General features: G+C 74.4%; 100 protein-coding genes, 5 tRNA genes, 1 pseudogene, 1 CRISPR repeat array and 1 riboswitch (2 of these 108 only partly in view). Of the genes and pseudogenes, 65 read left to right on the top strand and 41 right to left on the bottom strand.

Annotated features, from left to right (window positions below):
• From EDC57_RS09575 to EDC57_RS09545, 8 genes are all read left to right on the top strand, one after another.
• A protein-coding gene (locus EDC57_RS09575) for a diguanylate cyclase domain-containing protein (protein WP_123401624.1) crosses the window boundary here: on the top strand, positions 1-1,521 show its 3' portion. The gene continues 1,113 nt to the left of window position 1, outside the view; only the last 1,521 of its 2,634 coding nucleotides appear in the window; its start codon lies beyond the left edge, outside the window; it ends in the stop codon at positions 1,519-1,521.
• A 107-nt stretch (positions 1,522-1,628) separates the two neighbouring features.
• Complete coding sequence (locus EDC57_RS09570) at positions 1,629-5,318, top strand: EAL domain-containing protein (RefSeq protein ID WP_123401623.1); 3,690 nt, start codon at positions 1,629-1,631, stop codon at positions 5,316-5,318.
• 69 nt (positions 5,319-5,387) lie between these two features.
• Positions 5,388-5,467: riboswitch (SAM riboswitch) on the top strand.
• An 84-nt stretch (positions 5,468-5,551) separates the two neighbouring features.
• Positions 5,552-6,748 (top strand): O-succinylhomoserine sulfhydrylase, encoded by a 1,197-nt coding sequence (locus EDC57_RS09565; RefSeq protein ID WP_123401622.1) that lies wholly within the window; start codon positions 5,552-5,554, stop codon positions 6,746-6,748.
• A 61-nt stretch (positions 6,749-6,809) separates the two neighbouring features.
• On the top strand, positions 6,810-7,643 hold the full coding sequence (locus tag EDC57_RS09560; RefSeq protein ID WP_123401621.1) for a response regulator: 834 nt from the start codon (positions 6,810-6,812) through the stop codon (positions 7,641-7,643).
• Positions 7,644-7,647: 4 nt separating this feature from the next.
• The gene (locus EDC57_RS12830) at positions 7,648-7,968 is read left to right on the top strand and encodes a hypothetical protein (protein ID WP_170165099.1); all 321 of its coding nucleotides are present in this window, start codon (positions 7,648-7,650) and stop codon (positions 7,966-7,968) included.
• On the top strand, positions 7,965-8,795 hold the full coding sequence (locus tag EDC57_RS09555; protein WP_170165098.1) for an HDOD domain-containing protein: 831 nt from the start codon (positions 7,965-7,967) through the stop codon (positions 8,793-8,795). Before EDC57_RS12830 ends, EDC57_RS09555 begins: the two co-directional genes overlap by 4 nt.
• A gap of 9 nt (positions 8,796-8,804) precedes the next feature.
• Complete coding sequence (locus EDC57_RS09550) at positions 8,805-11,081, top strand: ATP-binding protein (protein WP_123401619.1); 2,277 nt, start codon at positions 8,805-8,807, stop codon at positions 11,079-11,081.
• Between the two features lie 69 nt (positions 11,082-11,150).
• Complete coding sequence (locus EDC57_RS09545) at positions 11,151-12,395, top strand: glycerate kinase type-2 family protein (RefSeq protein ID WP_123401618.1); 1,245 nt, start codon at positions 11,151-11,153, stop codon at positions 12,393-12,395.
• Between the two features lie 13 nt (positions 12,396-12,408).
• Here the strand turns inward: EDC57_RS09545 and EDC57_RS09540 are convergent, their stop codons facing one another.
• Together EDC57_RS09540 and EDC57_RS09535 are read right to left on the bottom strand one after the other, a co-directional pair.
• The gene (locus EDC57_RS09540) at positions 12,409-13,155 is read right to left on the bottom strand and encodes a UDP-2,3-diacylglucosamine diphosphatase (protein WP_211331950.1); all 747 of its coding nucleotides are present in this window, start codon (positions 13,153-13,155) and stop codon (positions 12,409-12,411) included.
• Entirely contained in the window at positions 13,152-13,727 is a 576-nt protein-coding gene (locus EDC57_RS09535) for a peptidylprolyl isomerase (RefSeq protein ID WP_123401617.1), read from the bottom strand. Before EDC57_RS09535 ends, EDC57_RS09540 begins: the two co-directional genes overlap by 4 nt.
• Before the next feature lie 80 nt (positions 13,728-13,807).
• Between EDC57_RS09535 and gltX the strand changes: the two genes are divergently transcribed.
• Positions 13,808-15,247, top strand: coding sequence for a glutamate--tRNA ligase (gene gltX, locus EDC57_RS09530; RefSeq protein ID WP_123401616.1), 1,440 nt, complete (start codon positions 13,808-13,810; stop codon positions 15,245-15,247).
• A 3-nt stretch (positions 15,248-15,250) separates the two neighbouring features.
• Entirely contained in the window at positions 15,251-16,633 is a 1,383-nt protein-coding gene (gene cysS / locus EDC57_RS09525; protein WP_123401615.1) for a cysteine--tRNA ligase, read from the top strand.
• Positions 16,634-16,645: 12 nt separating this feature from the next.
• Here the strand turns inward: cysS and folD are convergent, their stop codons facing one another.
• Entirely contained in the window at positions 16,646-17,515 is an 870-nt protein-coding gene (gene folD, locus EDC57_RS09520; protein WP_123401614.1) for a bifunctional methylenetetrahydrofolate dehydrogenase/methenyltetrahydrofolate cyclohydrolase FolD, read from the bottom strand.
• A 139-nt stretch (positions 17,516-17,654) separates the two neighbouring features.
• Between folD and EDC57_RS09515 the strand changes: the two genes are divergently transcribed.
• From EDC57_RS09515 to EDC57_RS09500, 4 genes are all read left to right on the top strand, one after another.
• Positions 17,655-17,731, top strand: a tRNA-Pro gene (locus EDC57_RS09515).
• A 30-nt stretch (positions 17,732-17,761) separates the two neighbouring features.
• Positions 17,762-17,838 (top strand) — tRNA-Arg (locus tag EDC57_RS09510).
• A 31-nt stretch (positions 17,839-17,869) separates the two neighbouring features.
• Positions 17,870-17,945 (top strand) — tRNA-His (locus tag EDC57_RS09505).
• A 49-nt stretch (positions 17,946-17,994) separates the two neighbouring features.
• Positions 17,995-18,070, top strand: a tRNA-Lys gene (locus tag EDC57_RS09500).
• A gap of 69 nt (positions 18,071-18,139) precedes the next feature.
• On the opposite strand, the gene EDC57_RS12655 is transcribed toward EDC57_RS09500, so the two are convergent.
• The 9 genes from EDC57_RS12655 to cas3 form a co-directional block, all read right to left on the bottom strand.
• Entirely contained in the window at positions 18,140-18,379 is a 240-nt protein-coding gene (locus EDC57_RS12655; RefSeq protein WP_148051449.1) for a hypothetical protein, read from the bottom strand.
• A gap of 48 nt (positions 18,380-18,427) precedes the next feature.
• Positions 18,428-22,603: direct repeats of the CRISPR family, unit length 28 nt; unit sequence GGTCGATCCCCGCGTGTGCGGGGGAGAC.
• A gap of 61 nt (positions 22,604-22,664) precedes the next feature.
• Positions 22,665-23,015 carry a type I-E CRISPR-associated endoribonuclease Cas2e gene (cas2e, locus tag EDC57_RS09495; RefSeq protein WP_245995215.1) on the bottom strand — a complete coding sequence of 117 codons (351 nt, stop codon included), beginning with the start codon at positions 23,013-23,015 and terminating at the stop codon, positions 22,665-22,667.
• Complete coding sequence (gene cas1e, locus EDC57_RS09490) at positions 22,984-23,883, bottom strand: type I-E CRISPR-associated endonuclease Cas1e (protein WP_123401613.1); 900 nt, start codon at positions 23,881-23,883, stop codon at positions 22,984-22,986. The genes cas2e and cas1e overlap by 32 nt, the downstream gene beginning before the upstream one ends.
• A gap of 3 nt (positions 23,884-23,886) precedes the next feature.
• Positions 23,887-24,621, bottom strand: coding sequence for a type I-E CRISPR-associated protein Cas6/Cse3/CasE (gene cas6e, locus EDC57_RS09485; RefSeq protein WP_123401612.1), 735 nt, complete (start codon positions 24,619-24,621; stop codon positions 23,887-23,889).
• Positions 24,622-24,623: 2 nt separating this feature from the next.
• Positions 24,624-25,364: a type I-E CRISPR-associated protein Cas5/CasD gene (cas5e, locus tag EDC57_RS09480; RefSeq protein ID WP_123401611.1), complete on the bottom strand. Its 741-nt coding sequence runs from the start codon at positions 25,362-25,364 to the stop codon at positions 24,624-24,626.
• Complete coding sequence (gene cas7e / locus EDC57_RS09475; protein WP_123401610.1) at positions 25,361-26,533, bottom strand: type I-E CRISPR-associated protein Cas7/Cse4/CasC; 1,173 nt, start codon at positions 26,531-26,533, stop codon at positions 25,361-25,363. The genes cas5e and cas7e overlap by 4 nt, the downstream gene beginning before the upstream one ends.
• Positions 26,534-26,547: 14 nt before the next feature.
• On the bottom strand, positions 26,548-27,051 hold the full coding sequence (gene casB / locus EDC57_RS09470) for a type I-E CRISPR-associated protein Cse2/CasB (protein WP_170165097.1): 504 nt from the start codon (positions 27,049-27,051) through the stop codon (positions 26,548-26,550).
• A complete protein-coding gene (gene casA, locus EDC57_RS09465; RefSeq protein ID WP_123401608.1) occupies positions 27,035-28,588 on the bottom strand; it encodes a type I-E CRISPR-associated protein Cse1/CasA in 1,554 nt (517 codons plus the stop codon). Before casA ends, casB begins: the two co-directional genes overlap by 17 nt.
• Positions 28,585-31,257 (bottom strand): CRISPR-associated helicase Cas3', encoded by a 2,673-nt coding sequence (gene cas3, locus EDC57_RS09460; protein WP_123401607.1) that lies wholly within the window; start codon positions 31,255-31,257, stop codon positions 28,585-28,587. The genes casA and cas3 overlap by 4 nt, the downstream gene beginning before the upstream one ends.
• A gap of 426 nt (positions 31,258-31,683) precedes the next feature.
• Here cas3 and EDC57_RS09455 point away from each other — a divergent pair, with 426 nt between their 5' ends.
• Positions 31,684-32,652 carry a helix-turn-helix transcriptional regulator gene (locus EDC57_RS09455; protein WP_123401606.1) on the top strand — a complete coding sequence of 323 codons (969 nt, stop codon included), beginning with the start codon at positions 31,684-31,686 and terminating at the stop codon, positions 32,650-32,652.
• Between the two features lie 10 nt (positions 32,653-32,662).
• Here the strand turns inward: EDC57_RS09455 and EDC57_RS09450 are convergent, their stop codons facing one another.
• Positions 32,663-33,880, bottom strand: a complete 1,218-nt coding sequence (locus tag EDC57_RS09450) for a hypothetical protein (protein WP_123401605.1) — start codon at positions 33,878-33,880, stop codon at positions 32,663-32,665.
• Positions 33,881-34,110: 230 nt separating this feature from the next.
• Here EDC57_RS09450 and EDC57_RS09445 point away from each other — a divergent pair, with 230 nt between their 5' ends.
• The 7 genes from EDC57_RS09445 to EDC57_RS09415 all read left to right on the top strand — a co-directional run bounded on the left by EDC57_RS09445 (position 34,111) and on the right by EDC57_RS09415 (position 42,333).
• Positions 34,111-35,103, top strand: coding sequence for an ARPP-1 family domain-containing protein (locus EDC57_RS09445; protein WP_123401604.1), 993 nt, complete (start codon positions 34,111-34,113; stop codon positions 35,101-35,103).
• Positions 35,104-35,277: 174 nt separating this feature from the next.
• A complete protein-coding gene (locus tag EDC57_RS09440; protein ID WP_123401603.1) occupies positions 35,278-36,441 on the top strand; it encodes an exonuclease SbcCD subunit D in 1,164 nt (387 codons plus the stop codon).
• Positions 36,438-39,503 carry an AAA family ATPase gene (locus tag EDC57_RS09435; protein WP_123401602.1) on the top strand — a complete coding sequence of 1,022 codons (3,066 nt, stop codon included), beginning with the start codon at positions 36,438-36,440 and terminating at the stop codon, positions 39,501-39,503. The genes EDC57_RS09440 and EDC57_RS09435 overlap by 4 nt, the downstream gene beginning before the upstream one ends.
• A 147-nt stretch (positions 39,504-39,650) precedes the next feature.
• A complete protein-coding gene (locus tag EDC57_RS09430) occupies positions 39,651-39,899 on the top strand; it encodes a hypothetical protein (protein WP_123401601.1) in 249 nt (82 codons plus the stop codon).
• Between the two features lie 157 nt (positions 39,900-40,056).
• Complete coding sequence (locus tag EDC57_RS09425; RefSeq protein ID WP_123401600.1) at positions 40,057-40,464, top strand: VOC family protein; 408 nt, start codon at positions 40,057-40,059, stop codon at positions 40,462-40,464.
• A 95-nt stretch (positions 40,465-40,559) separates the two neighbouring features.
• Positions 40,560-42,053: an AAA family ATPase gene (locus EDC57_RS09420; RefSeq protein ID WP_123401599.1), complete on the top strand. Its 1,494-nt coding sequence runs from the start codon at positions 40,560-40,562 to the stop codon at positions 42,051-42,053.
• A gap of 70 nt (positions 42,054-42,123) precedes the next feature.
• The gene (locus EDC57_RS09415; RefSeq protein WP_123401598.1) at positions 42,124-42,333 is read left to right on the top strand and encodes a hypothetical protein; all 210 of its coding nucleotides are present in this window, start codon (positions 42,124-42,126) and stop codon (positions 42,331-42,333) included.
• A 7-nt stretch (positions 42,334-42,340) separates the two neighbouring features.
• Here EDC57_RS09415 and EDC57_RS09410 read toward each other — a convergent pair whose 3' ends face one another.
• On the bottom strand, positions 42,341-43,093 hold the full coding sequence (locus EDC57_RS09410) for a pentapeptide repeat-containing protein (RefSeq protein ID WP_123401597.1): 753 nt from the start codon (positions 43,091-43,093) through the stop codon (positions 42,341-42,343).
• Positions 43,094-43,203: 110 nt separating this feature from the next.
• On the opposite strand from EDC57_RS09410, the gene EDC57_RS09405 reads away from it, so the two are divergent.
• Together EDC57_RS09405 and EDC57_RS09400 are read left to right on the top strand one after the other, a co-directional pair.
• Entirely contained in the window at positions 43,204-44,085 is an 882-nt protein-coding gene (locus EDC57_RS09405) for a sulfurtransferase (RefSeq protein WP_170165096.1), read from the top strand.
• A 93-nt stretch (positions 44,086-44,178) separates the two neighbouring features.
• A tRNA-Ser gene (locus EDC57_RS09400) sits at positions 44,179-44,267 on the top strand.
• Between the two features lie 508 nt (positions 44,268-44,775).
• On the opposite strand, the gene EDC57_RS09395 is transcribed toward EDC57_RS09400, so the two are convergent.
• Entirely contained in the window at positions 44,776-45,711 is a 936-nt protein-coding gene (locus EDC57_RS09395; RefSeq protein ID WP_123401595.1) for a PEP-CTERM sorting domain-containing protein, read from the bottom strand.
• 885 nt (positions 45,712-46,596) lie between these two features.
• Between EDC57_RS09395 and EDC57_RS09390 the strand changes: the two are divergent.
• The 3 genes and pseudogenes from EDC57_RS09390 to EDC57_RS12825 all read left to right on the top strand — a co-directional run.
• Positions 46,597-46,692: pseudogene (locus EDC57_RS09390) on the top strand (ATP-binding protein); the annotation flags it as partial.
• 511 nt (positions 46,693-47,203) lie between these two features.
• Positions 47,204-47,938, top strand: a complete 735-nt coding sequence (locus EDC57_RS09385) for a hypothetical protein (protein WP_123401594.1) — start codon at positions 47,204-47,206, stop codon at positions 47,936-47,938.
• A gap of 77 nt (positions 47,939-48,015) precedes the next feature.
• On the top strand, positions 48,016-48,192 hold the full coding sequence (locus EDC57_RS12825) for a hypothetical protein (RefSeq protein WP_170165095.1): 177 nt from the start codon (positions 48,016-48,018) through the stop codon (positions 48,190-48,192).
• 436 nt (positions 48,193-48,628) lie between these two features.
• On the opposite strand, the gene EDC57_RS09375 is transcribed toward EDC57_RS12825, so the two are convergent.
• Positions 48,629-50,932 carry an EAL domain-containing protein gene (locus EDC57_RS09375; RefSeq protein WP_123401592.1) on the bottom strand — a complete coding sequence of 768 codons (2,304 nt, stop codon included), beginning with the start codon at positions 50,930-50,932 and terminating at the stop codon, positions 48,629-48,631.
• 30 nt (positions 50,933-50,962) lie between these two features.
• Positions 50,963-51,778, bottom strand: a complete 816-nt coding sequence (locus tag EDC57_RS09370; RefSeq protein WP_123401591.1) for a ferredoxin--NADP reductase — start codon at positions 51,776-51,778, stop codon at positions 50,963-50,965.
• Positions 51,779-51,886: 108 nt separating this feature from the next.
• Between EDC57_RS09370 and EDC57_RS09365 the strand changes: the two genes are divergently transcribed.
• Positions 51,887-53,110, top strand: coding sequence for a pyridoxal-phosphate-dependent aminotransferase family protein (locus tag EDC57_RS09365; RefSeq protein WP_245995213.1), 1,224 nt, complete (start codon positions 51,887-51,889; stop codon positions 53,108-53,110).
• Positions 53,111-53,114: 4 nt separating this feature from the next.
• On the opposite strand, the gene EDC57_RS09360 is transcribed toward EDC57_RS09365, so the two are convergent.
• Together EDC57_RS09360 and EDC57_RS09355 are read right to left on the bottom strand one after the other, a co-directional pair.
• Positions 53,115-53,825, bottom strand: coding sequence for an SIMPL domain-containing protein (locus EDC57_RS09360; RefSeq protein WP_123401590.1), 711 nt, complete (start codon positions 53,823-53,825; stop codon positions 53,115-53,117).
• Positions 53,822-55,456 carry a lytic transglycosylase gene (locus EDC57_RS09355; protein ID WP_123401589.1) on the bottom strand — a complete coding sequence of 545 codons (1,635 nt, stop codon included), beginning with the start codon at positions 55,454-55,456 and terminating at the stop codon, positions 53,822-53,824. Before EDC57_RS09355 ends, EDC57_RS09360 begins: the two co-directional genes overlap by 4 nt.
• Before the next feature lie 168 nt (positions 55,457-55,624).
• On the opposite strand from EDC57_RS09355, the gene EDC57_RS13325 reads away from it, so the two are divergent.
• The 3 genes from EDC57_RS13325 to dnaQ are packed head-to-tail and all read left to right on the top strand — an operon-like array spanning position 55,625 to position 57,560.
• Complete coding sequence (locus EDC57_RS13325; protein WP_170165094.1) at positions 55,625-56,374, top strand: class I SAM-dependent methyltransferase; 750 nt, start codon at positions 55,625-55,627, stop codon at positions 56,372-56,374.
• On the top strand, positions 56,371-56,841 hold the full coding sequence (gene rnhA / locus EDC57_RS09345) for a ribonuclease HI (RefSeq protein WP_123401587.1): 471 nt from the start codon (positions 56,371-56,373) through the stop codon (positions 56,839-56,841). The genes EDC57_RS13325 and rnhA overlap by 4 nt, the downstream gene beginning before the upstream one ends.
• Positions 56,841-57,560 carry a DNA polymerase III subunit epsilon gene (gene dnaQ, locus EDC57_RS09340; protein WP_123401586.1) on the top strand — a complete coding sequence of 240 codons (720 nt, stop codon included), beginning with the start codon at positions 56,841-56,843 and terminating at the stop codon, positions 57,558-57,560. The genes rnhA and dnaQ overlap by 1 nt, the downstream gene beginning before the upstream one ends.
• A gap of 16 nt (positions 57,561-57,576) precedes the next feature.
• On the opposite strand, the gene nhaD is transcribed toward dnaQ, so the two are convergent.
• Complete coding sequence (gene nhaD, locus EDC57_RS09335; protein WP_245995211.1) at positions 57,577-59,022, bottom strand: sodium:proton antiporter NhaD; 1,446 nt, start codon at positions 59,020-59,022, stop codon at positions 57,577-57,579.
• A 116-nt stretch (positions 59,023-59,138) separates the two neighbouring features.
• On the opposite strand from nhaD, the gene EDC57_RS09330 reads away from it, so the two are divergent.
• Complete coding sequence (locus tag EDC57_RS09330) at positions 59,139-61,805, top strand: HAD-IC family P-type ATPase (RefSeq protein ID WP_123401585.1); 2,667 nt, start codon at positions 59,139-59,141, stop codon at positions 61,803-61,805.
• 55 nt (positions 61,806-61,860) lie between these two features.
• Complete coding sequence (locus tag EDC57_RS09325; protein ID WP_170165093.1) at positions 61,861-63,123, top strand: sigma 54-interacting transcriptional regulator; 1,263 nt, start codon at positions 61,861-61,863, stop codon at positions 63,121-63,123.
• A gap of 72 nt (positions 63,124-63,195) precedes the next feature.
• On the opposite strand, the gene EDC57_RS09320 is transcribed toward EDC57_RS09325, so the two are convergent.
• The 6 genes from EDC57_RS09320 to EDC57_RS09295 form a co-directional block, all read right to left on the bottom strand.
• Entirely contained in the window at positions 63,196-63,390 is a 195-nt protein-coding gene (locus EDC57_RS09320; RefSeq protein ID WP_123401583.1) for a YgaP family membrane protein, read from the bottom strand.
• 84 nt (positions 63,391-63,474) lie between these two features.
• A complete protein-coding gene (locus EDC57_RS09315) occupies positions 63,475-64,155 on the bottom strand; it encodes a Crp/Fnr family transcriptional regulator (RefSeq protein WP_245995210.1) in 681 nt (226 codons plus the stop codon).
• Positions 64,156-64,165: 10 nt separating this feature from the next.
• Positions 64,166-65,302, bottom strand: a complete 1,137-nt coding sequence (locus EDC57_RS09310; protein ID WP_123401582.1) for a 3-deoxy-7-phosphoheptulonate synthase — start codon at positions 65,300-65,302, stop codon at positions 64,166-64,168.
• The gene (locus EDC57_RS09305; protein WP_123401581.1) at positions 65,299-66,195 is read right to left on the bottom strand and encodes a carbon-nitrogen hydrolase; all 897 of its coding nucleotides are present in this window, start codon (positions 66,193-66,195) and stop codon (positions 65,299-65,301) included. Before EDC57_RS09305 ends, EDC57_RS09310 begins: the two co-directional genes overlap by 4 nt.
• Positions 66,196-66,229: 34 nt before the next feature.
• Positions 66,230-67,261: an agmatine deiminase family protein gene (locus EDC57_RS09300; protein ID WP_123401580.1), complete on the bottom strand. Its 1,032-nt coding sequence runs from the start codon at positions 67,259-67,261 to the stop codon at positions 66,230-66,232.
• A gap of 3 nt (positions 67,262-67,264) precedes the next feature.
• Entirely contained in the window at positions 67,265-67,561 is a 297-nt protein-coding gene (locus tag EDC57_RS09295) for a hypothetical protein (RefSeq protein ID WP_211331948.1), read from the bottom strand.
• A gap of 198 nt (positions 67,562-67,759) precedes the next feature.
• Between EDC57_RS09295 and EDC57_RS09290 the strand changes: the two genes are divergently transcribed.
• The 7 genes from EDC57_RS09290 to lolD all read left to right on the top strand — a co-directional run bounded on the left by EDC57_RS09290 (position 67,760) and on the right by lolD (position 74,676).
• On the top strand, positions 67,760-69,079 hold the full coding sequence (locus tag EDC57_RS09290) for a sigma-54 interaction domain-containing protein (protein WP_123401579.1): 1,320 nt from the start codon (positions 67,760-67,762) through the stop codon (positions 69,077-69,079).
• A gap of 74 nt (positions 69,080-69,153) precedes the next feature.
• Positions 69,154-69,738 carry a NapC/NirT family cytochrome c gene (locus EDC57_RS09285; protein ID WP_123401578.1) on the top strand — a complete coding sequence of 195 codons (585 nt, stop codon included), beginning with the start codon at positions 69,154-69,156 and terminating at the stop codon, positions 69,736-69,738.
• 217 nt (positions 69,739-69,955) lie between these two features.
• Entirely contained in the window at positions 69,956-70,600 is a 645-nt protein-coding gene (locus tag EDC57_RS09280) for a c-type cytochrome (protein WP_123401577.1), read from the top strand.
• A gap of 11 nt (positions 70,601-70,611) precedes the next feature.
• Entirely contained in the window at positions 70,612-71,916 is a 1,305-nt protein-coding gene (locus EDC57_RS09275; protein ID WP_123401576.1) for an FCSD flavin-binding domain-containing protein, read from the top strand.
• 70 nt (positions 71,917-71,986) lie between these two features.
• The gene (sfsA, locus tag EDC57_RS09270) at positions 71,987-72,691 is read left to right on the top strand and encodes a DNA/RNA nuclease SfsA (RefSeq protein WP_123401575.1); all 705 of its coding nucleotides are present in this window, start codon (positions 71,987-71,989) and stop codon (positions 72,689-72,691) included.
• A 37-nt stretch (positions 72,692-72,728) separates the two neighbouring features.
• Entirely contained in the window at positions 72,729-73,976 is a 1,248-nt protein-coding gene (locus tag EDC57_RS09265; protein WP_123401574.1) for a lipoprotein-releasing ABC transporter permease subunit, read from the top strand.
• Positions 73,969-74,676, top strand: a complete 708-nt coding sequence (lolD, locus tag EDC57_RS09260; protein WP_123401573.1) for a lipoprotein-releasing ABC transporter ATP-binding protein LolD — start codon at positions 73,969-73,971, stop codon at positions 74,674-74,676. Before EDC57_RS09265 ends, lolD begins: the two co-directional genes overlap by 8 nt.
• On the opposite strand, the gene EDC57_RS09255 is transcribed toward lolD, so the two are convergent.
• From EDC57_RS09255 to EDC57_RS09235, 5 genes are all read right to left on the bottom strand, one after another.
• Positions 74,645-75,895, bottom strand: a complete 1,251-nt coding sequence (locus tag EDC57_RS09255) for a uracil-xanthine permease family protein (RefSeq protein ID WP_123401572.1) — start codon at positions 75,893-75,895, stop codon at positions 74,645-74,647. The genes lolD and EDC57_RS09255 overlap by 32 nt on opposite strands.
• 47 nt (positions 75,896-75,942) lie before the next feature.
• On the bottom strand, positions 75,943-76,569 hold the full coding sequence (upp, locus tag EDC57_RS09250) for a uracil phosphoribosyltransferase (RefSeq protein ID WP_123401571.1): 627 nt from the start codon (positions 76,567-76,569) through the stop codon (positions 75,943-75,945).
• 21 nt (positions 76,570-76,590) lie between these two features.
• Complete coding sequence (locus EDC57_RS09245; protein ID WP_123401570.1) at positions 76,591-77,145, bottom strand: adenine phosphoribosyltransferase; 555 nt, start codon at positions 77,143-77,145, stop codon at positions 76,591-76,593.
• A 2-nt stretch (positions 77,146-77,147) separates the two neighbouring features.
• A complete protein-coding gene (locus EDC57_RS09240; RefSeq protein WP_123401569.1) occupies positions 77,148-78,455 on the bottom strand; it encodes an NCS2 family permease in 1,308 nt (435 codons plus the stop codon).
• Between the two features lie 110 nt (positions 78,456-78,565).
• Positions 78,566-79,081 carry a DUF2062 domain-containing protein gene (locus EDC57_RS09235; protein WP_123401568.1) on the bottom strand — a complete coding sequence of 172 codons (516 nt, stop codon included), beginning with the start codon at positions 79,079-79,081 and terminating at the stop codon, positions 78,566-78,568.
• 67 nt (positions 79,082-79,148) lie between these two features.
• Here EDC57_RS09235 and EDC57_RS09230 point away from each other — a divergent pair, with 67 nt between their 5' ends.
• The 8 genes from EDC57_RS09230 to EDC57_RS09195 all read left to right on the top strand — a co-directional run bounded on the left by EDC57_RS09230 (position 79,149) and on the right by EDC57_RS09195 (position 86,202).
• Complete coding sequence (locus EDC57_RS09230; protein WP_170165092.1) at positions 79,149-81,449, top strand: ComEC/Rec2 family competence protein; 2,301 nt, start codon at positions 79,149-79,151, stop codon at positions 81,447-81,449.
• The gene (nhaA, locus tag EDC57_RS09225; protein ID WP_211331947.1) at positions 81,446-82,624 is read left to right on the top strand and encodes a Na+/H+ antiporter NhaA; all 1,179 of its coding nucleotides are present in this window, start codon (positions 81,446-81,448) and stop codon (positions 82,622-82,624) included. The genes EDC57_RS09230 and nhaA overlap by 4 nt, the downstream gene beginning before the upstream one ends.
• A gap of 64 nt (positions 82,625-82,688) precedes the next feature.
• The gene (locus EDC57_RS09220) at positions 82,689-83,312 is read left to right on the top strand and encodes a MotA/TolQ/ExbB proton channel family protein (protein ID WP_123401566.1); all 624 of its coding nucleotides are present in this window, start codon (positions 82,689-82,691) and stop codon (positions 83,310-83,312) included.
• On the top strand, positions 83,309-83,749 hold the full coding sequence (locus tag EDC57_RS09215; RefSeq protein ID WP_123401565.1) for an ExbD/TolR family protein: 441 nt from the start codon (positions 83,309-83,311) through the stop codon (positions 83,747-83,749). Before EDC57_RS09220 ends, EDC57_RS09215 begins: the two co-directional genes overlap by 4 nt.
• Positions 83,749-84,720 (top strand): tetraacyldisaccharide 4'-kinase, encoded by a 972-nt coding sequence (lpxK, locus tag EDC57_RS09210; RefSeq protein ID WP_123401564.1) that lies wholly within the window; start codon positions 83,749-83,751, stop codon positions 84,718-84,720. Before EDC57_RS09215 ends, lpxK begins: the two co-directional genes overlap by 1 nt.
• A gap of 1 nt (position 84,721) precedes the next feature.
• Entirely contained in the window at positions 84,722-84,901 is a 180-nt protein-coding gene (locus EDC57_RS09205; RefSeq protein ID WP_123401563.1) for a Trm112 family protein, read from the top strand.
• A gap of 9 nt (positions 84,902-84,910) precedes the next feature.
• Positions 84,911-85,708, top strand: a complete 798-nt coding sequence (kdsB, locus tag EDC57_RS09200) for a 3-deoxy-manno-octulosonate cytidylyltransferase (protein ID WP_123401562.1) — start codon at positions 84,911-84,913, stop codon at positions 85,706-85,708.
• Positions 85,705-86,202, top strand: coding sequence for a low molecular weight protein-tyrosine-phosphatase (locus EDC57_RS09195; RefSeq protein WP_123401561.1), 498 nt, complete (start codon positions 85,705-85,707; stop codon positions 86,200-86,202). Before kdsB ends, EDC57_RS09195 begins: the two co-directional genes overlap by 4 nt.
• 61 nt (positions 86,203-86,263) lie before the next feature.
• Here EDC57_RS09195 and rne read toward each other — a convergent pair whose 3' ends face one another.
• Positions 86,264-88,717, bottom strand: a complete 2,454-nt coding sequence (gene rne / locus EDC57_RS09190) for a ribonuclease E (RefSeq protein ID WP_245995208.1) — start codon at positions 88,715-88,717, stop codon at positions 86,264-86,266.
• 465 nt (positions 88,718-89,182) lie between these two features.
• Between rne and EDC57_RS09185 the strand changes: the two genes are divergently transcribed.
• From EDC57_RS09185 to EDC57_RS09175, 3 genes are read left to right on the top strand one after another with little or no spacing between them, the layout of a single operon-like run.
• Complete coding sequence (locus tag EDC57_RS09185; RefSeq protein ID WP_123401560.1) at positions 89,183-90,124, top strand: RluA family pseudouridine synthase; 942 nt, start codon at positions 89,183-89,185, stop codon at positions 90,122-90,124.
• A gap of 5 nt (positions 90,125-90,129) precedes the next feature.
• Positions 90,130-90,789 carry an HAD family hydrolase gene (locus EDC57_RS09180; protein ID WP_123401559.1) on the top strand — a complete coding sequence of 220 codons (660 nt, stop codon included), beginning with the start codon at positions 90,130-90,132 and terminating at the stop codon, positions 90,787-90,789.
• A complete protein-coding gene (locus EDC57_RS09175) occupies positions 90,786-91,787 on the top strand; it encodes a S49 family peptidase (protein ID WP_123401558.1) in 1,002 nt (333 codons plus the stop codon). The genes EDC57_RS09180 and EDC57_RS09175 overlap by 4 nt, the downstream gene beginning before the upstream one ends.
• A 5-nt stretch (positions 91,788-91,792) precedes the next feature.
• Here EDC57_RS09175 and EDC57_RS09170 read toward each other — a convergent pair whose 3' ends face one another.
• From EDC57_RS09170 to EDC57_RS09145, 6 genes are read right to left on the bottom strand one after another with little or no spacing between them, the layout of a single operon-like run.
• Positions 91,793-92,377, bottom strand: a complete 585-nt coding sequence (locus EDC57_RS09170; protein WP_123401557.1) for a Maf family protein — start codon at positions 92,375-92,377, stop codon at positions 91,793-91,795.
• Positions 92,374-94,212: a sodium-extruding oxaloacetate decarboxylase subunit alpha gene (gene oadA / locus EDC57_RS09165; protein ID WP_123401556.1), complete on the bottom strand. Its 1,839-nt coding sequence runs from the start codon at positions 94,210-94,212 to the stop codon at positions 92,374-92,376. The genes EDC57_RS09170 and oadA (EDC57_RS09165) overlap by 4 nt, the downstream gene beginning before the upstream one ends.
• A 17-nt stretch (positions 94,213-94,229) precedes the next feature.
• Entirely contained in the window at positions 94,230-95,645 is a 1,416-nt protein-coding gene (locus tag EDC57_RS09160; RefSeq protein ID WP_123401555.1) for an acetyl-CoA carboxylase biotin carboxylase subunit, read from the bottom strand.
• 28 nt (positions 95,646-95,673) lie between these two features.
• Positions 95,674-96,813 (bottom strand): sodium ion-translocating decarboxylase subunit beta, encoded by a 1,140-nt coding sequence (locus EDC57_RS09155; RefSeq protein WP_123401554.1) that lies wholly within the window; start codon positions 96,811-96,813, stop codon positions 95,674-95,676.
• 9 nt (positions 96,814-96,822) lie between these two features.
• Positions 96,823-98,595, bottom strand: coding sequence for a sodium-extruding oxaloacetate decarboxylase subunit alpha (gene oadA, locus EDC57_RS09150; protein ID WP_123401876.1), 1,773 nt, complete (start codon positions 98,593-98,595; stop codon positions 96,823-96,825).
• Between the two features lie 16 nt (positions 98,596-98,611).
• On the bottom strand, positions 98,612-98,836 hold the full coding sequence (locus EDC57_RS09145) for an OadG family protein (RefSeq protein ID WP_123401553.1): 225 nt from the start codon (positions 98,834-98,836) through the stop codon (positions 98,612-98,614).
• A gap of 152 nt (positions 98,837-98,988) precedes the next feature.
• On the opposite strand from EDC57_RS09145, the gene EDC57_RS09140 reads away from it, so the two are divergent.
• From EDC57_RS09140 to EDC57_RS09075, 14 genes are all read left to right on the top strand, one after another.
• The gene (locus EDC57_RS09140) at positions 98,989-99,501 is read left to right on the top strand and encodes a YceD family protein (RefSeq protein WP_170165091.1); all 513 of its coding nucleotides are present in this window, start codon (positions 98,989-98,991) and stop codon (positions 99,499-99,501) included.
• 12 nt (positions 99,502-99,513) lie between these two features.
• Positions 99,514-99,699, top strand: a complete 186-nt coding sequence (gene rpmF, locus EDC57_RS09135) for a 50S ribosomal protein L32 (protein WP_123401551.1) — start codon at positions 99,514-99,516, stop codon at positions 99,697-99,699.
• Between the two features lie 22 nt (positions 99,700-99,721).
• Positions 99,722-100,747, top strand: a complete 1,026-nt coding sequence (gene plsX / locus EDC57_RS09130) for a phosphate acyltransferase PlsX (RefSeq protein WP_123401550.1) — start codon at positions 99,722-99,724, stop codon at positions 100,745-100,747.
• Positions 100,744-101,718 (top strand): beta-ketoacyl-ACP synthase III, encoded by a 975-nt coding sequence (locus tag EDC57_RS09125; RefSeq protein WP_123401549.1) that lies wholly within the window; start codon positions 100,744-100,746, stop codon positions 101,716-101,718. The genes plsX and EDC57_RS09125 overlap by 4 nt, the downstream gene beginning before the upstream one ends.
• A 14-nt stretch (positions 101,719-101,732) precedes the next feature.
• Positions 101,733-102,668 (top strand): ACP S-malonyltransferase, encoded by a 936-nt coding sequence (gene fabD, locus EDC57_RS09120; RefSeq protein WP_123401548.1) that lies wholly within the window; start codon positions 101,733-101,735, stop codon positions 102,666-102,668.
• Positions 102,669-102,685: 17 nt separating this feature from the next.
• Positions 102,686-103,432 carry a 3-oxoacyl-ACP reductase FabG gene (gene fabG / locus EDC57_RS09115; protein ID WP_123401547.1) on the top strand — a complete coding sequence of 249 codons (747 nt, stop codon included), beginning with the start codon at positions 102,686-102,688 and terminating at the stop codon, positions 103,430-103,432.
• A 104-nt stretch (positions 103,433-103,536) separates the two neighbouring features.
• The gene (acpP, locus tag EDC57_RS09110; RefSeq protein WP_123401546.1) at positions 103,537-103,779 is read left to right on the top strand and encodes an acyl carrier protein; all 243 of its coding nucleotides are present in this window, start codon (positions 103,537-103,539) and stop codon (positions 103,777-103,779) included.
• A 91-nt stretch (positions 103,780-103,870) separates the two neighbouring features.
• Positions 103,871-105,106 (top strand): beta-ketoacyl-ACP synthase II, encoded by a 1,236-nt coding sequence (gene fabF, locus EDC57_RS09105; protein WP_123401545.1) that lies wholly within the window; start codon positions 103,871-103,873, stop codon positions 105,104-105,106.
• Between the two features lie 16 nt (positions 105,107-105,122).
• Entirely contained in the window at positions 105,123-106,142 is a 1,020-nt protein-coding gene (gene mltG, locus EDC57_RS09100; RefSeq protein WP_245995205.1) for an endolytic transglycosylase MltG, read from the top strand.
• The gene (gene tmk / locus EDC57_RS09095; protein ID WP_123401544.1) at positions 106,139-106,768 is read left to right on the top strand and encodes a dTMP kinase; all 630 of its coding nucleotides are present in this window, start codon (positions 106,139-106,141) and stop codon (positions 106,766-106,768) included. Before mltG ends, tmk begins: the two co-directional genes overlap by 4 nt.
• Positions 106,765-107,754: a DNA polymerase III subunit delta' C-terminal domain-containing protein gene (locus EDC57_RS09090; protein ID WP_123401543.1), complete on the top strand. Its 990-nt coding sequence runs from the start codon at positions 106,765-106,767 to the stop codon at positions 107,752-107,754. Before tmk ends, EDC57_RS09090 begins: the two co-directional genes overlap by 4 nt.
• A 13-nt stretch (positions 107,755-107,767) precedes the next feature.
• Positions 107,768-108,109 carry a PilZ domain-containing protein gene (locus EDC57_RS09085; protein WP_123401542.1) on the top strand — a complete coding sequence of 114 codons (342 nt, stop codon included), beginning with the start codon at positions 107,768-107,770 and terminating at the stop codon, positions 108,107-108,109.
• A gap of 8 nt (positions 108,110-108,117) precedes the next feature.
• Positions 108,118-108,894, top strand: a complete 777-nt coding sequence (locus EDC57_RS09080; protein ID WP_123401541.1) for a TatD family hydrolase — start codon at positions 108,118-108,120, stop codon at positions 108,892-108,894.
• A 17-nt stretch (positions 108,895-108,911) separates the two neighbouring features.
• Entirely contained in the window at positions 108,912-109,391 is a 480-nt protein-coding gene (locus EDC57_RS09075) for a DUF1249 domain-containing protein (protein WP_245995204.1), read from the top strand.
• Here EDC57_RS09075 and EDC57_RS09070 read toward each other — a convergent pair.
• The 3 genes in view from EDC57_RS09070 to mnmA are tightly spaced (at most 7 nt apart) and all read right to left on the bottom strand, a layout consistent with a single transcriptional unit that may run on beyond the window.
• Positions 109,322-110,680: a multiheme c-type cytochrome gene (locus EDC57_RS09070; RefSeq protein WP_123401539.1), complete on the bottom strand. Its 1,359-nt coding sequence runs from the start codon at positions 110,678-110,680 to the stop codon at positions 109,322-109,324. The two genes, EDC57_RS09075 and EDC57_RS09070, sit on opposite strands and share 70 nt — an antisense overlap.
• The gene (hflD, locus tag EDC57_RS09065) at positions 110,677-111,309 is read right to left on the bottom strand and encodes a high frequency lysogenization protein HflD (RefSeq protein ID WP_123401538.1); all 633 of its coding nucleotides are present in this window, start codon (positions 111,307-111,309) and stop codon (positions 110,677-110,679) included. Before hflD ends, EDC57_RS09070 begins: the two co-directional genes overlap by 4 nt.
• A 7-nt stretch (positions 111,310-111,316) precedes the next feature.
• Positions 111,317-112,275, bottom strand: the 3' portion of a protein-coding gene (gene mnmA / locus EDC57_RS09060; RefSeq protein ID WP_123401537.1) for a tRNA 2-thiouridine(34) synthase MnmA. It continues 136 nt past the right edge of the window; 959 of the gene's 1,095 nt are visible here — the last part of the coding sequence; its start codon lies off the right edge, out of view; it ends in the stop codon at positions 111,317-111,319.

Genomic DNA, 112,275 nt, shown 5'->3' with positions numbered 1-112,275 from the left:
CGCGTCGGGGCCGCCCTCGAGGCCGCCGTCGGCCAGGGGCGCCCCTTCGCTCTCGAGCACGGTCTCGCCGACGGGGACGGGCTGCGCACGGTGCGGCACGTCGCCCACGCCCGGCGCGAGGCGGCGGGCTGGCGCGTGGTCGGCGTGCTCCTCGAGGTCACCGGACCGCGCGCCCTGGAGGCGCGGGTGCGGGCGCTGGGGCGGCGATGCGACCTCCTCGCGCGGGCGGCCGCCGTCCTCGCGGGGGAGGGCGACGCGCGCGCCCTCGCCGGCGCCCTCTGCCGCGAGCTCTGCGGCTTCGGCGACTACGTCCTCGCCGTGGTGGACCGCCTCGTGGGCGAGGGGCGGCTGGAGCGGGTGGCCCCCGCGGGTGATGCGGGGGTGCGTGAGGCCCCGCGGGCGGTGGCGGCGGCGCTGCGGGAGGGGCGGCCGCTGGTGCGGTGCGACCTCGGCGCCGAGCCGGAGCTTGCGCGGTGGCTGGGGGGCGACGCCCGGGGCGGATGCGCGGTGGCGGTGGTGCCCTTCGACGAGGGCGCCGGGGGCGGCGTGCTGGCCGTGGCCGCCGCCGACCCGGCACGGGTGGACGCCGAGGAGCTGGAGGCGCTGGCCGTGCTCGCGGCGGGGCTCGGGCGGCGGCTGCGGCAGGCGCGGAACGAGGCGGCGCGGGTCGACGGCATGGCCGAGGCGCGGCGGCGGGCGCAGGCGCTGGCGCAGGCGCCGGCGGGCGTGCTGCTGGTGGAGCGCAAGGGTGCGGTGGCGCGCGTCACGTGGGCCAACGCCGCGCTCGCTGCGCTCACCGGTCGGGCGCCCGGATGGGCTCTCGGACGGACCCCGGAAGAGGTGCTGGCGGGCGGGGCCGGCGCCGGGGCGGCGGCGCCGCTGGCCGGCATGTTCACGGCCGCCGGGCCGCGCGAGGCCTTGGTCCGCGGGCGCAGGCCCGAGGGCGGCGAGTACTGGGCCTGCGTGGCCTCCGCCCCGCTCGACGAGGACCGCGGCCACGTCGCCGTCGCCGTGGACGTGACCGGGCTCATGCGCCGTCAGAAGGCCCTGGAGCACGGCCTGCTGACCGACGGCGAGACCGGCCTGCCGGGACCGGCGCTCCTCGCCGACCGCCTCGAGCGGCTGCTCGCGGTGGTGCGCCGGGGCGGCCGCGGCGTCGGCGTGCTGGTGCTGCAGCTGGACGGGCTCGCCGAGGCGGCGCCGCGTCTCGGCGAGGAAGGGACGCGACGGCTGCGGGCGGCGCTCGCCGCCGAGCTGCAGGGCCTTCTGCGCGAGGCCGACACCGTCGCGGCGGATGGCGACCGCTTCGTGGTCGTCGTCACCGATGCGGTCACGGCGGCGGACGCGCGACGGGCCGCGGAGCGTCTGCGCAAGGCGCTCGCGGCGCCACGCCGCCTCGGCGGGGGCGAGGCGCTCGCCCTGCGTCCCCGCATCGGCCTCGCCGTCGCGCCCGGGCACGGCGACCGCGCCGAGGCGCTGCTGCGGCACGCGCAGGCGGAGCTGGCGCGGACGCCGGCCTGATCTTGCGCAAAATCCGATCAGAACGCATCGAGCCGATTGCTTGGCAGCCAGCGGTGCCGTCTGCTAGCGTATAAGCGACATATCTTTGTGGAAATCGAGGCCGGCGGGTGGGCGTCGGGCGCGGATGGCGGGGCTTCGTGCGGGTTGCGGCGGTGGGGCTTGCGGTGACGCTGGCCGCCGCCTCGGCGATCCACGGCCGCGAGCGGCTGCGCGCCCGCGAGGCCGCGGTGGCGGCGCAGCAGGCCGCGGCGCGCGGCCTCGCGGGGCGGCTCGAGGAGGCCCTCGCCGGGAGCGGCGAGGGGCTGCTGCTGCTGGTGCGGGTGCTGGCGGAGCGGGAGGCGGGGGAGGAGCGCTTCCGGGCGCTCGCCCGCCTGCTGCTCTCGGGCAACCCGCGCCTCGCCGCGCTGGCCTGGCACCGCCCGGGGCAGGGGGTGCTTCTCGCCGGCGCCGACGCGGCGGCGGGGGCGGCCCTCGAAGAGGCGGCGCCCGCGCTCTCGGGCGCGGCGGAGCCGCGCCTCGTGCGCATGGGCATGGACGGGCGCGGGATCTTCGGCCTCCCGGTGGGCGGGGGGCGCGGCCACCTCGAGGCGATGCTGGACCTCACGCTGCCGGCGGTGCCGGGGCTCGCCGTGCGCTGGGCGGGCGAGGCGGGGCCGCCGGGGTGGCGGCCGGTGCTGCGCACGCGGCTCTCCCTGGCCGGCGCGGGCGTGCCGGTGCAGGTCTTCGCCGCGCCGCCGCAGGTGGCGGTGCCCTGGCTGCCCGCCGGGGTCGCGCTGGGGGGCGGCCTCGTGCTCACCACGGCGGCGGTTTCCCTCGCCGGCTGGAGTGCCCGGCGGCGGCGCAGCCTGCAGGCGGGGCTCGCCGCGGTGGGCGCCGCCGAGGGCGAGGGAGGCACGGGGAGCTGGCGGGTGCAGGGCGGGCGGATCGAGCTTTCTCCGGGGGCGCTGCGCATCCTCGGGCCTGCGGCCCCGGGCGAGGGGGCGCCGCCGCTCGCCCGCGTCCACGGCGAGGACCGCGAGCGGGTCGCCCGCGCCCGCGCCGGCGGCGGAGCGTTCGCGAGCGAATACCGCGTGATCGGGCCGGACGGGGAGGTCCGCCACGTGCGCGAGCGCGCGGTCCCGGTCCCGGACGGGATGGCCGGGGTCCTCGTGGACGTCACCGAGGAGCGGGTGCGCGAGGCGCGTCTCGCCCGGCTCAACCGGAGCCTTGGGCTGCTCACGGCGTGCAACGAGGCGCTGCTTCGCAGCCGTGACGAGCCGGCGCTTGCGCGGGACGTGTGCGCGGAGCTGGTCGGGGTGGGGGCCTACGCCCTCGCCTGGGTCGCGGTGCGGCGCGACGACGCGCCGGGGCTCGTCCTCCTCGCCGCCGCCGGCGAGGAGGAGGCGCTGGACCTCGGCCTGCTGGGTGCGGAGGGGGAGGATCTGCCCTGGCGGGCGGCGATGCGGGGCGAGGCGGTCTTTGTGGAGGACCTGGGCGCGGTCGCCGGTCCCTGGGCCGAGGGGGCGCGCCGGGCGGGTCTGCGCTTCGCCGCCTTCCTGCCGCTTGCCGAGGACGGGACCGTGACCGGCGTCCTCGGCGTGCTGGGGCTGCACGGGCGCGAGGCGGGCACGCCGGGCCAGGAGGAGCGGGACCTGCTGCGCCGGCTGGCGGCGGACGTGGCCTACGGCATCCAGGGGCACCGGCTGCGTGCGGCCCACGAGGCGGCCCGCGGGCACCTGGAGCTCATGGGCCACGCCATGGGCAGCATCGGCGACGGGGTGCTCATCGCGGCCGCGGACGATCCGGCGCTCCCGGTGGTCTACGTCAACCCCGCCTTCGAGCGGTTCGCGGGACGGGAGGCGGCGGCGGCCGTGGGGCGGCCGGCGGCCGAGCTCTACGAGACGCTGGGCGGCGACGAGCGGGCGCGGGCGGCGCTGCGGCGGGCGGTGGCGGCGGGCGAGCCCTGCGAGGTGGTGGTGCGGCTGCGTCGTGACGACGGGGCGCGGTGGGCCCGGGTGCGGGTTGCGCCGATGCGGGATGCGGCGGGGCGGGTCTCGCACCACGTCGCCGTGGTCTCGGATCTGACCGATCTCGTCCGCTACCAGGAGGCGCTGGAGCGGCGGGCCCTCACCGACGAGCTGACCGGGCTGCCCAACCGGGCGGCGCTGGAGGACCGGCTGGTGCACGCCCTGGATCGTGCCGCGCGCACGGGCACCGGGGTTGCGGTGGTCTACGTCGACCTCGAGCGTTTCCGGGAGGTCAACGAGCTGCACGGCCACGCCGCGGGCGACGCCCTGCTGCAGGCGGTGGCGCGGGGGCTGCGGGCGGCGGTGCGCAGCGGCGACACCGTGGCGCGCTTCGGCGGCGACCACTTCGTGGTGGTGCTGGAGGGGATCGCGGCCCCGGACGACGCCGTGGCCCTGGTGGGCCGGATCGAGGCGGTCTTCGCACGCACTTTCGAGGTGGGCGGCGAGCCGGTGCGCCTCGGGGTGCGCATGGGCGTGGCCCTCTTCCCCGGCCATGGCGGGGACGCGGAGGCGCTGCTGCGGGCGGCCGATGCGGCCATGCACGAGGCCGGCGGTGCCGGCGGCGAGCGGGTGGTCTTCTACCGCGGCGAGCTCACCGAGCGGCTGCAGCGGCGGCGCGCCCTGGAGCGCGCCCTGGCCGCGGTCATCGAGGCCGACGCCCTCGAGCTGCACTACCAACCGCGGGTGGAGCTGGCCACGGGGCGGGTGGTGGCGGCCGAGGCGCTGGTGCGCTGGCCGCGCGCGGGCCACGGGCTGGTGCCGCCGGCGGAGTTCGTGCCGCTCGCCGAGGCGTGCGGGCTGATCGGCGACCTCGGCCGCTGGGTGCTGCGCCGGGCCTGCAGCGACGCCGCGGCGTGGCGTGCCGAGGGGTACGACGTGCGCGTGGGCGTCAACGTCTCGGCGCACCAGCTCGACGACCCCGACCTGGTGGCGGGTGTGCGCGCGGTGCTCGCCGAGACGGGGCTCCCCCCGCAGGCGCTGGAGCTGGAGCTGACGGAGACGGCGGTGGCGGAGGACCCGGCGCGGGCGCGCGCCGTGATCGGGGCGCTGGCGGAGCTGGGCGTTGCGGTGGCCATCGACGACTTCGGCATCGGCCACTCGAACCTGGCGCTGGTGCGGGAGCTGCCCATCCGGGTCCTCAAGGCCGATCGCACCTTCGTCGCCTCGGTGGTGGAGGCGCCGCGCGATGCGGCGGTGATGCGCACCGTGATCGCCCTCGGCCGCTCCCTGGGCCTTCGCGTGGTCGCCGAGGGGGCGGAGCGCGAGGCGCAGGTGCGCTGGCTGTGGCGGGCGGGCTGCGACGAGGTGCAGGGCTTCTACTTCGCGCGGCCGATGCCGCTGGGGCGGCTGCGCGGCTACCTGGCGGCGGGGGTGCGATGGGATCCCGGGGGCGAGGGGCAGGGCGGGGTGCTGGTGGTGGACGACGAGGCGGGGGTGCGCCGCGCGCTCGCCCGGGCGCTCGCCCCGCTCGGGGTGTCCGTGCACGAGGCGGGTGATGCGGCCGAGGCGCTGGCGATCCTCGCCGCCGAGCAGGTGGCGGTGGTGGTGAGCGACCAGGATCTGCCCGGCATGAGCGGGGTCGATCTGCTGGCCCGCGTGCGCGGGCTCTATCCCGGCACCTACCGGATCCTGCTGAGCGCCCGGGCCGATCGCGAGACGCTCGCCGATGCGGTCAACCGCGCCGGCGTCCATCGCGTCTTCGACAAGCCGTGGGAGGAGGCGGCGCTGCTCGCCGCGGTGCGCGAGGGCATCGCCTGGGGTCGGACCGGGCGCCGGCGGGGCGGGGTCTAGTTCGGGGAGCCGAAGCGCCGTGCCGCGACGGCATACCCCCGTTGACAGGGCGGGTTTCGGCGCCTAACCTCCACACTTCGCGCCGATTTGATGCTCAGCTTGCGGGCGCGTTACAAATGCAGCTAAAGCGAGGCGAGGACCCCGCTTTGGCGCGTGCGCGAAGCGGGTTTTTTCGTTCCGAGGCCCGCTCGCTGGACCGGGGAGGGGACGCGCGACGTCCCACGGGAGGGCCGATGGACGACATCCTCGAGCACGCGGGCTTCGCCACCCGGGCGGTGCGCGCCGGCCACCGGCGCAGCGGCGAGGGCGAGCAGGCCGAGCCCATCTTCACCTCGTCGAGCTTCTGCTTCGCCTCGGCGGCGGAGGCGGCGGCGCGCTTCGCCGGCGAGGCCCCGGGCAACGTCTACTCCCGCTTCACCAATCCCACCGTGCGCGCCTTCGAGGAGCGCCTCGCCGCGCTGGAAGGGGGCGAGCGGGCGCTGGCCACCGCCTCGGGCATGGCCGCGATCCTCAGCGTGTGCATGGCGCTGCTGCGCGCCGGCGACCACGTGCTGGCGGCGCGGGGTCTCTTCGGCACCACCACCTCGCTGCTCGCCAACTACCTCGTCCGCTTCGGGGTCGCGGTGGACTTCGTCCCGGTCACGGACCCGTCGGCCTGGGCCGCGGCGATGCGCCCGCAGACGCGCCTGCTGCTGGTGGAGACGCCCACCAACCCGCTGCTGGAGATCGCCGACATCGCCGCCCTGGCGGCGATCGCGCACGCGCACGGGGCGCTCCTGGTGGTGGACAACGTGCTCGCCACGCCGGCCCTGCAGCGCCCGCTGGCGCTGGGGGCGGACCTGGTCGTGCACTCGGCCACCAAGTACCTGGACGGGCAGGGGCGCTGTGTCGGCGGCGCCGTGGTGGGGCCGGAGGCGCTGGTGGGCAAGGAGATCTTCGGCTTCCTGCGCACCGCGGGCCCGGCCATGAGCCCGTTCAACGCCTGGGTCTTCCTGAAGGGGCTGGAGACGCTGTCGCTGCGCATGCAGGCCCACAGCGCCGCCGCCGCCCGCATCGCCGCCTGGCTGCGGCGCCGGCCGGAGGTGCGGCGGGTCTTCTATCCCGGCCTCGAGGAGCACCCGGGGCATGCGCTCGCCGCGCGGCAGATGCGCGCCTTCGGCGGCATCGTCAGCTTCGAGGTGGAGGGCGGGCGCGAGGCCGCCTGGCGGCTCATCGACGCCACGCGGCTGCTCTCCATCACCGCCAACCTGGGCGATGCCAAGAGCACCATCACCCACCCCGCGAGCACCACCCACGGGCGCCTCAGCCCCGAGCAGCGGGCCGAGGCGGGGATCACGGAGGGTCTGATCCGGATCTCGGTGGGCCTCGAGGACCCCGCCGACATCGAGGCCGACCTGGCGCGGGGGCTCGCCGCGGCGCGGGGTCGCTGACGGCGCGGCGCCCGCGGCTGCTATCATTCCCTCGGGAATCAGGCATCCGTCGGGAGGGGGCATGGATCGGCCGGAGGGATCCCCGCAGGGCGGGACGACGCGGACGCTGCTGCTCGTCGACGACGAGGAGAACATCCTGCGCGCGCTGCGTCGCGTCTTCCGGCGCGACGGCTACCGCATCCTCGCCACCACCAGCCCGCGCGAGGCCCTCGGCTGGCTTGAGCGCGAGCCCGTGGGGGTGATCGTCTCCGATCAGCGGATGCCGGAGATGAGCGGGGTGCAGTTCCTGAGCGAGGTCCGGGAGCGCCATCCCGACACCGTGCGCATCGTGCTTTCCGGCTACACCGAGCTCGAGGCGGTCACGGAGGCCATCAACCGCGGGGCGGTGTACAAGTTCCTCACCAAGCCCTGGGACGACGAGTTGCTGCGGCGCAATATCGCCGAGGCCTTCCGCCAGTACGAGATGGCGGCGGAGAACGCCCGTCTGGCCCGGGAGCTGCGGGCCGCCAACGAGGAGCTGCGCCGCATCAACGAGGAGCTCGAGGAGCGGGTCGAGCGCAAGACGCGGGAGCTCGCCGTCAACATCCGCTCGCTGCGCATCGCCCAGGAGGTGCTCGAGCACCTGCCGGTGGGGGTCGTGGGCATCGACGACGAGGGTGCGGTGGTGGTCGCCAACCAGGCGGCGATGGAGCATCTGGCCCCGGGCGGTGTGCTCGTCGGCCTGCCGGCCGAGGCGGTGCTGCCGGCGGAGGCGGCCGAGCTCTACCGGGACTTCGTCGCCGATCGGCGGGGGACGGCGGTGCTCGCCGACGGCTCCCGTCTCGTGGCCAGCCCCATGGGGCCGCCGGAGGCCCCGCGCGGAGTGGTGCTGGTGCTGCTGGGCGGGGAGGACTGAGCGGATGCGCGACGTTCGGCAGGTGCCGCTGGAGGAGGTCCCGGAGGGGGCCGAGCTCGCCGCCGAAGTCCTCGACGACGAGGGCCGCTGCCTGCTGGGGGCCGGGGCCTTCCTCGGCCGCGACGTGATCGAGGGGCTCGCCCGCCGCGGCGTGCGCGCGGTCTCCATCTACGTGGAGGCGGAGCTCGACGAGGCCGGGCTCGCGGCCCGGCGCGAGGCGGTGGCGGAGCGGGTGGCCCATCTCTTCCGCGGCCTGCCCGAGGACGGGGCGGCCGGCGAGCTGCGCCGGGCGGTGCTCGCCTACCGGCAGGAGAGGCTGCGGTGAAGACGGGCGTCATCCTCGAGGAGCTCGAGCAGGGGGTGCAGCGGCTGCCCTCGCTGTCGCTGGTGGTGCAGGAGGTGCTGCGGCTGCTCGACCGCGACGACGCCGACTTCGCCGCCATCGAGCACAAGCTCTCGCAGGACCAGGCCCTGGCGGCGCGCGTGCTCCGGGTGGCCAACTCGCCCTTCTACGGGATGCCGCGGGAGATCACCTCCATCCACGAGGCCACGGTGCTGCTCGGCACCCACACCATCCGCAACGTCGTCACCACCGCCGGCATCATCGGACTCTTCCCGCCGGAGGCCGGTGGCGCCCTGGACCGCGTCGGGCTCTGGCAGCACGCCATCGGCGTCGGCGTGGCGAGCCAGGTGCTCGGGCGCCGCGTCGGCCTGGAGCGGGAGACCGCCTTCACCGCGGGGCTGCTGCACGACATCGGCAAGCTCGTCCTGGACACCCTCTTCGAGCCGCTCTACCGCCGCGTCGTGCGGCGCTGCGCGGAGGCCGATCTGCCCTTCATCGAGGCCGAGCGGGAGGTGCTCGGCATCGACCACGCCGAGGTGGGGCGGCGGGTGGCGGAGCACTGGCGGCTGCCGCCGGTGATCGTGGCCGCGGTGGCGGGCCACCACGCTCCCGGTGACGCCCCGGAGGCGGCGGTGGTGCACGTCGCCGATGCCATGACGCGGGCCCTCGAGATCGGCAACGGGGGCTGCGACCGGGTCCCGGCGCCGGACGAGGCGGCCTGGCGGCGGCTCGGGCTCGGCGAGCAGGAGGCGCTCGCCTGCCTGCGGGAGATCGACGCCCTCAACCGCAGCGCCAACCTCTTCCTGTGAGGAGGCGGGGTGGGGGGCGGCGAGCTTGCCTGGGTCCACGAGCTGCTGCAACTGGCGCGTGCGGCCGCCCGCGAAGAGCGGCCGCGCCTCGTCCAGCACCGGATCCTCGAGCACATGGTGCAGGCCTTCGAGGCCGAGACCGGCACCCTCGCGCTGGTGGGCGGTGACGGCGACCTCGAGATCGTGGCCGCCATCGACCTGCCGGAGCGGGTGATCGGCGAGCGGATCCCGCTCGGGTGCTGCGTCCTCGGGTGGGTGGCCGAGCACGGTGAGCCGGTGCTGCTGAGCGGAGACGCCGCCGCCGATCCCCGCTTCCGCTTCGACGCCTGCGCGAAGGCGCGGGACGCGCGGCGTGCGGCCTCGGCCGTCTGCTGGCCCCTGGCGGGCGAGGATGGCGTGCGCGGCGTCATCGCGCTGAACCGCGGCGCCGGGCGCGCCCCCTTCACGGGCGAGGATCTGGAGCGGGGCCGGCGGCTGGTGGAGATCCTCGCCGTGGTCCTCGACAACACGCTCTTCGCCCGCGAGGCGCGCGAGCGCGCCGCGGTCCTGGAGCGGACCCGGGCCGATCTCGAGCGCAACCTCGCGCTCGCCCGCGCCCTCGGCGAGATCCTGGAGCGGGCCCAGCAGGCGGAGGACGTGGAGGCGCTCTTCCCCTGGGCCGTCGAGCGCCTGGCGGCGCTGCCCTGGGTCGGCCTCGAACCGCGGGGGGCGATCCTCCTCGGCGACGAGGAGGAGGGAGGGCTGCGGCTTGCGGCGCATCACGGGCTTGCGGCCGAGACCCGCGCGCGCTGGGCACGGATCGCGCGGGGGCGGTGCCCCTGCGGGCGGGAGGTGGACGAGGAGGGGATCGCCTTCCATGACGGTGCCCCCGGGGAGGGCCCGGGCGGCGGCGCCCACCACGTCGCCCCCATCCGTTTCGGCGGGCGCTTCCTCGGCCTCCTCCACCTGGGGGCGATGCCGGAACCCGCGCCGGGGGCCGGGACGGAGGAGTTCCTGGGCTCGGTGGCGAACGTCTTCGCCAGCTTCCTCGCGCGCATGGAGGCCACCCGCGGGGCGCGGCTGCTGCAGCGCGCGGTGGAGGCGAGCCCGGCGGCGGTGGTGATCACCGACGCGCAGGGGCACGTCCGCTACGCCAATCCCCGCTTCGGGGAGCTGACCGGGCGCGCCGGCGGGGAGACGACGGGACGACGGCTGCGCGAGGTCCTTTTCCCCCCGGGGGCCGCCAGCGAGGAGTACGAGGCGGTGGCCGCGCGGGCGCTTGCCGGCGGGTCGTGGCGCGGCGAGCTTCGCTTCGAGCGCTCGGACGGGGGCGAGCTGTGGGCCCTGGTGACGCTGGCCCCGGTCCGGGGGCACGACGGGGCGCTCGAGCACGTCGTGGTGGTGGCCGAGGACATCACCGAGCGGCGGCGGGCCGAGGAGGCGCTGCGGCGGGTCAACGCCGAGCAGCAGGCGCTCATCCGCCGGCTCGAGGAGGCCCGGGAGCAGCTCGTGCGCACGGAGAAGCTGGCGGCCATCGGCCAGCTCGCCGCCGGCATCGCCCACGAGATCAACAACCCGGTGGGCTACGTGGGCTCGAACCTGGGGACCCTGAGGGAGTACGTCGCCGATCTTCTCGGGCTCCTCGACCGCTACCGGGAGGCGGAGGCGCAGCTCCCCGAGGCGGCGCGGCGGGCCCTCGCGCAGGCGTGCGAGGAGGCGGATCTGGACCACCTGCGCGAGGACCTCGCCTCGGTGCTGGACGAATGCGACGAGGGCATCGGCCGCGTGCGCCAGATCGTTCAGTCCCTCAAGGACTTCTCCCGCGTCAACGAGGGGCGATGGGAGCTCGCCGACCTGCACAGGGCCCTCGACAGCACGCTCAACGTCGTCTGGAACGAGCTCAAGTACAAGGCCGAGGTGATCAAGGCGTACGGCGAGATCCCGCAGGTCGAGTGTATCCTCTCGCAGCTCAACCAGGTGTTCATGAACCTGCTGGTCAACGCCGCCCAGGCCATCGAGGACAGGGGCACCATCTGGATCCGCACGGGCGCCGAAGGGCCGTGGGTGTGGGTCGAGGTGGAGGACACCGGAAAGGGCATCCCGCCCGAGGATCTGCCCCGCATCTTCGATCCCTTCTTCACCACCAAGCCCGTAGGCAAGGGGACCGGGCTGGGCCTTTCCATCTCCTACGGCATCGTCGAGAAGCACGGGGGCCGCATCGACGTGGAGAGCACGGTGGGGCGGGGCACGCGCTTCCGCGTCTGGATCCCCGTGCGCCGCCCCGTGCGCGGGCCGCAGGGCGGCTGAGGAGCGCTTGGTGGCGGCCCCGCGCTTCTGCTATCTTGCCCTGCGGCTCCCTCGCATCGCCCGAGGACGATGACCGAAGACGGCCCATCCGGACCGAGATCCGACCTCCTGGCCATCTACCGCGCCGCCATCGAGGCGGTGGAGGGGCGGGCGCGGGTGGCCGAGTTCCTGGACGAGTGCCCGCCGTCCGGCCCCGTCCACCTGGTCGCCATCGGCAAGGCCGCGGCCGCCATGGCCCGCGGGGCGCTGGACGCGCTCGGGCCCCGCATCCTGCGGGGGCTCGTGATCACCAAGCACGGCCACCTCGACCCCGCCCTCTGCGCCGAGCCGGGCATCGAGTGCCTCGAGGCCGATCATCCGCTGCCGGGGCCGGCGAGCCTCGCCGCAGGGGCGCGCCTGGTGCGCTTCCTGGAGGAGGCCCCGGACGAGGCCCGGTTCCTGTTCCTGATCTCGGGCGGGGCCTCGGCCCTGGTGGAGGTGCTGCCGCCGGGCGTGGCGCCCGCTGAGCTCGAGCGGGCCAACCGCTGGCTGCTGGCGAGCGGGCTCGACATCACGCAGATGAACCGCGTGCGCAAGGCCATCTCCGCGATCAAGGCCGGCCGGCTGGCGGCCCACCTGCGGGGGCGCCCGGTGCTCTGTCTGCTCATCTCGGACGTACCCGACGACGATCCGGCGGTGATCGGCTCCGGCCTCCTGGTGGCGGACCGGCGCGGCGGCGACATCTCGGACCTGGAGCTGCCGGACTGGCTCCAGGCGCTGGCGGCCCGCAACACCGCCCCGCCCGGCAACGGCAACCTGCGCCGGGTGGAGTGCCACGTGGTGGGCTCGCTGCAGGAGGCGAAGACCGCGGCGGCGGCGCGCGCGGTGGAGCTCGGCTACGAGGTCAGCCGCCACCGCACCTTCCTCGGCGGGGATGCGGCGGAGGCCGGGCGCGCCTGCGCCCGCGCCCTGCTGGAGGAGGCGCCGGGGACGGTCCACATCTGGGGCGGGGAGACCACGGTGCGCCTGCCCGAGCACCCGGGCCGTGGCGGGCGCAGCCAGACCCTGGCCCTCGCCGCGGCGGAGGAGCTCGCCGGCCACGGCGCGGCCTGGCTGCTCGCCGCCGGCACCGACGGCAGCGACGGCCCGGGCGGGGATGCCGGCGCCCTCGTGGACAGCGGCACCATCGAGCGGGGGCGGGCCGCGGGGCTCGATCCCGACGAGGCCCTGGCGCGGGCGGACGCCGGCACCTTCCTCGAGGCGGCCGGCGACCTCATCCGCACCGGACCCACCGGCACCAACGTCATGGATCTCGTGATCGGGCTGCGCCGCTGAGGCGCGACCCCCTTCAGGCGAAGGCGGCGGCGCGGGCGCGGAAGCGCTCGAGGGCGGCACCTGCGGCGTCCACGCGGACGAGGATGCCGCCGGCCTCGTCCCAGGCCCCGAGCACCAGCCGCTCGCCCTGCCCGCCGGGGAGGGCGAGCCGGTGGCGTCCGGGGCGGTGGGTGTGGCCGTGGATGAGCCGCTGCGCCCGCTGCCGCGCCATGAGCTCGCGCACCGCGGCCGGGTTCACGTCCATGATCGCCTCGGGCTTCTCGCGCGAGCGGCGGCGGCTGGCCTCGCGCAGCTCGCGGGCGGCGCGCGCCCGCACGGCGAGGGGCTGGGCGAGGAAGGCGGCCTGCCAGGCGGGCTCGCGCACCTTCGCGCGGAAGGCCTGGTATTCGACGTCGTCGGTGCACAGCGCATCGCCGTGGCTGAGCACGGTGCGCACCCCGTGCAGCTCGAGGGCGGTGGGGTCCTCGAGCAGCGTCAGGCCGGCCTCCACGGCGAAGGTCTCGCCGATGAGGAAGTCGCGGTTGCCGCGCAGCAGGTGGACGCGCACGCCGGCTGCGGCGAGCGCGTGGAGCTGGCCGGCCACGGTGCGCGCCAGCGGGCTCGGGTCGTCGTCGCCGATCCAGACCTCGAAGAGGTCGCCGAGGATGTAGACGGCCTCGGCGCGGGGCGCGCGCTGGGCGAGGAAGTCGAGGAAGGCGTCGGTGATGCCGGGGCGGGCCGGGTCGAGGTGGAGGTCGGACAGGAACAGGTGCTCGCTCAAGCGGCGGGCTCCTCGACCCGGTACGCCCGCTCGATGACCACGGGCGTGCGCGGCACGTCGCGCGGGAAGGGGCCCGCCGGCCCGGTGTCGACACGACCGATCCGGTCCACCACGTCTATGCCCTCGACGACGCGCCCGAAGACCGCGTAGCCCCAGCCGCGCGGCGTGCGGTCGCGGTGGTCGAGGAAGGGATTGTCCACGAGGTTGATGAAGAACTGGCTGTTGGCGGAGTGCGGGTCCGCGGTGCGCGCCATGGCGAGGGTGCCGCGCCGGTTGGACAGCCCGTTGTCGGCCTCGTTGGGGATGGGGGAGTGGGGGCGCTTGAGGCGCAGGTCGGGGGTGAAGCCGCCGCCCTGGATGACGAAGCCCGGGACCACGCGGTGGAACACCGTGCCGTCGTAGAAGCCCTCGTCCACGTAGCGCAGGAAGTTGGCCACCGTCCGCGGCGCCCGCTCGGGGTCGAGCTCGACCACGATCCGGCCGAGGGTGGTCTCCAGCGCCACCCGCGGCCGCTCGGCCGCCGCAGCGACGACGCCGACGAGCAGGCCCAGCAGGAGGATCAGCGTGCGCATGCGCGGAAGGATAATCGTTCGCGCATCGCCGGGAAAGGGCGCACGAGGCTTCCTCGTCGCCCGCGCCCCCTTCCGGTACCATGCGCGCCATGCCGCAGCACGAGGTGGTGACCCGCTTCGCGCCCAGCCCCACGGGGCGGCTCCACGTGGGCAACGCGCGCACGGCGCTCTTTTCCTGGCTGCTCGCGCGCCGGGCGGGGGGGCGTTTTCTGCTGCGCATCGAGGACACCGACCGCGGTCGCTCCGATGCCGGCCACGAGGCCGCGCTGATGGAGGACCTGCGCTGGCTGGGGCTGGACTGGGACGAGGGGCCGGACGTGGGCGGCCCCCACGGGCCCTACCGCCAGTCGGCGCGCGGCGCCCTCTACGAGGAGGCCTTCGCGCGCCTGCTCGCGGCCGGCGCTGCCTATCCCTGCTTCTGCGCGGAGGAGAAACTCGCCGCGGCGCGTGCGCGCGCCCGCGCCGCCGGGCGGCCGCCGCGCTATCCTGGCACCTGCGCCGCGCTCTCGGCGCGGGAGGCGGGGCGGCGGCTTGCGGCGGGCGAGCCCGCGGCGCTGCGGCTGCGCGTGCCGGCGGGGCGCGAGATCGTGTGGCAGGATCTCGTGCGCGGGCGGCAGGCGGTGCGCTCCGACGCGCTCGGCGACTTCGTCATCCGCCGCGCCGACGGCACCCCCGCCTTCCTCTTCGCCAACGCCGTGGACGACGCCCTCATGGGCGTGACCCACGTCCTGCGGGGCGAGGACCACGTCGCCAACACGCCGCGCCAGCTCCTGCTGCTGGAGCGGCTCGGCCTTGTACCGCCGCGCTACGGTCACCTGCCGCTGCTCGTGGGCGCCGACGGCCGTCCGCTCGCCAAGCGCCGCGGCGATGCCGCGGTGGCGGCCCTGCGCGAGGCCGGCTACCTGCCCGGCGCGGTGCGCAACCTGCTCGCCCGGCTGGGGCACCGCGGCCGCGAGGCGGGCTGGCTCGAGCCCGAGGCGATGGCCGCCGGCTTCGATCCGGCGCGCATCGGCCGGGCGCCGGCGCGCTATGATGCGCAGGCGCTGGCGCACTGGCAGCGCGAGGCCCTGGCGCGGCTCGGCGACGAGGCGCTGTGGGCGTGGATGGGCACGGGCGCGCCGGCGCTCGCGGCGCGGGTGCCGCCGGGGCGGGGCGCGGCCTTCGCCGCCGCCGTGCGCGACAACGTGCTGTTGCCGCGGGAGGCGCTGGTCTGGGCGGAGCGGCTCTGGGGCGAGGGCGCGCCCGAGCCGGAGGCGGTGGCGGCGTTGCAGGGGGCCGGCGCGGCCTTCCTGGAGGCCGCGCTCGCCGCCGCCGACGCCCCCGACCTGCGGCAGGCCGCAGCGCGCATCGCCGCCGCCACCGGCCGGCGCGGGCGGGCCCTCTACCTGCCGCTGCGCGCGGCGCTCACGGGGACCACGTCGGGGCCGGAGCTGGGGGCGCTGTGGGCGCTGCTCGGCCCCGAGGGGCGGCGGCGCCGGCTGCGGCAGGCGCTCGACCGGATTCGCGAGGAGACCCTTTGAACCATGCTCAGGATCTACAACACGCTGACCCGCCGCAAGGAGCCCTTCGAGCCGCTGGAGCCCGGCAGGGTGCGGATGTACGTCTGCGGCATGACCGTCTACGACCACTGCCACCTCGGCCATGCCCGCGCCATGGTGGTCTTCGACGTCGTCGTGCGCTACCTGCGGGCGCGCGGCTACGAGGTCACCTACGTGCGCAACATCACCGACATCGATGACAAGATCATCGCCCGCGCGCGGGAGCGCGGCGTGGACTTCCGCGCGCTGACCGAGGAGTTCATCCGCGCCATGCACGAGGACGCCGAGGCGCTGGGCCTGCTGCCGCCGGACGAGGAGCCGCGCGCCACCGCCCACATGGGCGAGATCATCGCCATGATCCAGCGCCTGATCGAGCGGGGCTACGCCTACGTCGCCGACAACGGTGACGTCTACTTCGACGTCAGCCGCTTCGAGGGCTACGGCAGGCTCTCCGGCAAGCGCCCGGAGGAGCTGCGCGCGGGCGCCCGCGTCGAGGTGGGCGAGGCCAAGGATGACCCCCTCGACTTCGCCCTCTGGAAGGCGGCCAAGCCCGGCGAGCCGGCATGGGACGCCCCGTGGGGCCGGGGCCGGCCGGGCTGGCACATCGAGTGCTCGGCCATGTCCACGAGCTGCCTCGGCGAGACCTTCGACATCCACGGCGGCGGGCAGGATCTGCAGTTCCCTCACCACGAGAACGAGATCGCCCAGTCCGAGGGGGCGACGGGCCGGCCCTTCGTGCGCTACTGGATGCACAACGGCTTCGTGCGCGTCAACGAGGAGAAGATGTCCAAGTCCCTGGGCAACTTCTTCACCATCCGCGAGATCCTCGAGCGCTACCGCCCGGAGGAGGTGCGCTACTTCATCCTCACCGCGCACTACCGCAGCCCCCTCAACTACAGCGAGGACCAGCTCGCGCAGGCGCGCGAGGCCCTGCGCCGCCTCTACACCGCCCTTCGCGGCCTGCCCGAGGCCGAACCTGCGGGGGCGGAGGCGTTCGAGGCGCGCTTCCACGCCGCCATGGAGGACGACTTCAACACCCCGGAGGCGCTGGCGGTGCTGCACGAGCTGGCGCGCGAGGTCAACCGCGCCCGCGCCGAGGAGGCGCAGCGGGCGGCGGGGCTCGCCGCGGCGCTTCGCCGCCTCGGCGGCATCCTCGGCCTGCTGCAGCAGGACCCCGAGGCTTACCTGCGCGGTGCCGGCAGCGGGGCGGGGCTGTCCGACGAGGAGATCGAGCGGCTGGTGGCGGAGCGGGCCGAGGCGCGCCGGGCGCGCGACTTCGCCCGCGCCGACGCGATCCGCGACGAGCTCAAGGCGAGGGGGATCGTGCTCGAGGACACGCCGCAGGGGACCACCTGGCGGCGGGCCTGAGGGGCGCGGCGGCTAGACGTCCGCCGGGATGCGGCCGCGCAGGCGCGCCGCCTCCAGCGTGTTCTCCAGCAGGGTGACGATGGTCATGGGGCCGACCCCGCCGGGCACCGGCGTGATCCACCCCGCGCGCTCGCACGCCCCCTCGAAGTCGACGTCCCCGGCGAGCCTGCCGTCGGCGAGGCGGTTGATGCCCACGTCCACCACCACCGCACCCTCGCGGACCCAGCCGCCGGGGATGAAGCGGGGGCGGCCCACCGCCACCACCAGGACCTCGGCGCGGCGCACGTGCGCCTCGAGGTCGCGGGTGAGCGAGTGGCACACGGTGACGGTGGCACGGGCGGCGAGCAGCTCCAGGGCCATGGGGCGACCGACGATGCGCGACTGCCCGATCACCACCGCCTCCCGCCCGGCGGGGTCGATGCCGTGGCTGTCGAGCAGGCGCATCACGCCGCGGGGCGTGCAGGGCCGCAGCCGCGGCATGCGCAGGGCGAGGCGGCCGATGTTGTAGGGGTGGAAGCCGTCCACGTCCTTGTCGGGGTGGATGCGCTCGATCACCCGCTCGGTGTCGATGTGCTCCGGGAGCGGGAGCTGGACGAGGATGCCGTCCACCTCGTCGTCGGCGTTGAGGCGGTCGATGAGGGCGAGCAGCTCCGCTTCCGAGGTGGTGGAGGGCAGGTCGTGGGCGACGGAGCGGATGCCCGCCTCCTCGCAGGCGCGGCGCTTGTTGCGCACGTAGATGGCCGAGGCGGGATCGTCGCCCACCAGGACCACGGCCAGTCCGGGCCGCGGATGGCCGGCGGCGGCGAGCGCCTCGATGCGCTCGCGCAGCCGCGCGCGAAGCCGTGCCGAAAGCCCCTTGCCGTCGAGGATCTGCGCGCCCATGGCCCTCCCCCCGAAAAGGCGCGGATTCTCGCACGGGCGCGCGCGGGGCGGCAAGGCGGCGTTGACGGCGCAGGGGGCGATCCGTACCATTGGCGCGCCTTGCGTGGCTGCCGGGGCGCCGGTAGGATTCCGCGTGCTGCGGGGTATAGCGCAGTCTGGTAGCGCGCCTGCTTTGGGGGCAGGATGTCGGGGGTTCGAATCCCTCTACCCCGACCACCGTTCCCGCCCGCGCAGGAGCTGCACCATGCGCCCGTAGCTCAACCGGATAGAGCATCGGCCTTCTAAGCCGACGGTTGCAGGTTCGAGTCCTGCCGGGCGTGCCACCTCTCCGGGTGGCGGCAGACACAGGCGATGGTGAGCGTAGCTCAGTCGGTAGAGCCCCGGATTGTGGTTCCGGTTGTCGTGGGTTCGAGTCCCATCGCTCACCCCAAGACCTTGATGCCCGCGCCGTGCTGCGGGTATCCTTCCGGGTCTCTTCGGGGCCGTTAGCTCAGTTGGTAGAGCAGCTGACTCTTAATCAGTAGGTCCGGGGTTCGAGTCCCTGACGGCCCACCAACCCCCACCCACGGCCGCCCCGGGCGGCCGTTTCCGTCTCCGCACGGGGCTGCCCCCGGTGCGCGGCCGTCACCTGCAACGCCGGTCGAACATGGCGAAGATCAGGAGGGCCGGCACCAGGGCGTAAGCGGCGATCACCCCCACCACGGCCAGCGCGCCCAGCTTGAGCAGGAACGCGCCGGTGGTCAGGAAGAAGAGCATCACCGGCCCGACGAGCAGGCCGCCCCAAGCGGCGCACGGCAGGGTTGCCGTGCGCTGCGCGGTGGCGCCTCGGGCCCGGTGCAGCCGGCACCGGCGCGGCCCGCCCACGGGCTTTTCACGAACGCGGGTTCCTCGGCCGGGCGGTGAAACCGCCGGGGTCGATCCCCGCGTGTGCGGGGGAGACTTGACAGCTGTCAAGTGTTTGATTTGTCGCTGGGGTCGATCCCCGCGTGTGCGGGGGAGACAACCGCAAACCACGACGGGCTTCCGGGGGTGAGGGTCGATCCCCGCGTGTGCGGGGGAGACATGGCGGCGATGGCAGCGGCGACGCGGGGGTGCGGTCGATCCCCGCGTGTGCGGGGGAGACCGTCCTGGCCTTGCAGGGGTTGAAACCGCCCCAGGTCGATCCCCGCGTGTGCGGGGGAGACGGCCGCACATGGACCCTGTGCTGCTGCGCCTGCGGTCGATCCCCGCGTGTGCGGGGGAGACCCGACCATGAACATCTTCCCGCTCATCCAGCCGGGTCGATCCCCGCGTGTGCGGGGGAGACATGGCGGCGATGGCAGCGGCGACGCGGGGGTGCGGTCGATCCCCGCGTGTGCGGGGGAGACTTCAGCATCTGTAGCAGGTTCAGACTGTATACGGGTCGATCCCCGCGTATGCGGGGGAGACGAGGCCGGCGCCCTCGGCCACCCACCCCACAGGGGTCGATCCCCGCGTGTGCGGGGGAGACCAGTACTTGTCGAGGATGTCGTCGAGCCCGGCGGGTCGATCCCCGCGTGTGCGGGGGAGACTCGATGAAGACCGGCCCGAGCGTCCGGGTGGCCGGTCGATCCCCGCGTGTGCGGGGGAGACCCTCCAGCACGATACGGACCGACTCGCGCATAGGGTCGATCCCCGCGTGTGCGGGGGAGACCCAAGCCACGGCCCAAGCTGCACAAGGTGAAGGGGTCGATCCCCGCGTGTGCGGGGGAGACCACCATTCTTTACTACAGCACCATTCGGCACCAGGTCGATCCCCGCGTGTGCGGGGGAGACACATTCCGAATCCACCGCCCAAGCATCGCTCACGGTCGATCCCCGCGTGTGCGGGGGAGACAACAGAAAGCTGCTCCCCGCCAGCTTTGTCGAGGGTCGATCCCCGCGTGTGCGGGGGAGACCGGAGACCATCATCGTCGCCGCCATGCAGCCGGGGTCGATCCCCGCGTGTGCGGGGGAGACGCGGAGGAGGTGGAGGAGACCATCATCGCCGCGGGTCGATCCCCGTGTGTGCGGGGGAGACTACTTCTCCCGTCTTTTCTGTGCAAACAGGACAGGTCGATCCCCGCGTGTGCGGGGGAGACTACGAGCAGGTCCGGTGCGAGCTGAATGACCGCGGTCGATCCCCGCGTGTGCGGGGGAGACTGCGGCTCGCACATGCATGCCCAGCCCGTGGCGGGTCGATCCCCGCGTGTGCGGGGGAGACGACGATGCGCGGACGGCGGCGCCTCCGAACTGCGGTCGATCCCCGCGTGTGCGGGGGAGACTCTTTACCACGGGCGTGTGGGGCACGGACGAGGGGTCGATCCCCGCGTGTGCGGGGGAGACCCTCACAGGCATCCCCTTACGATGGATGCGCACGGTCGATCCCCGCGTGTGCGGGGGAGACGCGGTCGTTTATCGCGGATTCCAGGTACTTTGCGGTCGATCCCCGCGTGTGCGGGGGAGACTGCGGCTCGCACATGCATGCCCAGCCCGTGGCGGGTCGATCCCCGCGTGTGCGGGGGAGACCATCAGCGCTCCTCCTTCCGCAGCTCCTTGAGGGGTCGATCCCCGCGTGTGCGGGGGAGACGAGCGGTCCTCCCAGGTCTCGCCGAGGCTCTGGGGTCGATCCCCGCGTGTGCGGGGGAGACGCGCCGGCGCGAAAGGAACTGGAAGCATGCCCGGGTCGATCCCCGCGTGTGCGGGGGAGACACGATATAGGCGAGCCCCCGATGCGCCGGCACGGGTCGATCCCCGCGTGTGCGGGGGAGACGTGCCCACAGTGTAGGTGGTCGTCCCGGTGCTGGGTCGATCCCCGCGTGTGCGGGGGAGACGACGCTGGAGATCGCCGGCGAGGCGCTCGCCGAGGTCGATCCCCGCGTGTGCGGGGGAGACGAGCGGTCCTCCCAGGTCTCGCCGAGGCTCTGGGGTCGATCCCCGCGTGTGCGGGGGAGACCTGCGCGCGAAATACGGAGCGGACCCGCGCGCGGGTCGATCCCCGCGTGTGCGGGGGAGACTTGTATACGGAAGGGGCACGGGACGTGAATATCGGTCGATCCCCGCGTGTGCGGGGGAGACCTGCGCGCGTTGACCAACACTCCTCCGACGTAGGGTCGATCCCCGCGTGTGCGGGGGAGACCAAAAGGTTGATCCGCAGCGCATCTCTGCGCGGGGTCGATCCCCGCGTGTGCGGGGGAGACCGACTGCCTGATCAAGGAGGACGGCTCGATCAAGGTCGATCCCCGCGTGTGCGGGGGAGACTTCACCGGGGTGCCCAGGATGGCCGACAAGATGGGTCGATCCCCGCGTGTGCGGGGGAGACCAGTACTTGTCGAGGATGTCGTCGAGCCCGGCGGGTCGATCCCCGCGTGTGCGGGGGAGACTACTGCTGGCGTTCCTGGATGGGCACCAATTTAGGTCGATCCCCGCGTGTGCGGGGGAGACGAGGTCTTGACCGTGAGCGCGAAGCCCGTGCTGGGCCGATCCCCGCGTGTGCGGGGGAGACTGTGACAGGTCGGAGAAGCCACCTGTCACACGAGGTCGATCCCCGCGTGTGCGGGGGAGACACGATATAGGCGAGCCCCCGATGCGCCGGCACAGGTCGATCCCCGCGTGTGCGGGGGAGACATACGTCTTCCTGGAAAACGTCGCAGCCATCGCGGTCGATCCCCGCGTGTGCGGGGGAGACATTACGGGATCCGCCTTGATCATACGCACCGGCGGTCGATCCCCGCGTGTGCGGGGGAGACAGCCGCGGATCGGGGATCTTCCCCTGGCCGAACGGTCGATCCCCGCGTGTGCGGGGGAGACGCCTCGCGCAGCGAGAGCCGGTGGCTGTCGCTGGGTCGATCCCCGCGTGTGCGGGGGAGACTGGCACCGACCCCAGCTTCCGTCCGCGCGCGCTGGTCGATCCCCGCGTGTGCGGGGGAGACTCACATGTGTCACAAGCGACAACAAGTCATTGAGGTCGATCCCCGCGTGTGCGGGGGAGACAAGATTGCTCTTCGTCAGTCCTTCTTCTACCAGGGTCGATCCCCGCGTGTGCGGGGGAGACCTGTAGTAAGGAATGGTAGTAAAGAATGGTGTCGGTCGATCCCCGCGTGTGCGGGGGAGACCGCTGCGCCTGATCGGTCGATAGCCAGCCCGCGGGTCGATCCCCGCGTGTGCGGGGGAGACTGGGTGTCGACACGTCCGCGGAACACGGTGCCGGGTCGATCCCCGCGTGTGCGGGGGAGACGTGCGGCGCTGGATGGGCTTTTCCCTGCCTCGGGGTCGATCCCCGCGTGTGCGGGGGAGACGGTGTCCTTCTCCTCCACCCATCCCCATATAAAGGTCGATCCCCGCGTGTGCGGGGGAGACGGGTGACCCTGCTGCTGCATGAGGCAGCGCACAGGTCGATCCCCGCGTGTGCGGGGGAGACTCAAGGCGGGTGTTATCCAGGCGGCGCGACTGCGGTCGATCCCCGCGTGTGCGGGGGAGACTGCCGGACGATGGCCTGGAGCAGATCTACTTGGGGTCGATCCCCGCGTGTGCGGGGGAGACACCGGGGAACAGCTCTCGGTCGCCCTCACCCTAGGTCGATCCCCGCGTGTGCGGGGGAGACAAGAACGGGCCGCTTGGTGGCCTCGGCCGCCCAGGTCGATCCCCGCGTGTGCGGGGGAGACCATTCGACACCATCTACTACTATCTACTAGCTAGGTCGATCCCCGCGTGTGCGGGGGAGACGCGTGCAGCTCGCAGCTGTGCAGTCTCGGACGCGGTCGATCCCCGCGTGTGCGGGGGAGACGGGTCCAGTAGCCCCCGCGGCGGCAGCGCGCGCGGTCGATCCCCGCGTGTGCGGGGGAGACGCGGCTGCGCCCCTGCCTGATCGGGCCCACCGGGGTCGATCCCCGCGTGTGCGGGGGAGACTAGCCCGCAGAAAGGGGAGCGATGGACGAGCTAGGTCGATCCCCGCGTGTGCGGGGGAGACACCAGCCCGGGCTGCGGGCCAGGGCGCGGCGAAGGTCGATCCCCGCGTGTGCGGGGGAGACTCGGTCCCACTCTTCATCCGCAAGCTCGTCAGCGGTCGATCCCCGCGTGTGCGGGGGAGACCCTAGCATGCAACTCCATGATTGTACGCGACCTCTTTTGAAAGAGCGACGAGTCCAGAGACTCAGCGGATTCCGCGGCAGGCTTTGAGCCACCCGGCCGCGGCGGCTTCCGGGTCCATCCTTCGACGCGCCAGCAGCAGCCCGTCCACCTCGCACAGATCGACCGGCGGAACCCCCAGCGTCCTCACGGCCTGTCCGCCCGGCATGGTTGGCTCCTCCCAGAGCAGGACCACGGAGGCGTCCCGCTCCAGTACGAACCATTCCTGCAGCACGTGCCAGATGCGGTCGCGCACGGCGGGCGATTGCCGCGGCGCGCTGTAGACGCCAGGGGCGAGCTCGACCATGGTGGAGGCGAGAAAGCCGCGCATGCGCGGCGAGACGTTACGAGTCACCACCACGGTCATCGTCGACATGAAGCAGCTCCTTGATGCGGTCGATCATCGCGGGGATCAGCTTCTTCTTGCGAAACCAGCCTGCGGCGGTGAAGCGGATCTCGCGCTCCAGCACGAGATCAGGGTCGTCGAGCACCCTGCGGGCGACGGAGAATGCAAGGGGGACGGTCAGCTCGCCACGCCACAAGTCGGCGATGTCGAGGGTGAAGGCGTTGCTGGAGTCCTCGTGGACGAAACCCAAGGGCGGCAAGGCTCCGACCGCGGCCACTGCGATGTCCGCCGCAGCCTCGACGAACGTGGCCGCGTGGTTCAGCGCCTGGTTGGGGATGTCGTTCGCGCCCGGGTTCTGGCGGTCGTAGCGCCGCCCGCGCCAGGGGATGCGATACCGTTCGGCGCAGGTCCTGTACAGGGCCTTCACCCGCCCGCCCTCGATCCCGCGCAGCACGGTGATGTCGCGGTGGGGCAGGACCTCGCCAAAGCGGAAGGCATACATGCGTCGGGCCACGTCCAGGCGGGCCTTCTCATCGGCCCATAGCCGGGCATGGGCGCGGGCGACCTCTGAGCGGCCCTGTCCCATGGGCGGGGCGGTGTAGAGCTTGACCCCGCCCTCGCCGACCGCCGCCAGCAGGGTGCCGTGGCGGGCAAGGATGCGCAGGGCGTCGTGGCTTACGGTGGTGCCGGGACCCATGAGAATCATGGAGACGGCCTGATAGGGGATGGCGTAGTCGCCGGGCTCGAAGAGGTCGCTGGCGGCGGCGAGGAAGCGCAGGGTCCCTTCCTGCACGTAGAGGTTGCCGCGCACGAGCCACAGGAGGCCGTGCCGGTCCGCGTGCGGGACGCGGCTTTCGGCTAGACCCAGCCGTCCGGGGAAGAGGCTGCCGCGGCCCATCGCTCAGGCCGGCCGCAGGAGGAGCATGCCGAAGCCGAAGGCGCGGTGGCGGCCGATGCCGCGGCGCAACAGGGCCATCAGCCCCGAGCCGTCTTCGGTCCGGAGGACGCCGCGGAACTGCGCCTGCGGTCGCACTCGGTGATGCGATGTTCGGGGGCTGTCTTGCGTCTTGCGCAGGATCTTGGCCAAGCGAAAACCTTCCAGGGCGACCTCTTCCACCCGCACGCGCCCTTCTTGCCCTTCTGTTTGTCTCCGGAACCAGCTTTGGTAGACCTCGGCCCGTTTCAGTTGGGCCTGGGGGGCGTGGTCGGCCTCGATGAGGAAGACGTCTTTTTCCTGCCCCGACCCGGCCTTGCGCCCCACGGGGCAGCACAAGGCTTCGAAGGCATAACGCCGCCCCGCGGGCCATTCTTGCGGCAACGCCTTGCCCAGAACCGCCTCGGGTGGGCAGACCGCCGCCACGGAAGGGGTGGCGAAGCGGGCCAGGTGGTCGGCGAGGGCCTCGCCCGGGTGGTCGGAATAGGCGAGGATGCGGCTGGGCTGGTGGCTGGTGGGGCGCTGGGGCATGAGCAGGCGCCAGGGGCGGGGGGCGAGTTCGCCGAAGGCGGCTTTGAGCCAGGCGTGTCCCAGGTAGCCCAGGTCCAGCTCGTCGCGGCCGGGGTCCAGGCCCTGCTCGCGGGCGAAGGTCATAAGGGCCTTGGAGTCGAGGGTGCACTGGATCATGTAAAGGGGCTCCATGGTCAGCCTCCGAGGATGCCTTCGGCCCGCTCCCGGCTTCCGGCCGGGAGCTGGTTGGGCCAGTCACGCAGGTCGTAGACGCGGCGGATCTCGCCGCGCGTGCCTTCGGGGATGCCGAGGTCCGCGGGCCAGCAGGCCTCCATCTTCTCAACGCCGGTGTCTTGCCGCGGCCGGCCGTGCCGGTCCCAGCGGGGCACGGCGCGCAGGATGGCCAGCAGATCCGGCCCTTGGCGCATGGGCTCGGGATCGAGCAGGGGGCGGGCGGGCAGGCAGGCCTTGCGGCCGAGGAACAGCGGCCGGGCGGGGCGGGTCAGGGCCTGGCGCACGGTCTCCAGGTCCGGCTCGCCCTCCCCGGTGAGGGCGAGGGCGACGGTCATGAGGCCGTCGGCCCAGTGGTGGCGGTAGCGGATGTGGGTGCCGTAGCGGGCGTCCGGCCCACCGGCGCGATGCTCCACCTCGCCGCGCGTGGTCCAACCCGGTTCGCGCATCTTGGGCTGGCCCAGGTCCACGGTGTGGTAGTCCACCAGGCGTTCGGGTGGCACGTCCCAGCGGGCGGCGTATTCGAGCCGTGCCTGCAAGGCCTGCAGACGCTCGAAATCACCGTGGCGCCAGCCCAGGGCGTTGGCGAGCAGGCCCGTGAGCAGGCTCTTGCCGGGGAAGCGCTCGGTGAAGCCGTGCTGGTCGATTATCACGCCGCCGAAGCTCATGAGCGGCGCATCCAGGCGCAGGATCAGGGCCTTCATGATGCGGCACCGAAGATGCGGTCCAGGGCCTGCCCGACGGCCTCGGGCAGGGGCAGGACGGGCTCGGCCGCGCGGGGCCAGGGGTGACGGCTGGAGACCCACCGTCCCGTGTGGTCCTTTCCGTACATCGCCTCCATGCCGGTGAGATATTCGGCCGCCGCCTCGGCGGACTGGGCCAGGGGGTGGATCCGCTCCGAGAGCTTCACCGGCTGCAGGTAGGCATTGGCCAGGCTTCGGGGCTGGGTCTCGCCCACCTCCAGCAGCATCCATTCGGCGTGGGCGTAGGGGGCGGTGGCACCCCGCTTGGCGCCGGGGGAGACCTGGGCGATGGCGCGGATGAGCTGTTCCAGGAGATTCCGGGCGTCGGCGTGGTCCTGTTTCCGCCAGTCCTTGGCGTCCGCGCCGGTCAGGTTGGACACCAACAGGGGCACGTCCACCGCCACGTAGCCATAGAAGATGCCCGCGCCCAGCTCCATGTCGCCGGCGTGGGCGGCGCCGGTCTCCTCGTCCTTGTTGAGGTCATCCACCACGGTGAAGAAGTCCACCTCAGTGTCGAGCGCATGGGTGGTGAAGGCGTGGGCCACGTGCACGGGCGCGTCGAGGCGGGTGAGGATGTCGGAGGTGACGAAACGCCCGAACAGGGCCCCCTCGAAGCCGGCGGCGAGGTTGTGGGCCCCGGCCTGGTTCATGAGGGCCTTGAGGTTTTTCTTGCCGGCCTTGAGCTGCTCGTCGAACCACGCGCTCGCCGCCTTCTCGTCTCCCTGCTTTGCGGCCTCTTGGATGAGCCAGACGAAGAAATCCGCCTCCGGCCTGCCGAACAGCACCGGCTGCTTCATGGCCAGTGTCTTCTTGTCCACCGCGTCCTTCTCGCCGGCGGCGGTGAGCAGGGCCTTGGCCAAGTGCAGGATGAGGGCGTGGGCCAGCGTCTCGTCCATGCCGCCCTCCACCAGGCGCCGTTTCACTTCCCGGCCGAAGAATTCCCGTGTGCGCAGGCCGGAAGGCAGGTAGGTCTGCGCCATGAGCCACTCGCGCCAGTGGCGCTTCTGGCACTGGCTGGAGACGCGCAGGCGCTCGGCGCCGCCGAAGGGGATGCGCTTGGCCAGGCCCGCGTCGTCGCGGTTCAAGAGGGTGGCGTGGTAGCTGGTGAGGAAGTGGATCTGCAGGAACATGGGGCTTCTCCTTGTCAGGCGGATTTTTTCTGTTGATCGACGAGGGTGTAGAAATCGCGGGCGATGCGCCGGTGCACGCCTTCGCGCTTTTTTGCATCCCGGGTGAGGAGCAGGCGGGCGCCGTCCAGCCAGTCGAAGGGCTGGGCCTTGGCGGCAAGAAAGCGCACGGCGCGCAGGAACAAGATGCGGCGGGTGTCGCCGTCGCTCTGCAGCAGGCGCTCCATTCGCCCCTCGCTGTAGCCCGCCTCGCCCAGGGCCGTGCCCAGGCTGAATCCCGGCCGGTGCGCGTTCGGCGCCATGAGAGCCATGCCGGCGGTAAGGGTGACCCAGTCCGCCTCCACGGCCTCCCAGTTCCCGGGCAGGTGGCGCAGGGCGAAGCGGTAGAAGTAGAGAGGCGGGGGCTGCCCGGGGCTCATGCGCCGGAGCGCGGCACGCTCGCCGGTGGGGAAGTGCTCGCTGGCCAGGGTGCCGGCCACGTGGGCGATGATATGGGCGAGATCTTCAGGCGATGCGTTCATGACGGGCCTCCTTGAGGTCGGGGAAGTGCTTGTAGAGGGCGCCGTTGAAAGCACGCCGGGCGGCGACGCGGGCATGCCAGAGGCGGCCGGTGTGCTGAGGCAGGATCCGTTCGGCCTCGTGCAGGACGGTCTCGGCGTGCGCCTTGAGGCGCCGAGCCCAATCGAGCCGCGCCTCGGCCCGATCGAGAGGGTCGGGCAGGGACCAGAGCCAGGGGAAATACTCGTCGGACCAACGGTTGCCGAAGCGCGCCGCGAAACGTTGCCACCAAGCGCTGGTGGTGTCGTCGTCGAAGGCGAGTTTCTCCGGTGCACCCTGCGCGAGCACGAGCACCGCAGGTTTCAAGACCCGGTTCTGCATGAGGCCGGCGAGCTCGACGGCCTCTTTGGCCAGCGCGGCCAGGGGATCGACTTGCGGCTTGGGTGCGAAGAGTCGCCGTTTCACCTGGGCGGGGATGAGGAGGTGGCGCTCGTGGAAGCCGTCGGTGGTGCCTTGCCCGCGCACCAGCACGGAGGCCAGCAACCAGACGTCTCCTTCCCAGTCCGGCGCCGGTTTCTGCAGGAGGGTATGGCGGATGCCGTCCTCGAACAGGAGGCGCCGCAAGCGATCCGCCGTCCAGCCGTCGGCGGACACGGTGAGGGCCTTGGCCCCTTTCTTGTCCGAGTGGTCTTCCGGGAGCCAGGCGTCCCCCACCAGGCCGTTCTGCTCCTTGGCGGCGATCCGATTGGCATCGGAAGGCAGGCCCGCGGCCTGGGTGATCTGCTCGCCGTCTCCTTGCAGGCGCACCCGACGGCAGATCTCCAGGAAGAAGGGATCCAGCTCGGAGAGGGACAAGCTGGTCTTCCCGTCCCAGAATCGCAGCCAGACCAGCACCAGACCATCGTCCCGGAACGGGAGGCTGCCGGCCAGGACCTGGCGGCGGTGCGCCTCCAGCCGCAGGACCACGTCCCGCCAACGCGGCGCCTGTTCCCGGGAGCGGGCCACCTCCACCACGGGTCGGTTGCCGAAGCCGCTGTTCATGCGGGCGATGCCGGGGTTCCCGCGGCCAAAATAGCCGCTCATGGTCTGCAGGCTGACCAGGGCGTAGAGCCACTCATGGGGCTGCGCTCGGGCGGCACGGGCCTGCTTGAGGTCGTGATTCTTGGCGGTGGGCAGCAGATCCAGGGCATCGGGGGTCTCGGCCTGGAGCTTGAGCTTGCCGTGGTCTGCCTTGGGCAGGGGCGGCTGCATGAAGGCGGGGCGGGAGAGGTCGTCCACCACGAGCCGCCAAGCATCATCGCCTGCATCGCCGGCGAGGAAACGCATCCCGTCCCGCCAAAAGGCCTCGTCGCGTACCGGGTTCCAGTCCCCGTCGCGCGCCAGCACCGCCCCGGCCAGGTAGCAGAGGAAGACGTGGAAGGCGTCTTCCTGATGGCGCTGGAGGCCGTCGATGCGCCGGACGGTGTCGTCACCCAGGCCGGCGAGCAGGGCGGGCAGGTTGACGAACGTTTGCCCCTGGGCGGTGGTGACGGGGACGAGGGGGTCGGTGAGCAGGTTCATGGTTCCTCCTTCTTTTCCAGGCCGTGGCGGGAGTAGGTGTAGCGGACGCCGGCGCAGCGCAGGTGGATGACGCCGTCCGCGTGATCCTCCACGGTGATTTTTTCTTCAGGCTGTTCCGGGGCCAGGTGTTCGGGGATGGTGATCTCGTGCAGGGCCTGGCCGAAGGGGCTGGTGACCGGGCGGTCCAGGGGCAGGCGCAGGGCCTCGGCGCCGAGGCGCGTGGCCACTTTCAGCCCCATCTCGTTGAAGGCCAAATCGCCGAAGCAGCGGTCGAAGTGCAGGACCACGGCCTCGGCCTGCTGGCCCTTGACGATGTCACCACCCAGGACGCGCTGGCCGTGTCGCGCCCAGCGCTCATCCTCCCCCTCGAGGGCGGCGAGGGATTCCGGGTGGGTGGCCTCCTCCACCAGCCGGCGGTTGTCCGCGGGAATCTCGATGGTGGGCGTCACGGCCAGGGCCCGGCGGGTGAGCTCCAGGGTACGCAAGTCTTCGTAGATCCCGCCGCCCTTTGCACCAAAACCCCAGCCGATGCGACGGTACTCGCCCTTGGCATAGCCCTGTTCGTCCAGGCCGCCGAGCAGGTCCCCTTCGGGCACCAGGAGGAGGCAGCAGGCTTGTTCAAATTCATGCGGGCGGGATCGATTATGGCGATGCAGGCGGCCGATGCGCTGCAGGAGCACGTCCGCCGGGCAAAGATCGGTGACCAGCAGATCGGCGTCGATGTCCAGGCTCTGCTCCAGGGTCTGGGTGCCGATGAGGAGCACCGGCCCGCGCGGTCCCTCCTTGCCCAGGCGCGCGCTCACGGCGGCGTCCAGCAGCAGGCGGTCCTCGGGGGCGAAGCGGCCGTGATGGGGACAGGGGACGCCCGCGCAGCGAAAGCCCCAGGCGGGATCCATGTCCGCCTGTCTCTCCAGGGCGCGGTGCAGGGCGTTGGCGCGGGCCACGGTGTTCATGACCACCATCACCCGGGCACCGGCCCGGAGGGCCTCGGCAATGCGCTCGGCCAGGGCCTCGGGCGCGAAGGCCAGCGGCACCTCCTCCACCGCGACCGCCTTGGCGCGCACGTCCCGGCCACAAGGCCGGGCGCTGCCGTCGGCGCGGGTGAGGCGGGGATACGGCAGGCGCTGGCAGTCGTCCAGGGGCGGGGGCCCGACGCGGTTCGGATTCTGCCCCCGGGCCACCGCCAGGTAGCGCTCGCGGGCGGCCGCACCCAGGGTGGCGGAGAGCAGCATGGCGTATCCGCCCAGGGCGAGGTGGTGCTCGAGGAGATGCTCCAGCAGGCGGCTCATGTAGCGGTCGGAGGCGTGCACTTCGTCCACCACCAGGAGGCTGCGGGCCAGGCAGGCCCCGCGCAGGTGGGCGTGTTTGGTCTGCACAGCAGAGAGCAGGGCCTGGTCGATGGTGCCCACCGCCACGGTGGCGGCGAGGAAGCGCTTGGGGTGCTCGATGGCCCAAACCCGTTCCTGTAGCCGTTCCTGTGCATCGTCCTGCCAGAGGTTGGCGGCCTCCGCCGGGGGCAGGACCTGCTCGGCGGGCAGGCCGTCCACCTGGGCGTAGCCGGGCACGGCGAGGACGGTGACCGGGCGGCGGGTCGGGGCCGGGAACCAGCGCGCCATGGTGGCCTGCACGCGCGTGTAGAGCTCGCGCGCGGCCACCCGGGTGGGCAGGGCGAAGTAGAGGCCGTCCACTCGGCCGGCGGCGAAGAGGGTGAAGAACCAGTCGAGCGCCGCCTCGGTCTTGCCCGAGCCGGTCTCCGACTCGGCGATGAGCAGGCGGGTCGCTGAATCGTCGGGGTTCTGCTCGTGCACGGCCTGCTGCAGGGGACGAGGGGCGAAGGGGAAGCGGCCCTGAAACGCCGACGGTCCGCCCGCCAGCACCGGGCGCAGGGGATCGGGATCGAGCCCCACCGCTTGGAGCTGCCGCGCGGCGGCCCGGCGGCCGTGCGCCAGGCGGGCGGCCGGATCCACGTCCTCGACGGGGAACCAGTGGGGATGGGAGCCGAGCCAGTCGGCGAGCATCACCAGCCCGGCGAAGAGGTGCTGGAAGCGGGGCGATTCCGGCAGGGGGACACCGCCGGGCTCGAAGGCGGCGGGGAAGGCCTTCCGGGCACAGGCCACCAGCTCGGCCACCGCCGCCATGGGGTCGTGGCCCTGATAAGGGCGCCAATAGCGGGCCCAGGTCCCGGCCCGCCCGGCGAGGCTTCCGGCAAACGACACCGGCCGGCCATGGTGGGACCAGGTGGCGAGGAGAAAGGCCTCGAGACCGCACCCGTCCTCGGCGAACCACCCGGACAGCACCTTCACCTGCAGGGCGCGGGCAAAGGCCTGGTTCAGTTCCGGGTGGGCGTCGTCGAACAGTGCCGCCAGCTCGGCGACATGGCCGGCGCTCTTGGCGTGCTTGAAGGGCGGGTTGGGAAAGACCTTGTATTGAAACCCGAGGTTGGCCTTGCCCACGTCGTGCAGGAGGGCGAGGACGGCCAGCCGGTCGAGGTCGCGCGCATGGAGGTGCCGCCCGGCCGCCGCCTCCAGCGCCCGCCGAATGCCCGGCAGGCCACACAGGGTGCGGAAGGTCAGGGCGACGTCCAGAGCGTGGCAGCTCAGGGGGAGAAGACCCCCCTCCGTGCATTTGCCCCAGAAGAGGCGGGCCGAGGCCGCCCGGGGCTCAGACATGGCCCAGGGCCTCCGCACGGCGCCCGGGGACCGTCTGCCGCCCTCGGCCTGCTTTGTGCTGCGCTGCGTGGTCCTTCACACCGCCACCGTGCTCCACGCCGCGGGCGTCCGTTCGCGGCGGGCGGATCCAGTATCTCCACAACCCCCGCATGGCAACAAGGCCTGCACCTCCGCCGTGCGCCCTCGCGCCGTCCCGGGCGCAGGGCCCGGGCGGTCATGCCCGATTCTCGGGTGGCGCAGGCTCAGGAGGTGAGCCACCAGGTGCGCCGCCGTGGGGGGCGGGTCCGCTTCCGCGGGGCACGACCGTCGTCGGTGGGACTGCCGCCGCGCTGCGACGTGTGCTGGAAGCGGCCGGCGGACCGTCTAGACTCAGGGCTCATGGGCCGGTGAGCCTATGTGGCCGCGGCGGGCTTGCGGGAGGGGGCGATGGACCGCACGGAGCGATTCCAGCGCATGGTCGCGCTGCTGAAGGCGCGGCGCGTGGTGTCGCGGGGGGAGTTCCTCGAGGCCCTGGAGGTCTCCCTGGCGACCTTCAAGCGCGACCTCGAGTACCTGCGCGAGCGGCTCGGGGCGCCCATCGTCTATGACCGCGAGGCGGGCGGCTACCGTCTGGACGAGGCGGAGGGGTGCTGGGAGCTGCCGGGCGCGTGGTTCACGGCCTCGGAGGCGCACGCCCTGCTCACGGTGGAGGTGCTGCTGGAGGGGCTGGAGCCCGGGCTGCTCGGGCCGCGGATCGCGGCGCTGCGGGAGCGGGTGCGGGCGATGCTGGGCGCCGACGAGCGGGAAGCGGAGGCGGTGCGGCGCCGGGTCCGCGTCCTCGGGGTCCAGGCGCGGGGCCCCGATCCCGAGCACTTCCGCGCCGTGGCCGATGCGCTGCTCGCGCGCAGGCGGTTGTGGATCCGGCACTACAGCCGGGTGCGGGACGAGGAGACGGAGCGCGAGGTCTCGCCGCAGCGGCTCGTGCACTACCGCAACACCTGGTATCTGGATGCGTGGTGCCACCTGCGGGGGGATCTTCGCAGCTTCGCGCTGGAGGCGATCCGGGCGGTGCGGGTGCTGGAGGAGGCGGCCGAGGAGGTGGCGGAGGAGCGGCTCGACGCCCACTTCGCCGAGGGCTACGGGATCTTTGCGGGGCCGGCGAAGGCGGTGGCGCATCTTCGCTTCACGCCGGAGCGGGCGCGGTGGGTGGCGGCCGAGCGGTGGCATCCGCGCCAGCGGGGCTGGTTCGACGAGGCGGGCTGCTATCACCTGGAGCTGCCCTACAGCGACGAGCGGGAGCTGGTGATGGACGTGCTGCGGCACGGGGCGGAGGTGGAGGTCCTCGCCCCCCGGGCGCTGCGGGCGCGGGTGGCGGCGGAGCTCGAGGCGGCGGCGGCCCGCTACCGCGAGCCCTGACCGCCCGCGGTCAGAACCGCACGTCCGCCTTCGGCCGGGCGCCGCGCGCCTGCGCCTCGTCGTGGATGCGGCGGGCCGAGGCCTCGTACTTCAGGAACGGCCAGCTCAGCCGGACCATGAGCCCGTTGCTCCGCGTCACGGCCAGGAAGGGGGCGCCCGCGACCCGCATGGCCTCCACGGCCTGCTCGTAGCCGGCGAAGCCCTGGGTGGCGTAGCTCACGTTGGCGAAGATGCCGGGGTGCATCATGTCCTTCCAGACCATGGTCCTCAGGTCGGACTGCGGCCGATCGGGCTCCACCGTGGCGAGGATCCGCCGGATCCGCGCCGGCTCCTCCAGGGCCGCGTCCAGATACCAGAGGGAGCCGGCGCCGGAGCTCTTGTAGGCGGCGCCTTGGCGCTGGATGTCGGGGAGGGCGTAGTTGGGCTCGCCGAAGCGCTCGCGCGCCTGGCGCAGCAGCGCCGGCCAGTCCACCTGCTCGCCGGAGATGAAGCGCTGCAGGTACACGATCTCCGACACGTACAGGGGCTGCGGCGGCAGCCGCGGGCCGGAGGCGGGCTGGGGCGGACGCCGCGTCCGCGCCGACCGGGCGTCAGTCGCTGCGCCCGCGCCCCGGGGCCGGGCCGGCTGCGCCGGGTAGGGCGCGAGCTCCGCCAGGATCGCCTTCGAGGGGGTGACCGCCTCGATGCGCATGTGCAGGGTCCGGATCACCCGGAAACCGGGCTCCTTTCGGAGGGCGGAGACCTCGCTCTGCGGCACCCACCGCCGCGCGCCCGCCGCCTCCACGTACTGCATCCGGTAGTTGTAGGTGGCGCCGACCTGGTCGACATGGCTGAAGCCGGCCTCCAGCAGGGCCCGGTGGGCCTCCGGAAGGGGCTGCCCCAGACGCACGCCGCGCAGCGCCACCGCCGCCGCCCGCCCGCCCTTGGGCGTCCGGTAGGGCCAGCGGGCCATGAGGTGGTCCACCGAGCCGATGAGGGGGGCGGCGGCCGTCGCCGCGGGCTCCGGGGCGGTGCCGCCTCCTGCCGGTTCCGGCCGGCTGCCCTGCCCGCCGGGGATCGCGCTCCCCAGGGCCTTTCCGGCCTTCTCCTTGAGACGCTCCAACAGCGCGGCGTCGGCGCCGCCGGGCGCGGCTGCGAGCCCGGCGGCGACGGCCGCGGCGACGAAGGTTCGGAGCAGGGGCGGAAGCGCCCGTGCCGGCACGGCCCCGGCCGTTGTGGGGTGGTGCATGGGGAAGGCCTCGGGGGGGAGGGGGTCCCTCCAGTATAGACGCTGCGCCGCCGGGTGCCGGCCCGACACCGCCCGCCGTCGCTGCCGGAGGCCGTGCGGCGGGCTCCCCCCAAGCCCGGGCGCGGCCGCCACGGCAACCCTGCCGGGCTCACCTCCTGAGCCACCCGCTGCGGCAGACTCCGCGCGTCATCCACTGTCGGCCCCGGCACGGCCGGGGGGAGGAGGGCGTCATGGACACCATTGCAACGCTGCTCGAGGGCGTCGAGGCCGGGCCCGCGCGGTCCCACGGCCGGCTGACCCTGTATCCGCTCTTCGGGCCCGACCGCCCGCGCGACTATCTGCTCCTGCACGAGGCCATCGAGGCCGGCCTCGCCCGCGTCACCGAGGTCTCGGAGGGGGGCTCGGTGCCGGAGCTCGCCCTGGTCAACGAGGCCGACCGCCCGGTGCTGCTGCTCGACGGGCAGGAGCTCGTGGGGGCGAAGCAGAACCGCATCCTCAACCTCACCCTCCTGGCGCCGCCGAAGGCGACCCTGGTGGTACCGGTCTCCTGTGTCGAGGCCGGGCGCTGGGCCTGGCGTGAGGCGGCCTTCCGCGACGCCGGGCGGGTCCACTTCGCCATGGGCCGGGCTCGCAAGGCGGCGGCGGTGAGCCGCAACCTCGCCGAGGCCGGTGTGGCCATGGCCGACCAGGGGGAGATCTGGTGGGAGATCGACGCGCGGCTTGCGCGCATGGCGGGCGTCGAGGCCCCGACCCGCGCCGCCGCCGCCCTCTACGAGTCGCGCGAGGACGAGATCGAGCGCTACGTGGCCGCGTTCCCTGCCGCCGAGGGGCAGCTGGGGCTGGTGGCGGCGATGGAGGGCCGGCTGCTGGGGCTCGAGCTCTTCGACAGCGCCGACGCCTTTGCCCAGTGCGCCGCGCGCATCGTGCGCAGCTGGGCCGTGGAGGCGTTGTCCCCCCTCCCGGCCGGGGAACTTGGCGGCATCGAGTCGGACGACCCCCGCGCGCTGCTGGAGGCGGTGGCGGCCGCGCCGGTGCGCCGCCACCGCGCGGTGGGGCTCGGCGAAGGCCTGCGCTTCGAGCCCTCGGGCATCGTCGGCGGCGCGTTGGTCTGGGAGGGGCGGCTCGTGCACCTCATGGCCTTTACCGAGGTCGAGGGCGGGCGCGGCAGCGGCGACTGGGCGCTTGCGCGGGCGTCGGTGCGGGCGCGGCGCTCGCGGCGCTGACCCGGGGGCGCGGCGCCGGTCGCGGCCGCCGGTGCGGGCGGCGGCACCGGGGCCTGCGATGGCGCCCCGCACCCGGGGCTCCGAGGGTCTGGCATCCTGTGCGGGACGCCGCCGCCCCGGGGCCCCGGCGTCGGGGGCGCGGAGACGGTACGGATCGGGAGGGCGAGCGAGGGCATGAGGATTCTGCACACCGCCGACTGGCATCTCGGGCGCATCCTCCACGGCGTCCACCTCACCGACGACCAGGCCCACGTGCTCGAGCAGCTGGTGGCGCTCGCACGCGAGTTCCGCCCCGACCTCGTGGTGATCGCGGGCGACGTCTACGATCGCGCGGTGCCGCCGCAGGAGGCGGTGGCGCTCCTCGACGAGGTGTTGACGCGCCTGTGCGGCGAGCTGCGCCTGCCGGTGGTCCTCACCGCCGGCAACCACGACAGCCCCGAGCGGCTGGCCTTCGGTGCCCGCCTGCTCGCAGGCCAGCGCCTGCACGTGGTGGGCGGGATCGGGCCCGAGCCGCGGCCGCTGCGGTTCGAGGACCGCCACGGCGCGGTGGAGGTGTGGGCGCTTCCCTTCCTCGACCCGCTGCGCGTGCGCCACGCCCTCGACGACGAGGCGGTGCGCGACCAGCCCCAGGCCCTCGCCGCGGTGCTCGCGCGGGTGCGCGCGGCGCGGGATCCGGCGCGGCGCAGCGTCCTCGTCGCCCATGCCGCGGTGCTCGGCTGCGAGACCAGCGAGTCCGAGCGCCCGCTCGCCATCGGCGGCGCCGAGACGGTGCCCGCCTCCCTGCTCGCGGGCTTCGACTACGTCGCCCTCGGCCACCTGCACCGCCCGCAGGGGGTGGACGGGGCCGCCATCCGCTACGCCGGCTCCCTCCTCAAGTACTCCTTCTCGGAGATCGGCCACGAGAAATCCGTCACCCTGGTGGAGATGGACGGCGCCGGCGCCTGCCGGATGGAGGCCGTCGCCCTCGCGCCGCGGCGGGATCTTCGCCGCATCGAGGGCACGCTGGCGGAGCTGGAGCGGGGCGCGGCCGGGGACCCGCGCCGCGACGACTACGTCGTCGCCCGGCTCCTCGACCCGGGGCCCGTGCTCGACGCCATGGGCCGGCTGCGCCGCGTCTATCCCAACGTCCTCCACATCGAGCGCCCGATCCTCGACGCCCCCGCCGGGGAAGGCCTCGCCGCATCCGCCCCCGCCGGCCGGCTCGGCGACGAGGCCCTCTTCGCCGCCTTCTTCGAGCAGGTCACGGGGGCGCCCCTGGACGAGGCCGGGCGGAGGCTGCTCGCGGAGGTGCTGGAGGCGCTGGAGCGGCGCCGCCGCGGGGAGGAGGACGCCGCATGAGACCGCTGCGCCTGGTGATGGAGGGCTTCGGGCCCTACCTGGAGCGGCAGGAGATCGCCTTCGATGGGGCCTCGCAGGCCGGGCTCTTCCTCGTGCACGGGCCCACGGGGGCGGGCAAGACTTCGATCCTCGACGCCCTGTGCTTCGCCCTCTACGGCGAGACCACGGGCACCGACCGCGGCCACGACGAGCGCGTCCGCAGCGACCTCGCCCCGCCCGAGCGGGACACCGAGGTGGTGCTCGACTTCGCCGTCGGCGAGACCCTCTACCGGGTCCGGCGCAGCCCCGCCTACGAGCGCGCCAAGCGGCGGGGCCGGGGCACCACGCGGGTGCCGGCGAAGGCGGAGCTGGAGCGGCTGCGCCGCGCCCCGGACGGGGCGCTGGAGCCGGCCGGTGCCGTCGCCTCGGGCCCCGCCGCGGTCACCGAGCGCATCGAGGCGCTGCTGGGCTTCAACGTGGAGCAGTTCCGGCAGGTGGTGCTGCTGCCGCAGGGCGAGTTCCGGCGCGCCCTCACCGCCGACTCGGCCACGCGCCAGGCGATCCTGCAGCGGCTCTTCGCCACCGGGCGCTACCGCGAGATCGAGCAGGCCCTGCGCGAGCGCGCCGAGCAGCTGCGGCGCGAGCGCGAGGGCCAGGCGGACCGCCTCGCGGCCCTCCTCGGCCAGGAGGGGGTGGAGAGCGCCGAGGCGCTGGCCGGTGTCCACGCCGCGGCGGCCGACGAGCTTGCCGCGGCGCAGGAAGAGGCCGAGACGCTGCGCCGGCAGGCGGCGCAGGCGGAGCGGCGGCTCGAGGCGGCGCGCGAGGCGGCGCGGCTGCTTGCCGAGCGCGAGCAGGCCCGCAGCGCCCTCGCAGACCTCGAGGCGCAGGCCGCGGCCATGACCGAGCGGCGGGCGCGCCTTGCCCGTGCGCAGGCGGCGGCGGTCCTCGAGGCGGTGGTGGCGCGGTGGGCCGAGGCCCGCGGCGCGGCGCGCGAGGCGGAGCGTCGGCGCGACCTCGCCGAGGCCGCCCATGGGGAGGCGGCGGCCGCGGCCGAGCAGGCGCGGGCCGGCCTCGCCGCCGAGCAGACCCGGGAGGGCGAGGGGGATGCGCTGCGGCGGGAGCGGGCGCGGCTCGAGGGGCTGCGGCCGCGCCTTGCCCGCCTCGCCGAGGGGCGCGCGGCGCTGCAGACGCTGGCGTCGGCCCGGGCCGAGGCGGAGGCCGCCGAGGCGGAGGCGCGGTCCGAGCGGGCACGGTCGGGCGAGGCGCTCGCCGAGGCCGAGCAGGCCCATGCCCAGGCGGCGCTTCGGGCCGCGCGCAGCGAGGGCCTGGCGGCGGAGGCGGCGCGGCTCGAGGCGCTCGTCGCCGCCGTGCGCCGCCTCGGCGAGCGCCGGCAGGCGCTTCGGCGGGCCGAACGCAAGCTCGACGCCGAGCGCCGGGCCCTCGAGGGGGCGCGGGCGGGGCGGGAGGCGGCGCGGGAGATCCTCGAGCGCCTCGAGGCGCGGAGGCTGCAGGGCGAGGCGGCACGGCTCGCCGCCACCCTGCGCCCGGGCGAGCCCTGTCCCGTCTGCGGCAGCACCGAGCATCCGGCCCCGGCCCGCGGGGCGGAGGCGCTGCCGGAGGAGGCCGAGATCGCGGCGGCGCGGGTGCGGCTCGACGAGGCGGAGGACCGGCTCTCGAGCGCGGAGCGCGCCGTGGCCGCGTGCGAGACCCGGGTCGAGGCCCTCGCCGCCCAGGTGCGCGAGGACGAGGAGACCCTCGGGGCGCAGGCGGGGGAGGCCGAGGCGCTGGAGGCGGAGCTTCGGCGCGTGCGGGCGGAGGCGGAGGCGGCGGAGGCCGATGCGCGCCGCCTCGCGGCGCTGGAGCAGGCGCGCGAGCGGTGGGCGCAGGCCGTGCGCCGGGCGGAGGCGCGTCTGGCCGAGGTGGGGGCGCGGCTGCGGCGTCTCGAGGCGGAGCATGCCGCCGCCCGCGCCCGGGTCGAGGAGGCGGAGGCCGAGGTGCCCGAGGCGCTGCGGGCGGAGGGGGCCCTGGAGCAGGCGCTGGCGACGGTGGCGCAGCGGCTGCAGGCCCTGGAGGAGGCCCGGCGCCGGGCCGAGGAGGGCGTGCGCGCGGCGGGGGAGCGGCTGGCGCGCGCCGAGGCGGCGCGGGATGCGGCGCGACGGGAGGCCGAGCGCGCGGGCGACGCCCTGCGCGAGGCCGAGGCGCGCCTTGCGGAGCGGCTGCGCGAGGCCGGCTTCGAGGATCTGCGCGACTACGAGGCCGCCCGCATGGAGGCGGCGGCGATGGAGGCGCTCGCCGGGGAGATCGACGCCTACGAGAAGGCCGTGGCGGCGGCGCGGGCGCGTCTCGACGCGGCGGCGGCGCGCGCCGAGGGCGTGGCCGAGCCGGACGTGGCGGGCGCCGCCGCCGAGCTGGACGCCGCCCGCGGGCGGCTCGAGGCGGTGCAGCAGCGCCTGGGCGAGCTGCGCGCGCGGGTGCGTCGGCTCGACGCCCTGCGCAAGGACGTGGCGCGGCTTGCGGCGCGCATCGCCGAGCTCGACGCCCGCTATGCCACCGCCGGCCGCATCGCCGAGGCGGCCTCGGGGCAGAACCCGGCGCGCATCACCTTCGAGCGCTTCGTCCTCGGCAGCCTGCTCGACGACGTCCTCGTCGCCGCCTCCGAGCGGCTGCGGCGCATGAGCCAGGGCCGCTACGCCCTGCGGCGGGCGGCGGCGGCCGCCGACCGCCGGCGTGCCGGCGGCCTCGACCTCGAGGTGGACGACGCCTACACCGGCGAGCCGCGCCCGGTGGGCACCCTTTCCGGCGGGGAGGGCTTCCTGGCCTCCCTGGCCCTGGCGCTGGGGCTCGCCGACGTGGTCCAGGCCTACACCGGGGGCACCCGGCTCGACGCCCTGTTCGTGGACGAGGGCTTCGGCAGCCTCGATCCGGAGGCCCTCGACCAGGCGCTGGCCGTGCTCCTGGCGCTGCGGCAGGGCGGGCGGCTGGTGGGCGTCATCTCCCACGTGCCGGAGCTGCGCGAGCGCATCCCGCTGCGCCTGCGGGTCACCCCGGGCCGTTGCGGAAGCCGCATCGCCTGGGACGGCTGAGGCGCAAGGGCGCGGCGCCCGGCCGGGATCCCGCACCCCTTTTTCGCACCGGGCCGGTAAGGATCCGGGCGGCGGCCGGGTCTCATGGTGCGAGGGGCGGCGATTGCACGCCCTGCAAGCGAAGCGAAGATGCGAGGAGAACGCGAGATGAAGACTCACGAGATGGTGAAGGGTGTGCTGGGTGCGGTGCTGCTGTCGGGGCTGGCGATGACGGCGACGGCGGGGACGCTGGAGTACGGGCAGGACCGCAGCGGCGAGCCGGCGGTGGTGGCGAGCGTGTCGCAGCCGGGCGGCGGGCTGGTGGCGGCGGACGACCGCAGCGGCGAGCCCTCGGTGCGGGCGACGCGGGGCGTGATCGGCACGGCGGCGCTGGGCTTCGCCGACGACCGCAGCTGAGCGGAACGGAGCCCGCCTGCGGGCGGGCGCCCCGCGAAGGCCCGGCCCTGCGCCGGGCCTTCGCGTGTGGGCGCCCGGGCCGCCTGGACGGCCCGCGCCGGTCCTGCCACCATGGCCGGCGCATCGGCCGAAGGCCCCGAAGGGGCGGGGAGGGGGGATGACGATCCGCGGCTTCGATCACGTCTGCATCGCGGTGCGCGACCTCGACGCCGCGGCGCGCGGGTGGCAGCGGCTTCTCGGGCGGGAGGCGCCGGACGAGGTCTACGAGGTGGCGGCGGAGGCGATCCGGGTCTACCGCTACGACCTCGACCGCGTCGGCCTCGAGCTCGTGGCCTCGACGCGGCCGGACGGGCCGGTGGCGCGCTTCATCGAGCGCCACGGTGAGGGGGTGCTGCTGCTCGCGCTCGCGGTGGACGATGCGGCGGCGGAGCGGGACCGGCTGGAGGGGCTGGGGCTGCCCCTCGTGGGCGGGCTGCGACCCTTCCGCGGCGGCCGCTACACCTTCGTCCACCCCTCGGCGATGAACGGCGTCCTGCTCGAGCTCGTCGACGGCGGCGCGGGCTAGCCGCCCCCCGCGGGGGATGCCGCGGGCGGGGGCGTGGACGGGCCGGGCGGCCCTGTGGGAAGCTGGTGCGCTGCGGGCGGCCGAGGGGGGAGGCGATGCGCGCCGGGGAACCACCGTCGGACCTTCGCGACCTCGAGGTGCTGATCGCCTCGCGCGTCCCCATCCTCGCGGTGGAGACCGCCGAGGAGCGGCGTGTGGAGGCGCTGTTCCTGCGCTGCGTGACGCCGCGGGGGCTCCCCCTCTTCCGCTGGAGCGTCGCCGAGGGCCTGCGCCGGCTCGACCGCCCGCTGCCGCCCCAGCGCCACGCCGCCGAGCCGGTCGAGGTGCTGCGCCACATCCGCGCCGCCCGCATCGCCGCCGTCTACCTCCTGCTCGACTTCCATCCCTGGCTCGGCGAGCCGCTGCACGTGCGCCTGCTGCGCGAGATCGCCCAGGACGCCCCCGAGGCGGGGCACACCGTGGCGCTGGTGGGGCCGCAGGTGCCGATCCCGCCGGAGCTGCGCCACCACGCCGTGCCCTTCACCCCGACCCTGCCCGGGCGCGAGGAGCTGCGCGCGCTGGTGGCGCGGGAGGCCGAGGCCTGGGCGCGCATCCATCCGGGCCGGCGCGTGCGCGCGCGCCCCGAGGTGGTCGAGCGGCTCGTGGAGCACCTCGCGGGGCTGACGCTCGCCGACGCCCGCCGCCTGCTGCGCACCGCGATCCACGACGACGGCGCCCTCACCGACGAGGACCTGCCGCGGGTGCAGGCGCTCAAGCACCGGCTCCTGGACCGCGGCGGGCTGCTCGGCTTCGAGACCGACACCGCCCGCTTCGTCGAGGTGGCGGGGCTTGCGCGGCTGAAGCGCTGGCTCGAGGTGCGGCGCGTGGCCTTCGCCTCCGGGCAGGCCCCGCCCGGGCTCGATCCGCCGCGCGGGATCCTGCTCACCGGGGTGCAGGGCTGCGGCAAGAGCCTCGCCGCCAAGGCGGTGGCCGGGGCCTGGCGGCTGCCGCTGCTCCGGCTCGACTTCGCCGTGCTCTACAACAAGTACTACGGCGAGACCGAGCGCAACCTGCGCGAGGCGCTGCGCACCGCCGAGGCCATGGCGCCGTGCGTGCTCTGGATCGACGAGATCGAGAAGGGGCTCGCGACGCGGGAGGACGAGGGGCCGGGGCGGCGCGTGCTGGGGACGCTGCTGACCTGGATGGCCGAGCGCACGGCGCGGGTCTTTGTCGTCGCCACCGCCAACGAGATCCGCGACCTGCCGCCGGAGCTGCTGCGCAAGGGGCGCTTCGACGAGATCTTCTTCGTGGACCTGCCGGGGCCGTCGGTGCGGCGGGAGATCTTCGCCATCCAGCTGCGCCGCCGCGGCCAGGATCCGGACGGGGTGGACCTTGCGCTTCTCGCGCGCGAGAGCGAGGGCTTCTCCGGGGCCGAGATCGAGCAGGCGGTGGTGTCGGCGCTCTATAGCGCGCACGCGGCGGGGGTGGCGCTCGCCACCGAGCACCTGGTCGCCGAGCTGCAGGCGACGCGGCCGCTGTCGGTGACCATGGCCGAGCGGGTGGCGTCGCTGCGCCGGTGGGCGGCCGGGCGCGCCGTGCCGGCCGGATGACGGCACGCTGAAGGCGGACAGGGGCGTTCGGCGCTACCATTCATGGAGGCGTGCACAGGGAGGTGGGGCCATGCTCCGCTACGACGGCACGGTCTACCGCGGCGAGGGTGCCGGCGAGCCCGAGGGCGCGGCGTTCTGCCCGCGCTGCTACGAGGAGACGGGGCGGCGGGTGCGGCTGCAGACCGAGCTCGCGGTGAGCCGCATGGGGGCGGTGCAGCGCTGGCACTGCCCGGTCTGCGGCGGTCGCTACCCGGTCTCGCCGCAGCTCGCGGACGACTGAGGCGCCCTCAGCGGCAGCGGCCCACGGACCCGGCGGCGCAGCGGCTGCGGTCGCTCCAGGTGGCCAGGCCCAGGCGGGCGCCGTCGAGGCGGGCGCCGCCGAGATCGGCGTCGGCGAAGTCGGCGCGTTCGGCGCTCGCCTGGGAGAGGTCGGCCTCGCTCAGCACCGCGCCGGCGAGCACCGCCCGCGTCAGCCGCGCCCCCCGCAGGGACGCCGCCTCGAGCGACGCCCCCCGCAGCACCGCCCGCTCCAGATCGGCGCCGTCGAGGACCGCGCGGTCGAGGAGCGCCTCCTCGAGCCGGGCCTCGGCGAGGCGTGCCCCCGCGAGGTCGGCGCCGGTGAAGTCGGCGCCGTAGGCGGCCGCCCGGCGGAGGTCCGCGCCGCGCAGGACGGCGCCGCGGGCGCTCGCGCGCTCGAGCCGTGCCCCGTCCAGGCGCGCCTCGGTGAGATCGGCCCCGTCGAGGCGTGCGCCCACGAGGCGGGCGCCGCTGAGGCGCGCGCCTGCAAGCTGTGCACCGGCGAGGTCGGCATCCTGCAGGTCCGCCCCGTCCAGACGTGCCCCCGCGAGGTCGGCGCCGGCGAGCCGCGTGCGGGTGAGCACCGCGCCGCGCAGGTCGGCGCCGCGCAGGTCGGCCCCGTCGCGGGCGCAGCCGATCCACTGCACCCGCGGTGCCGGCGGGTCGGTACAGGCCGCGCCGGCGGCGGGGGCGGCGAGCGCGGCGGCGAGCGCGATGGCGGACAGCAGGCGGTCGGGTCTCACGCGGCCTCCCTCGTCTTGCCCCCTGCATGGTAGCGGGTCGCGGGGGCGCGGCGGGAGCGCCGTGCTATGCTCGGCCCGGGCACCACGGCGGCTTCACGGAGGATTCCTCGATGCTGCGACGTCTCTTCCTGACCCTGGCGGCCCTGGTCCTCGCCGGTGCGGCGCGGGCGGCGCCGCCGCTGGTGGACGGGGCCTGGCTGCAGGCCCGTCTCGGCGATCCCGACGTGGTGATCGTGGACATGAGCGGCGACGAGACCCAGTACCGCCGCTTCCACATCCCCGGCGCCGTGCATCTGCCCTTCGGCGCCCTCGTCCAGCGCGGCCGGGACGGCGTCGTCCTGCGGGTGCCCGACGCGCGGATCTTCGCCCTCCTCGGCCAGCTCGGCATCCGCCGCGAAAGCCACGTGGTGGTCTACGACGACATCGGCGCCCTCAACGCCGGGCGGCTGTTCTGGGAGCTCGAGCGGATCGGGCACCCGAAGGTCTCGGTTCTGGACGGCGGGCTCGTGCGCTGGATCCTCGACGGGCGGCCGGTGACCCAGGAGGTGCCCGCGCCGCGGCCCGCCGTCTACCGCGCCGAGGGCGGCGGACGCGACAACGAGATCGCCCACGAGGCGGTGCGGCGGCTCGTGGACGAGGGCGGGGCGGTGCTGCTCGACGTGCGCAGCGAGGCCGAGTACGTGGGCGATCCGCGCCAGCCGCGCAGCGGCCACATCCCGGGGGCGAGGTTCTGGCCGTGGGACACCACGGTGCGCTGGGATGCGGGCTTCGTCCTCGAGGATCCGGCGACCCTGGAGGCGAGCCTCGCCGCACTCGGCATCCGCGACAAGGACACGCCCATCGTCACCTACTGCCGCAGCGGCCACCGCGCGAGCCAGGCCTACTTCGTCCTGCGCCGTCTCGGCTTCACCCGCGTGCGGCTCTACGACGGCTCCATGCTGCAGTGGTCGCGCGACCCCCAGGCCCCCCTGAAGCGGGGGCGGGCGCCCTGACGGGACGGGCCCGCGCGGGCGGTTTGCGCGCTCAGGCCCCGTGGTTTAACCTTTGCCGGCCTTGCGGCGCCGCCCGCGGCGGCGCCCGTCCCCGGAGAGGTGGCCGAGCGGTCGAAGGCGCACGCCTGGAGAGCGTGTAGACGGTCTCCGTCTCGAGGGTTCGAATCCCTCCCTCTCCGCCATTTCCTGCCACGGAATTGAAGGGCGTAGGAGCACCGCCTCTCCGGCACCTGTTCGAGCGCCAAACGGAAGGGCGAATCCGCGCGCAGGAAGCCGCGGCGTCCGCAGGCCATCGACTTGGGCGCCGCGGTGCCTGCCGGCCGTGAGCGCCCGTCAGGCTTCGCCCCTGCTCCTGTGCGAGACAGGCATCCTCATGAGCCTCGGGCAGGCCAGACCTTCCGGGAGGGCTCGCCGGCCCAGAGGTGGGCGCTCGGTATCACCTCCTGACTGCATCGTGGGGCTGGACCGGGGCCCGGTCGTCGACGGGGCGGCCGAGGGGGCAGGGGCTCCCGGAAAGGCGCGGTCCCACCATGGATACGCGGGGTGTTCGAGCCCGGCTTCCAAGCTGCCACGGCATCACGACGATCCGGGGACCTGTCCGGAAACGGCGTGCAGACCGGGCGGCGGCACCCGTTGCCGAGGCAAAAAAAAGCGCCCGCCGGAGGGCGGGCGCTGTCGTCCTACAGCAGGTTATACATGCATCCGGCGGCGCCCGAAACCGAGTCCGGCCAGACCCAGGCCGAACAGGGCCAGGGTGGCGGGCTCGGGGAGCGGCCCCGGCTGATCCGGCGCTGAGCCGGCAGGAAGGACCACCGAAACATGAATCGCGCTCAATGCGTCGAGAACCCCTTGATGCGTCAGTGTGAGGGTGACCGGCCCGGGTGTCATGAATGCGGTGATGTCTACGGCAAGGATATCCCACAGCCCCCCGTTGGTCACGCTAGAACCCGGCGTCTGTGGAACCGATGTGCCCTCGAATACGTTGCCACTGAGGAGCGTCGTTCCGTTGAGAAGAAAGCTTCCGTCCGTAAAAGACTGCCCGTCGGAAACGCCGAGCACCAGTGAAGCGCTGCCGGAGGTATAGTTGATGCCGCTCAGGGAGATGTTCCATCCGAGGGGGTCGAAGCTGTTGGCGAAGTTGGCGTCGTTTCCGTCGAAAGTCACGATGTCGACGTTGTTGGTGTTGTCGCCGTCATCAAAAAAAACGACCAGCGACGCCCCGTTGGAATCGTTCGGGATCAGGCCGGAAATGGAATAGTTTCCATTGCCTGCGACCAAGCCGGTGACATCTGCGCGGTACGCCTGACTGTTGCTCCTGCTCCAGAAATTGTCATCGGAGAAGCCGATATTGCTTCCGACCACCGGGGCCCCGTTCAGGAGAAGACTTGCATTGTGCGCAGGGTCGTTCGAGTCTGTCGGGCCATGCCAGTAAAGATAGGCTTGCTGCACCGTGCCGCTTACACCGGTTAGCTGGATGGTCCCGGAGCCGGTTCCGCGGAGTCCGCCGACGCCGGCATAGGCGAAATCGGTATCGAAGCGGGTTTCGAACAAGGAAATCACGTTCGCCTGGGCGTAAGGGGCGAAAAACGAACCTGTCGCAAGCAGAACGAGTACTCTTCTCATCATGCCATCCTCCGCAGCGTCACGCGCTCATCGCAAGAGAGCGATTCATTGCGCAATCCACCCGCACAGGGGCTTGGGCATACCAAACGCACAATGCATGCCAAAAAGGTAGCCAGCTGATTGCCTTCAGGTTTTTCCTGCGGACCGGGCGGCGTCGCCCCGAAGTGTAAAAAAATCGGACAGATCGAGGGCCGCCGGATCCTGCGCGCGCCCCGATGGCGGGGGTGTCCGGTCAGTGCAAGTCGGCGGCACGGGGGCCAAGGGCGCCGGGTCGGGGCGTTTCGGTTCGGGTGTGGGGCCACAGCCGGGGACGGTCTCGGCAGCGTGCCGGCGTCATTTCAGGAATCCGGTCATGCCCGGACGCGGATGGCCCCGGTACCCACCGGTGCGTAGGCATCGCGGTCGGCGGGAGGCGCCCACAGGCCGCGTCTGGGCTGCCTCGTCGGCGGTCCCGCCTTGGAGAGACGCGTCCGAGGACGACTTTTCGGTAGGGAGATGCCAAGGCGGAAGAGGCGCCGTTGGGCGTGTCAGGCGACACGTAAAACTGACCCGGTAGCGACAGCAGGAATTGCCCCCCTGCGTAGCAAGGGGGGAGCGATGAAAGAGCATGAGTCGGGTAGGTTCCGGCCCCTGGAGTCGATGCCGGGGAGGGAGCCGATGAAGCAGCCCGAGAAGGTTGCGGCAGCTTCGCGGCTGCACGAGCTGGGCTGGGGCAGCCGGCACATCGCCTGGGTCCTGGGGATGGATGGCCGCAACGCGGTGCGTCGCCGTCTGCGCCAGGGGGGGCTGGCGGCCGTGTCGGGCGCCAACCAAGGGCGGCCGTGTCGGGCGCCAACCAAGGGCGGGCGGGGTGGGGGCCATGTGGATGCCGGCGGGCTGGCGGTGGCCAAGGCGATCCTGGACCGTCTGCTGCATCACAGCCATGTGATCACGATCCGCGGCGGGCGCCACCGCCTGCGCGAGCGGCGCCGCGCGGGGCTGCTGAGCCCGGCCTCGGCCTGCGCGCCGCAGCCGGCACCGCGCACCGATTGGGCTGACACCCGAGTCCACACCATGGGGGGCATTTCTCCGCGTCTCCGCCGGGTCGATTCCGGGTGTCGCTTGACACCGGGGTGCGGCCTTGCGCGAACGGGAATCAGTGCTATCTTCAGAGAAAGAAATCTCCGTAACGGCGCGTAACCCTAAGACGCCGTTCAGCCGATCACCCCGCGTCCAGTAGGCTCCGCACCCGCTGGCCGCCGCGGTCCAGCACGTGGGTACAGACCGTCTCCAGGCGCAAAACAAAAGGCAACGCTCGACGAGTTCAAGAAGCACTTCCGGGGAGACGTGCTTCTTCCCTCAGGGCGCGGAGTAGGACGATGCGCGCGCGATCTGGAACGGCATGCGGCGGACCGCCTCCGCCGCCGCTGATGGCGAAGCCGTTATGCGCCCTTGGGATGTTGGCCGGGACGGTAAACACCCTCTCGAATGGATCGAGAGAAAGGAGATGCAAGCTATGTCAAGCAAAGCAGACGACTTCGCGATCGACGTCACGGCCGGTACGGAGCCCATTGGCGAAGTCCTGCCTGCGGCACGGGAAGCCCTGTGTTACGAAGGTGAAACGACGCACGAGTATGTGATCGTGCCCGCCGACGATCCCCAGCAGCGGCTGGCGCGGGTCATTCCTGCTGCCACCTGGGAGGATCTGCGGGACCGGGCCGCATCGCAGCTTCCGAAGCCGGTCTCCGCCCTATACAACGTGTGGGAGGTCACACGCGCGGTCGGGAAGCCCCTCTACCTGGGGAGCCGCCACCTTGGCATGACGTACCTGGTGGAGGGCGGGAAGGCGGTCCTGACGAACTCCGTTTCCCTGGCCTTCTTCGACCTGTCTGACGTCATCAATGTGATCTTCGGCGAGCGTCCCGCCCCGCCCCCATGTCCCACCACGACACGTATCGCGGGGAGCGGATCGGCCCACTCGGCCTATTACACCACCCGCGCGGCGGCGGCAGCCGCGGCTCGCGGCCTTGTGCCGGTCCGAGCGAGGACGGATGCCGGCCTCGAGCGGAACGCATTCCAGTGTCCGAACCCGGCGTGTACAACAAAAACCCTCGGCCCGGTCGCCTTTGCGATCACTGCGGTGGACACGGCCCTTTCGCTGGTCGCGTCCTTCTTCTACCTGGAATGGATGTACACGGCCCGCGCGGACTATACCTGGACGTCCAGCGTCATCTGCAGGGAGCGCGCCTAGGCTCGTCGCCGGAGGGCAGTGCCGTGGGGAGAGCCCGGCCTGGGCTGCGGCACCTTGGGCGGTGGAGAACCGGTGCCTTGGACCTCCACGATCCCTGTGGCCGCAATTCAACGGAGTCGTGGAAGATCACTGACGTGAGAGATGCGCCGCATGACAAGCCGCTGAAGCTGACGGCGCTTCGCGCCGCCGCTGATGCTGAGCGTTGGGCGCACCGCATCGCCATTCATGCGGCAATTGCAAAGGGAAAATCATGACTCAGCCATCTCTCACCCACACCGCCCCCGAGGCGTTACGTCTGCGACCACCCCGGCCAGCTCCGGCACCTCGACATCAAAAAGCTCCGGCGCTTCCGCCGCCGGGGCCGCCGCATCACGGCGGGCCGCCGCCCATGTCTAGGAAAGCCCCCGAGGGTCTGCCGCCCGTCTGCCGAGCTGGCTGGACCACTCCAGTTGGCACCGGCCACAAGGCCGCATCGGATATCGCACCCCAATAGCCCCCCGGGGCCTGCCCGGAAACATCCTGGCGGGAAACCACAGCCGGCGAGGCGAAGCGGAGGTTGGCCGCGGCGGACGGCAGGTGCCGGCCGGCCGTGCCGTCAGAGGGGTGGAGGGGCGGAATGCGACGGGCCTCTGCCGGGACAGGGGACGGATGTCCCTCTCCGCCACCGCCTCTCGCTGGACCCCGCGCGGGTCAGCCCCGTGCGACCGCGGGGCTCGCCTGCCAGGCCTCGGGCGGCTGGGGGCGCCCCGTGTACCAGCCCTGCACCGCGTCGCAGCCGGCCTCGCGCAGGAACGCGTACTGGGCCTCGGTCTCGACCCCCTCCGCCACCACCTCCGCGCCCAGGGTGTGGGCGACCTGCACGGTGGCGCGGACGATGGCGGCGTCCACCTCGCTCGCGGGCAGGTTGGCGATGAAGGCCCGGTCGATCTTGATCACCTGGGCCGGCAGGGTGCGGAGCTGGACCAGGGAGGAGTAGCCGGTGCCGAAGTCGTCGATGGCGATGCGATAGCCGCGGGCGCCGAGCGTGCGGATGCGCTCGGCGGTCTCCTCGGGGTGGTGGACGAGGGCGGTCTCGGTCACCTCGAGGGTGATGCATCGGGCCTCGCAGCCGTGGCGGGCGAGGGTCTCGGCGAGGCGGTGCTCGAGCTCGGCGTCGGCGAGCTGCACCGCGGAGAGGTTGATGCCGATGCGCTCGAAGGGGAAGCCTGCGCGTCGCCACGCCGCGCCCTGGCCCACCGCCTGCTCTATCACCCAGCGGCCGATGGGGCCGATGAGGCCGGTCTCCTCGGCGAGGGGGATGAACTCCCCCGGGCCGGCGCCGAGCTCGGCGGCGGCGGGCCAGCGCAGGAGCGCCTCGTAGGACGGAAGCCGTCCGGGGGCGAGGTGGATCACGGGCTGGTAGTGGAGCAGGAACGGGCTGCGTCCGGCCTCGAGCTCGCGCACGGCGCCGAGGAGCATCTGCTCGAGGGTCGCGGTGCGGCTCGTCTCGCCGACGATGCGCTCGTCGGACAGGGCGTAGCCGCGGTGGGCCCGCTTGGCCTCGTACATGGCGGCATCGGCGCGCTGCAGCAGCACCTCGGCGTCCTCGCCGTGGACCGGATGGAGGGCGATGCCGATGCTCCCGCGCAGGGCGAGCCGCCCGTAGCCCTCGGCCTCGAAGGGTTCGGCCAGGGCGCGGAGGATGCGCTCGGCGGCGGCGACGGCCTCGGCGGCGCCGGCGCCCGGGAGCACGGCGGTGAACTCGTCGCCCCCGAAGCGGGCCACCTGCTCGGCGGGGACCGCCGCGCGCAGGCGCTCGCCCACCTGGCGCAGAAGGGTGTCGCCGACCCCGTGGCCGAGGGTGTCGTTGATGTACTTGAAGCGGTCGAGATCCAGGTAGAGCAGGGCGAAGCCGCCCCCGCCCTCGCGCGCCCGCGCCAGGGCCTCGGTGAGGATGCGCTGCAGGTGGCGGCGGTTGCCGAGGCCGGTGAGCTCGTCGTGGGTGGAGAGGTGCTCGAGCCGGCGGGTGCGCTCGGCGACCTCGCGCTCGAGCCCCGCCCGCAGGCGTTCCAGCTCGCCCACCGCCGCGGCCAGGCGCGCCCGCTCCCGGCGCAGCGCGCGGTTCTGGTGGGCGGCGTGGGCGGTCCACAGGAGCAGCACCGCGAGCACGGCGGCGACGGTGGCGGCTAGGCGGCGCAGGCCGGACCACGTGAGGCCGAAGGGCTCGAGGGTCAGCCAGTGGCGGCGCAGTTCGATCTCCTCCTCCACGGAGATGGTGTCCATGGCGCGCTGGATGTGGTCCACGAGGCCCGGCCAGTCGGCGCGCACGGCGATGCTCTCGTTGCTGGCGTTGGGGTCCAGGTAGGCGGCGACGCGCAGGTCGCCCAGGCGGTCGCGCGCGCGGTACCAGGCGATGGCGGCGCGAAACCCCACCGTGGCCTCGGCCGCCCCGGTGGCCACCGCCCGCACGGCATCGCTGAGGCGGGGGACGTAGAGGGGGACGAGGTCGGGGCTCTGCTCCAGCAGGAGGCGGCTTGCGTTGTAGCCCCGCACGAGGGCGACGCGCCGTCCGCCGAGATCCTCGAGGTGGCGGATGGCGCGGTCGTCCCTGCGCACCACCACGACCAGGGCCTTGAAGATGTAGGGCCGCGTGAAGAGGAAGTGGGCGCGCCGCTCGGGGCGGTCGACCATGGTCGCCACCACGTCCACCTCCCGCGCCAGCGCCGCGCGGTAGAGGCCGTCCCAGTTGCGGTAGGGCACGAGGGTGAAGCGCAGGCCGCTGCGGCGGGCGAGCGGCCGGAAGTAGTCCACCGCGTAGCCGCGCGGGCGCCCGGCCTCGTCGACGAAGCTGTAGGGGGGGAAGTCGCCGTCGATGGCCACCCGCACCGGGCGCGCGTCCCAGGGGGCGGCCAGCGGCGCCGCAGGCGGCAGGAGCAGGGCGGCAAGCCCGAGGGCCCGCAGGAGGCCGCCGGGTCGGCGGGGGCGCCCCGGCGGCCTCACCGCCCCGCCCCGCACGTCCCCGCTCTCCGCCGCCGCAGCCGCGGGCTACCAGTACTTCTCCGCATGCAGGTTCCCTTCCCGCCGGTGGGTGGCCTCGCGGAAGCCGCGGGCGGCGAGCCGCTCGAGGCAGTCCTGGACCATGTCCGGGTTGCCGCAGAGGAAGACGTGGGTGCGCTCCGGGTCGAGGGGGAAGCCCAGGCGCGCCTCGAAGTCGGCCGCCTCCAGCCACTGCTGCACGCGCCCGGTGGGGCCGGCCCAGTGCGGGTCCTCCTCCGGGCGCGAGACCAGGGGCAGGTAGCGGAGGTTGGGGAAGCGCCGGGCGTAGGTCTCCAGCTCGGCGCGGTAGCCGAGGTCCCATGCGTGGCGGGCGCCGTGGATGACGCCGATGCGGCGGGCGGGGAAGCGCTCGGCGTGGCTGCGCAGCATGCTGACGTAGGGGCCGAGGCCGGTGCCGGTGGCCACCAGGAGCACGTCGGCGGTCTCCGGCACCTGCTCGAGGGTCAGCATCCCCCGCCCCTGCGGCCCCACGTACAGGCGGTCGCCCGGGCGCAGGGCCCAGAGCCGCGGCGTGAGCTGGCCGCTGGCGAGCAGCGAGACGTAGAACTCCAGCCGCTCCGGCTCATGCGCCGCCGAGCAGATGGAATAGGGCCGGCGGATGAGCTGGGCGGGGTCGCCGTCCGGCGCCTCGGGCACCGCCTCGGGGATGCGCGGCGCGTCCCGGCGCAGGCCCAGCACCGTGTACTGGCCGGGGACGAAGCGGATCTGCGGATCGTCCGGGGCCACCTCGAAGATGGCGAGGCGCGGCGTGATGTCGCGGCGGGCCAGCAGGGTGGCGTTGTATCCGGGCTGCAGGCGGGCCATGGGCTCGATCCGTGATCCTTGCGCGAGTATAGACAGGCCGCGGCCTTGATCCGTTGACCCACGGCATGGAACATTGACGTTTCCGTCCGGAGAAGCAGAGGGAGGGGCATGGTGGCGACATCCGCGCAGACGCAGGCATCGGCGGTGCAGGCCTTCCGCCCGCCGCGGCGCATCCTCATGGGGCCCGGCCCCAGCGACGTGCACCCGCGGGTGCTGCAGGCCGTGGCGGCCCCCACCATCGGCCACCTGGACCCGGACTTCGTGGCCCTGATGGAGGAGGTCAAGGGCCTGCTGCGCCGCACCTTCCGCACCGGCAACATCCTCACCTTCCCGGTCTCGGGGCCCGGCTCGGTGGGTATGGAGACCTGCCTCGTGAACCTGATCGAGCCGGGCGACACGGTGGTGGTGTGCCGCAACGGCGTCTTCGGCCAGCGCATGGAGCAGATCGCGCGGCGCTGCGGCGCCGAGGTGGTGACGGTGGACGCGCCGTGGGGGCGGGCGGTGGACCCGGAGGCGCTGGAGGCGGCGCTCGCCCGCAACCCGCGGGCCTCGCTGGTGGCCTTCGTCCACGCGGAGACCTCCACCGGGGCGCAGTCCGATGCGCAGGCGCTCGCGGAGGTGGCGCACCGCCACGACTGCCTGGTGGTCGCCGACACTGTCACCTCCCTCGGCGGCACGCCGGTGGAGGTGGACGCCTGGGGGCTGGATGCGGTCTACAGCGGGACCCAGAAGTGCCTCTCCTGCGTCCCGGGGTTGTCGCCCGTGACCTTCGGCGAGCGCGCCCTCGAGCGCGTGCGCGGGCGGCGCACGCCGGTGCAGAGCTGGTTCATGGACGTGGGCCTCGTGGCCGACTACTGGGCCGGCGAGGGGCGGCGCACCTATCACCACACCGCCCCGGTCAACGCCGTCTACGCCCTCCACGAGGCGCTGCGCCTGCTGCACGAGGAGGGGCTCGAGCGCGCCTGGGCGCGCCACCGCCTCCACCACGAGGCCCTCAAGGCGGGCCTCGAGGCCCTGGGGCTTGCCTTCGTGGTGCCGGAGGCGGAGCGGCTGCCGCAGCTCAACGCCGTGCGCATCCCCGAGGGGGTGGACGACGCCGAGGTGCGCACGCGCATGCTGCGCGAGCACGGCATCGAGATCGGCGCCGGGCTCGGCGAGCTGGCCGGGCGCATCTGGCGCATCGGGCTCATGGGCTACGGCGCCCGCGAGGACAACGTCCTCGCCTGCCTGCGCGCGCTGGGGCAGGTCCTCGCCGAGCTCGGGCGCGACGTCTCCGCCGAGGCCGCGGTGGAGGCGGCGCGCGCCTGCTACCTCTCCGCCCCGCGTCGCTGAGCGCTCACGGGCAGTCGCCGCCCGGGGCGAGGACGAACTCGCCCTCGGCCCGGACCGTGACCTCGACCGGCGACTCGGCGGCGAGGACCGGCCCCTCCGCGGCCAGCGCCCGCAGCGGGCCCGGCCCCGCGGGGCCGCCGGTGGCGATGCGCACCCGCGCCGGGGCGGCGGCGTAGCCGCCGAGGGCGCACGCCACCGCCGCCGCCCGCCGCTGCAGCACCCGCACCGCCTCGCGCGCCGCCGCGTCCTCGGCGGCGCGGCGCGCCTGCGGGCCGAGGGCGGCCTCCTGGCCGGTGACCGCGACCGCCCCCGCGGGCCGGGCGAGAAGGGCCTCGAGGCGCGGCAGGAGCTCCGGCGGGGCCTCCAGCCGCAGGGCCAGCGTCGCCCGCCAGCGCGCGGGCGGTGCGGCGCGCGGATCGCCGAGCGGGTGCGCCGACAGCCCCACGCGGTCGAGCCGCACCGCGCGGCGGGTCTCGCCCAGGCCGGCGAGGGCGCGCCGCAGGGCCCGGCCCGCATCCTCGGCCGCGGCCACCGCGTCCTCCCGCCGTGCGCCCTCGGCCGCGGCCTCGAGACGGAGGACGACGCGGTCCGGCACGGCCTCCACGGCGGCGGTGGCGGCAAGCTCCAGGCGCGGGCCGGACGGCGGCTCGGCCGCCGCGAGTGGGGCGAGGAGGGCGGCCGCGAGCAGGATGCCGGGTCGCGGGCGGCGCCTCATGAGCTCGACTGCTCGGTGACGTCCACGTACAGGATCAGCTCCTGGCCCGGCTGCAGGTAGCGGTCGGGGTCGATGCCGTTCCACTCCACGACCTCGTCGACGCGGACGCGGAAGCGGCTGGAGATGGCGGCGAGGCTGTCGCCGCGGCGCACGGTGTAGCGCACCTTCTGCACCCGGGCCGGCGGGGCCGCGCGAGCGGGGGTGGGCGCGGCCTGCGGCAGCCACAGCACGAGGTGGTCGCCGGGACGGATGGGGTCGGCGGGGGCGATGCCGTTCCAGCGCGCAAGCCGCGCCACGGAGACCCCGTAGCGGCGGGCGATCCCCCAGAGGCTCTCGCCGCGGCGCACGGTGTGCACGACCCGTCGTCCGGGCTCTTCGCGGGCGAGGGTGCGGCGGCGGCGCGCCTCGGCGCTGAGGACGTAGGCCTCGGGGGCGCGGCTCGCCACCGGCACCAGCAGGTGGTCGCCGGCGCGGATGAGGTTGCCGCGGATCCCGTTGGTCCGGCGCAGGACCTCCACGGTGGTACGGTAGCGGCGGGCGATGGTGAGGAGGCTCTCGCCGCCGCGGATGCGGTGGCGGACCCAGCGCACGCGCCGCTCGGGGGGCAGCTCGGCGAGGGCCTGGCGCAGCCTCGGCGCCGCCTCGCGCGGCAGCAGCAGCCGGTGCGGCCCCTCCGGGGGTGTGGCCCAGCGGTTGTAGGCGGGGTTGAGGCGGTAGAGGGTCTCGATGTCGATGCCGGCGAGCTCCGCCGCCAGGGCGAGATCGATCTGGCCGTCGAGCTCCACCACCTCCAGCACCGGCTCGTCCGGGATCTCGGGCAGGCGCAGGCCGAAGGCATCGGGCCGGGCCACCGCCTCGGCCACGGCGAGGAGCCGCGGCACGTAGGCCGCGGTCTCGGGCGGCAGGTCGAGGGAGAAGAAGTCCACCGGGCGGCCGCGGCGGTGGTTGGCGCGCACCGCCCGCTGCACCGTGCCGGCCCCGGCGTTGTAGGCCGCAAGCGCCAGCAGCCAGTCGCCGTCGAAGGTCTCGTGCAGCCGCTCTAGGTAGTCGAGCGCCGCGCGGGTGGCCTCGAGCACGTCACGGCGGCCGTCGTACCACCAGTCCTGGCGCAGGCCGAAGCGCCGTCCCGTGGCCGGGATGAACTGCCACAGCCCCGCGGCGCGTCCCGGCGAGTAGGCGAAGGGCTGGAAGCCGCTCTCCACCACCGGGAGCAGCGCGATCTCGGAGGGCATGCCCCGCGCCTCCACGGCCTCGAGGATCAGGCGCAGGTAGGGGCGCGCGCGCTCGGCGACGCGCTCGAGGTAGTCGGGATGGTCGCCGAACCAGCGCAGCTCGGCCTGCACGCGCGGGTGCGCCAGCCGCGGCAGGGCGAGGCCGCCGCGCAGCCGCGCCCAGAGGTCCCACTGCACGCGGGCGGCGGCGGGGGCGTGGCTGCCGTCGTCGCAGACCGCGGCGGCGGGCTCGGGCGGCCCGGCCAGCACCGCCGGGTGCTGCGGTGCCACCACCAGGCTCGGTGGGCCGGCGGGCAGGACCACGGGCGGGGCCGTCGGCGCCGGGTCGCGCCGGGCCTCGAGCCCGGCGCAGCCCGCGAGCGCGGCGGCGATGAAGGCGAGGCCCGACAGCCGGCGCAAGCGAGATCCCCCCTTTTTCGTTTCCGCCCGGCGCGGTCGCCGCCGCCCCCCGCGGCGGCACGCCCATGGTAGGGAGCCCCCGGCGGGGGGTCAACCGGATCCGCCGCGCCCCGGGCGCACCACCACCCCCGGGTGAAGGCGGCGCCGCGAGCGGGTATCCTTGCGCCGGTGTCGAGGTCGGGCGCAGATCGGCGATCGCGTCTCCGCAGGCTGCGCGCCTGGTGCCGCAGTCCCCAGGGGCGGGTCTGGCAGGCGGCGGCGGGGGCGGCGCTGGAGGAGGTGCTGCCGGGCCTCTTCGGCTATCACATCGTGCTCCTCGGCCCCCTCTGCCCCGGGGCGGATCTGCTGGCGGCGAGCCGCATCCGCCACCGCATCGTCGCCGGCGAGCCGGGCTGGGGCGGCGAGGCGGGGCTGTGGGCGCGGCCCGAGGCCCTGCCCCTGGCCTCGGACAGCGTCGATGCGGTGGTCCTCGCCCACACCCTGGAGTTCGCCGCGGCGCCGCACCAGGTCCTGCGGGAGGTGGAGCGGGTGCTGATCCCGGAGGGGCACGTGGTGGTGCTGGGCTTCCACCCGTGGAGCCCGTGGGGGGCGGCCTGGCTCGCGGGCAGGCGCCGCGGCGGGCCCTGGGGCGAGCGGCTGCTCTCGCCGGTGCGGGTGCGGGACTGGCTGGCGCTGCTGGGCTTCGACGTGGTCGCCGAGCGGCGGCTGCTGCGGCGCCCGCCGCTGCCGGCCGAGGGGCTGCTGCTGCGGCTGCGCTGGCTGGAGCGGCCGATGGCGCGGCTGCGCCCGCCCGCCGGGGCCTACCTGCTGGTGGGGCGCAAGCGGGTCCTGACGCTGACGCCGGTGCGCCCGCGCTGGCGGCGGCGCGCGGTGACGGTGCCGGGGCTCATCAAGCCCACGGCGCGGGGGATGCGGTGACGACGGACGTGGTGGAGATCTTCACCGACGGGGCCTGCCGCGGCAATCCCGGGCCGGGTGGCTGGGGGGCGCTGCTGCGCTGGCGCGGCCACGAGCGCGAGCTCAGCGGGGCCGAGGCGCAGACCACCAACAACCGCATGGAGCTGACGGCGGCGATCCGCGCCCTGGAGGCGCTCAAGCGGCCCTCGGCGGTGGTGCTCATCACAGACTCGGAGTACCTGCAGCGCGGGGTCACGGAGTGGCTGCCGCGCTGGAAGGCGCGGGGCTGGCGTACCGCCTCGCGCCAGCCGGTCAAGAACCAGGACCTGTGGCGGCGGCTGGACGAGCTGCTCGCGCGCCACCGGGTGGAGTGGCGCTGGGTGCGCGGCCACAGCGGGCATGCCGGGAACGAGCGCGCGGACGCGCTGGCGCGGCGGGCCATCGACGAGATGCTCGGGCGGCCGCCGGCGGCCGGGGAGGAGGGCTGATGCGGCAGGTGGTGCTGGATACCGAGACCACGGGTCTGGACCCCGCCCAGGGGCACCGGATCATCGAGATCGGCTGCGTCGAGATCGTCGACCGACGCATCACGGGGCGCGAGTTCCACACCTATCTGCGCCCGGACCGCGAGATCGACGAGGGCGCGGTGGAGGTGCACGGGATCACGCTCGCGGACCTGGCCGACAAGCCGCGCTTCGCGGAGGTGCTCGAGGCGCTGCTGGAGTTCCTCGCCGGCGCCGAGCTCCTGATCCACAACGCCCCCTTCGACGTCGGCTTCCTCAACCACGAGCTGCGCCTCGCCGGGCACGAGCCCGCCGATATCGGCCGCATCTGCCGCATCACCGACACCCTCGAGCTCGCCCGGCGCCTCCACCCGGGGCAGCGCAACAGCCTCGATGCGCTGTGCCGGCGCTACGGGGTGGACGCCTCCCAGCGCGAGCTGCACGGGGCGCTGCTGGACGCGCGGCTGCTGGCCGAGGTCTATCTGGCCATGACCGGCGGCCAGGCGCGGCTCTCCCTCGAGGGGGAGGAGGGGGCCGGGGCCGGCACGGCCGGCGGCATCCGCCGCCTGCCCGCCCGGCGCCCGCCGCTTCCCGTGCTCGCGCCGACGCCCGAGGAGCTCGCCGCCCACGAGGCCCGCCTCGACGCCATCGAGCGCGAGGCGGGCCGCTGCCTCTGGCGCGAGCTCGAGGCCGCGGCCGACTGAGCCCGCCGCGGCCCCGTCAGCCGCCCGCGGCGCGCTGGAACAGCGGGGCGTTCAGCCACATGTGGACGAGGATGCTGGCGGCGTAGCCGGCGGCGATCACCGGCGTCCACCGCAGGTGGCTGAAGAAGGTGTAGCGCCCGCGCGCAAGCCCCATGAGCGCCACGCCGGCGGCGGAGCCGATGGAGAGGAGGCTGCCGCCGACCCCGGCGGTGAGCGTCACCAGCAGCCACTGGCCGTGGGACATGTCCGGGTTCATGGTGACTACCGCGAACATGATGGGGATGTTGCCCGCCACCGCGGAGAGGATGCCCACCATGGTGTTGGCGAAGGTGGGACCCCAGCCCGTGTACATGACCCGCGAGACCACCTCCAGGTAGCCGAGGTAGCCGAGGCCGCCCACGCACAGCACCACGCCGTAGAAGAAGAGCAGGGTGTCCCACTCGGCGCGGGAGACGTTCTCGAAGACCTCGAAGGCGACCGGCTCGCCGAGATCCTCCTCGTCCGTGCCCGCCTCCATGCGCCTGCTGCGTCCCCGCTCGCGGCCGCGGGTGACCTTGAGGTAGAAGCCGAAGAACATGAGGTAGGACAGGCCCGTCATCATCCCGATCACGGGCGGCAGGTGGAGGAAGTTGTGGTAGGAGACGGCGGTGACGATGGTGAGCAGGAACAGGGCGACGATGCGCTTCGCCCCCCGCTTCATCTGCACCACCTCGCTGCTCGGCGCGGGCTTGAGGTCGGGCACGGCGAAGTGCATCGCCGCCGCGGGGACGGCGAAGTTGACCACCGAGGGGATGAAGAGGGCGAAGAACTCGTGGAAGGGCACCATCCCCTTCTGCCAGACCATCAGGGTGGTGATGTCGCCGAAGGGGCTGAAGGCGCCGCCGGCGTTGGCGGCGACGACGATGTTGATGCAGGAGAGCGCCACGAAGCGGGCGTTGTCCTTGCCGACCGCCAGCACCACCGCGCACATGAGCAGCGCCGTGGTCAGGTTGTCCGCCACCGGCGAGATGAAGAAGGCGAGCCACCCCGTGATCCAGAAGAGCTTGCGGTAGCCGAAGCCCTTGCGGATGAGCCAGGCGCGCAGGGCGTCGAAGACCCGCCGCTCCTCCATGGCGTTGATGTAGGTCATGGCCACGAGGAGGAAGAGCATCAGCTCGGCGTATTCGAGGAGGTTGCCGCGCAGCGCCTCCTCGGCCTGGACCGGGTCGCCGTGGCGTCCGGCGTAGACGGCGATCATCCCCCAGATGATGCCCGCGGCGAGGATCACGGGCTTGGACTTGCGCAGATGCGTTAACTCCTCCGCCATCACCAGCAGGTAGGCGAGGACGAAGATGGCGAGCGCCACGTAGCCGATGGGGTGGCGCGTGAGGTCCTCGGCGGGGCCGGCGGCGAGGGCCGGGACGGCGAAGGCGGCGAGGAGGACGGGCGCGGCGACGGCGAGCAGGGGGTGGAGTCGGTGCACGCGGATGCTCCTTCTTCTTCTCAAGGGGGTGCCTCTGGCCGGCGGGCTATTTTCCGGCCCGCGCCCGCGCCCCGCAACCGTTGCCCCCGGCGGGGGCGCGCTGCTACCCTGCGGGCATGCCGAGGGAGGGGGCCGCGCCGCAGTGGCATGCGCTCGCCGCGGCGGAGGTGCTGGCGCGCCTCGCCAGCGGCCCGGACGGCCTCGGCGCCGCGGAGGCGGCGGCGCGGCTTGCCCGCCACGGGCCCAACCGCCTCCCGCCGCCGCCGCGGGACGGGCCGCTGCGCCGCTTCCTGCGCCAGTTCGAGAGCGTCTACATCCACGTCCTCCTCGCCGCCGCGGCGGTGACCGCCGCGCTGGGCCTGTGGCTCGACGCCGGGGTCATCCTCGGTGTCGTGCTCGTCAACGCCCTCATCGGCTTCATCCAGGAGGGGCGGGCGGAGGACGCCATGGAGGCGATCCGGCGCGTGCTGGCGCCGCGGGCGACGGTGGTCCGCGACGGCCGGCTCGCCGAGGTGGACGCCGCTGGGCTGGTGCCGGGGGACGTGGTGGTGCTCGCCGCCGGGGATCGGGTGCCCGCGGACCTGCGGCTGCTGGAGGCGCACGCGCTGGCGGTGGACGAGGCCGCGCTCACGGGCGAGTCCGTCCCGGTGGAGAAGGCCGTCGCCGCGGTGGCGCCGCAGAGTCCGCTCGCCGAGCGCCGCTCCATGGCCTGGGCGGGGACGATGGTCCGGCGCGGGCAGGGCCGGGGGGTGGTGGTGGCCACCGGGCCCGGGACCGAGATCGGGCGCATCAGCGGCATGGTGGCGCAGCGCCCGCCCCTCGCCAGTCCGCTTCTTGCGCGCCTGGCGCGGCTCGCGCGCTGGGTCACGGCCCTGACCCTGCTGCTTGCGGCGGCGGGCTTTGCCGCCGGCGTGCTCTGGCACGGCGCCGACGCCGCGCACATGTTCCTGGCCTCGGTGGCCCTCGCGGTGGCGGCGATCCCCGAGGGCCTGCCCGCCATCGTCACCATCACCCTCGCGGTGGGGGTGCAGCGCATGGCCCGCCGCAACGCCGTCATCCGCCGCCTGCCCGCGGTGGAGACCCTCGGCGCGGTGACTGTGATCTGCACCGACAAGACCGGCACCCTGACCCGGGGCGAGATGACGGTGGTGGAGGTGGTGACGGCGAGCGGGGTCCACCGCGTCGCCGGCGCGGGCTACGAGCCGCGGGGCGCGGTGGTGCCGCCGGCGGACGCCGCCCTCACGGCCCTGGCGGGGGCCTGCGCGCTTGCCGCCGACGCGCACGTGGAGCCCGGCCCCGACGGCTGGCGCGCGGCGGGGGACCCGGTGGATGCGGCGCTGCACGTGCTCGCGCGCAAGCTCGGTCTGGACCCCGCGGCGCTGGCGGTCTCGGCGCCGCGCATCGCGGCGCTGCCCTTCGATCCCGCCCGCCGCTTCACCGCAAGCCTCCACCGCGAGGCCGCGGGGCGGCGCCTGCTCTGCCTCAAGGGGGCGCCGGAGGCGGTGCTCGCCCGCTGTGCGCGGGTGCGTACCGCCCGGGGCGAGGCCCCCCTCGAGGCGGCGGCGTGGCGCGCGCGGGCCGAGGCCATGGCGCGGGCGGGGCGGCGCGTGCTGGCGGTGGCGGAGCGGCGGGTGGAGGACGGCGCCGGCGGGCCCCTCGAGGCGCTGGCCGGGGACGGCCTGACCCTGCTCGGGCTCGTGGGGATCATGGACCCGCCGCGGCCGGAGGCGGCGCCCGCGGTGGCGCAGGCGCGGCGGGCGGGGATCGCGGTCAAGCTGGTCACCGGCGACCATCCGGGCACCGCCGCCGCGGTGGCGCGCGCGGTGGGCATCGCCCGGCCCGAGCCGGTGCGCACGGGCGGGGAGCTCGCGACGCTGGACGAGCGCGGCTGGCGGGAGGCGGCCGCCGGCTGCGACGTCTTCGCCCGCACCAGCCCCGAGCAGAAGTTGCGGCTGGTGGAGGCCCTGGACGGGCTGGGGGCGGTGGTAGCCATGACCGGCGACGGAGTCAACGACGCCCCGGCGCTCCGGCGCGCCCACGTGGGCGTGGCCATGGGCCGCGGCGGCACCGAGGCGGCGCGGGAGGCCGCCGAGGTGGTGCTCGCCGATGATCACTTCGCCACCATCGTGGCGGCGGTGGAGGAGGGGCGGGTGGTGGACGACAACGTCCGCAAGGCGCTCCTCTTCGTGCTCCCCACCAACGGTGCCGAGGCGCTCGCGGTGTGGATCGGGATGGTGACCGGGCTGCCGCTGCCGGTGACCCCGCTGCAGATCCTCTGGATCAACATGGTCACCGCCGTCACCCTGGCGCTGGCGCTGGCCTTCGAGGCGCCGGAGCCCGACGTGATGGCGCGCCCGCCGCGCCCGCCGCGCGCGGGGCTGCTCTCGCCGCTGCTCGCCTGGCGCGTGGCCCTGGTCTCGGTGCTGGGGGCGGGCGCGGTCTACCTCGCCTACGAGCTCGTCGCGCCCCGCGGCGAGGCGGCGGCGCGCACGGCCGCCGCCAACACCCTGGTGCTCGCGGAGGCGGCCTACCTCTTCACCACCCGGCGGGTGCTGGCCCCGCTCTGGCGGGGCCCGCCCCTGCGGGCCAATCCCTGGGTGGCGCGGGCGGTGGCGGCGGTGCTCGCGCTGCAGCTCCTCTTCACCCACGCCCCGCCGCTGCAGGCGCTCTTCGGCACCGCGGCGCTCGGCCCTGGGGCATGGGGACTCGCCGCCGCTCTCGGTCTGGCGGTGGCGGCGGCGGCGGAGCTCGACAAGGCGGCGTGGCGGCGCCTCGGGCGTTGATCGGCGGGTGCCCTCATGACAGCATGGGGGGATGCCCCGCGGGGGAGGAGCCGCCATGGGGGCTCCGGAGCACCTCGACCGCCCCACCTGCCAGCAGGTCATCGACCTGCTGCCGGAGCCCTTCGTGGTCATCGACCGCGACTACCGCATCGTCGCCGCGAACCGCGCCTACCGGCGCCGCTACGGCCTGCGCCGGGGCGAGGTGGAGGGGCGGCGCTGCCACGAGGTCTCGCACCGCTCGCCGGTGCCCTGCAGCCGCCACGGCGAGGTCTGTCCGCTGGAGATGGCGCTGGCGAGCCGCGGCCCGGCCCAGGCGCTGCACGTCCACTACGACGCCGACGGGCGGGCCGACCGGGTGGAGCTCGAGGTCATGCCGATCCTCGACGGCGGCTGCGTGCGCTTCTTCGGCGAGCGCATCCGGCCGCTGAGCGAGCGGGCGGTGGCGGGCGAGCTGCTGGTCGGGCGCTCGCCGTCCATGCTGCGGGTGCTGGCGCTGCTGCAGCGGGCGGCGCGCAGCGAGGCCGCGGTGCTGCTCTCGGGCGAGGGCGGGACCGGCAAGGAGCAGGCCGCGCGCTACCTCCACCATCACTCCCGCCGCGCCGACGGCCCCTTCGTGGTGGCCGACTGCGCCGCCCTCGGCCCGGCCGGGATCGAGGAGGCGCTCGCCGGCGATCCGGCGCCGGGCCGCGGCGGGCTGCTGGAGGCGGCGCGCGGCGGGACCCTCTTCATCGACGAGGTGGCGGAACTGCCCCCGGGCGCGCAGGCGCGGCTCCTGCGCGCCCTGGAGGGGGGGCGGGCGGATGTGCGGGTGGTGGCGGCGACGCGGCGCGACCTCGTCGCCTGCGTCGAGCGCGGCCGTCTGCGCGCCGACCTCTACTACCGCCTCGGCGCCTTCCCGGTGGAGATGCCGGCCCTCCGGGAACACATCGACGACGTCCCGGCGCTGGCCGAGCACTTCGTCGCCGCCATGGACGGGGGCGGCCGCCACCTGCCGCTGGCGCCGGAGGTGCTCGAGCGGCTCATGTCGTACCACTACCCCGGCAACGTGCGCGAGCTGCGCCACATCGTCGAGCGCGCGGTGGTGCTCGCCGGCGACGGGCCGCTGCGGCCCCGGCACGTGGTCTTTCCCGCCGAGCCGCAGGCGGTGCAGCCGCTGCGCCGCCGCGGCCGCCCCGCGGGCGGGACCGTGGGCCGCGAGGCGGTGCTCGCCGCCCTTGCGCGCGCCGGCGGGCACCGCGGCCGCGCCGCCGCCTACCTCGGCGTCAGCGAGCGCACCCTCTACCGCTACCTGCGCCGTCTGCGCGAGGGTGCAGGCTGAGGGCGGCCGACGCCGCCGACGAAGAAAGGCCCGCCGCGCGGCGGGCCTTCCTGCCCCGGCCCGGGGTCCGGTTCAGGCCTTGGCCTCGCCGGTGGTCTTGATGCCGAGCAGGCTGTAGAGCGGGCAGAAGCCGATCAGGCCGGTCACCAGCGGGATGACGCCGATCCAGCCCCAGGGCGTCTTGGGGCCGAACAGCGCGAGCCCGATCAGGACCAGGCCGAGGACGATGCGGATGACCTTGTCGATGGTGCCGACGTTCTTGCTCATGGCAGGCCTCCTCTGGCGTTGTCCATCGGTGGGTGCAAGCTGCGGACAGTTCAGCAGCTCTTCAAGGTCTGCGCAGTAACAAAGTCACACAAGCCCGCCCGCGGCCGCGCGCCGCAGGGCCTCGGGGTCCCGCACCTCCACCCAGCCGCGGCCGAGGGCCACCCAGCCGTGGCGCTCGAACTCCTTGAGCAGGCGGCTGACCACCTCGCGGGCGGTGCCGAGCTCGGCGGCGAGCGCCTGGTGGGTGGCCTCGATGCGGGCCCCGCCCGCGGCCAGCTCCAGGAGGCGGTGGGCGAGGCGGCGGTCCATGCGCCCGAAGGCCACCTCCTCCACGAGGAGGATGAGCTCGGTGACGCGCCGGGCGTAGACCGCGAAGACCAGCTCGCGGAAGCGCGCGGACTCGGCGAGCACGCGGTGGAACTCGTGCACCGGCACCGCCACCGCGTCCACCTCGGTCTCGGCCACGCCCTCGGCGGGGTAGCGGGAGCTCGCGAGCAGGCAGGTGGTGGTGAGGACGCAGCCCTCGCCCCGCTCGACGCGGTAGAGGACGATCTCGCGCCCGCTCTCCGAGACCTTCTGCACGCGCACCGTGCCGTCGAGCACCAGCAGGTAGCTACGGCAGCCCTCGCCCTCGCGGAAGACCACGGTGCCGGCCGGCAGGCGCACGCGCCGGGCCGCGGCGAGGAGCACGTCGCGCGAGCGCGGCTCCACCGCCGCAAGCTGCGGGAAGGCGTCGATGCAGGCCCGCTCCAGCGCCCGCGGCAAGGCCGCCCCCTCAGCCCTGCCCGGCCACCGCGGGCGTGCCGGCCTCACCGGCGCGGCGGCGCCGGGCCTCGTAGGCCTCGCGGACGATGGCGACGTCGTCGAGGAAGTGGCCGAGCTCGTCGAGGCGCAGGGCCTGCGGGCCGTCCACGAGGGCCTTGGCGGGGTCGGGGTGGAAGTCCACCAGGATCATGTTGGCGCCCGCGATCACCCCCTGGGCGGTGGCGTGGAAGATGTCGAGCAGCCCGTCGGGCGAGGCCTGGCGGCCGCCCACGGAGTGGGAGGGGTCGATGCAGACCGGCATGCGCGTCAGGCGCTTGACCACCGGCACGTGGGCGAAGTCGACGAGGTTGCGGTGGGGGTCGCCGAGGTGGGTCTTGACCCCGCGCAGGCAGAAGACGATGCGGTGGTTGCCCTCGCTGGCGAGGTACTCGGCGGCGTTGAGGGACTCCTCCAGGGTGATGCCGAAGCCGCGCTTGAGCAGCACCGGGAAGTCGTTCTGGCGGCCGACGATCTTGAGCAGCTCGAAGTTCTGCGTGTTGCGGGTGCCGATCTGGAGCATGACCCCGGTGGGCTCGCCGGCGCGGCGCAGGGCCTCGCGGATCTCGTCCACCTGGCTCTCGTGGGTCACCTCCATGGCGACGACGCGGATGCCGTACTTGCCGGCGAGCTCGAAGACCCAGGGCAGGCAGGCCTTGCCGTGGCCCTGGAAGGCGTAGGGGCTGGTGCGCGGCTTGTACGCCCCCATGCGGGTGCAGACCACGCCGTGCTCGGCGAGGGCCCGCATCATCTGCTCCACGTGCTCGCGCGTGTCCACGGCGCACAGGCCCGGGAAGACCTGCAGCCCGTCCTGGTCGAAGCGCACGCCGTTGTACTCGAAGCCGTGGATGCGCGCGGCGTCGCGGTGGCGGCCGAGGATGCGGTAGGCCTCGGAGACGCGGATGACGCGCTCCACACAGGGCAGGCTGGCCATCTCCTCGGCGTCCAGCGCGTGGGTGTCGCCGATGAGGTAGATCTCGGTCAGGACCTGCTGGGCGCCGACCACGTCGTGGACCCGCGCCTCGATGCCGGGCAGCGCCGCCAGGTGCTCCATGAGCGCGCGGAACGCCGGCCCCGCGTGGTCGGTGTTGGGCTCGAGGATCAGGATCATGGCTGCGGCTCGTCCAGGTAGCGCCGGGCCAGCCCGGCGTAGGCGTCGATGCGGCGGTCGCGCAGGAAGGGCCAGATGCGGCGCACGGCCTCGGTGCGGCCGCGGTCGATCTCGGCGAGGAGCACCGTCTCCTCCTCGCCGGCGCTGGCGAGCCACTCCCCCTGCGGGCCGCAGACGAAGCTGGCGCCCCAGAAGCGGATCCCGCCCGCGCCGTCGGGGGCGGGCTCGAAGCCGGTGCGGTTGCAGGCGGCGAGGGGCAGGCCGTTGGCCACCGCGTGGCCGCGCTGCACGGTGCGCCAGGCCTCGAGCTGGCGCGCCTGCTCGTCGGCGGGCTCGGCGGGGTCGAAGCCGATGGCGGTGGGGTAGAGGAGGAGCTCGGCGCCGGCGAGGGCCATCAGCCGCGCCGCCTCCGGGTACCACTGGTCCCAGCACACCAGCACGCCGAGGCGGCCCACCGCCGTGTCCACGGGACGGAAGCCGAGGTCGCCGGGGGTGAAGTAGAACTTCTCATGGTAGCCCGGGTCGTCCGGGATGTGCATCTTGCGGTAGCGCCCCGCGATGCGGCCGTCGCGATCGAGGACCACGGCGGTGTTGTGGCACAGCCCCGGCGCGCGGCGCTCGAAGACCGAGGCGACCACCACCACGCCGTGGGTGCGGGCGGCCTCGGCGAGCCGCTCCGTGGTGGGGCCGGGCACCGGCTCGGCGAGATCGAAGGCGGCCACGTCCTCGCGCTGGCAGAAGTAGGGCGTGCGGTGCAGCTCCGGCAGCACCACCAGGGCGGCGCCGGCGCGCGCCGCCTCGGCGATGCCGTCGAGGCTGCGCGCGAGGTTCGCCTCGGGGGCGCCGTCGCAGCGCTGCTGCACCAGCGCGATGGGGAGCGTGTCCTGGCTCATGGGTCCTCGCCTCTGGGGAGGCGGCATTATCGCATCATCCGGCGCCGGCGAGGCTGCCCGCCGGAAGCTGCATGGTGACGCAGTGGAGGCTGCCGTTCTGGCGCACCAGGGCGCGGCAGTCGATGCCCACGATCTGGCGCCCCGGAAAGAGGGCGCGCAGGCGCTCGGCCGCCGTCTCGTCGGCCGGGCTGCCGTAGGTGGGCAGGAGCACGGCGCCGTTGATGACGAGGAAGTTGGCGTGACTTGCCGGCAGCGGGCGCCCGTCCTCCTCCAGCGGCGGCGGGGGCGGCAGCGGGTGGAGGCGGTAGGGGCTGCCGTCGGCGCGGCGCAGGGCGCGCAGCGCCGCCTCGAGCCCGCGCAGGGTGTCGCGGTCGCGGTGCCCCGGAGGGGGCGGGGCGACGTAGGCGATGTCGGCGGGGGAGCAGAAGCGGGCGAGGGTGTCGATGTGGCCGTCGGTGTCGTCGCCGGCCAGCGCGCCCGCCTCCACCCAGAGGATGCGCCGCACCCCGAGGTGGCGGTGCAGCGCCTCCTCCATGGCGGCGCGGGTGATGCCGGGATTGCGCCGCGGGTCGAGGACGCAGCGGGCGGCGGCGAGCAGCGTGCCGGCGCCGTCGCTGTCGACGGCCCCACCCTCCAGCACCAGCGGCACCGGCTCCCGCGGCGCCTCCCCGAAGAGGCCGGCCTCGTGCAGGCGGGCGGTGATGGCGTCGTCGCGCGCCGCGGGGTACTTGCCGCCCCAGCCGTCGAAGCGGAAGTCCACCACCACGGGGCGGCCGTCCTCCAGCGCCACCAGCGGCCCGTGGTCGCGGGCCCAGGTGTCGTCGCTGGGGGCGGTCGCGAGCAGCAGCCGCCGCGGCGGCAGGTGCCTCAGCCGCGAGGCCACCTCGGCCCGGTGCGCCTCGTCGCGGCAGACCACCACCACCCGCTCGCGCTCGGCCACGGCGGCGGCGATCTCGGCGTAGCAGGTCTCCACCGCGCCGAGGTCGTCGGCCCAGTCGGTGCCCTCGTGGGGCCAGGTGAGGAGGACGCCGTCCTGCGGCGCCCACTCGGCGGGAAGCAGGCGCACCGGTCAGCGGTGGATCACGGTGTCGATGACGTAGCGGCCCTCGAAGTAGACCGTGTAGCGCGGATAGACCCAGCGCGTGATGGGGGGGTCGCCCACCGGCGGCATCTTCACCTGCGGCACGCCGAAGCGGGCCTGGACCTCGTCCATGGTCATGCCGCGGGTCGGTCGCGGCAGCCCCTCGGGGCTGTTGGGCGGCTCCTGGGCGATGGCCTCGATGAGCAGCGTGGCCGCCCTGGCGGGCGCCGCGGCGATCGTCGCGAGCAGGGCGAGGACCGCCGCCTGCGTGCGCAACCCCTTCATCCTGCACCTCCCTCCTGCGCACCGGGACTATAGCACCGGGCGCCGAGCCGCTGCCACACATGGGGGGCGCCTGCCGGTGGCGGCCGCGGCACGGCGCAGATGCCGGGTGACACCGCGCCCTACCCCGGAATGGATGTTGTGTCAGCCCCATGGTCATGACATCGTCATGACGAGGCGGGATGGAGAGGGAGCGCGAAGATGCCTTCCGCCCTGAGGCAGCCGAGCTGCCGGCAGGTGCTCGACCTCCTCCCCGAACCCTTCGTGGTCATCGACCGCGACTACCGCATCGTCGCTGCGAACCAGGCCTATCTGCGCCGCTACGGGGTGGCCGCGGGCGAGGTGGAGGGGCGGCGCTGCCACGAGATCTCGCACCGCTCTCAGGTCCCCTGCAGCCGCAACGGCGAGATCTGCCCGCTGGAGACGTCGATGGCCACCGGCCGGCCAGCCCAGGTCCTGCACGTGCACTTCGATCGCGGCGGGCGCGCCGAGCGGGTGGAGCTTGTGGTCACGCCCATCGTCGAGGGGGGCGAGGTGGCGTTCGTGGGCGAACGCATCCGGCCGCTGGCCGATCCGGACGATGCGGCCGAGCTGCTGGTGGGGCGTTCGCAGCCGATGCTGGAGGTCCTTGCCCTGTTGCGGCGGGTGGCCCAGGCCCAGGTGACGGTGCTGCTCACGGGCGAGAGCGGGGTCGGCAAGGAGCAGGCCGCGCGCTACCTGCATCACCAGTCGTCGCGGGCGGGCGGGCCCTTCGTGGTGGTGGACTGCAGCACGCTCAGCCCCAACCTCATCGAGAGCGAGCTCTTCGGCCACGAGAAGGGCGCCTTCACGGGGGCCAGCACGAGCCGCAAGGGGCTCTTCGAGGCAGCCCACGGCGGCACCCTCTTCATCGACGAGGTGGGCGAGCTCCCCATGGAGCTTCAGGCCCGCCTGCTTCGGGCCCTGGAAGTGGGGGCGGTGCGGCGCGTCGGCTCCACCCACTACCGGCGCGTCGATGTGCGGGTGGTGGTGGCCACCCATCGCGACCTCGTCTCGTGGGTCCGCAGCGGTCGCTTCCGCGCTGACCTCTATTACCGCCTCGCGGCCTTCCCCGTCCGCGTGCCGGCCCTGCGCGAGCACCTCGAGGACGTGCCGGCGCTGGCGGAGCATTTCCTGCGAAGGATGGAAGGAGGCGGGCGCTTCCTGCCCCTGGCCGAGGGGGTGGTGGAGCGGCTCATGTCCTATCCCTACCCCGGCAACGTGCGGGAGCTGCGCAACATCGTGGAGCGGGCGGTGGTGCTGGCGGGCGACGGTCCCATCGAACCCGAGCACGTCGTGTTCCCGGAAGAGCCCACGCACAAGCCTGATCCCGAGCCGCAAGGCAAGGGCCGGCTGCGCAGGATGCGCAGCCCCGGGCCTGAACGGATCCGGGAGGCGCTTCAGCGTGCCGAGGGACATCGCGGGCGCGCCGCGGCGGAACTCGGGATCAGCGAGCGCACCCTTTACCGGTACCTGCGGCGGATGCGCGCGGACGGCGACTGAGGCCTTCCGCACCCGCGGGTACGGATCTTGCTTCCGGCTCCGGCCGATTGGGTCAGGAGGAGTCGGGAGTCGCCATGAACATCTTCTTCCGCCGCTGGAAACTCCGTCCCTGGGTGGTGCCGTCGGTGCTGACCCTGGTTGCGGTGGGTGCGGTCTACGGCGCGGTCTACTATCCCCTCGTCGAAGGCACCAACAGCATGGCCTTCTGCATCTCATGCCACGAGATGCGCACGCCGTACGAGGAGTACAAGGAGTCGCTCCACTACCGCAACCCTTCGGGGGTGCGCGCCGAGTGCCCGGACTGCCACGTCCCGCAAGCCTTCGTGCCGAAGCTGGCGGCCAAGATCCGTGCCGCCAAGGACGTCTGGTTCACCCTCACGGGCAAGATCGACACGCCGGAGAAGTTCCGGGCCCACCGCCTGGAGATGGCGGAGCGGGTCTGGTGGTTCATGGAGCGCACGGACTCCGCCACCTGCCGCAGCTGCCACCAGTGGGACGGCATGGACCTCGGGGAGCAGGACCGCCAGGCGCGGCGCAAGCATGAGACGGCGCAGGAGAGGGGCAAGACCTGCATCCACTGCCACCGCGGCGTCGTCCACCGGCTGCCCGAGCGCGACGAGCCCGATGAACAGGGCGGGGAGGAAGAAGCCGCGACCTGACCGAGGGCGCGCATGTCACGACGATTGTCATGACAGCCATGGTCCCGTCATACCCGAGGGTCGCCTTGCTTGCCCCGAGGAATGCGGGGTGGTCGAGGCAGGGGCGGTGGAGGGCCGTACTGGCACGGACCATGCATGGATGTGCTGACCCCGTTGCCAAGGGTCGTCAAGACCACAAGGACCGAACGACAACCAGGAACCAGGAAGAGGAGGAGCCATGAAGACCGTGGACCGAAAGAAGCTGCTCGCCCTCGCCGGGGGCGTGCTCCTCGCGTCGGGGGCGTTCGCGGCCCCTAGCGGGCGAATGCTCGCCGATACCTGCGCCGGCTGTCACGGCACGGACGGGGTGAGCAACGGTCCGGCCACCCCCACCATCGCCGGGATCTCGAAGACGTATTTCCTGAGCGCCATGCTCGCCTACAAGTACGGAGGGGATGAGGAGAAGATCGAGCAGGCGGCCAAGGCGCTCGGCGTCGATCCCGGCGACATCGAGACCCTGCCCCGCACCTCGACCGTGATGGCGCGCATCGCGCGGGGCTACAGCGACCAGGAGATTCTGGCCATGGCCGATCACTTCGCCTCGAAGAAGTTCGTCGGCCACCGCCAGAAGGTGGACGGGGAGCTTGCGCGCAAGGGCGAGCGCCTGCACAAGGACAACTGCGAGAAGTGCCACGAGGAGGGCGGTCGTGTCGGCGACGGTGCGGGCATCCTGGCCGGCCAGTGGAAGACCTATCTGGAGTTCGCCATCGCGGACTTCCGCAGCGGCGACCGCGCCATGCCCAAGAAGATGCGGGCGAAGATGAAGGACCTCAGCGATGAGGACCTCGAGGCCCTGATCCACTACTACGCCGGCCAGAAGTGAGGGAGGAGGAGATGAGCCAGATCACGCGACGCGACTTCCTGAAGACCGGGGGGGCCCTCGGCGTGGCCGCCCTCACCGGCGTGGTGACGGCGCCGGCCGTCGCCAAGGGGGAGAAGAAGGTGGTGATCGTCGGCGGCGGGCCGGGCGGGGCCACCGTCGCCCACTATATGCGCCGCCTCGACCCCTCCATCGAGGTTACGCTGGTGGAGCGCAACCGCGTCTACCACACCTGCTTCATGAGCAACGAGGTGCTCGGCGGGTTCCGCGACCTCGAGCGCATCCGCTTCGGCTACGATGGCCTCCGCAAGAAGGGGGTGAAGGTGGTGCACGACACCGTGACCGCCATCGACGCGGATGCGCGGAAGGTGCACCTTGCGGGCGGCAAGACCCTCGGCTACGACCGCTTGGTGGTCGCCCCCGGGATCGACTTCAAGTGGGAGACCATCGAGGGCTACGACGAGCAGGTTGCCGGGACCATTCCCCACGCCTGGAAGGCCGGGCCGCAGACGGCGACCCTGCGCAAGCAGCTCGAGGCGATGCCGGACGGCGGGACGGTGGTCATCTGCCCGCCGCCCAATCCCTTCCGCTGCCCGCCGGGGCCCTACGAGCGGGCGAGCCTCATCGCCGCCTACCTCAAGCGGCACAAGCCGCGCTCCAAGATCATCATTCTCGATGCCAAGGCCAAGTTCTCCAAGCAGGGGCTCTTCATGCAGGGCTGGAAGGCCCTCTACGGCTACGGCACCGACAACAGCATGATCGACTGGGTGAGCGGCGAGAAGACCGACTACGGCATCGAGCGGGTGGACGCGGCCACGCGCACGGTGGTCACCAAGTTCGGCGACGCCGTCAAGGGGGATGTCCTCAACGTCATCCCAGCGCAGAAGGCCGGTGCCATCGCCCACGCGGCGGGCCTCACCGATGGCGACTGGTGCCCGGTGAACAAGCAGACCTTCGAGTCCTCCATCCACCCCGGGGTCCACATCCTGGGAGACGCCAGCGTGGCGGCGGCGATGCCCAAGTCGGGCTACGCCGCCAACTCGCAGGCCAAGGTCTGCGCCGCCGCCGTGGTCGCCCTGCTCAACGACCAGGCCCCTCCGGAGCCGTCCTACGTCAACACCTGCTACTCCATCGTCGGGCCCGACTGGGGCATCTCGGTGGCCGCGGTCTACCGCTACAACCGCGAGAAGAACGAGATCGAGGGAGTGAAGGGCGCAGGCGGGCTGACGCCCATGGACGCCACCCCGGAGCATCGGCGCCGTGAGGTGGCCTACGCCCATAGCTGGTTCAACAACATCACGCGCGACATCTTCGGCTGAGGGTGCAAGCATCACCCCTCCGCTCCCAGGGGGCATGGACGCCCCCTCTTTTTTGCGCCATGGTGGGACCATGCGTCTGCCGCCGCTCATCGAGGGGCGCCTCCTGCGCCGCTACCAGCGGTTCCTCGCCGACGTCCGCCTCGCCGACGGCGGCGTGGTCACGGCGCACACGCCCAACACGGGGGCGCTCGCCGGCTGCTGCGATCCGGGCAGCCGCGTCTGGCTGAGCGAGGCCGCGGGCCCGCGCCGCCGCTGTCGCCACACCTGGGAGCTGGTGGAGGCGGCCGGCGGGGTGCTGGTGGGGATCCACACCGGGCGGGCCGAGGCGCTGGTGGGCGAGGCGATCGAGCGCGGGACGGTGGCGGAGCTGGCCGGGGCGCGGGCGCTGCGCGCGCAGGTGCGCTACGGGCGCGAGGGCAGCCGCGCCGATCTCGCCTGCGTCGACGCCGCGGGCCGGCGCTGCCTGGTGGAGGTGAAGAACGTCACCCTCGTGGAGGGGCGCCTCGCCCTCTTTCCCGACGCGCCCACGGCGCGCGGGCGGCGCCACCTGCGCGAGCTCGCCCGCGCCCGCGCCGAGGGGGCGCGGGCGCTGCTCGTCTACTGCGTGCAGCGCGCCGACGCCGAGGCGGTGGCGCCGGCGGCCGCCATCGACCCCGACTACGCGCGGGCGGCGGCCGAGGCCGCCGCGGCCGGGGTGGAGCTCGTCGCCTACCGGGCGGAGGTGGGCCTGCGCGAGATCCGCCTCGTCACCGCCCTGCCCGTGCGCGCGGCCTGAGCCCTGCGGATGCCGCGGCTGTGGTTTAATACGCGCCATGTTCCGCCCCGTCGAGCTCTGGATCGGCCTGCGCTATACCCGCTCGCGTCGGCGCAACGGCTTCATCTCCTTCATCTCGCTGACCTCCATCGCCGGCATCGCGCTGGGCATCACCGCGCTCATCACGGTGCTCTCGGTGATGAACGGCTTCGAGCGCGAGCTGCGCGCGCGCATCCTCGCCATGACCGCGCACGCCACCATCCGCGGCTACGGGGCGCCGCTCGCGGACTGGCCGCAGGTGCTCGAGCATGCCGCGGCGGACCCACGGGTGGCGGGGGCGGCGCCCTTCGTGCGCGTGGAGGCGATGCTGAGCTCGGGGCAGGCGGTGGCCGGGGCCATCGTGCGGGGGATCGATCCGGCGCTCGAGCCGCGGGTCTCCGAGGTGGCGCGGCACATGGCCGCGGGGACGCTGGCGGATCTGGTCCCGGGGGGGTGGGGGATCGTGCTCGGGCGCGAGCTCGCGGCGGCGCTGGGGGTGGCGCCGGGGGACAAGGTCACGGTGGTGGTGCCGCAGGTGCAGGTGACCGCGGCCGGCTTCCTGCCGCGCCTGCGCCGCTTCACCGTGGTGGGGCTCTTCGGCGTCGGCATGTACGAGTACGACCGCGGCCTCGCCCTGATCCACATCGACGATGCGCGCCGGCTGCTGCGGCTGGGGGATGCGGTGACCGGCGTGCGGCTTCGCCTGCACGACCTGTTCGAGGCCCCGCGGGTGGTGCGCGACATCGCCCGTGCCCTGCCCGGGGCCTACCTCGTCAGCGACTGGACGCGTGAGCACGCCAACTTCTTCCGCGCCGTGCGCACGGAGAAGCGGGTGATGTTCGTGATCCTGACCCTGATCGTGGCGGTGGCGGCCTTCAACATCGTCTCCACCCTGGTCATGGTGGTCACCGACAAGGCGAGCCAGATCGCCATCCTGCGCACCCTGGGGGCGTCGCCGGCGAGCATCCTGGCCGTGTTCGTGATCCAGGGGGCGCTCATCGGGGCCGTCGGCACCGCCCTCGGCATCGCCGGCGGGGTCGCCCTCGCCCTCAACGTGGAGACCCTGGTGCCGGCGGTGGAGCGGGCCCTGGGCGTGCAGTTCCTGCCCGCCGACGTCTACTACATCTCGGAGCTGCCCTCGGAGCTGCGCGCCGGCGACGTGGTGCGGATCGGCGGGGTGGCCTTCGCGCTCAGCCTCCTGGCCACGCTCTATCCGGCCTGGCGCGCCGCCCGCGTGCGCCCGGCGCAGGCCCTGCGCCATGAGTGAGGCGGTGCTCGCCTGCCGCGGCCTGCGCCACACCTATGTGGAGGGGGCGCTGCGCACCGAGGTCCTGCGCGGGGTGGATCTGACGGTGCGCGCCGGGGAGCGGGTCGCGGTGGTGGGCGCCTCGGGCTCGGGCAAGAGCACGCTGCTGCACCTGCTCGGGGGGCTCGACCGCCCCACGGCGGGGACGGTGGAGGTGGCCGGGCGGGCGCTCGCCGCCCTCGGCGAGGCGGAGCTCGGTCGCTGGCGCAACCGCCATCTCGGCTTCGTCTACCAGTTCCACCATCTGCTGCCGGAGTTCACGGCGCTGGAGAACGTCGCCATGCCGCTGCTCATCCGCGGCGAGCCGCCGCGGCGGGCGCGGCGCGAGGCCGCCCGCCTGCTCGAGGAGGTGGGGCTTGCGGCGCGCATGGACCACCGTCCGGCCGAGCTCTCGGGGGGCGAGCGCCAGCGCACCGCGGTGGCCCGGGCGCTGGTCACCCGGCCGCGCTGCCTCCTCGCCGACGAGCCCACCGGCAACCTCGACCGGCGCAACGCCGAGCAGGTCTTCGAGCTGATGCTGGCGCTCAACCGCGCCTACGGCACGGCGCTGGTGGTGGTCACCCACGAGCCGCGCCTCGCCGCGCGCATGGACCGGGTCCACGAGCTGGTGGACGGCGTCCTGCGCGAACTCACGGGCGCGACCGCGGCAGCACCAGGTTGAGGACCACGCCCAGCAGCCCGGCCAGCCCGATGCCGGAGACGGAGAAGGCCGCCCCGCCGAGGCTCAGTCCCCCGATGCCCGCCACCAGCATGATGGCGACGATGGCGAGGTTGCGCGGCTCGGTGAGGTCCTCGCCCGAGCGCACCAGGGTGTTGAGCCCCACCACCGCGATGGCGCCGAAGAGCAGGATCAGGATCCCGCCCATGACCGGGGTCGGGATGGTGGAGAGGAAGGCCCCGATCTTGGCGACGAAGGAGAAGAGGATGGCGAAGAGCGCCGCCCAGGTCATGATCGCCGGGTTGAAGGCGCGGGTCAGGGCCACCGCCCCCGAGACCTCCGAATAGGTGGTGTTGGGGGGGCCGCCGAGGAGGGCGGCGAGCGAGGTGGCGAGCCCGTCGCCGAGCAGGGTGCGGTGCACGCCGGGGCGGGCGAGGTAGTCGCGGCCGGTGATGGAGCCGATGGCGAGGACGTCGCCGAAGTGCTCGATGGCGGGCGCGATGGCCACGGGGAGGATGTAGAGCACCGCCTGCCAATTCCATTCCGGGGCGACGAAGCGGGGGAGCGCGAACCAGGGCGCCTCGCGCAGGGGGGTGAAGTCCACGAGGCCGGCGGCGAGGGCGGCGACGTAGCCTGCGCCGACGCCGCACAGGATCGGCACCAGGCGCAGCATGCCGCGCCCGCGCAGGGCCACGGCCACAGTGACCGCGAGCGCCACCGCGGCGACGGCCAGCGCCTTGCCCTGCGGCACCAGGACCTGGCTCCCGTCGCCGCTGCGGCCCATGGCCAGGTGGACCGCCACCGGCGCCAGCACCAGGCCGATGACCATGATCACGGGTCCGGTCACCACCGGCGGCAGCAGCCGGTGCAGCACTGCCACCCCGCGCCAGCGCACCAGCGCCGAGAGCAGCACGTAGACCAGGCCCGCGGCGGCGAGACCCGACAGCGTGGCCGGGATGCCCCAGGTCTTGGTGCCGTGGAGGATGGGGGCGATGAAGGCGAAGGAGGAGGCGAGGAAGACCGGCACCTGGCCGCCGGTGACGAGCTGGAAGAGCAGGGTCCCGGCGCCGGCGGTGAAGAGCGCCACGTTGGGGTCGAGGCCGGTGAGCAGGGGCACCAGCACCAGCGCCCCGAAGGCGACGAAGAGCATCTGCGCCCCCACGATGGCCTCGCGCGGGCGCAGGCGGTAGGCGGTGGGATCGTCGTGGCGTTCGGCGGGCATCGCGGACCTCCCCTGCGCGTGTCGTGGTCGTCGGTCGTCGCGGCTGCTCACTTGGTGCCGAAGATCTTGTCCCCGGCGTCGCCCAGCCCCGGCAGGATGTAGCCGGCGTCGTTGAGGCGCTCGTCGACGGCGGCGACGTAGATGTCGACGTCGGGATGGGCGCGCTCGACGCGTTCGATCCCCTCCGGGGCGGCGACCAGGAACAGCCCGCGGATGGTCTGGCATCCGGCCTCCTTGAGGAGGTCGATGGTGGCCACCACGGTGCCGCCGGTGGCGAGCATGGGGTCGAGCACCAGGGCGAGGCGGTCCTCCAGGTGGCGCGCGGTCTTGAAGTAGTACTGCACCGGCTCGAGGGTCTCCTCGTTGCGGTACATGCCGACGACGCTCACCTTGGCGCTGGGGATGAGCTCGAGCACGCCCTGCATCATGCCGAGCCCGGCCCGCAGCACCGGCACCACGGTGACCTTCTTGCCCTTGATCCGCTCCACCGCCACCGGCCCCGCCCAGCCCTGCACCGTGCGGCGCTCCATGGGCATGTCCTTGGTGGCCTCGTAGGTGAGCAGGCAGGCCACCTCGGAGGCCAGCTCGCGGAAGCTCTTGGTGCTGATGTCGGCGGCGCGCATCAGGCCCAGCTTGTGGCGCACCAGGGGATGGTCGACGACGTGCACGGCCATGGTCGGATCGCTCCTGTGCGGTCAGGACGGGTAGTGCACGATGCTGTGCAGCGGCACCGGGGCGAGACGCCCGCGTCCGCCGAGCCCGTCGAGCTCCACCAGGCACAGCGCCCCCAGGACCTCCACCCCGTGCTCGGTGAGCAGGGTGGCGCAGGCGCCGAGGGTGCCGCCGGTGGCGATGAGGTCGTCGACGAGGACGACGCTGCGGCCCGGCGTCAGGGCGTCGGCGTGGATCTCCACGGCGTCGCTGCCGTACTCGAGCTGGTACTCGATGCGGCGCGTCTCGTGGGGCAGCTTGTCGGGCTTGCGCACCGGCACCAGGCCGACGCCGAGGCGGTAGGCCAGGGGTGCGCCGAAGAGGAAGCCCCGGGCCTCGGGGCAGACCACCGCGTCCGGCCGCCAGCCCGCGCGCCGGCAGATCGCGGCGAGGGCGTCGACGACCTCGCCGAAGACCGGCCCCGATCCCAGCAGCGGCGTGATGTCGCGGAAGACGATGCCGGGCTTCGGGAAATCCGGGATGTCGCGGATGAGGGCGCGGCAGCGCCGCGCAAGCTCCGCCGGATCCCCGCCGTCCATCCTCAGGCCCCTCCCGCGAGGGCGTGGTAGAGCACCAGCGCGGCGGCCAGCGTCCCCATCACGGGGTGGATCGTGCGGGCGCGTCCGGCGAGGAGCTGGACCGCCACCCAAGAGACCACGCCGGCGGTGATGCCGGTGGCGATGGAGTAGGTGAAGGGCATGGCGACGATGGTGAGGAACGCGGGCACCGCCTGCTCCATCCGCGTCCAGTCGAGCTCGGCCGCGCCGCGCATCATGAGGGCGCCGACCACGATCAGCGCCGGGGCGGTGGCGAGCGCGGGCACCGCCGTGAACAGCGGCGTCAGGAAGAGGGCGGCGAGGAAGAGCAGCGCCACCACCACCGCGGTCAGGCCCGTGCGTCCGCCCTCCTCGACCCCGGTCGCCGACTCGATGTAGGTGGTGACCGTACTGGTGCCGAGGAGCGCCCCGACGGTGGTGCCGGCGGCGTCGGCGAAGAAGGCGCGGCCGGCGCCGGGCAGCCGGCCCTCGCGGTCGAGGAAGCCGCCCAGGCGCCCGACCCCGAGCAGCGTGCCCGCGGTGTCGAAGAAGTCGACGAAGAGGAAGGCCAGGATCACCGGGAGCAGGCTCGCGCGGAAGACCTGCGAGAGGTCCATGGCGAGCAGCGTCTCGCGCGGCAGCGCCGGCGGGGCGACGAGGCGCTGCGGCGCCGGCGCGAGCCCGGCCGCCCAGGCCGCGAGGGTGAGGACGACGATGCCGATGAGGACGGCGCCGCGCACCCCGCGGGCCAGCAGCGCCCCCATGAGGAGGACCCCGGCGAGGGCGAGGAGCACCTTCGGCTGGTGGAGATCGCCGAGGGTGACCAGGGTCGCCGGGTGGTCCACGGTGAGGCCCGCGTTCTCGAACCCGATGATGGCGAGGAAGAGCCCGATGCCGGTCATGGTGGCGATCTTGATCTCGCGCGGGATGGCGTCGATGACCCGCGCGCGCGCCCCCGAGGCCGCGAGCAGCATGAAGAGCAGGCCCTCGACGAAGACCGCGGTGAGGGCCACCGGCCACGGCACCCCCATGCCCTGGACCACGCCGAAGGTGAAGTAGGCGTTGAGGCCCATGCCCGGCGCGAGGGCGAAGGGGAAGTTGGCCCAGAGCCCCATCACCAGCGTCGCCAGGGCGGAGGCCAGCGCCGTCGCCGCGGCCACGTCCGCCGCCGGCATCCCGGTGGCGGAGAGGATCTGGGGGTTGACGAAGAGGATGTAGGCCATGGTGAGGAAGGTGGTCACCCCGGCCCGGATCTCGGTGCCCACGCTGCTGCCCCGGGCGCGGATCTGGAACAGCCGTTCGAGGGTCTCCATGGGGAGCGGCTCCCTGGGATGTCGGGTGCGGGTGCTGCGGGCGCGCGGCCCGGGCGCGATGGGGCCGCGAGCCTACCACGGGAAGGCCCGGCGGGGAAGGGCGGCGGCGCTCAGCCGACCGGTCGGCGCCGGCCGCGCCAGGCCCGCAACACGTGCAGGCGCCAGAGGATGCGGGCGCCGGCGTAGCCGGCGGCCGAGCTCACCGTGCCGCAGATCAGACAGCCGAGCAGGAGTGGGCGCCAGACGGCGCCGAGCTCGCTGCCGAGCCACCGGAACGAGACCTCGAAGGGGACCGCCGCCTCGTGGGTGCCCAGGATCGCCGCCCCCACGTGGTAGGCGAAGAGGAAGATCGGGCCCATGGTGAGGGGGTTGGTCAGCCACACGCCGACCACGGCGATGGGCAGGTTCACCCGCAGCAGCAGGGCCACGAGCGCGGCCAGCGGCATCTGGCCGACGATGGGCAGGAAGGCCACGAAGAGGCCCACCGCGAGGCCGCCCGCCACCGAGCGGCGGTTGAGGTGCCAGAGGTTGGGGTCGTGCAGGCGTGCGCCGAGGACGCGCAGGTGCGGGTGCGCCCGCAGCGCCTCGTCGGCGGGCAGGTAGCGGCGCAGCAGCTTTCGCGGCATCGGTGCGGGTTCTCGCCTGCAGGCCGCTTCGATACTATCGATGCGGACGGTTCAAGGGAAGGGACCGATGCTCGCGGCCGCGGCCGCCTTCGCGGCAGGGATCGTCGTCCTCCAGCTCCTGCCCGCCCCCCCGCCCGCGGCGGCGGCCGCGGCGCTGCCGGGGCTGGCCTGGATCGCCTGGCGGATGCCCCGGCTGCGGCCGGCGGCGCTGGCCGCGGCGGGGTTCCTGTGGGCCGCGGTGGCGGCGCGGGAGGTCCTCGCGGAGCGGCTGGATCCCGCCCTCGAGGGCGTGGACCTCGCCGTCACCGGCCTCGTCGCGGCGCCCCCCGCCTGCGACCGCCGGCGCTGCCGCCTCGAGCTCCTGGTGGAGGGCGCGCGGCGCGACGGCGTCTCCGTGACCGTCCCGCGCCGGGTGCGCCTGTCCTGGTACGGGCCGCGGCCCGCCCTGGCGCCGGCCGATCGTCTCGCGCTGGCGGTCCGGCTCCGGCGTCCCCAAGGGCTCGCCAACCCCGGCGGCTTCGACTACGAGCGCTGGCTCGCCGCGCACGGCATCGGCGCCGTGGGCTACGTCCGCCGCGCGCTGGCGCCGCCGCACTGCTGCGGCGGGGGGGCGTGGCTGCGGCTGCAGCGCTGGCGGCACCGGCTCGCCGGGCGCATCGCGGCCGCGGTCCCGGACCCCGACGGCGCCGCCCTCGTCGCCGCGCTGGCCACGGGCGTGCGCGCGGGCCTCGGCGACGCCCACTGGGACGTGCTCCGGGCCACCGGCACCGGCCATCTCATGGCCATCTCGGGCCTGCACGTGGGCCTGGTGGCGGGGCTCGTGCTGGCCGTGGCCGGGCGGCTGTGGGGGCGGGTGCCCGCGCTCGCGCTGCGGGTCCCCGCGCCGGTGGCGGCGGCCTGGGCGGGGCTTGCCGCTGCCGCCGCCTATGCCGCCGTCGCCGGGCTCTCGGTGCCCACGCGGCGGGCCCTGGTGATGCTCGCGGTGGTGCTCGGAGCGCGCGTCCTGCGCCGCCCCCTCGCGCCCGGGCGGGCGCTCGGGATCGCGCTTGCGGCGGTCCTCGGCGCCGATCCCCTCGCGGTGCTCGAGGCCGGCACCTGGCTCTCCTTCGCCGCGGTGGCGGTCCTCGCCGCGTCCCTCGGCGGCGGCGGGGTGCGGCGCATGCTGCGGGCGCAGGCGGCCCTGTTCGTGGGTCTCGCCCCGGTGCTGGCGGCGGTCTTCGGCGGGATCTCGTGGCTTGCGCCGGCGGCCAACCTGGTGGCGGTGCCCTGGACCGGGCTCGTGGTGGTGCCGGCGGCCCTTGCCGGGGTGGGGCTCGAGGTTGCGGGCCTCGACGGCGGCCCCGCCTTCCGCGCCGCCGGCCTGCTGGCGGCTCCACTGTGGGAGGGGCTCGCGTGGCTCGCCGAGGGGGCCGGGGGCATGCTCTGGCTGCCGCGCCCCGCGCCGTGGGCGCTGGCCGCCGCGGGGCTCGGCGCTGCGGCCTGGCTCGTCACGCGCGGACTTCCGGGGCGGCCCCTCTGGCTCGCCCCGCTGCTGGCCCTTGCGGTCCCGCCGCCGCGCCCGCCACCCGGCGAGGCCTGGGCGACCTTTCTCGACGTCGGTCAGGGGCTTGCGGTGGTGGTGGAGACGGCGCGCCACACGCTCCTCTACGACACCGGTCCGCGCCTGGGCCCGACCCTCGATGCCGGGGGCGCCGCCGTCGTGCCGTTTCTTCGCGCCCGGGGGGTGCGGCGGCTGGACCGGGTGGTGGTCAGCCACCCGGACGGGGACCACGTAGGGGGGCTGGCCTCCGTCCTCGGCGCGATCCCGGTGCGCCGCATCGACAGCGCCGACCCCGGCCGGGTCGGCGGTGCACCGTGCCGCGCCGGCGGGACCTGGACCTGGGACGGGGTGCGGTTCCGCTACCTCTGGCCGCCCGGCCCCGGGGCCGGCAACGACGCCTCCTGCGTGCTGCGCATCGAGGCCGGCGGGTCGGCGCTGGTCCTTGCCGGCGACATCGAGCGGCGCACCGAGGCGCGGCTGGTGGGCGGCGGTGCGCCGCTCCGGGCCGAGGTCCTCGCTGCCCCCCACCACGGCAGCGCCACCTCGTCGTCCGCAGGCTTCGTGGCCGCGGTCCGTCCCCGCCACGTGGTCTTCTCCGTGGGCTACCGCAACCGCTACGGCTTCCCGCGCCCCGAGGTGGCGGCCCGCTACCGCGCCCTCGGGGCGCGGTCGTGGCGCACCGACCGGGAAGGGGCGGTGCGCGTGACGCTCGCCGCGCGCGGGGTGGCGGTGGCGGGGTGGCGGCGCACGGCCCGGCGCTGGTGGCGGGAGGCCCCGGCGGACGGTTGCGGCGACGGGGCGCTGCGGTGCACCATGGCCCCGCCATGAGCGGCCGCGTCCAGGAGATGCTCGCCGACTTCCTGCGCACCGAGGCGGGGGGCGCGGTGCTGCTGCTTGCCGCCGCGGTGCTGGCGCTGGGGCTCGCCAACTCGCCCCTGGCCGGCGCCTACGAGGCCCTTCTCACGACGCCGGTGGCGGTGCGCGTCGGCGCCCTCGAGGTGGCCAAGCCGCTGCTGCTGTGGATCAACGACGGCCTCATGGCCGTCTTCTTCGTGCTCGTGGGGCTCGAGGTCAAGCGTGAGGCCCTGGAGGGGGAGCTGCGCGGGGTCGAGCGCATGGTGTTGCCGGCGCTGGCCGCCCTCGGCGGGATGGCGGGTCCGGCCCTGGTCTACGTCGCGGTCAACTGGGGCGACCCGGTGGCCCTCAACGGCTGGGCGATCCCCGCCGCCACCGACATCGCCTTCGCCCTCGGCGTGCTGTCGCTGCTGGGGACGCGGGTGCCCCCGGCGGTGAAGATCTTCCTGCTGTCCCTGGCGATCTTCGACGACCTCGGGGCGATCGTGGTCATCGCCCTCTTCTACAGCGGCGACCTCTCCGGCCCGGCGCTCGCCTTCGCCGGTCTCGGCGCGGTGGTGCTGGCGGCGCTCAACCTCGCGGGGGTGCGCCGCCTCGCCCCCTACGTCCTCACGGGCGTCTTCCTCTGGGTGTCGGTGCTGAAGTCCGGCGTCCACGCCACCCTCGCCGGGGTGGCGGTGGGGCTCGCCATCCCCATGCGCGCGGCCGACGGGAGCTCGCCCCTCAAGGAAGTGGAGCATGCCCTGCACCGCTGGGTCGCCTACGGGATCCTGCCGCTGTTCGGCTTCGCCAACGCCGGCATCGGCCTCGGTGGCGCGGGGCTCGCCCACGCCCTCCACCCGGTCAATCTCGGCATCGCCCTCGGGCTCGTCCTGGGCAAGCCGCTGGGGGTCGCGGGGACGGTGTGGCTGGCGGTGCGGGCGGGCCTGGTGCGGCTGCCCCGGGCGATGACGCCGGCGGTCCTTTGGGGGATCGGGGTTCTGTGCGGCATGGGCTTCACCATGAGCCTCTTCATCGGCTCGCTCGCCTTCGAGCACGCGGGCGAGGCCTTCGCCGCCGACTACCGCGTGGGCGTCGTCGCCGGCTCGCTCGTCGCCGGCGCCGCCGGCTACCTGCTGCTGCGGAGGGCGTTGCCGCGGCCGTCGTGAGGCCGCCGCTTCGTATATGATGGTGCCGCCCGCCGCAGGCGGGCGCCGTCCAAGGGGGGGAGTCGTGCTCGAGCTGGTGCAGTCCGGCGGCTGGCTGATGATCCCGATCCTGGCCTGCTCGGTGATCGCCCTCGCGATCATCGGCGAGCGGCTGTGGGCGCTGCAGGCGCGGCGCGTGATCCCGCGGCACCTGGTCGCCCAGGTCTGGCACCTGCACCGCAACGGCCAGCTCGACGCCGAGCGCATCGCCCAGCTGCGCCGCGGTTCCATGCTCGGGCGCATCCTCGCCGCGGGCCTGGTCAACATGCACCACGACCGCGAGATCATGAAGGAGGCCATCGAGGACACCGGCCGCCAGGTGGTGCACGAGCTGGAGCGCTACCTCAACGCCCTCGGCACCATCGCCGCCATCACCCCGCTGCTGGGGCTGCTGGGCACGGTCATCGGCATGATCCAGGTCTTCAACGCCATCGTCACCCACGGCGTGGGCAACCCCAGCGTGCTCGCCGACGGGATCTCGCAGGCGCTGATCACCACCGCCGCGGGGCTCTCGGTGGCGATCCCGAGCCTGATGTTCTACCGCTACTTTCGCGGCCGCGTGGACGACTTCGTGGTGCGCATGGAGCAGGAGGCCCTGCGCATGATCGAGGTCATGCACGGGGAGCGCGAGCGCGAGGGCGAGGGATGAGGTTCCGCACCCGCGAGCCCGAGGAGCCCTCGGTCAACCTCACGCCCCTGATCGACGTCGTCTTCCTGCTCCTGATCTTCTTCATGGTCTCCACCACATTCCAGCGCGAGGCCGAGCTCGAGATCCAGCTCCCGGAGGCGAGCGGCGAGCCGCGCGAGGAGGCGCCCAAGGAGCTGGAGGTGGCCATCGACGCCCAGGGCCGCTACTTCGTGGACCGCCAGGCCCTGGCGAACACCCGGCTCGCGACCCTGGTGCGGGCGCTGGAGCAGGCGGTGCGCGAGGGCGGGCGGGAACGGCCCGTGGTGATCCTCGCCGACGGGCGCACCCCCCATGAGGCGGTGATCCGTGCCCTCGACGCCGCGCGCCGGGTCGGCCTCTACCGCATCACCTTCGCCACCCGCGAGCCGGAGGAGGGCGCGGAGGCCGGCACCCGGTGATGGCGCTGGAGCGGGCCTGGTACGGGCCGCGCCACCATCCGCTGGCGCTGCTGCTGGCGCCCCTCGGTCTCCTCTACTGCGGCCTCGCGGCGGCGCGGCGCGGACTCTACCGCCGCGGCCTGCTCGCCCGGCACGACCCCGGCGCCCCGGTGGTGGTGGTGGGCAACCTCACCGTCGGCGGCACCGGCAAGACCCCGCTCGTGGCCTGGATCGTGGCGCACCTCGGGGCGGCGGGCCGGCGGCCCGGGATCGTCGCCCGCGGCTATGGCGGGCGGTCGCGGTGGTGGCCTCGGCGGGTGGAGCCCGGGAGCGATCCCGACGAGGTGGGCGACGAGCCGGTGCTGCTCGCGCGGCGCACGGGGGTCCCGGTGTGGGTGGGTCCGGACCGCGTGGCGGCGGCGCGACGGGCGGTGGCCGAGGGCTGCGACGTCCTCGTTGCCGACGACGGCCTGCAGCACGAGCGCCTGGCGCGCCGGGTCGAGATCGCCGTCGTCGACGGGGCGCGCGGGCTCGGCAACCGGCGCTGCCTGCCCGCGGGACCGCTGCGCGAGCCGGCGCGGCGGCTCCGGGAGGTGGACCTCGTGGTCGCCCACGGCGGCGGCTGGCCCGGCGCCCACCGCCTGCGGCTCGAGCCCGAGGGGGTGGTGGAGCTCGCCACCGGGGCGCGGCGCGCCGAGCCCGCATCCCTCGGCCCGCGGGTCCACGCCGTGGCCGGCATCGGCCATCCCGAGCGCTTCTTCGACGCCCTGCGCGCCGCCGGCCTCGAGGTCGCGGCCCATCCGTTTCCGGACCATCACCGCTTCCGGCCGCAGGAGCTCGCCTTCGGCGACGGCCTGCCGGTCCTGATGACGGAGAAGGATGCGGTAAAATGCGCGCGTTTCGCCCGTCCCGGGCTCTGGTACGTGCCGGTGCGGGCCGTGGTCGACGAGGCCTTCGGGGCCCGGCTGCTGGCCCTGCTCGAGGGGGAGTGAGATGGACAAGCGCCTGCTGGAGATCCTCGTCTGCCCGCTGTGCAAGGGTCCCCTCGTCTACCGGCGCAAGGAGCAGGAGCTGGTCTGCAAGGCGGACCGGCTCGCCTATCCGATCCGCGACGACATCCCCGTGATGCTGGAGGAGGAGGCGCGGCGGCTGGCCGAGGACGAGGAGGTCTGACGCGCCGGCGTGACCGCCTTCGTCGTCGTCATCCCCGCCCGGCACGGCGCCAGCCGGCTGCCGGGCAAGCCGCTGCGGCCGCTGGCCGGCCGGCCCCTGATCGCGCACGTGTGCGAGCGTGCCCTGGCCTCGGGCGCAGCGCAGGTCCTGGTGGCGACGGACGACGAGCGCATCGCCGCGTGCGCGCGGGCCGCGGGGGCCGAGGCGGTCATGACCTCGCCCGCGCACCGCTCCGGCACGGAGCGCATCGCCGAGGTGGCGGAGCGCCTCGGCTGGGACGAGGGGCGCATCGTCGTCAACCTCCAGGGGGACGAGCCGCTGGTGCCGCCGCAGCTCGCCGCCGAGGCCGCGGCGCTGCTCGCCCGCTCGGGGGCGGCGGTGGCGACCCTGGCGGCGCCCCTCGAGACCCCTGCGGCGCTCTTCGACCCCAACGTGGTGAAGGTGGTGTGCGACGCCGCCGGGCGCGCGCTCTATTTCAGCCGCGCCCCGGTGCCGTGGGCGCGCGAGGCCTTCGCCGGGGGGGCGCCGCCGGCCCTCCCGCCGGCCGGGGCGTGGCTGCGCCACATCGGCATCTACGCCTACCGCGCGGGCTTCCTCCGCCGCTACGCGGGGCTGCCGCCTTCGCCGCTGGAGGCGGTGGAGGCCCTCGAGCAGCTGCGGGTCCTGTGGCACGGCGAGGCCATCGCGGTGGGGATCACGGCGCACCGCCCCGGGCCCGGCATCGACACCGAGGCGGATCTCGCCGCGGCGGAGGCGATGCTGCGGGAGGGCGGCCGGCGCGGCGCAAACGGGGGGGATTCAGGATGAGCGGGGAGCAGGGGATCGGCGTCCTCTTCGTGTGCATGGGCAACATCTGCCGCTCGCCCACGGCGGAGGGCGTCTTCCGGCGGCTGCTGGCGGAGTCGCCCCTGGCCGGCCGGGTGCGGGTGGACTCGGCCGGGACCCACGCCTACCACGTGGGCGAGCCGCCGGACCCGCGCGCCCAGGCCGCCGCCGCCGCGCGGGGCATCGACCTCGCGGGGCTGCGGGCGCGGGTGGTGACGGTGGCGGACTTCGACCGCTTCGACCACGTTCTCGCCATGGACCGGGACAATCTGCGCGCCCTCGAGCGCATCTGCCCGCCGGGTCGCGAGGATCGGCTGCGGCTGCTCATGTCCTTCGCCCCGGAGACGGGGGTGGAGGAGGTGCCCGATCCCTACTACGGCGGAAGCCGCGGCTTCCAGCACGTGCTGGATCTGGTGGAAGCGGCCTGCCGCGGGCTGCTCGCGCACCTCGAGCGCGCGCACGCCGCGCCGTGCTAGCCCCGGCCGGCAGGGGCGGCCGCGGGGGCGCCCCTGCCGGTCCGCGGCGCCCGCCCCGGGATCAGGCGTCCTTCTTCGCCTCGCCCGCGTCGCCGTCCCCGGCCTGTGGCGCCGGGGCGCCGCCGGATGCCGCCGCGTCGGCGGGCGCCGGTGCCGCGGGGCGGGGCGCGGGGCCGGCGTCGGCCTTCGGGGCCGGGTCGCGTGCGGGCTCCGCCGCGGGTCCTGCCTCGCCGGGCGCGGGCATCGGCGGGCGGTCTTCCGCCGGCGCGGCGGACGGGGATGCCCCGGCATCCTCCCGCCGCGCCTCGGGTGCCGGGCGTCCTTCGGGCTCCCCCGCCGTCACCGGCGGCTCCTGCGCCGAGGCGTCTGCGCCCTGGGCGGCCTCCGGCGCCGCTTGGCGGCGGGAGCGCCGGCGCCCGCCGCGGCGGCGTGCACGGCGGCGCCCCTCACCGGCGCCTTCGGCGCCGCCTTCAGTCGCGGCCTCGGGTGCGGCCTCGGCGTCCGGGGCCGCCTGGGCGGGCGCGGACGGCTTCACTTCCGGCTGCTTGGGCGCGGGCGGCGCCTCGGCGGCGGGCCGGCCGTTCCCCGGCGGTGGCACGGCTGCGGCCTTCTCGTCCCCGGCACCGGACGATGGGGCCCGCGCCTCGCCGCGGGCTGCGGCGCCGCCGTCCCCGTTGCGCCGCTTGCGGCTGCGGCTGCGGCGGCTGGCCTCCGCCTTGCTCCCGTTGCGCGGGCCAGGCCCCAGCTCGGTGCGGGCGGGGGCCGCCTTGGCGGCCGGGCGTGCGGCCGGCCGCGCCCGCTCCTGCTCCTTCTCCTCCTCTCGGGGTGCACCGAACAGGGTGTGGAGCAGATGGCGCAGGAAGCCGCCGGCGCGACGGGCCTCCTCGCTCGGCGAGGGCTCGCTCGTGGGCGCGGGCCGCGGCGGCGCCACGGCACGCACCGCCGGCTCCTCCGTCGGGCCCTTGGGGCCGGAACCCGCCGGGACCGGGGTCTCCGGCCGGCGGATGCGCTCGTAGCTCGGTTGGGCGTCGGCCTGGGCCTCGCCGAGCCGCTGCCGTTCCACCTCGTAGTGCGGCGTCTCCATGTAGGGGTCGGGCACCAGGATCACCTGGACCTTGTGCCGCGCCTCGATGGTGTTGATGTCGGCGCGCTTCTCGTTGAGGAGGTAGGAGGCCACCTCCACCGGCAGCCGAGCGACGACGCGGGCGGTGTTCTCCTTCATGGCCTCCTCCTCCACGAGGCGGAGGATGGCGAGGGCGAGGGAGTGGACGCTGCGGATGGTGCCGTGCCCCTTGCAGCGCGGGCACACGATGTGGGTGGATTCGCCGAGGGAGGGGCGCAGGCGCTGGCGCGACATCTCCAGGAGCCCGAAACGGGAGATGCGCCCCACCTGGACGCGGGCGCGATCCTGCTTGAGGGCCTCGCGCAGCCGGTTCTCCACCTCGCGCTGGTTGCGCGAGGGGCCCATGTCGATGAAGTCGATGACGATCAGCCCGCCGGTGTCGCGGATGCGCAGCTGGCGGGCGATCTCGTCGGCCGCCTCGAGGTTGGTGTTGAGGGCCGTCTCCTCGATGTCCGCCCCCTTGGTGGCGCGGGCGGAGTTGACGTCGATGGTGGTCAGGGCCTCGGTGTGGTCGATGATGATGGCGCCGCCGGAGGGCAGCCGCACCTCGCGCTGGAAGGCGGTCTCGATCTGGCTCTCGATCTGGAAGCGACTGAACAGCGGCATGCTGTCGCGGTAGAACTTGATCTTGCCGGTGACGTGGGGCATCACCTGGCGGGCGAACGCCTGCGCCTGCAGGAAGACGTCCTCGTCGTCGATGAGGACCTCGCCGATGTCGGCGCGCAGGTAGTCGCGCAGGGCGCGGATGATGACGTTGCTCTCCTGGTAGATGAGGAAGGGCGCCGGGCGCTCCTCGGCGGCGCGCTGGATGGCGTCCCACAGGTGCAGCAGGTAGTCGAGGTCCCACTGCAGCTCCTCCACCGAGCGGCCCACCCCGGCGGTGCGGACGATGACGCCCATCCCCGCGGGCACCTCGAGCTGGCTCAGCGCCTCGCGCAGCTCGCTGCGGTCCTCGCCCTCGACGCGGCGGGAGACGCCGCCGGCGCGGGGGTTGTTGGGCATGAGCACGAGGTAGCGGCCGGCGAGACTGACGAAGGTGGTCAGGGCCGCGCCCTTGGTGCCGCGCTCCTCCTTGTCGATCTGGACGATGAGCTCCTGGCCCTCGCGCAGCGCCTCCTGGATCGTGGGGCGGCCCTGGCCGTTGCGGGCCTCCTCGCGGAAATAGCTGCGCGCGATCTCCTTGAGGGGGAGGAAGCCGTGGCGCTCGGCGCCGTAGTCGACGAAGGCGGCCTCGAGGCTGGGCTCGATGCGGGTGATGCGACCCTTGTAGACGTTGGCCTTCTTGCTCTCGTGTCCCCGGGTCTCGATGTCGAGGTCATAGAGGCGCTGGCCGTCCACCAGCGCCACGCGCAACTCCTCCGGCTGGGTTGCGTTGATGAGCATGCGCTTCATGAAAACGCCCTCTGGCGCCTTGTGCCGCGCCGAGGCACTGCCGTGCACGCGTCGCCTTCCGCAGGGGGACGATCACGTGTTCGCCGCCCCCGCCGCCTCGCGGCGGCCGGGCGGGCTGGACGATGGGTGGGCTGTATGGGAGGGTGGCCGTCTTGCGCGTTCCTCTCGTGCGGCGGCTGGGTGTCTCAGGCGGCCGCCGGTCCCCGGTCACGCTCCCGGCGAGCGCCGTGGGGGCGCCCCTCCGCGAGCTCCGAAACCCTGCGTTCCAGTCCAAGCAGTCTGCGGCGTGGACCCAGGCGCGAGTCCGTCATCGCTCACGTCCGAGGGCCGAGCGATGTTGGCCCTTTGCATGTGCAAGCGGCCCCTCCGCACGGAAGGGCCGCGGCAAACCGTTCTTTCAAAGCCCGGCTACTATAGCAACCGCGGCCCGGCACCGGCAACGCGCGCGGTGGTATGATGGCGGCCATGGCGTCGCGGCAGGAGGGCGCGGCGGCGGCCGCGCGCTGGCTCGAGGTCGGCGCCGAGCACGCCGGGCAGCGCATCGACAACTTTCTCATCCGCGAGCTGCGGGGCGTGCCCCGCAGCCGCATCTACCGCATCCTGCGCACCGGCGAGGTGCGGGTCAACGCGGGCCGTGCCCGCGCGGGATACCGGCTGCAGCCGGGCGACCGGGTGCGGATCCCGCCGCTTCGCGCCGCCGAGCGCCTGGCGCCGCGGCCGGACGAGGGCCTCGCCGCCCGCATCGCGCAGGCGATCCTCTACGAGGACGAGGCCGTGCTGGTGCTGGACAAGCCCGCGGGGGTCCCGGTGCACGCCGGCAGCGGCTACGGCTACGGCGTAATCGAGGCGCTGCGCTCGGTGCATCCGCAGGGACGGGCGCTGGAGCTGGTGCACCGGCTCGACCGCGACACCTCCGGCTGCCTGCTCCTCGCCAAGGGGCGGGCGGTCCTGCGTGCGCTGCACCGGGCGTGGCGCGAGGGCGGCGTCGACAAGGGCTATCTCCTGGTGGTGCACGGCACCTGGCCGGCGGGGCTGCGGGAGGTGGGGGAGGCGCTCGCCCGTCAGGGCGATCGGGTGGTGGCCGATCCGGCGGGGCGGCGGGCGCGGACCCGCTTCCGCGTCCGCGAGCGGCTGCCCGCGGCGACCCTCCTCGAGGCCCACCCGCTCACCGGGCGCATGCACCAGATCCGGGTCCACGCCGCGGCGGCGGGGCACCCGATCCTGGGTGATCGGCGCTACGGCGAGCGCGCCCGCGACCGCGCCCTGGGGGTGCCGAGGCTGTGCCTGCACGCCGCCTGGCTGGCGCTCGCGCACCCGGCGGGCGGGCGGCGGCTGCGGGTGGAGGCGCCGCTGGAGGGGCGGCTTGCGGCCTTCCTCGAGGCCCTCCGGCAGGGGCGGGCGGGATGAGGCGGATGCGGCTGATCGTCTTCGACTGGGACGGGACGCTGATGGACTCGGAGGCCCGCATCGTCTCCTGCATCCAGGCGGCGGCCCGCGAGATGGGGCTTGCGCCGCTCGCGCGCGAGCGCGCCCGCGAGGTCATCGGCCTCGGCCTGCGCGAGGCCCTGGAGCGGCTCTTCCCCGGCTGCGACGCAGACTTCCGCGAGGCCTACACGGCGCACTACCGCCGCCACTTCCTGGAGCTCGACCCCACGCCCCAGGCGCCCTTTCCGGGGGCGCTGGAGACGGTGCGGGCGCTGCGGGAGGCGGGATACCGCGTCGCCGTGGCCACCGGCAAGAGCCGGCGCGGGCTCGAGCAGGCGCTGGCGGAGACCGGGGCGGCGGGGCTGTTCGACGCCACGCGCTGCGCCGACGAGACCCGCTCCAAGCCCCACCCGCAGATGCTGCTGGAGCTGATGGAGACCATCGGGGCGGCGCCCGAGGAGACGCTCATGGTGGGGGACACCGAGTACGACATGGAGATGGCGCGGCGCGCCCGCGTGCTGCCGGTGGCGGTGGGCTGCGGGGTCCATCCGCCGGAGCGGCTGCTGCGCCACCGCCCGGCGGCGCTCCTCGACGACGTGTGCGGGCTCCCGGCGTGGCTCGCGCGGGTGCGGGAGGCGCTGGCATGAGCGAGCGCAAGGAGCCGACCCTGGGGCGGGACCCCTGGCGGGAGGTGACGAGCGCGGGTGGTGCCGGCTGGGAGCGGCGCGCCCTCGAGCGGCTCCTCATGGAGGGGCTGCGCGAGCAGCGGCGGGCGCGGCGCTGGGCCTACGCCTTCCGCTTCCTGGTGCTGGCCTACGTGGTGGCGGTCACGGCGCTGCTGGTGGCGGCGGCCGGGGCGGGCGTGCTGGAGGTGGCGGGGGGACCCTACACCGCGGTGGTGCGGCTCGAGGGGGTGATCAGCGAGGACGGCGGCGCCGACCTGCAGGCGGTGGTGCGCGGCCTCGAGCAGGCCCTGCGCGATGACGATGCGGCGGCGGTGATCCTGCGCATCAACAGCCCCGGGGGCAGCCCGGTGGCGGCGGGGCAGCTCTACCGCGAGATCCGCCGCCTGCGCGAGCGCCACCCCGACCGTCACCTCTATGCCGTGATCACCGACATCGGCGCCTCCGGGGCCTACTACGTGGCCGCGGCGGCCGAGCGCATCTACGCCGACCCGGCCAGCCTCGTCGGCTCCATCGGCGTGCGCATGGACGGCTTCGGCTTCGTGGAGGCGCTGCGCAAGCTCGGCATCGAGCGCCGCCTGCTCACCGCCGGCGAGCACAAGGGGATGCTGGATCCCTTCCTGCCCCTGCGCAAGGACGAGCAGGCCCATGTCCAGCGCATGCTCCGGCAGATCCACGAGGACTTCATCGCCGCCGTGAAGGCGGGGCGGGGCGGGCGCCTCAAGGACGACACGCGCATCTTCTCGGGGCTGGTCTGGACCGGGCGCGAGGCCCTGGAGCTGGGGCTCGTGGACGGGCTCATGAGCCCCGCCGAGGTGGCCCGGGAGGTGGCCGGCGCCGAGCGGCTGCGCGACGTCACGCCGGACGACGGGATCCTCTCGCGGCTCGCGCGCGAGGTGGGCGCGGGGGCCGGCGAGGCCCTGGCGCGCATCCTCGCGGGCGCCGCGCTGCCCCGCGGCTGAGGGCCTCAGGGCACCGCGACGCCGGCCGCGGCGAGGAAGTCCACGAGGCGGATGAGAGGCAGGCCCACGAGGGCCGTGGGGTCCTCCCCTTCCATGGCCCGGAAGAGGGCGATCCCGAGGCCCTCGCTGCGGAAGCTGCCGGCGCAGTCGTAGGGGCGCTCCCGCGCGAGGTAGCGCTCGATGCGCTCCGGGTCGAGGGTGCGGAAGCGCACCCGGAACGGGACCACGTCCGTCTGCGCCGCGCCCGTGGCCGCATCCAGCAGGCAGAGCCCGGTGAGGAAGGTGACGGTGCGGCCGGAGGCGGCGGCGAGCTGCGCCCGCGCCCGCTCGTGACCGCCGGGCTTGGTGAGCAGCGTGCCGTCCTCGAGGACCGCCACTTGGTCCGAGCCGATGACGAGGGCGTCGGGGAAGGCGGGGGCGACGGCGCGGGCCTTGGCCTCGGCGAGGCGCGCCACCAGCGCGGCGGGCGCCTCGCCCGCGCGCGGCGTCTCGTCCACGCCGGGGGCGGCGGTGGCGAAGGGCAGGCCGAGGCGCGCGAGCAGCTCGCGCCGGTAGGGCGAGGTGGAGGCGAGGACGATGCGTCGGCTCATCCGGCGGGCTCGATCTCGATCAGGGCCTCGTCCGGGTTGACGCGGTCGCCCTTGGCGACGTGGACGGCCTTGACGCGGCCGGCCACCGGCGCCTGGACCTCGGTCTCCATCTTCATGGCCTCGGTGACGAGCACCGGGTCGCCCGCCTGGACCTCGTCGCCCTCCTTGACCAGCACCTCGACCACGGTGGCCGGCATGGAGGTGGTGACGTGGCCGGGACCGGTGGCGCGGGGCCGGCCGCTGGCCCCGGCGGCGGCCCCGGGCACGGGGCGGCCGTCCTCGCCGAGCAGCACCTCCTCGAGGGTCTCCACCAGGACCTCCTCCGGCACCCCGTCCACCACCAGGTAGTAGGGCCGGCTGCCCTGGCCGCGGTGGCCGCTGCCGGTGACCCGGATCTCGTAGGTCTCGCCGTGGATGGTGACCTTGAACGCCACCGGTGCGGCCTGCGGCCCCGCGTCGGCGGCGGGGGCGGCCGGGGGCTCCAGCGGCTCGGGGGTGAGGGTGCCGGCCTGGCGCTCCTCGAGGAAGCGGCGGCCGACGTCCGGGAACATGGCGAAGGTGAGCACGTCCTCGGCACACCCGGCGAGGGCCCCGATCTCCTCGCGCAGCCGCTCGAGCTCGGGCCGGAGCAGATCGGCCGGGCGCGCCTCGATGGGTTCCTCGCTCCCGATCGCCTGGCGGCGCACGGCCTCGTTGACGGGGCCCGGCGGGCGGCCGTAGTGGCCCTTGAGGTAGAGCTTGACCTCGTTGGTGATGGTCTTGTAGCGCTCGCCGGTGAGGACGTTGAGCACCGCCTGGGTGCCGACGATCTGCGAGGTGGGGGTGACCAGCGGTGGGAAGCCGAGGTCCTCGCGCACGCGCGGGATCTCGGCCAGGACCTCGTTCATGCGCGCGAGCGCCCCCTGCTCGCGCAGTTGCAGGTAGAGGTTGGAGATCATCCCCCCCGGCACCTGGAAGGTGTGCACCCGGGTGTCGATGCCGGTGGCCTCGCTCTCGAACTGGTGGTACTTCCTGCGCACCTCGCGGAAGTAGAAGCCGATGCGCTGCAGCCGCTCGAGGTCGAGGCCGGTATCGTGCTCGGTGCCCTCGAGCGCCACCACCATGCTCTCGGTGCAGGGGTGGCTGGCGCCGCCGGAGAAGGCCGAGATGGCGGTGTCGATGTGGGTGCAGCCGTTCTCGATCGCCTTGAGCTGGCAGAGGGCGGCCACCCCGGCGGAGTCGTGGGTGTGGAGGGCGAGGGGCACCGAGACGGCCTCGGAGAGGCCGGCGAAGAGCTCGGCCGCCGCCGCCGGGGTGAGCAGCCCGGCCATGTCCTTGACCACGATGCTGTCGCAGCCCATCTCCTCGAGGGTGCGGCCGAGGGCGACGAAGTCTTCCACCCGGTGCACGGGGCTGATGGTGTAGCAGATGGCGCCCTGGGCGTGGCGGCCCGTGCGCTTGACCGCACGCACCGCGGTCTCGAGATTGCGCACGTCGTTGAGGGCGTCGAAGATGCGGAAGACGTCGATGCCGTTGTCCGCGGCGCGCTCAACGAAGGCCTCGACGACGTCGTCGGAATAGTGGCGGTAGCCGAGGAGATTCTGCCCCCGCAGCAGCATCTGCAGCCGCGTCTTCGGCAGGGCCTCGCGCAGCCGGCGCAGCCGCTCCCACGGATCCTCCTTGAGGAAGCGCAGGCAGGCGTCGAAGGTGGCGCCGCCCCAGACCTCCAGCGACCAGTAGCCTGCGGCGTCCAGCTCCCCGCAGATGGGGAGCATGTCCTCGGTGCGCATGCGGGTGGCGATGAGGCTCTGGTGGCCGTCGCGCAGGACCACCTCGGTGACGTTGACCTTGGGCATGGCGCTGTCTCTCCTCGTCACAGGCCGGCGTGGGCGGCGATGGCGGCGCCGATGGCGGCCGCGAGATCGCGGGGCGAGACCCGCTCGGGATAGTGGGCGAGCTCGGGGTGCTCCTCCACGAAGGCGGTGTCGAAGCGCCCCTCGAGAAAGTCGTCGCACTCGACGATGCGCTGGTGGTAGGGGATGGTGGTGCGCACGCCGTAGACGCCGATGTCGCGCAGGGCGCGCCGTGCCCGCGCCACCGCGCCCTTCCAGTCCAGCGCCCACACCACCAGCTTGGCCACCATGGAGTCGTAGTAGGGCGGGATCTCGTAGCCGGTGTAGATGGCGGCGTCGGTGCGCACGCCGGGGCCGCCCGGGGCGTAGTAGCGGGTGATGCGGCCGAAGCTCGGCAGGAAGTCGTTCTTGGGGTCCTCGGCGTTGATACGGAACTGGATCGCATAGCCCCGCATCTGCACGTCCTCCTGGCGGAAGGCGAGGCGCGCACCGCCGGCGATGCGGATCTGCTCCTGCACGATGTCGATGCCCGTGACCTGCTCGGTGACGGTGTGCTCCACCTGCAGGCGCGTGTTCATCTCCATGAAGTAGGCGTTGCCGTCGGCGTCCACGAGGAACTCGACGGTGCCCGCGTTCTCGTAGCCGACGGCGCGGGCCGCGGTCACCGCAAGCTCCCCCAGACGCGCGCGCAGCTTCGGGTCGATCTGGGGCGAGGGCGCGATCTCCACCAGCTTCTGGTGCCGGCGCTGGATGGAGCAGTCCCGCTCGAAGAGGTGGACGACGTTGCCGTACTTGTCGGCGAGGACCTGCACCTCGATGTGGCGCGGGCGGACGATGCACTTCTCGATGAACACCTCGGCGCGCCCGAAGGCCTTGCTCGCCTCCGAGACCACGCGCGGGAACTGCCGGCGCAGCTCCTCGGCGTCGTCGCAGCGGCGGATGCCGCGTCCGCCCCCGCCGGAGGTGGCCTTGAGCATCACCGGGTAGCCGATGCGCTCGGCCACCGCGAGGGCCTCGTCGACGTCGGCGACGTTGCCCTCGCTGCCCGGCACCACCGGCACCCCCGCCTCCTGCATCGTCTTGCGGGCCTCGGTCTTGTCCCCCATGCGGCGGATCGCCTCGGGCGAGGGGCCGATGAAGGTGAGGCGGCGCCGGGCGCAGATCTCGGCGAACTCGGCGTTCTCCGAGAGGAAGCCGTAGCCGGGGTGGACGGCGTCGCAGCCCGTGGCCACCGCGAGGTTGGCGATGCGGTGGGCGTTGAGGTAGGCGGCCACCGAGTCGGGGCCGATGTGATAGGCCTCGTCCGCCTTCTTCACGTGCAGGGCGTGGCGGTCGGCGTCGGTGTAGATGGCCGCCGAGCGGATCCCCAGCTCGGCGCAGGCGCGCACGATGCGCACCGCCACCTCGCCCCGGTTGGCGATCAGGATCTTCTTCATTGCTCTCCCCCGTAGCCCCGGCCGCCGCTCACCTCTCCAGCACCGCCAGCAGCACGCCGGCGGCCACCGCGGAACCGATGACGCCGGCCACGTTGGGCCCCATGGCGTGCATCAGGAGGAAGTTGTGGCGGTCGGCCTCGAGCCCCACGCGGTTGACCACGCGGGCCGCCATCGGCACCGCGGAGACCCCGGCGGCGCCGATCAGCGGGTTCACCTTACCGCGGGTGACGCGGTGCATCAATTTCCCCATGAGGACGCCGGAGGCGGTGCCGACGGCGAAGGCCGCGGCCCCCAGCGCCAGGATCCCCACCGTCTCCACGCTCAGGAAGCGGTCCGCCGAGAGCTTGGAGCCTACGCCGAGCCCGAGCAGGATGGTGACGGTGTTGACGATCTCGTTCTGGGCCGCCTTCGACAGCCGCTCCACCACCCCCGCCTCGCGCAGGAGGTTGCCGAAGGTGAGCATGCCGATGAGCGGCGCCGCGCTCGGCAGCAGCAGCGCCGTCAGCGCCAGCACCGTGAGCGGAAAGAGGATGCGCTCGAGGCGCGAGACCGGGCGCAGCTGCGCCATCACCACGCGGCGCTCGGCCTCGGTGGTCAGCGCGCGCATGATGGGCGGCTGGATCAGCGGCACCAGCGCCATGTAGGAGTAGGCGGCGACGGCGATGGCGCCGAGCAGCTCCGGGGCGAGGCGCGAGGCGAGGAAGATGGCGGTGGGTCCGTCGGCGCCGCCGATGATGCCGATGGCGGCGGCCTCGCGCAGGGAGAAGTCGAAGCCGGGCAGGGCGTCGAGGGCGAGCGCCCCGAGCAGGGTGAGGAAGATGCCGAACTGCGCCGCCGCCCCGAGCAGCAGCGTGCTCGGCATCGCGATCAGCGGCCCGAAGTCGGTGAGGGCGCCCACGCCCATGAAGATCAGCAGGGGGAAGACGCCGGTGTCGATGCCCACGTGGACCAGCATCCCGAGCAGGCCGTCGGGGCCGCCGAGGCCGGCCACCGGGATGTTGGCGAGGATGGCCCCGAAGCCGATGGGGATGAGCAGCAGCGGCTCGAAGCGGCGGGCGATGGCGAGGTAGAGGAGCAGCGCGCCGACGGCGATCATCGCCGCCTCGCCGGCACCGAGGTTGGCGACCCCGGTGGTGGCCCACAGCCTCGCCGGCAGCACCTCGCCCATGGCTCCCGCTCAGGCCAGCAGCAGCAGGGTGTCGCCCACCTGCACCGCGTCGCCCTCGCGCACCCGGACGGCGGCCACCGAGCCCGCGCGGCGTGCGCGCACCTCGGTCTCCATCTTCATCGCCTCCAGCACCACCAGGGGCTCGCCCTCGGCCACCTGCCGGCCCTCGGCGACGAGGACGCGCAGGACGTGGCCGGCGAGCGGCGCGGTGACGGGCTCGGCCTCGTCCGGAGGCGGCGTCGGCGCTGACGCCTCGGGGCGCCGGGCGACCGCGGCCGCCTCGCCGCCGGGGGCCACGACGACGTCGTAGGTGCGGCCCTCCACCGTGACCCGGTAGCGCTCGGGGGGCTGCGGCTGCCGGTTCTCGGCCGCCGGCTGCGGCGCCGCCTGCGCCTCGGGCGGCGGCTCGAAGGCCGCGGGGTTGCCGCGGTTCTCGAGGAAGCGCAGACCCACCTGGGGGAAGAGGGCGTAGATCAGGACGTCGTCCACCACCGGGTCGACGAGCCGGATGCCGCGCGCGGCGGCCTCGCGGCGCAGGGCCTCGGTCAGGCGTTCCATCTCCGGCTCCAGCGCGTCGGCCGGGCGGCCCGTGACCGGGGCCTCGCCCTGCAGGGCCCGTGCCCGCAGGGCCGCGTCCACCGGCGCGGGGGTGGCCCCGTACTCGCCCCGCAGCAGCGCCGCCGCCTCCCGGGTGATGGTGCGGTAGCGCTCGCCCATGAGGACGTTGAGCACCGCCTGGGTGCCGACGATCTGCGAGGTGGGGGTGACCAGCGGCGGGAAGCCGAGGTCCTTGCGCACCCGCGGGATCTCCTCCAGGACCTCGTCGAGGCGGTCGAGGGCGCCCTGCTCGCGGAGCTGGTTCTCCATGTTGGTGAGCATGCCCCCGGGGACCTGGGCGACGAGGATGCGCGAGTCGACGCCGCGCAGCCCGCCCTCGAAGCGGGCGTAGCGGCGGCGCACGCGGCGGAAGTGGGCGGCGATCGCCTCCAGCAGCCGCAGGTCGAGGCCGGTGTCGCGCTCGCCGCCCTCGAGGATGGCCACCACCGACTCGGTGGCGGAGTGGCCGTAGGTCATGCTCATGGAGGAGATGGCGGTGTCCACCAGGTCGATGCCGGCCTCGGCGGCGGCGACGAGGGTGGCGGTGGACATGCCGGTGGTGGCGTGGCAGTGCAGGGCGAGGGGCACCTCGCAGTGGGCCTTGATCCGGGTCACCAGCTCGGCCGCCGCCGCGGGCCGGAGCAGGCCGGCCATGTCCTTGATGCAGATGGAGTGGCAGCCCATGTCCTCGAGCCGGCGGGCGAGATCCACCCACATCGCGGTGGTGTGCACGGGGCTGACGGTGTAGGCGATGGTGCCCTGGGCGTGGCGGCCGGCGCGGATCGTCGCGCGCACCGCGGTCTCGAGGTTGCGCAGGTCGTTGAGGGCGTCGAAGATGCGGAAGACGTCGATTCCGTTCTCCGCCGCGCGCTCGACGAAGGCCTCCACCACGTCGTCGGCGTAGTGGCGGTAGCCGAGCAGGTTCTGGCCGCGCAGCAGCATCTGCAGCCGCGTGCGGGGCATCGCCCGGCGCAGCGCGCGCAGCCGCTCCCACGGATCCTCGCCGAGGAAGCGGATGCAGGCGTCGAAGGTGGCCCCGCCCCAGACCTCCAGCGACCAGTAGCCGGCGCGATCGAGCAGCTCCGCCGCCGGCAGCATGTCCTCGAGACGCATGCGCGTGGCGAGGAGCGACTGGTGCGCATCGCGCAGGACCAGCTCGGTGATGGCGAGGGGGCGGGGGGGCATCGGGCGCTCCGCAACCTCAGCGCCGGCGGGCGCGGTGGGCGCGCACCGCGGCGGCGGCCGCGGCAAGGCGCCGCGCCTCCTCGCGGGGGTCGTCGGCGGCAGCGGGGGCGGGCGGGGCGAGGCGCAGCGCAAGGCGCGACATGGCCTTGACCGCGCCCACGAGCAGGGCGAGGAAGGCGAAGACCGTGCCCATGCCCGCGACCGTGAGGGCAAGGCCGTCGCGAAGCACCGCCAGGGTCATCCGGCCCCCGCCCCGGCGAATCGGTTAGAGCCTTGATTATGCATGTTTATTTGCTGTCCTCCCGGATGTGGCGGCTACCATATCGGCTTTCGGGGGCGGGCGCAAACGGTGCTTTGACAGGCGGGAGCCCGGGCGCCTATGATTCGCCGCTTATGTCGGCGCCGCTTCCGCGTTGGATCGATCCCTACGAGCTCGTCGCCGACCGGGCGCGGCTCGTGGGGCGGGTGCCGGCGGCGTCCATGGGGCGGCTTGCAGGGCTCGTGGAGGCGCTGCCGGAGGCGGTGTCGGTGGATCTCGCCTTCGGCCTCGACGCCGAGCGGCACTGCACCGTCACCGGGCGGGTCGAGGCCACGGTGGTGCTGCTCTGCCAGCGCTGCCTGCGGCCCTTCGAGGCGGTGCTCGCGAGCGAGGTCTCGCTGGCGCTGGTGCGCGACGAGGCCGCCGCCCCGGCGCTGCCGGAGCGCTACGACCCGCTGGTCGCCGCCGGGCGCATCGCCCTCGGCGACCTGGTCGAGGACGAGCTGATCCTGGCGCTGCCGGTGGTGGCGCGGCACGAGGTCTGCGAGCCGCCGGTCCCGCTCGCGGGGGAGGCGGTGTCGCCGCGGCGGGCGAACCCGTTCGCGGTCCTGGCGCGCCTGCGGCGCGAAGATGGGGAATCGAGCTGAGGAGCAACCGAGATGGCCGTTCAGCAGAACCGCAAGACGCCCTCCAAGCGCGGCATGCGCCGTGCGCACGATGCGCTGCGCGCGCCCGCCCTGTCCACCGATCCCACCACCGGCGAGACCCACCTGCGCCACCACGTGACCCCGGGCGGCTACTACCGCGGCCGGCGCGTCGTGCGCAGCGAGGCGTCCGAGGACTGACCGCCGCGCCGGTCCCGGCCCCGTGAGCGAGACCGTCATCGCCCTCGACGCCATGGGGGGCGACCACGGCCCGGCCGTGGTGCTGCCGGCCGCGGCGCGGGCCCTCGCCGAGCATCCGGACCTCCATCTCGTCCTCGTCGGCGACGAGGCGGTGCTGCGCGACGGGCTGGGGGCGATCCCGGCGGCGCACCGCGGGCGCGTGGAGCTGCGCCACGCCTCGCAGGTGGTGGCCATGGACGAGCCGCCGGCCCAGGCCCTTCGCAGCAAGCGCGACTCCTCCATGCGGGTGGCCGTCAACCTCGTCCGCGAGGGGGCGGTCCAGGCCTGCGTCAGCGCCGGCAACACGGGCGCGCTCATGGCCATCGCCCGCTTCGTGCTCAAGACCCTGCCCGGCATCGACCGCCCCGCCATCTGCACCGCCATCCCCGCCATCGACGGCCACACCTACGTCCTCGACCTCGGCGCCAACGTGGCGCTGAGCGCCGAGCACCTCTTCCAGTTCGCGGTCATGGGATCGGTGCTGTGCGCCGCCATCGACGGCAAGGCGAGCCCTCGGGTGGGGCTGCTCAACATCGGCGAGGAGGAGATCAAGGGCATCGACGAGGTCAAGGAGGCGGCGCGGCTGCTCGCCGCCAGCGACCTCAACTACGTGGGCTACGTCGAGGGCGACGGGATCTACCTGGGGGCGGCCGACGTGGTGGTGTGCGACGGCTTCGTCGGCAACGTCATGCTCAAGGCCAGCGAGGGGGTGGCGAAGATGATCCGCCACTACATGCGCGAGACCTTCGGCGGCTCGCTCTACGGCCGCCTCGCGGCGCTGGTGGCGATGCCCGTGCTGCGCCGGCTGGGGCGGCGCATCGACCCGCGCCGCTACAACGGCGCGAGCCTCCTCGGGCTGCAGGGCATCGTCATCAAGAGCCACGGCGGCGCCGACGCCCTCGCCTTCGCCAACGCCATCGGCATCGCCCGCGCCGAGGCGCGCAAGCAGGTGCCGGAGCGCATCGACAGCGAGCTCGAGAAGCTGCTGGGGGCGAGGGCGGCGTCTTGAGCGGGACCTACGCGCGCATCGCCGGCACCGGCGGCTATCTGCCCGAGAAGGTGCTCACCAACGCTGACCTCGAGCGGATGGTGGACACCTCGGACGAGTGGATCCGCACCCGCACAGGCATCCGCAAGCGCCACATCGCCGCCGACGGGGAGACCACCGCGGATCTCGCCGAGCAGGCCGCGCGCCGCGCCCTGGAGGCGGCGGCGCTGGATCCGCGCGGGCTCGATCTCATCGTGCTGGCGACGACGACGCCGGACCGCGTCTTCCCGAGCACCGCCTGCCAGCTGCAGCGCCGCCTCGGCGCCGCCGGCTGTCCCGCCTTCGACGTGCAGGCGGTGTGCACGGGCTTCGTCTACGCCCTCGCGGTGGCGGAGAAGTTCGTGCGCACGGGCAGCGCCCGCAACGCGCTGGTGGTGGGCGCCGAGACCTTCTCGCGCATCCTCGATTGGCACGACCGCAGCACCTGCGTCCTCTTCGGCGACGGCGCCGGCGCGGTGGTGCTCGTGGCCGACAGCGCGCCGGGCATCCTCTCCACCCACCTCCACGCCGACGGGCGCTACGAGGAGCTGCTCTGGGTCCCCGCCGGGGTCTCCACCAACTACGCCGCGGTGCGGGAGGGGCGGGCCTACGTGGAGATGCGCGGCCGGGACGTCTTCAAGGTGGCGGTGCGCACCCTCGGGCGCATCGTCGACGAGACCCTGGAGGCCAACGGCCTGACCAAGGCCGACGTCGACTGGCTGATCCCGCACCAGGCCAACCACCGCATCATCGAGGCCACCGCGCGCAAGCTGGACCTGCCCATGGAGCGCGTGGTGGTGACCGTGGACGAGCACGCCAACACCTCGGCCGCGTCGGTACCGCTGGCCCTGGACGTGGCGGTGCGCGACGGGCGCATCCGCCGGGGCGACCTGCTCCTGATGGAGGCCTTCGGCGGCGGCTTCACCTGGGGCTCGGCGCTCGTCCGCTACTGAGAGGGGAGGGGGCGATGGGCTTGGCATTCCTGTTTCCTGGGCAGGGCTCGCAGGCCGTGGGCATGCTGGGCGGGCTCGCCGCCGCGCACCGTGAGGTGCGCGAGACCTTCGACGAGGCCTCCGAGGCGCTCGGGCTCGATCTGTGGCGCCTGGTCTCGGAGGGGCCGGAGGCGGAGCTCAACCGCACGGTCAACACGCAGCCCGCGATGCTTGCCGCGGGCGTGGCCGTCTGGCGGGTGTGGCTCGCGCAGGGCGGGCCGCGCCCGGCCTGGATGGCCGGCCACAGCCTCGGCGAGTACACCGCGCTGGTGTGCGCCGGCGCCCTGGATCTCGCCGATGCCGTGGGGCTGGTGGCCGAGCGCGGGCGCCTCATGCAGGAGGCGGTGCCGGAGGGCGAGGGGGCGATGGCGGCGATCCTCGGCCTCGAGGCGGAGGCGGTGGCCGAGATCTGCCGGCGCGCCGCGCGCGATCAGGTGGTGGCGCCGGCCAACCTCAACGCCCCCGACCAGGTGGTGGTGGCGGGACAGCGCGAGGCGGTGGAGCGGGCCGTGGCGGCGGCGCGCGAGGCCGGCGCCCGGCGCGCGGTGACCCTGCCCGTGAGCGTGCCCTCGCACTGCGCGCTGATGCGGCCGGCGGCCGAGGCGCTGGCGGCGCGGCTGGCGGAGGTGGAGATCCGCCCCCCGGCGATCCCCGTGGTGCACAACGCCGACGTCTGCGTGCACGGGGAGCCGCAGGCGATCCGCGAGGCCCTGGCGCGCCAGCTCTACAGCCCCGTGCGCTGGGTCGAGACGGTGCAGCGGCTCGTCCGCGAGGGGGTCGATATGGCCGTGGAGTGCGGTCCGGGCAAGGTGCTCGCGGGCCTGGTGCGACGCATCGAGCGGGGCCTGCCGGTCCATCCCATCGGCGAGCCGGCGGGGCTCGAGGCGGCGCTCGCCGCCGTGCGCGGCTGAGTCGGGGAGGCAGGGTCATGGAGCTCAAGGGCGAGATCGCGGTGGTGACGGGGGCGAGCCGCGGCATCGGGCGCGCCGTCGCGCTCGAGCTCGGGCGGCGCGGGGCCGTGGTGGTGGGCACGGCGACCTCGGAGGCCGGCGCCGAGGCCATCGGCGCGGCGCTCGCCGAGGCCGGCGTCGAGGGCCGGGGCATGGTCCTCGACGTGGCCGATGCGGCCTCGGTGGAGGCCTTCTACGGGCGGCTCGGGGCGGAGGGGCCCGGGATGCCCACGATCCTGGTCAACAACGCCGGGATCACGCGCGACACCCTGCTCATGCGGATGGGCGAGGAGGACTGGCGGGCGGTGATCGAGACCGACCTCACCTCGGTCTACCGCATGTGCCGCGGGGCGCTGCGGGCGATGATGAAGGCGCGCCGGGGCCGCATCGTCAACATCGCCTCGGTGGTGGGGGCGATGGGCAACGCCGGGCAGACCAACTACGCCGCCGCCAAGGCGGGCATGGTGGGCTTCACCAAGTCGCTGGCGCGCGAGGTGGGCAGCCGCGGCATCACCGTCAATGCCGTCGCCCCGGGCTACATCGACACCGATATGACGCGGGCCCTCGGCGAGGCGCAGCGGCAGGCCCTGCTCGACCACGTGCCCCTCGGCCGGCTCGGCACGCCCGAGGACGTGGCCGCCGCGGTGGCCTTCCTCGCCGGCCCGGGCGGGGCCTACATCACCGGCGAGACGATCCACGTCAACGGCGGCATGTACATGGCCTGAAAGGGAAAACCGGGGGGCGGCGGGTTTGTGGCGACCCCCTGCCGTTTTCCCTACAATACGCCGGCGGCGTTCGCCGCCTTCACTTTCGGGAGGACAACGGGATCATGAGCAGCAGCGTCGAAGAACGTGTCAAGAAGATCATCGTCGAGCAGCTGGGGGTCAAGGAGGAGGAAGTCACCAACGAGGCCTCGTTCGTCGACGACCTGGGCGCCGACTCCCTGGACACCGTCGAGCTGGTGATGGCCCTCGAGGAGGAGTTCGAGTGCGAGATCCCGGACGAGGACGCCGAGAAGATCACCACCGTCCAGGAGGCGATCGACTACATCAAGAAGCACCTGGGCGACTGAGGAAGGCGCGAACGTCGATGGCCGCCGCGGCGTCCGGCGGCCTTTTTCTTATGGGCAGCCCCGAGAGGGCGAGCGGCGAGAGGGCAGTGCCGTGCAGAGACGAGTCGTGGTGACCGGGCTTGGGATCATCTCCCCCGTGGGCAACACCGTCGCCGAGGCGTGGGACAACATCGTCAACGGCCGCAGCGGCATCGGGCCCATCACCCACTTCGACGCCTCCGCGTTCCCGACGCGCTTCGCCGGCGTCATCCGCGACTTCGACGTCACCGCCTACATCCCGCGCAAGGAAGCGCGCAAGATGGACCGCTTCATCCACTACGGCATCGCCGCCGCCCGGCAGGCGATCGAGGATGCCGGCCTGGAGGTGGACGAGGCGGAGGCCGAGCGGGTGGGCGTGGCCATCGGCTCCGGCATCGGCGGCATCGAGTCCATCGAGAACGGGCACCGCGCCTACCTCGACGGCGGGCCGCGCCGGATCACCCCCTTCTTCGTGCCCATGAGCATCATCAACATGATCTCGGGCAACCTCTCGATCCTGTACGGCTTCAAGGGCCCCAACATCGCCATCTGCACCGCCTGCACCACCGCCACCCACAACATCGGCGAGGCCGCGCGCATCATCGCCCGCGGCGAGGCCGACGTCATGGTGGCCGGCGGCGCCGAGGCCGGCTGCACACCCATGGGGCTCGGCGGCTTCTGCGCCGCGCGGGCGCTCTCGACCCGCAACGACGACCCCCAGGGGGCGAGCCGGCCCTGGGACCGCGGCCGCGACGGCTTCGTCCTCGGCGACGGCGCCGGGGTCGTGGTCCTGGAGGAGTACGAGCGCGCGCGGCGGCGCGGCGCCACCATCTATGCCGAGATCGCAGGCTTCGGCATGAGCGCCGACGCCTACCACATGACGGCGCCGGCCGAGGGCGGCGAGGGCGCGGTGCGCTGCATGCGCAACGCCCTCGCCGATGCCGGCCTCGCCCCCGAGGCGGTGGACTACATCAACGCCCACGGCACCTCGACCCCGGCGGGGGACAAGGCCGAGAGCGACGCCGTCAAGGCCGCCTTCGGCGAGCACGCCTACCGCCTCGCGGTGAGCTCCACCAAGTCCATGACCGGCCACCTCCTGGGGGCCGCCGGCGGGATCGAGGCGATCTTCACCATCCTCGCCATCCGCGACCAGGTGGCGCCCCCCACCATCAACCTCACCGACCCGGACCCGGAGTGCGACCTCGACTACGTGCCCAACGAGGCCCGGCCGATGAGGATCGAGGTGGCCCTGTCCAACTCCTTCGGCTTCGGCGGCACCAACGGCACGCTGGTGTTCCGCCGCGTCTGAGGGCGGCGGGGCGGGCATGATGGCCCCGCGGCCGCCCCTCCACCGCCTGCTGGGCCTCCTGGTGCTGGCGGCGAGCCTCGGCGGGGGGTGGCTGCTGTGGGACTACCGGGTCGCCCTGGATCGGCCGCTGGCGGTGCCGCCCGCGGGCCTGACCCTGGAGGTGGCCCCGGGCGAGAGCCTGCGCAGCCTGGCGCGGCGGCTCGCCGCGGACGGGGTCCTGCACCGCCCCCTCTACCTCGTCGCCCACGCCCGCCTCGAGGGGGTCGCCACCCGCATCCAGGCCGGCGAGTACCAGATCCCGGCGGGTGAGACCCCGCGCACGCTGCTCGCGCGCCTGGTGGCGGGGCGCGTGGTCCAGCACCGGCTCACCCTCGTGGAGGGCTGGACCTTCGCCCAGGTGCGGGCCGCCCTCGAGGCCGAGCCCGCCCTGCGCCAGACCCTGCGCGGGCTGCCCGACGCCGAGGTCATGGCGCGCCTGGGCCGTCCGGGCGAGCACCCGGAGGGGCGCTTCTTCCCCGACACCTACCAGTTCCCGCGCGGCGGCACCGACCTCGACCTGCTGCGCCGGGCCTACGAGGCGATGGCGCGGCATCTCGCGCGCGAGTGGGCGGGGCGTGCGCCGGGGCTGCCCCTGGAGACGCCGTACCAGGCGCTGATCCTGGCCTCCATCGTGGAGAAGGAGACGGGTGTGGCGGCCGAGCGCCCCCTCATCGCGGGGGTCTTCATCCGCCGCCTGCAGCGCGGGATGCGCCTGCAGAGCGACCCGACGGTGATCTACGGCCTCGGCGCCGCCTTCGACGGCAACCTGCGCCGCGCCGACCTGCGCCGGGACACCCCCTACAACACCTACACCCGCGCCGGCCTGCCGCCGACCCCCATCGCCATGCCCGGGCTCGACGCCATCCGCGCGGTGCTGCATCCCGCCCCCGGGGACGCCCTCTACTTCGTCGCCCGCGGTGACGGCACCCACGTCTTCTCGGCCACCCTGGCCGAGCACCGGCGGGCGGTCGCCCGCTACCAGCGGGGCGGGCGATGAGGGGCCGCTTCATCACCCTGGAGGGCATCGAGGGGGCGGGCAAGAGCACCCTCATGGCCCACGTCCTCGCGCGGGTGGGCGCGCGGCACCCGGTGCACGGCACGCGCGAGCCCGGGGGCACCGCGCTCGGCGAGCGCATCCGCGCGCTCCTGCTCGCCCCGGGCGAGGCCCCCATGGACCCCACCGCCGAGCTGCTGCTCCTCTTCGCCGCCCGCGCCCAGCACCTCGCCGAGGTCATCCGCCCGGCGCTGGCCGCCGGCACCTGGGTCGTCTGCGACCGCTTCACCGATGCCACCTTCGCCTACCAGGGCGGCGGGCGCGGGCTCGAGACCGAGACCATCGCGGCGCTCGAGGGGCTGGTGCAGCGCGGGCTCGTGCCGGACCGCACGCTGCTGCTGGATCTGCCGGTGGCGCAGGGGCTTGCGCGGGTGGCGCGCCGCGGCGGCGCCGACCGCTTCGAGCGTGAGCGGGCGGCCTTCTTCGAGCGGGTGCGCGCGGCCTATCTGGCGCGGGCGCAGGCCGAGCCGGCGCGCTTCCGCGTCATCGACGCCTCGCGCCCACTGCCCGAGGTGCAGGCGCAGGTGGACGAGGCCCTCGCGGATCTCCTCGGGGAGGGGGCGCGGTGAGCGCGGCGACGTGGGGGCCGTGGCTCGACGCGCCATGGCGGCGCTTCGCCGCCGCCGTCGCCGCCGGGACCCTGCACCACGCCTGGCTGGTGACGGGGCCGGACGGAAGCGGCAAGGGGCTGCTCGCCGGGCGCATGGTGCAGGGGCTGCTCTGCCCGCAGGGGCCGGAACCGTGCGGGGCGTGCGAGGACTGCCGGATGGCCGCGGCCGGCGTCCATCCGGATCTCGTCCTGGCCGCGCCCGACGAGCCCGGCCGCGCCCTGCGGGTGGACACGGTGCGGGCGCTCGCCGCGCGGCTCGCCCTCACGGCGCGGCGCGGCGGGCGCAAGGTGGGCGTGATCGCGCCCGCCGAGGCCATGAACGCCGCCGCCGCCAACGCGCTGCTCAAGACCCTGGAGGAGCCGGTGCCGGGCACGGTGCTGATCCTCGTCTGCGCCCGCCCGGGACGGCTGCCGGCGACGGTGCGGAGCCGCTGCCTGCGGCTCGCCGCGGGGCCGGCGCCGGCGGCGCTCGCCCGCCCGTGGCTCGAGCGCGAGGGGGGCGCGGCCGCGGCGGCGCTGCTGGAGGCGGCCGAGGGCGCGCCCCTTGCGGCGCGCGCCCTCGCGGACCCGGAGGCGTTGGCGCTGCGGGATGCGGTGCTGGCGGACGTGACCGCGCTCGCCCGCGGGGGCGCCGACCCGGTGGCGTTGGCGGCGCGCTGGGCCGAGGGCCGGCCCGCGGAGCGGGTGCGGTGGCTGCGCCGCATCGGCGCCGATATGATACGGTGGACGGTATCGTGCGGGGCGGTGCGCCCCGCCGACGACGCCTACGCCCGGCGGCTCGCGGAGGCGGCGGCGCGTGCGGATGTGCGCCGGCTGTGGCGGCGGTGGGCCGAGGCCGGGCGCACGGCCCTGGAGCTCGAGGGTTCGGTCAACCGGCAGTTGGCGCTGGAGGCGCTGCTGCTCGGCTGGCGGCCCCGGGAGGAGGACGATGGCGGAACGGCCTGAGGGGGCGACGCGGATGCCGCCGAGGCAGGGCATCCTCTCGCTCACCATCAAGGACAAGAATGCCCTGTACGCGGCCTACATGCCCTTCGTCAAGAACGGCGGGCTCTTCATCCCCACCCAGCGGAGCTACCGGCTGGGCGACGAGGTCTTCATGCTCATCTCGCTCATGGACGAGGCGGAGAAGATCCCGGTGGCCGGGCGCGTGGTGTGGATCACGCCGCCCGGGGCCGAGGGCAACCGCGCCGCCGGCATCGGCGTGCAGTTCAGCGACCAGGACAACGGCCAGGCCCGCAACAAGATCGAGACCTACCTCGCCGGGGCCCTCCAGTCCGACCGGCCCACCCACACCATGTGAGGCATGGCATGGAGCTGGTGGACTCGCACTGCCATCTGGATCTCGTCGAGCGCGACCCGCAGGGCGACGCCATGGCCGGCCTCATCCGCGAGGCCGAGGCCGCGGGTGTTGCGGGGATGCTGGTGCCGGGCGTGTCCCTGGCCCGCTTCGAGCGCCAGGCGGCGGTGGCCGAGCGCTTCCCGCGCAACGTCGTGGTGGCGGCGGGGATGCACCCCAACGAGGCCCGCGGCGAGCCCGTGGACGAGGGCCTGCTGCGCGAGTACGCCTCCATCGACGGGGTCGTCGCCGTGGGCGAGACCGGGCTCGACTACTACCGCTGCGAGGGCGACCTCGCGTGGCAGCAGGCGCGCTTCCGGGCCCACATCCGCGTCGCCCGCGACACCGGCCGGCCCCTCATCGTCCACACCCGCGACGCCATGGAGGACACCCTGCGCATCCTCGAGGAGGAGGGCGCAGCCGAGGTGGGCGGGGTCATCCACTGCTTCACCGGCGACGCCGAGGAGGCCTGCCGGGCGGTGGAGCTGGGCTTCCACGTCTCCTTCTCGGGGATCATCACCTTCCCCAACGCGGTGGCGGTGCAGGAGGCGGCGCGGGCGGTGCCCCTGGATCGCATCCTGGTGGAGACCGATGCGCCGTTTCTGACCCCGGTGCCGCACCGCGGCCGCCCCAACCGCCCGGCCTACGTCCGCCTCGTCGCGGAGCGGCTGGCGGCGCTGCGCGGGCTGCCGCTGGAGGCCGTGGCGGCGGCCACCACCGCCAACTTCCGCCGTCTGTTCCGGGTCTGAGGCCGATGGTCTCCGCGGTGGCCCGTGCCTGCCCCGCCCTCGGCGACTACGCCCTCCAGCCGCCCGGGAGCTTCGCCGGCCTCATGGGCCTCTACGGCCACAACTGGCGCCAGCTCCTGGTGCTGGCGCCGGGGCTCGCCGAGCTCAGCGGGGTCCTGGTGGCCGAGGTGCCGGGCCTGCCGCCGCTCTACCTGCGGGTGCGCGAGCGCACGCCCTACACCACCCGGCTGCTGCTCACCCACCTCTTCCCGGAGGCCGACGGCTGGCGCGCCGATCCGGCGCTGCCGGTGCGGGTCTATCACGACGCGCGCCTGGCCGAGGTGGAGCCGCCGGGGCGGACCGCCCGCAACCCGCGCTGGGCCCTGGAGCAGCGCTGGCGGCTCAACCACTTCCTCGACCGCTGGCTCGCCTACAGCATCGCCAGCGGCTACCGCTTCGCGGCCGGCGCCGCGGTGGAGGCCGCGGCCGCCGAGCGGCTGGAGGCGGCGCTCGCCTGAGCGCGCTCCGCCTCGCGCCCGTGGGCGATGCGGGGCCAGTAGCGTGTGAAGTCGAACGAGGGGCTGTGCCCGCGGCTGTGGCAGCGCCGGCAGAGCGCGGCGCCGCCCGCGCCGACCCCGGCCGGGGGCGTGCGACCGCCGCTGGCGACGTGGGCGCGGGCGGCCCCGTGGCAGGATTCGCACTGCACCCCGGCGAGGTCCGGGGTCAGCTCCATGTCCACGAAGCCGCCGTCCTCGCCGAAGCCCACCGTGTGGCAGCCGACGCAGTTGGCGTCGAAGGCCTTCTGCACCGCCTCGAGATCCAGGTAGGCGCGGGCGTGGTCGCTGTCCGCCCAGCGGGCGTGGGCCGAGGCGTGGCAGCCGCGGCAGGCCTCGGCCCCGGCGTAGGGCGAGGCCTCGCCCGCGTAGCGGGCGCGCAGCGCCTTGCGGCGCCGGAAGTCGGCGCGCAGGGCCTCGGTGTAGGCGGCGTACCAGTCGGCGAGGGCGGGATCGTCCGGGACCGAGGGCGGCATGGCGATGACCTCGTGGCGCCAGGCGGTGATCCGGCGCTGCGGGTCCCATTCGAAGTCCAGGCGTCCGAGGCGCTGCCCCCGCGAGCCCGGCTGCAGGACGAGCACGCCCTCCACCTCGCGCGGCTCGCCGTAGCGCTCGTAGGCCGAGCGCACGATGAGGATGTCGGCCCGCCGCGCGGGCAGGCGGCGGAGGGCCTCCTCCGCGGTGAGGGTGGTGCCCAGGACGACGAGGGCGCCCTGCGCGCGCGCCTCGGCCATGGCCGCGGACAGCCCCGCGGGGTCGGTGTCGAGGGGCACCCGGCCCATGCCCGCGAGGCTGCCCCCCTCCGGCTCGACCCACTGGAAGTAGGCGAGCTCCAGGCCCCCGCGGCGGATGCGGCGGCCCTGCGCGAACTCGGTGCCGCGCCAGTTGCTGGCCACCCACGGCAGGGCCCCGGCGACGAAGCCGGGGCCGTAGGCGAGGTCCTTCCACTGCAGGCCCACGGCGTCGTAGCCCAGCCGGGCGAGCCCCTCGAGGATGTAGGCGCTGGTGATGCGGTCGGTGGCGCCGGCGGGATTGAACAGCCCGCCGCTGCTCACGAGGAACAGCCCGGGCGCCTCCCGGCGCAGGCGGCCGATCACGGTGGCGCGGCGCAGGAGACCGCCGAGGTCGCCCTCGGCGGTGCAGCCGCAGGGCTCGAGCTCGCCGTCCAGGTTGCCGGAGTAGATCAGGGTGTGGGCCGGCGCGGCGAGGCTCCAGGCGAGGGTGAGGAGCACGGTCAGGACGCGGATGCTCATGGCGTGGGGGCCTCCCGGTCGATGCGCTCGCGCAGCCGGCGGGCCGCGGCGGCGAGCCGGCGCTGGCCGAGCAGGAGCTGGAGGCGGCTGCCGCCGAGGCGGCGCCAGAGGAAGACCGCGCGCAGCCCGGCGAGGAGCAGGGCGCGGATGCGGTGGACGTTGTCGGGATGGGTCAGGTGCACGGCCTGGCCGTTGACGAGGATGCGGGGCCGGATGCGGCCCGCCGTCTCCTCGTAGGTGCCGGCGAGGCCCGCGATCACGTTGGTATGGGTGAGGCCGAAGAGCTCGGCCTGGCGCGCCCCGCGCTCGACCCCGGCGCGGATCGCAGCAAGCAGCGGCGGCTGCCGCCGCAGCCGCCGCTCCAGGTGCAGCAGCGCCACCACGTAGCGCGCCACCTCCATCTCGCGCGGTCCCCGCAGCTGCCGCGCAAGCTCCGCCAGCCCCAGGGCGACCCCTGCGGGGCCGCCGAAGGCGGTCTCGGCATCCGGCGCATCGAGGGTCAGGACGCTGCGCAGGCTGGCCTCCAGGGCGGTGCGCTCGGCGCGCCCGTGGCGGGCGATGTCGTGGACGAGGGCGGCGGCCTGGAAGACCCCCGCGAGCGCCAGCACCCGGGCCTCGTCGCGCTCCATCGCGGACTCAGGCCCCGGCGGCGCGCCGCGCCGCGGCGACGGTCTGCACGGCCTCGATCTCGGCACCGCCGAGGCAGGTCTCGCCCGCGTAGAGGACCGCGGCCTGCCCCGGCGCGGCCGCGCGCACCGGCCGCTCGAAGGCGATCTCCAGACGCCCGCCGTCGGCCTCGCGCACCCGCGCCGGCACCGCCGGGGCGCGATGGCGGATCTGCACCGCGAGCCGCGCCGGCAGCCGGGGCGGTTCGCCGGCGATCCAGTGGGCGGGGCCGGTGGAGAGGGCCGAGGCCAGCAGCAGCGGATGGTCGGCGCCCTGCACCACCACGAGGGCGTTGTCCTGCGGGCGCTTGGCGGCGACGTACCAGGGCGCGCCGCCCGCGCCCCGGCGCCCGCCGATGCCGAGCCTCTGGCGCTGGCCGATGGTGTAGAAGTGGAGCCCGCGGTGCTCGCCCACCACCGTCCCTTCGGGGGTGACCATGGGGCCGGGGCGCGGGGCGAGGTAGCGGCCGAGGAAGCCTGCGAAGTCGCGCTCGCCGATGAAGCAGATGCCGGTGCTGTCGGGGCGGTCGTGGTTGGGCAGGCCGGCCTCGCGGGCGAGGCGGCGCACCGCCGCCTTGTACATGCCGCCGAGGGGGAAGAGGGCGGCGGCGAGCTGCTCGCGGGTGAGCAGATGCAGGAAGTAGCTCTGGTCCTTGTCCCCGTCGAGGCCGCGCAGCAGCGACGGTCCCGGGCCGATGCGGGCGTAGTGCCCGGTGACCACCCGCTCGGCGCCGAGGCGCCGGGCGTGCGCGAGGAAGCGGCCGAACTTGATCTCGCGGTTGCAGAGCACGTCCGGGTTGGGGGTGCGGCCGGCGGCGTAGCCGGCGAGGAAGGGCGCGAAGACCTGGGCTCTGTACTCGCGCGAGAGGTCCACCACGTCGAGGTCGATGCCGAGGCGGTCGGCCACCGCGGCGGCGGCGACGAGGTCGT

It is taken from the genome of Inmirania thermothiophila (genome assembly GCF_003751635.1).
GTDB lineage: Bacteria > Pseudomonadota > Gammaproteobacteria > DSM-100275 > DSM-100275 > Inmirania > Inmirania thermothiophila.
The sequence above is the reverse complement of the archived record's forward strand: the minus strand, read 5'-3'. Positions and strand labels throughout refer to the sequence as shown.

Coding starts and splice junctions, on each gene's coding strand:
- EDC57_RS09565 (WP_123401622.1), top strand. CDS start 5,552: ATGGACGACATCCTCGAGCACGCGGGCTTCGCCACCCGGGCGGTGCGC.
- EDC57_RS09560 (WP_123401621.1), top strand. CDS start 6,810: ATGGATCGGCCGGAGGGATCCCCGCAGGGCGGGACGACGCGGACGCTG.
- EDC57_RS12830 (WP_170165099.1), top strand. CDS start 7,648: ATGCGCGACGTTCGGCAGGTGCCGCTGGAGGAGGTCCCGGAGGGGGCC.
- EDC57_RS09545 (WP_123401618.1), top strand. CDS start 11,151: ATGACCGAAGACGGCCCATCCGGACCGAGATCCGACCTCCTGGCCATC.
- EDC57_RS09535 (WP_123401617.1), bottom strand. CDS start 13,727: ATGCGCACGCTGATCCTCCTGCTGGGCCTGCTCGTCGGCGTCGTCGCT.
- gltX (WP_123401616.1), top strand. CDS start 13,808: ATGCGCGCCATGCCGCAGCACGAGGTGGTGACCCGCTTCGCGCCCAGC.
- cysS (WP_123401615.1), top strand. CDS start 15,251: ATGCTCAGGATCTACAACACGCTGACCCGCCGCAAGGAGCCCTTCGAG.
- folD (WP_123401614.1), bottom strand. CDS start 17,515: ATGGGCGCGCAGATCCTCGACGGCAAGGGGCTTTCGGCACGGCTTCGC.
- cas2e (WP_245995215.1), bottom strand. CDS start 23,015: ATGTCGACGATGACCGTGGTGGTGACTCGTAACGTCTCGCCGCGCATG.
- cas1e (WP_123401613.1), bottom strand. CDS start 23,883: ATGGGCCGCGGCAGCCTCTTCCCCGGACGGCTGGGTCTAGCCGAAAGC.
- cas6e (WP_123401612.1), bottom strand. CDS start 24,621: ATGGAGCCCCTTTACATGATCCAGTGCACCCTCGACTCCAAGGCCCTT.
- cas5e (WP_123401611.1), bottom strand. CDS start 25,364: ATGAAGGCCCTGATCCTGCGCCTGGATGCGCCGCTCATGAGCTTCGGC.
- cas7e (WP_123401610.1), bottom strand. CDS start 26,533: ATGTTCCTGCAGATCCACTTCCTCACCAGCTACCACGCCACCCTCTTG.
- casB (WP_170165097.1), bottom strand. CDS start 27,051: ATGAACGCATCGCCTGAAGATCTCGCCCATATCATCGCCCACGTGGCC.
- casA (WP_123401608.1), bottom strand. CDS start 28,588: ATGAACCTGCTCACCGACCCCCTCGTCCCCGTCACCACCGCCCAGGGG.
- cas3 (WP_123401607.1), bottom strand. CDS start 31,257: ATGTCTGAGCCCCGGGCGGCCTCGGCCCGCCTCTTCTGGGGCAAATGC.
- EDC57_RS09455 (WP_123401606.1), top strand. CDS start 31,684: ATGGACCGCACGGAGCGATTCCAGCGCATGGTCGCGCTGCTGAAGGCG.
- EDC57_RS09450 (WP_123401605.1), bottom strand. CDS start 33,880: ATGCACCACCCCACAACGGCCGGGGCCGTGCCGGCACGGGCGCTTCCG.
- EDC57_RS09445 (WP_123401604.1), top strand. CDS start 34,111: ATGGACACCATTGCAACGCTGCTCGAGGGCGTCGAGGCCGGGCCCGCG.
- EDC57_RS09440 (WP_123401603.1), top strand. CDS start 35,278: ATGAGGATTCTGCACACCGCCGACTGGCATCTCGGGCGCATCCTCCAC.
- EDC57_RS09435 (WP_123401602.1), top strand. CDS start 36,438: ATGAGACCGCTGCGCCTGGTGATGGAGGGCTTCGGGCCCTACCTGGAG.
- EDC57_RS09430 (WP_123401601.1), top strand. CDS start 39,651: ATGAAGACTCACGAGATGGTGAAGGGTGTGCTGGGTGCGGTGCTGCTG.
- EDC57_RS09425 (WP_123401600.1), top strand. CDS start 40,057: ATGACGATCCGCGGCTTCGATCACGTCTGCATCGCGGTGCGCGACCTC.
- EDC57_RS09420 (WP_123401599.1), top strand. CDS start 40,560: ATGCGCGCCGGGGAACCACCGTCGGACCTTCGCGACCTCGAGGTGCTG.
- EDC57_RS09415 (WP_123401598.1), top strand. CDS start 42,124: ATGCTCCGCTACGACGGCACGGTCTACCGCGGCGAGGGTGCCGGCGAG.
- EDC57_RS09405 (WP_170165096.1), top strand. CDS start 43,204: ATGCTGCGACGTCTCTTCCTGACCCTGGCGGCCCTGGTCCTCGCCGGT.
- EDC57_RS09395 (WP_123401595.1), bottom strand. CDS start 45,711: ATGATGAGAAGAGTACTCGTTCTGCTTGCGACAGGTTCGTTTTTCGCC.
- EDC57_RS09385 (WP_123401594.1), top strand. CDS start 47,204: ATGTCAAGCAAAGCAGACGACTTCGCGATCGACGTCACGGCCGGTACG.
- EDC57_RS09370 (WP_123401591.1), bottom strand. CDS start 51,778: ATGGCCCGCCTGCAGCCCGGATACAACGCCACCCTGCTGGCCCGCCGC.
- EDC57_RS09365 (WP_245995213.1), top strand. CDS start 51,887: ATGGTGGCGACATCCGCGCAGACGCAGGCATCGGCGGTGCAGGCCTTC.
- EDC57_RS09360 (WP_123401590.1), bottom strand. CDS start 53,825: ATGAGGCGCCGCCCGCGACCCGGCATCCTGCTCGCGGCCGCCCTCCTC.
- dnaQ (WP_123401586.1), top strand. CDS start 56,841: ATGCGGCAGGTGGTGCTGGATACCGAGACCACGGGTCTGGACCCCGCC.
- EDC57_RS09330 (WP_123401585.1), top strand. CDS start 59,139: ATGCCGAGGGAGGGGGCCGCGCCGCAGTGGCATGCGCTCGCCGCGGCG.
- EDC57_RS09325 (WP_170165093.1), top strand. CDS start 61,861: ATGGGGGCTCCGGAGCACCTCGACCGCCCCACCTGCCAGCAGGTCATC.
- EDC57_RS09320 (WP_123401583.1), bottom strand. CDS start 63,390: ATGAGCAAGAACGTCGGCACCATCGACAAGGTCATCCGCATCGTCCTC.
- EDC57_RS09310 (WP_123401582.1), bottom strand. CDS start 65,302: ATGATCCTGATCCTCGAGCCCAACACCGACCACGCGGGGCCGGCGTTC.
- EDC57_RS09305 (WP_123401581.1), bottom strand. CDS start 66,195: ATGAGCCAGGACACGCTCCCCATCGCGCTGGTGCAGCAGCGCTGCGAC.
- EDC57_RS09295 (WP_211331948.1), bottom strand. CDS start 67,561: ATGAAGGGGTTGCGCACGCAGGCGGCGGTCCTCGCCCTGCTCGCGACG.
- EDC57_RS09290 (WP_123401579.1), top strand. CDS start 67,760: ATGCCTTCCGCCCTGAGGCAGCCGAGCTGCCGGCAGGTGCTCGACCTC.
- EDC57_RS09285 (WP_123401578.1), top strand. CDS start 69,154: ATGAACATCTTCTTCCGCCGCTGGAAACTCCGTCCCTGGGTGGTGCCG.
- EDC57_RS09280 (WP_123401577.1), top strand. CDS start 69,956: ATGAAGACCGTGGACCGAAAGAAGCTGCTCGCCCTCGCCGGGGGCGTG.
- EDC57_RS09275 (WP_123401576.1), top strand. CDS start 70,612: ATGAGCCAGATCACGCGACGCGACTTCCTGAAGACCGGGGGGGCCCTC.
- sfsA (WP_123401575.1), top strand. CDS start 71,987: ATGCGTCTGCCGCCGCTCATCGAGGGGCGCCTCCTGCGCCGCTACCAG.
- EDC57_RS09265 (WP_123401574.1), top strand. CDS start 72,729: ATGTTCCGCCCCGTCGAGCTCTGGATCGGCCTGCGCTATACCCGCTCG.
- lolD (WP_123401573.1), top strand. CDS start 73,969: ATGAGTGAGGCGGTGCTCGCCTGCCGCGGCCTGCGCCACACCTATGTG.
- EDC57_RS09255 (WP_123401572.1), bottom strand. CDS start 75,895: ATGCCCGCCGAACGCCACGACGATCCCACCGCCTACCGCCTGCGCCCG.
- upp (WP_123401571.1), bottom strand. CDS start 76,569: ATGGCCGTGCACGTCGTCGACCATCCCCTGGTGCGCCACAAGCTGGGC.
- EDC57_RS09245 (WP_123401570.1), bottom strand. CDS start 77,145: ATGGACGGCGGGGATCCGGCGGAGCTTGCGCGGCGCTGCCGCGCCCTC.
- EDC57_RS09240 (WP_123401569.1), bottom strand. CDS start 78,455: ATGGAGACCCTCGAACGGCTGTTCCAGATCCGCGCCCGGGGCAGCAGC.
- EDC57_RS09235 (WP_123401568.1), bottom strand. CDS start 79,081: ATGCCGCGAAAGCTGCTGCGCCGCTACCTGCCCGCCGACGAGGCGCTG.
- EDC57_RS09230 (WP_170165092.1), top strand. CDS start 79,149: ATGCTCGCGGCCGCGGCCGCCTTCGCGGCAGGGATCGTCGTCCTCCAG.
- nhaA (WP_211331947.1), top strand. CDS start 81,446: ATGAGCGGCCGCGTCCAGGAGATGCTCGCCGACTTCCTGCGCACCGAG.
- EDC57_RS09215 (WP_123401565.1), top strand. CDS start 83,309: ATGAGGTTCCGCACCCGCGAGCCCGAGGAGCCCTCGGTCAACCTCACG.
- lpxK (WP_123401564.1), top strand. CDS start 83,749: ATGGCGCTGGAGCGGGCCTGGTACGGGCCGCGCCACCATCCGCTGGCG.
- EDC57_RS09205 (WP_123401563.1), top strand. CDS start 84,722: ATGGACAAGCGCCTGCTGGAGATCCTCGTCTGCCCGCTGTGCAAGGGT.
- EDC57_RS09195 (WP_123401561.1), top strand. CDS start 85,705: ATGAGCGGGGAGCAGGGGATCGGCGTCCTCTTCGTGTGCATGGGCAAC.
- rne (WP_245995208.1), bottom strand. CDS start 88,717: ATGAAGCGCATGCTCATCAACGCAACCCAGCCGGAGGAGTTGCGCGTG.
- EDC57_RS09185 (WP_123401560.1), top strand. CDS start 89,183: ATGGCGTCGCGGCAGGAGGGCGCGGCGGCGGCCGCGCGCTGGCTCGAG.
- EDC57_RS09180 (WP_123401559.1), top strand. CDS start 90,130: ATGCGGCTGATCGTCTTCGACTGGGACGGGACGCTGATGGACTCGGAG.
- EDC57_RS09175 (WP_123401558.1), top strand. CDS start 90,786: ATGAGCGAGCGCAAGGAGCCGACCCTGGGGCGGGACCCCTGGCGGGAG.
- EDC57_RS09170 (WP_123401557.1), bottom strand. CDS start 92,377: ATGAGCCGACGCATCGTCCTCGCCTCCACCTCGCCCTACCGGCGCGAG.
- oadA (WP_123401556.1), bottom strand. CDS start 94,212: ATGCCCAAGGTCAACGTCACCGAGGTGGTCCTGCGCGACGGCCACCAG.
- EDC57_RS09160 (WP_123401555.1), bottom strand. CDS start 95,645: ATGAAGAAGATCCTGATCGCCAACCGGGGCGAGGTGGCGGTGCGCATC.
- EDC57_RS09155 (WP_123401554.1), bottom strand. CDS start 96,813: ATGGGCGAGGTGCTGCCGGCGAGGCTGTGGGCCACCACCGGGGTCGCC.
- oadA (WP_123401876.1), bottom strand. CDS start 98,595: ATGCCCCCCCGCCCCCTCGCCATCACCGAGCTGGTCCTGCGCGATGCG.
- EDC57_RS09145 (WP_123401553.1), bottom strand. CDS start 98,836: ATGACCCTGGCGGTGCTTCGCGACGGCCTTGCCCTCACGGTCGCGGGC.
- EDC57_RS09140 (WP_170165091.1), top strand. CDS start 98,989: ATGTCGGCGCCGCTTCCGCGTTGGATCGATCCCTACGAGCTCGTCGCC.
- rpmF (WP_123401551.1), top strand. CDS start 99,514: ATGGCCGTTCAGCAGAACCGCAAGACGCCCTCCAAGCGCGGCATGCGC.
- fabD (WP_123401548.1), top strand. CDS start 101,733: ATGGGCTTGGCATTCCTGTTTCCTGGGCAGGGCTCGCAGGCCGTGGGC.
- fabG (WP_123401547.1), top strand. CDS start 102,686: ATGGAGCTCAAGGGCGAGATCGCGGTGGTGACGGGGGCGAGCCGCGGC.
- acpP (WP_123401546.1), top strand. CDS start 103,537: ATGAGCAGCAGCGTCGAAGAACGTGTCAAGAAGATCATCGTCGAGCAG.
- mltG (WP_245995205.1), top strand. CDS start 105,123: ATGATGGCCCCGCGGCCGCCCCTCCACCGCCTGCTGGGCCTCCTGGTG.
- tmk (WP_123401544.1), top strand. CDS start 106,139: ATGAGGGGCCGCTTCATCACCCTGGAGGGCATCGAGGGGGCGGGCAAG.
- EDC57_RS09085 (WP_123401542.1), top strand. CDS start 107,768: ATGCCGCCGAGGCAGGGCATCCTCTCGCTCACCATCAAGGACAAGAAT.
- EDC57_RS09080 (WP_123401541.1), top strand. CDS start 108,118: ATGGAGCTGGTGGACTCGCACTGCCATCTGGATCTCGTCGAGCGCGAC.
- EDC57_RS09070 (WP_123401539.1), bottom strand. CDS start 110,680: ATGAGCATCCGCGTCCTGACCGTGCTCCTCACCCTCGCCTGGAGCCTC.
- hflD (WP_123401538.1), bottom strand. CDS start 111,309: ATGGAGCGCGACGAGGCCCGGGTGCTGGCGCTCGCGGGGGTCTTCCAG.